This window comes from Kitasatospora sp. NA04385 (assembly GCF_013364235.1).
Classification (GTDB): Bacteria; Actinomycetota; Actinomycetes; order Streptomycetales; family Streptomycetaceae; genus Kitasatospora.
Genome location: NZ_CP054919.1, coordinates 2,349,671 through 2,461,150, shown reverse-complemented (window position 1 = coordinate 2,461,150; position 111,480 = coordinate 2,349,671). Strand labels below are relative to the sequence as shown.

The following is a 111,480-nucleotide window of genomic DNA, read 5'->3' as shown; positions in this document are numbered from 1 at the left end:
CACCGGCCGAGAGCGCCTCCTTCCTGCTGCTGCGCGAGCACCTGGAGGCGGTGCTGGCCACCCTGGGCGAGCGCGAGCGGCAGGTGGTCCAGCTCCGCTACGGCCTCGACGACGGCCGCCCGCGCACCCTGGAGGAGATCGGCCACCTGTTCGGGGTGACCAGGGAGCGGATCCGGCAGATCGAGGCCAAGACGCTCGGCAAGCTCCGCGACCACGCCTTCGCCGACCAGCTCCGCGGCTACCTGGACTGAGCCGCGGAGCCCCGTCCGGCCTTCAGTGGTGGAACCCGCTGCGCCTGGGCATCCCCAGCTCGCTGAGCGGCGCGGGCTGCTGCCGCAGCTCGGGCAGCAGCCGCTCCAGGTCGGCCAGCAGCAGGTCTGCCAGGTCCCGGGTGAACCCGTTGCGGCACACCACCCGCAGCACCGCCAGGTCGGTCCGATTCTCCGGGAAGGTGTACGCGGGGACCTGCCAGCCGCGTTCGCGCAGCCGCCGGGAGACGTCGAACACGTCGAACGGGCAGTCGTCCACGGTGGTGAACGCGAACACCGGCAGCTCGTCGCCCCGGGTGATCAGCCGGAACGGTCCGAGCTTCTCGACCTCCGCCGCCAGGTACCCGGCGACGTCCCGGCAGGCCTGCTGGATCGCGTGGTACCCGCTGAACCCGAGCCGCAGGAAGGAGTAGTACTGGGCGACCACCTCCGAGCCCGGCCGGGAGAAGTTCAGCGCGAAGGTCGGCATCTCGCCGCCCAGGTAGTTGACCCGAAACACCAGCTCCTCGGGCAGCGCCTCGCCGTCCCGCCACAGCGCCCAGCCGACGCCGGGGTACACCAGGCCGTACTTGTGGCCGCTGGTGTTGATCGAGGCCACCCGGGGCAGCCGGAAGTCCCACACCAGGTCCGGGTCCAGGAACGGCGCGACCATGCCGCCGGACGCCCCGTCCACGTGCACCGGCACGTCCAGGCCGGTGCGCTGCTGGAACCCGTCCAGGGCGGCGCAGATCTCGGCGATCGGCTCGTACGAGCCGTCGAAGGTGGAGCCGAGGATGCCGACCACGCCGATGGTGTTCTCGTCGCAGTGCGCCACCGCCTGCTCGGCGTCCAGGTGGAAGCGGTCGCCCTCCATCGGGACCAGCCGCGCCTCGACCTCCCAGAAGTTGCAGAACTTCTCCCAGCAGACCTGCACGTTGACGCCCATCACCAGGTTGGGCCGCGCCCCGGCCGCGTACCGGTCGGCGTTGCGGGCCATCCAGCGGCGCTTGAGCGCCATGCCGGCGAGCATGCACGCCTCGCTGGAGCCGGTGGTCGAGCAGCCCACCGCCGCGGCCGGGTCGGGCGCGTGCCACAGGTCGGCGAGGATCGCCACGCAGCGCCGCTCCAGCTCGGCGGTCTGCGGGTACTCGTCCTTGTCGATCATGTTCTTGTCGCGGCACTCGGACATCAGCCGGTCCGCGTACTCGTCCATCTGCGTGGTCACGAAGGTCGCCAGGTTGAGCTTGGCGTTGCCGTCCAGCATCAGTTCGTCGCGGATCAGCTGGTACGCGACGGACGGCGGGATCGGCACCCGGGGGAGCTGGTGCAGCGGCGGGGCCTGCTGCATCGCGCCCAGCGGGTCGGTCAGTACGTTCAGCGGACTGAACGGCACCCGCCGCTCCCCGTCCTTCTTCCCCTTGTGCAACGCCATGGCGGAACGTCCCTCCACTCGTGGAACCTCCACGGTGGCACCGGCCCGCTCGCCCCGCACGCGCACCCGCGAGCGGTCAGGACGCGGGCGGTCAGGGCACGGGCGGTCAGGACGCGGGCGGTCAGGACGCGGCGGTCTCCGGGTGGTACTGCTCGCGCAGCGCCGCGAACTGCTGGCGCACCGCGCTGCCGACCGCCAGGTCGTGCTCCTGCTCGGGGGCGAGCACCGTCAGGTCGGGCAGCTCCCAGTGCGGGGGCTCGGGCGTTCCGGCGAGCGCCCAGGCGGCCTGCCGGGCCGCGCCGCGCGCCGCGTGGTCGCCGCCCGGCGGGGGCACCACCACGGGCAGCCCGAACAGCTGCGGCGCGATCTGCCGCACGGCGGGCAGCCGCCCGGCCGTCCCCAGCAGGAACACCCGGTTCACCGCCACCCCGTGCCCGCGCAGCACGTCCAGCGCCTCCGCCAGGTTGCACAGCATGCCCTCGACGGCGGCCCGCGCCACGTGCTGCGGCGCCATCGACTCCGCCCGCAGCCCGGTCAGGGTGCCCGCCGCGTGCGGCAGCTTCGGCGTCCGCTCGCCGTCCAGGTAGGGCAGGAACACCATGCCGTACGCGCCGGGCGAGGACTGCAGGGCCAGCTCGGACAGGCCCGCCAGGTCGGTGCCGAGCATCGCGGCGGTGGAGCGCAGCACCTGCGCGGCGTTCAGGGTGGCCACCATCGGCAGGTGCCGGCCGGTGGCGTCCGCGAACGAGGAGACCAGGCCGGACGGGTCGACCACCGCCCGGTCGTGCACCGCGAAGATCGTCCCGTTGCCGCCCAGCGACACCACCGCGTCGCCCAGGCCCAGGCCCAGGCCCAGCGAGGCCGCCATGTTCTCCCCGGTGCCGGCCGAGATCAGCAGCCCCTCGGGGGTGTGCCCGGCGGGCTCGGCCGGGCCGAGCACGTTCGGGACGCCCAGCTCGTGGCCGAGCGCCAGCTTGATCAGGTCCTGCCGGTACTCGCCGGTGACCGGCGACCAGTAGCCGGTGCCGGAGGCGTCGCCGCGGTCCGTGGTGCGCCGCTTGGGCCCGCCCAGCAGCTGGGAGACCAGCCAGTCGTGCGGCAGCAGCACCTCGGCGATCCGCTGCGCCGACACCGGTTCGAACTCGGCCAGCCAGCGCAGCTTGGCGATGGTGTAGGTGGGGCCCGGCACCGCGCCGATCGCCTCCACCCAGGGCTGCGGCCCGCCCAGCGCGTCCAGCAGCGCGGCCGCCGAACCCGCCGAGCGGGGGTCGTTCCACAGCAGGGCGGGCCGCACCAGCACGCCGCCGGCGTCCAGCCCGATCAGGCCGTGCTGCTGGGCGGACACCCCGATCGCCCGGACGCCCTCCAGCAGGCCTCCGGCGGCGGCGTCGCCCAGCGAGTGCAGCCAGTTCTGCGGGTCGACCTCGGTGCTCCGGGCGTCCTCGCCCTCCGGCAGCGGGTGCGTGGCCCGGCCCTGCCGGAGCACGGCGCCGGTGTCGGCGTCGCACGCGACGATCCGGGTGCGAGTGGTGGAGCTGTCGATGCCCGCGACGATGGCCATGCCGAGATCATGCCGCAGTCGACGGCCGGGGCGGGGCCGACTGCCGCAAGTGTTGCCCAGTCGGTACCGGAACCACCCCGTCCGACGACCGTCCGCCCCAGCTCAACGGGGCTCCACGCCTCAGGGGCGTACGGTGCCCCAGCCGTCGTCCTCGCCGTGCTGCTTGGCGAAGTACGGGACGCGCTCGGTCAGCGCGTTCGGCAGCTTCTCGCCGACCTTGTCGGCGACCGCCCCGGCGGCCTTCCCGGCCACCGCGCCGGCCTGCTGCTTGGCCTTCTCCGCCGCGTCCTGCACCCGCGGGTTGTCCCGCACGTGCCGGGCCGCGCCGGCCAACTGCTCGTAGCGCTCGCGCCCGGCCCGGGTGCCGAGGACGTACCCGATCCCGAGACCCACCAACAACGACACCTTCCACATGCCCTGGTTCCACCCTTCGTCGCCGCGCGATTGTGTGCCGCGTCTACCCGTCCGGCCGGGCCGTGAACCACCCCGCCGGTGGCGGGTCCGGGCCAGCCGGAGCCGCCGTGCACCAGCATCCCCGTCCGCGCCCCGGGGCGCGCGCGGGGCGCGCCGGACCGGCCCGCCGCGGGGACCGGCCCCCGAGGTGGGGGAGGGCGCCGGGCAAAGCGATTGGCGGAACACCCCCCTGAGTGCGCTAATGTATGTCCCGCAGCGAGCGCCGCAGGTCTGGAGTGATCCGGACACCGGGGCGGTCGTGGCGGAAGTACGATCCTCCATAGCTCAATTGGCAGAGCAGCCGACTGTTAATCGGCAGGTTATTGGTTCGAGTCCAATTGGAGGAGCGCGGTCCCCCATAGCTCAATTGGCAGAGCAGCCGACTGTTAATCGGCAGGTTATTGGTTCGAGTCCAATTGGGGGAGCTTCACCGGCAGTCGCGGTGATCGGTACAGAACGAAGGCCCCCGGTTCTCCCGGGGGCCTTCGTGTTTCCCCGGCCCCTCGTGTTTCCGCCGGCCCTTCATGCCTCCCGCGCCCTTCATGCCTCCCGGGCCCGGCGTCCTCAGCCGGTGGCCTGCCGGTACAGCTCGGCGACGTGCGCGTCGAAGGCCACGCTGTACGAGGTGTCGGCGGTGTCGCCGCCCTCCTGGTAACCCCCTATCACCCCGATGACCCGGCCCGCGTCGGTGACCCACGGGCTGCCGCTGGTGCCGTTGGTGAACCCGGCGCAGTCGAAGCGCTGCTGGGTGGCGCCGTGCGCCGAGGTGCGGGCCCGGCAGGTGATCGGGGCGTCGTCCTCGTTCGGGTAGCCGGTGACGGTGACCTCCTGCCCCGGGCCGAGGTCGGCGGCGAACGCGTCGGCGCCCACCGCGTCCTCGACCTGTCGGCCGTCGAGCGGGGCGACGGCGAGGAAGGCCACGTCGTCGTCCTCGTCCTGCCCGTCCTCCCAGCCGGGGGCGACGGTCACCCCGGTGACCTGCCAGACGCCGTGCGGGGTCAGGCCGTTCCGGTAGCCGGGGGCGAACACCAGGCCGTCCAGCCGGACGCCGTCGGGCGCCGCGCAGTGGGCGGCGGTGACCAGCAGGTTCCGGCCGGGGCTGTGCACCACCCCGGCGGTGCAGGCCCGGGCGCCGTCGGGGCCGTCGACGAACAGCGCGCCGATCCGGTCGGTGGCCGGGCCGGCCGGGGCGGGGACGGCGGAGGCCCGTTCCGGCGCGCCGCCGGCCGTCCCGGCGGAGCCTGCAGCCGGACAGGGCCGGCAGCAGGGCCAGCGCGGCGGCCGCGGCGGCGGTGGCCCGGAACGGGCGGCCCGGCCCGGGGGTGGTGCGCGGCACCGTCGCTCGCTTCCGTTCGGCGGCCCGCCCGGGATGCCGGACGGCGGTCGCAGCAAGATCTACCAGGGCCCGCGCGGGCCGGGCAACCGCCCTCCCCGGGCCGCCCGCGAGCAGCCGGGACGCGGCCCGGCCCGGGGCCCGGCGGGGGCGCTGACGCGGGGTCACGAGCCGCCGGAGGCCTGCGCGTAGAGCGCCCGGACCCGTTCGCCGAAGTAGCTGCTGTAGGAGGTGTCGGCGCTGTCGCCGCCCTCCTGGTAGCCGCCGATCACGCCGACCACGGTGCCGGTGCGGGTCCCGGGGTCGAGCCGGGTGACCCAGGGGCTGCCGCTGGTGCCGCCGGTGTAGCCGGGGCAGTCGATCCGCAGCTGGGTGGGGCTCTGCTCGGTGGCGACGGTGCTGCAGGTGATCGGCTGGTCCGCGGTGCTCGGGTACCCGGTGACCTTCACCTCCAGGTCGTGGCCCGGGTCGGTGCCGAGCCGGTTGCCGCCCAGCACCTCCTGCACCTGCCGCCCGTCCTGCGGCCGCACGGTCGCGAAGGCCACGTCCACGTCCGGGTCGCCGTCGCGGCGCCAGGCCGGGTCGACGGTCACCGCGTCGACCGGCCAGACGCCCGACGGGGTGTCACCGTTCCGGTAGCCGGGGGCGAACACCAGGTCGGTGCGGGTCCGGCCGATCCGCGGCTGGACCAGGCAGTGCGCCGCCGTCACGATCAGGTTCCGGCCGGGGCTGTCGACCACGCTGGCGGTGCAGAAGTGGTCACCGTCCGGGCCGTGCGTGAACACCGCGCCGACCCGGCTGTCGAGCGGCGTCGGCGCGGCGGTCCGGGTGGTGCCCCGGGGCCGGTCGACCGCCGCGAGCAGGCGCTGCCGGCTCCAGCCGTGCGCGGCGGGCGGCCCGGTGCCGGAGGTTAGCGTGGCCGGGACCGGCGAGGGTGCCGAGGCGGCGGCGCCGGACGCGGCGGCCCCGCCGCCGGAGGAGCCGCAGCCGGTCGCCGCGACGGCCAGGGACACCGCCAGCGCCCCCGCACCCAAGGACCGCTTCATCCCGGACACCCGCTCCCGCTCGCGCCGACCTGGGGGTCCAGCCTCACCCGCCGACGGGCGGTCCGCCACCGCCGCTGCGCCGCACCGGGCCGGGCGCCGTGCCCGCCACCTGGGCGGTATCGGCGGCGCGGACGGGCGACGGGCCGTGCGTACCCGGATGCGCCCCCGGCGCGCACCACGGGTGATCGACCGGCTATGCTGCCGGGGGCGGCCCTGAGGGGCCGTCTGCTGCTGCCAGGACCGCATCGTCGGCCCCGGCGGGTCGAGTCGGGGGGCGGTAGCTCAGCCGGTTAGAGCAGGGGACTCATAATCCCTTGGTCGTGGGTTCGAGTCCCACCCGCCCTACCTCGGCCGCTGACGGAGAGTCAGCCGATCGGGCCCCCTGACCAGCGAGAATCCTCAACCCCCGCGCAGAGCATAGGGGAAGACCGGCCCCCGGGCGCAGTCCCGGCCGCCGAATTCCCCCTCCTGGGGGAACGGCCTGGGAACAACCGCCGGAGCTGTCCCTGCGGGAGCCGCCCCGCCCGGTGTCCGCCGGGCCCTGGCCGAGGTCCGAATCGAGCGGTGCCCGGTGGCTGCCGATCCCGGTGAAAGCGGGTCAAGAACCCCGGCTGAACCGCATGCTCGGGCAGCGGAGCACCCGCGAGCGGACGGAGCGCAGCCCTGCGACGTGGCGCCGCGGAGTGCGAAGCGGCGCTGACCGCAGCCCGTCCCGCCGGTGGGGCCCGCACCCATCGCGGGTGTCGGACGGGCTCGCACCCCCGGCGTTTCCGGGCCGCGAGGTAGTCGCCGGCCGGTTCGCGACGGGTCCTCTGCTCCGGGACGGGACGCGGCGGGATGGGACGAGGCGGGGCGGGGTGGGACGAGGCGGGGCGCTGAGCTGCGAGAACGTGGGTGGCGGCGGTCGCGCATCCACCGATCGGATGATGCCGGGGTCCACCGGAACGCTCGCCGGGTCTGGCCGGTTCGCCGACGAGGTGCGGTGGGGGGCGGGGCAAATATGGAGTCAGGACACCGAACCGCCCGCCCCGCCCGCCGCCCCCGCATCTGTTGAGGCATCCCCGTGCCGTACCTGCCGTCCCTCAGGAGGAGGACCGTGATGACCGCGATCGACCAACGCCTGCTCGCCGCCGCGCACGCCGGAGACCTCGACGCCGCCCGGGCCGCCCTGGCGGAGGGCGCCGACCCGGCGGCGCGCGATCCGCACGGGCGGACGGCGCTGCTGCTCGCCGCGCTCGCCGACCACGTCCCCGTCGCCGAACTCCTGGTCGCCGCCGGGGCGGACCCGAACGCCAAGGACGAGCGGGAGGACAGCCCCTGGCTGGTCACCGGCGTCACCGGCAGCGTGCCGATGATGCGCGCCCTGCTGCCCGCCGGACCGGACTTCGGGCTGACCAACCGGTTCGGCGGGGTGAGCCTGATACCCGCCGCCGAGCGCGGCCACGTCGCCTACGTACGGGCCGTGCTGGAGGAGACCGGCATCGAGGTCGACCACGTCAACCGGCTGGGCTGGACGGCCCTGCTGGAGGCCGTGATCCTCGGCGACGGCGGCCGCGCGCACACCGAGGTCGTCCGGCTGCTGCTCGCCGCAGGGGCGGACCCACGGCTCGCCGACGCCGACGGCGTGACGGCGCTGCGGCACGCCGAACGGCGCGGCTTCGACGCCCTGGCCGACCTGCTCCGCGAGGCCGAGACCGAGACCGAGGCCAAGGCCGAAGTAGAGACCGAGACCACGCCCGGGCCGCAGGGCCCGGGCCGGGAGAGCGGAGGCACTCCGTGAGCACCCGCCGCAGGCGCATCGGCCCGCTGCTGGCCGCCGCACCGGTGCTGGCCGTGCTGCTGGCCGGCTGCGCCGACCCGGGCGGCGGCAGCCCGCTGGCGCCCGGCTCCGTCCCGGCCGACGGCGTCCGCCGCCGCGTCCGCCGTCCCCGCTCCGGCCGCCCCGTCCGGTGGGCAGGCCGCCGGAGCGGCCCCGGCGCCCGCCCCTGATCCCACCCCGGCCGGGACGCTGCTGGTGGCCGACTTCGGGGCGGACACCGTCACCTTCGTCGATCCGGCGCGCGGGGCGACCGGCTCGGTACGGGTCGGCACGGCGCCGTACGCGGTGGCCGTCGGGGCGGAGGGGCGGGCCTGGGTGAGCACCGCGGAGGGTGTCGCCGAGGTCGACACCCGGGCGCGCACGCTGGTCCGCACCGTCGCGCTGCGCACCGACACCGGCCCGCCGGGGACGGGCGAGTACCGGGGCGGCGGCATGGGCCTGGCCCTGTCGCCGGACGGCACCCGGCTGTACGTCGGGGTGAACGTGCCCGGCCGGTCCGGCGTGCTGGAGGTCGTCGACACCGCGAAGGGCGAGGTCACCGGGGTGGCCCCGGTCGGCCGCCGCCCCTTCGACGTGGACGTCTCGGCCGACGGTCGGGAGGTCTACGCGACCGGTCACGACTCCTTCGACGTGACGGTGGTCGCGGCGGACGGCCTGGCCACCCGGCGGATCCAGGTCGCGCCGTACGGCACCGAGGGCGGGCTCGGCTCCTGGCTGAAACCGCACTACGCGGTGGTCCGGCCGGGCGACGGCAAGCTGCTGCTGCCCTTCGAGGGCGAGCGCCTGGCCGTGGTCGACCCGGTCACCGGGCAGGTGTCGACCGAGCCGATGACCGCCGACACCCACCAGCACGGCGCCACCGTCACGCTGGACGGGCGGCTGCTGGTGGTCGGCTCCGGCCCGGTCACCCGCGCCGACCGGGGCCCCAGTCTGACGGTCCGCGACCCGGACGGCAGCGAACGGGTCTACCCGCTCGGTGCCCCGCACGAGAACGTGGCGGTGTCAGCGGACGGGCGGACGGCGTACGTCACCGGCGGCTTTACCCGGGACGGCTACTGGGACGGCATCACCCTGGTCGACCTCGACAGCGGGGCCACCCACCGGCTGGAGGCCGGGCAGCGACCACTGGGGGTGGCGGTGCTCTGACCGGGGCCGGAGCCGACCGGGGCCGGGGCCGGGGCCGACCGGGCTCGGTGGCGAGGGCCTAGGGTGGGCGGATGCTTCCTGCCGCCGCCCTGCCCACGCCGCTGACGAGGGTCGACGACCCGGAGTTCGCCGCGGCGGGGGCGGAGCTGTGGCTCAAGCGGGACGACCTGGCGCACCCGACGGTGCCCGGCAACAAGTGGCGCAAGCTCGCGCCGAACCTGGAGCTGGCCCTCGCCGGGGGCGCCCGGGGGCTGCTCACCTACGGCGGGGCGTACTCCACCCACGTGCGGGCGGTGGCGGCCGCGGCGCACGGGCTCGGGCTGGCGAGCGTCGGCGTGATCCGCGGCGCGGAACTCGCCGGGCGGCCGCGCAACTGGTCGCTGGCCCGGGCCGAACGGGACGGCATGGTGCTGGAGTTCGTCGAGCGCTCCGCCTACCGGGAGGTGGCCACCGGCGGGCGGGAGCGGCGGGAGGGCTACTACGTGCTGCCCGAGGGCGGCTCCAACGGCCCGGCGGTGCGCGGCGCCGCGGTGATCGCCGGTGAACTCGCCGACCAGCAGCCGGACTTCGGCCCCCGGGACGTGGTGTGCTGCGCGGTCGGCACCGGCGGCACGCTGGCCGGGATCGCCGCCGGCCTGCCGCCGGGCCCGCGGGCGCTCGGGGTGGCGGTGCTGCGCGGCGAGGGGTACCTGGAGGGTGAGGTGACGGCCCTGCACCGGGCCGGGTACGGAAGGGAGTTCACCAACTGGCGGCTGGTGCACGGCTGGCACGGCGGCGGCTACGGGAAGGTCCCGCCGGAGCTGGAACGGTTCGCCCGGTGGTTCCAGGCCACGCACGGGGTGCCGGTGGAGCGCCGGTACGTGGCGAAGACGCTGTGGGCGGCGTACGGGCTGCTGCGGGCGGGCGAGTTCGCCGGGTGCCGGGTGACGGTGGTGGTGACGGGAGTGCCCGACCCGCAGCAGTGAGGCCCGCCCGCAGCAACTCGTACGCCTGCACCGGCCCCCGGCCCGGCCCCCGGCCCGGCCCCCGGCCCGGCCCCCGGCCCGGCCCCCGGCCCGGCCGGGGTACCGGGCGGCGGACGGTCAGCCGAAGCTGAGGTCGTTGCAGAGGTCGGTGTCGGCGGGCCGGGTGTTGTCGGCGATCCCGGACGGGATGCTGGAGGGGAGGGCGCTGGCGGAGGCGCCGGTACCGGTGGCTTCGGCGCCGGTCGGCACGTCGGGGGCGCCGGCGTCGGCGCGGTCCTGGCCGAGGGTGAGGACGACGCCGTCGACGGCGCCGGAGCGGAGTTCGGCGCCGGGGTAGAGCTGGGCGAGGCGTTCGGCGGCGGCCCGCCGGGAGGGCTCGTACTCGATCAGGGTGGTGCGGCGGGCCGCGGTGTTGGCGCCGATGGTGATGTCGGTGTAGCCGTTGCCGCGCAGGGCGAGCGCGGTGCGCCCGGCCAGGCCGCCCGACTTGGCGGCGTTGTGCACGGTGACGGGCACCTTCAGCAGGGCGGCGTCGGCGTCGGCACTGCTGGAGGCGGAGGCGGTGGCGGAGGGGGAGGCGCCGGGGCTGGGCCCGGTGCCGGTGCCGGTGCCCGCGCCCGGGGTGGCGCCGCTGTCGGTGGCGCGGCCGTCCAGGGTGCGGTCCTGGCGCAGCAGGTTCCACAGGATGCTCGCGTCCGGCTCGACCACGGCGACGCGCGCGCCCTGGAAGCGCCAGGGGAGGGTGACGAACTGGATGTCGGAGAGCTGGATGTCCTGGAGCGACTGGGCGAACTCGGCCAGCTTGTAGGGGGAGCCGAGCCCGGGGTCGACGGTGAGCGACTTGGTGGCGGCGTCGGCGAGCGGCAGCAGGGTGGTCAGGTCGAAGCCCTTGCCCTGCACCTTCTTGATCAGCGAGGACATGAACGCCTGCTGGCGGAGCATCCGGCCGATGTCGGAGCTGTCGCCGATGCCGTGCCGGGCCCGGACGTAGTCCACCGCCTGCTGCCCGGAGACGGTCTGCCGGCCCTTGGTGAGGTGGATGCCGTAGGAGTCCACGTCGTTGGGGACGCAGACGTCGACGCCGCCGACGGCGCTGGTGATGGCCGCGAAGCCCTTGAAGTCGACGACCAGGGTGTGGTCGATCCGCAGCCCGGTCAGCGCCTCCACGGTGTTCTGCGTGCAGGCCGGGTTGCCCTGCTTGAACTCGCCCACGGTGAAGGCCGAGTTGAACATCTGGTTGGTCCGCTGGCTGCTCCACTTGCCGTCCTGCAGGAGGCAGGCCGGGATGGTGACCAGGGTGTCGCGCGGTATCGACACGCCGACGGCGTGCTTGTGGTCGGCGTACACGTGCAGCAGGATCGCGGTGTCGGAGTGGCCCACGCCCTCGTCGCCGCCGCCCAGCGAGCTGTTGCCGTCGTCGCGGGTGTCGGAGCCGAGCAGCAGGACGTTGACGGGGACGCCGCCGGTGGGCGCGGGCGTGGCGACCGGCGGGCGGCTGGAGGCGATGCCCTCGGGCGCGAAGGTCGTGATGTTGTGGTCCAGCCGCTGGTAGTACCAGGCGCCGGCCCCGGCGGCGGCGACGACGAGTGCGGCAGCGGTGGCCCCCAGGCCACGGGCTATTCGGCGGCCGCGGGAGCGGGCCGAGGCGGGTCTCTGCGTGGCGTCGGTCATCGGTCGGCGGTCTCTCTGCGCGCAGCGGCAACTGGTGCCCGAGGGAAGGCACTCGGCTGATCCGCCGCACTGCGGATCGGCACTCGTCAATACTTGGACGGTTCGGTACGCGGAATGGTTACACGCGAACCATTTTTTTCGGGAGTTTTTTCGACCCCGCCGGGCCGGCCGGTCCGACGGCCCCGCCCGGCCTCATCACGGGCGCGGCGGACGGATGGCGGATGCACAGTGGACGGGCCGCGGGCAGGCGGTGAACAGGCAGTAAAAAGGCGGCGGAAGGTGTCCGGTGGTGGTGAGTGGGGGGCTGGCGCAGAGGTGTCGGCGTGCTGCTGACGGCGGCTCAGCCGGTCTTCGCGTCGGCTGCGCCGCTGCCGGGGGCGGCACCCGAGCCGGTGGAGTCGAGCATCCGCCGCAGCAGGTCGCGCAGTTGCCCGCGCTCGTCGCCGTCGAGGGCGGCCAGCGGCTCGCGGGCGAAGTTCAGCGACTCGCGCAGTTCGTTGGAGGCCGAGCGGCCGGCGTCGGTGGCGACCACCAGCTTGACCCGGCGGTCCTGCGGGTCGGACTCGCGGGTGACGAAGCCGCGCCCCTCCAGCCGGTCGACGATGCCGGTGATGTTGGACGGCTCGCAGGAGAGCGTCTGGGCGATGTGCCGCATCGGCATCGGCCCGCGCCGTAGCAGCGCCAGCACCTTGGCCTGGGCGCCGGTGAGCGAGCGGGCGGCCGCGGCCTCCTCGTACTCGCGGTGGAAGAGTCCGACCAGGCGCGCCATCAGGTCGACGACCTCCAGCGTGATCGGGTCGACAGTCGGTGTCTGCTCCTCCGCCATGACCTGCTCCTCCTGCTCCGCCATGCTTCCGATTCTAGCTGAACATTTGACAACCTGAACTTTTCATTCGCACGATTGCTTTAGCTGGTGAACATTTCATCCCGAGGAGTGTGTGATGGCAGCAGAGCAGGACGTTCCCGCCACCGGACGCGAGTGGCACCTGGCGGCGCGCCCGCAGGGCTGGCCCGTCCCGGCCGACTTCGCGCTGGTCGAGGCCTCCGTTCGGCGCCCCGGCCCGGGGCAGATCACGGTGCGCAACGCCTACCTCTCCGTCGACCCGTACATGCGCGGCCGGATGAACGACGTGAAGTCCTACGTCCCGCCGTACGCGCTCGGGGCGCCGATGGACGGCGGGGCGGTCGGGTACGTGGTGGCCTCCGAGGCGGAGGGGTTCGCGGTCGGGGACGCCGTGCTGCACGGGCTGGGCTGGCGCGAGTACGCCACGCTGGACGCCGCGCACGCCGCGAAGGCGGACCCGGAACTCGCCCCGCTCTCCGCCTACCTGGGCGTCCTGGGGATGCCCGGGCTGACCGCGTACGCCGGGCTGCTGGAGGTCGCCTCGTTCCGGGAGGGCGACACCGTGTTCGTCTCCGGCGCGGCCGGTGCGGTCGGCTCGCTGGTCGGCCAGATCGCCCGGCTCAAGGGCGCGGAGCGGGTGGTCGGCTCGGCCGGCTCCGCCGCGAAGGTCGCCACCCTGGTCGAGGAGTACGGGTTCGACGCCGCCTTCGACTACAAGGCGGGCCCGGTCGCGGAGCAACTGGCGAAGGCCGCCCCCGGGGGCATCGACGTGTACTTCGACAACGTCGGCGGCGAGCACCTGGAGGCCGCGATCGGCGCGCTCAACGTGCACGGCCGGGTCACCCTGTGCGGCGCCATCGCCCAGTACAACGACACCTCCGCCCCGGCCGGGCCGCGCAACCTGGCGCTGGCCATCGGCAAGCGGCTGCGCCTGCAGGGCATGCTCGTCGGCGACCACGCCGCGCTGCGCGGACAGTTCCTCGCCGAGGTCGGCGGCTGGCTGCGGGACGGCTCGCTGCGCTTCGACGAGACCGTGGTCGAGGGCGTGGAGAACGCCGCCGAAGCCTTCATCGGCCTGTTGCGCGGCGCCAACACCGGGAAGATGGTCGTCAAGGTCTGACCCCGCGTCGGCTGCTGGGCCGTCAACACCCGCACCGTCAGCACCCGCACCGTCAGCACGCCCCCGCCGGAGCGCGATCCCCGGCGGGGGCGCGCGCATGCGGCCGTTCGGGGGAGGTGGGCGCTGTGAGGGTAGACCTGTCGGAGGAACCGACTAGCATGGGGTGAAAGCTTGTCCGTTTTGATCGATTTGATGACCTAATGTCGAATAAGTTGAGCTTCACGGGGTAGCCACTGGTCAGGACCGCCGGTGACGGAACGAGGCAGCTGGGGAAGGCGACCCTCGTCCACAGCCAGGAGGTCCCGGTGACGACACGTGGTGTGCTCTACATCCACTCCGCGCCCCGCGCGCTGTGCCCGCACGTCGAGTGGGCGGTCGCGGGCGTGCTCGGCGTGCGGGTCAACCTCGACTGGATCAGGCAGCCGGTCGCGCCCGGCCACTGGCGGTCCGAACTCTCCTGGCAGGGGGAGCCCGGCACCGCCTCCAAGCTCGCCTCCGCGCTGCGCGGCTGGCAGTTGATGCGCTACGAGGTGACCAGCGAGCCCTGTGCCACGGCGGAGGGCGAGCGGTACTCCTCCACGCCCGCGCTCGGCGTCTTCCACGCCGTCACCGGCATCCACGGCGACATCCTGATCCCCGAGGACCGGCTCCGCGCCGTGCTGCTGCGCGCCCGCAGCGAGGGCGGCGACCTGGAGACGGAGATCGCCAGGCTGCTCGGCAAGCCCTGGGACGACGAGCTGGAGCCGTTCCGGTATGCGGGCGAGGGCGCGCCGGTGCGCTGGCTGCACCAGGTGGTGTGACGGACGCGAACGCGTGAGGGGGGTGCGGGGGCCTCGGCCCCCGCACCCCCCTCACGGGCGGTCGGATCAGCGGTCGGACCGGCGGTCGGACCAGACGCTGGGATCAGACGGTGCGGAAGGCCAGCACCACGTTGTGGCCGCCGAAGCCGAAGGAGTTGTTGAGGGCGGCGATGCGGCCCTCGACCGGCAGCTTGCGGGCCTCGTCGCGGACGATGTCGGCGTCGATGTCGTCGTCCAGGTCGACCACGTTGACGGTCGGCGGGGCGATCCGGTTGTACAGGGCGAGCACGGTGGCGACGGTCTCGATGCCGCCGGCGCCGCCGAGCAGGTGGCCGGTCATCGACTTGGTGGCGGAGATCGCCACGTGGTCGAGGTGCTCACCCAGGGTGCGGCGCAGCGCCTTGATCTCGGCGGTGTCACCCTGCGGGGTCGAGGTGGCGTGCGCGTTGACGTGCACGACCTCGGACTTGTCCAGCTCGTTGCGGGCGAACAGGTCGTCGATCGCGCGGGCCACGCCGGCGCCGGTCGGCTCGGGCTGGGCGATGTGGTGGGCGTCCGAGGACAGGCCCTGGCCGACGGCCTCGCAGTAGACCCGGGCGCCGCGGGCGGCGGCGTGCTCGGCGGACTCCAGCACGACCACGCCCGCGCCCTCGCCGAGCACGAAGCCGTCACGGCCCTTGTCGTACGGGCGGGAGGCGTGCTGCGGGTCGTCGTTGTTCTTGGACATCGCCATCATGTTGGAGAAGGCGACGATCGGCAGCGGGTGCACCGCGGCCTCGGTGCCGCCGGCCACCACCACGTCGGCGCGGCCGGTGCGGATCATCTCGATCGCGTAGCCGATCGCCTCGGCGCCGGAGGCACAGGCGGAGACGGGGGTGTGCACGCCCGCGCGGGCGCCGACCTCCAGGCCGACGTTGGCCGCCGGGGAGTTGGGCATCAGCATCGGGACGGTGTGCGGGGAGACCTTGCGGACGCCCTGCTCCTTGAGCACGTCGTACTGGTCGAGCAGGGTGGTGACGCCGCCGATGCCGGAGGCGATGACCGCGCCCAGGCGCTCGGGGGCCAGCGGGTTGGCCTCGTCGGTGGCCGGGGCCTCGTAGCCCGCGTCCTTCCAGGCCTCGCGGGCGGCGATCAGCGCGAACTGCGCCGAGCGGTCCAGCTTGCGGGCCAGCGGGCGGGGCAGGATCTCGCCGGGCTCGACCGCGACCCGGGCGGCGATCCGGACGGGCAGCTCGGCGGCCCAGTCCTCGGTGAGGGCGCGGACCCCGGACTTGCCGGCCAGCAGGCCCTCCCAGAAAGTGGCGGCGTCGCCGCCCAGCGGCGTGAAGGCGCCGATACCCGTGACGACCACGGTGCGGTTTTCAGCAGTCACTGGTTCTTCTTCTCTCACATCTGAGGGGAGGACCGGGGGGCCGGAGGGGGAGGGTGCCGGTCGGGGCGCGTCGGGCGCGCCCCGACCGGGAGCCTGACGGAAGGTCAGACGTTGGCGACGATGAAGTCCACCGCGTCGCCGACGGTCTTGAGGTTCTTGACCTCGTCGTCCGGGATCTTCGCGCCGAAGCGCTCCTCGGCGGCGACGACGACCTCGACCATGGACAGCGAGTCGACGTCCAGGTCGTCGGTGAAGGACTTGTCGAGCGCGACGTCCTCGACCGGGATGCCGGCGATCTCGTTCACGATCTCGGCGAGACCTTCGAGAACCTCTTCGCGGGTAGCCATATCGGCTGCTCCTTCTCGGTGTTGACCGTGCCGGTCCGGCGGACCGGCACGGGTTTCCAGGGGGGTGGCGGGGAAAGACGCCTAGGGGAGAGTAACGACCGCGGCGGCGTAGACCAGACCGGCACCGAAGCCGATGATCAGTGCCAGGTCGCCGCTCTTGGCCTCGCCGCGCTCCAGCATCCGCTCCATGGCGAGCGGAATGGAGGCGGCGGAGGTGTTGCCGGTCTCCGCGATGTCGCGGGCTACCGGGACGTTCGGGGGCAGGTCCAGCTTCTTGACCATGGCGTCGATGATGCGCATGTTCGCCTGGTGCGGGATGAACGCGCCCAGCTGGTCGGCGGTGATCCCGGCGGCCTCCAGGGCCTGCTCGGCGACCTTCGCCATGTCGTACACCGCCCAGCGGAAGACCGTCTGGCCCTCCATCCGCAGGGCCGGCCACTTGACCCCCTGCTCGGCGTCGCCGGGCCCGTTGACGGCGTCCGGCTTGGCGAACGCGGTGTCCCAGGCCTGGGTCTGCGAGATCACCTCGGCCTGCGAGCCGTCCGAACCCCAGATCACCTTGCCGATGCCGGGGGTCTCGGACGGGCCGACGATCGCGGCGCCCGCGCCGTCGCCGAAGATGAACGCGGTCGAGCGGTCGGTGACGTCGGTCAGGTCGGACAGCCGCTCCACGCCGATCACCAGCACGTACTCGGCGCTGCCGCCGCGCACCATGCCGTTGGCCAGGCTCAGGCCGTAGCCGAAGCCCGCGCAGGCGGCCGAGATGTCGAACGCCGGGGCGGTGCCGCAGCCGAGCCGCTGGGCGATCTCGGTGGCGATCGCCGGGGTCTGCTTCAGGTGCGAGACGGTGGCGACGATGACGCCGCCGATCTGCTCCGGCCGGATGCCGGCCATCGCGACGGCCTTGCCGGCGGCCTGCACCGACATCTCGGCGACCGTCTCCTCCGGGCCCGCCCAGCGGCGCTCGGCGATGCCGGAACGGGTGCGGATCCACTCGTCCGAGGAGTCGATCCAGTTCAGGACCTCGGAGTTGGGGATCACCCGGGTCGGCCGGTAGCCGCCCACGCCGTGGATGCGGGAGTACTGGGCGCCGGTGGCCGGCTTGATGGTCACGCTCATGCGGTCGTCTCCTGGCTGCCGTGCTCGGCCACGAGCGCGCGGGCCTTGTCGAGATCGGCAGGGGTCTTCAGGGCCAGCGTGGCGACACCCTTGACGTTGCGCTTGACCAGGTTGGTGAGGGTTCCGGCGGGGGACAGCTCGATCACGGCGGTCGCGCCGAGCTGCTGCAGGGTCTCCATGCACAGGTCCCAGCGGACCGGGTTGGAGACCTGCGAGACCAGGCGGGCGAGCACCTCGGCGCCGGAGCCGACCACCTCGCCGTCCCGGTTCGAGAGGTAGGTGACGGCCGGGTCGGCGGCGGTGAGGGTCGGCGCCAGCTTCTCCAGCCGGGCCACGCCCGGGGCCATGTGCGAGGTGTGGAAGGCGCCCGCGACCTTCAGCGGGATCAGCCGCGCCCCGGCCGGCGGGTCCGCCTTCAGCGCGGCGAGCTGCTCCAGCGTCCCGGCGGCGACGAGCTGGCCGCCGCCGTTGTTGTTCGCCGGGGTCACGCCGTGCTCGGCGAGCTTGGCGAGCACGGTCTCCGGGTCGCCGCCGAGCACCGCGGTCATGCCGGTCGCGGTCGCCGCGGCGGCCTCCGCCATGCCCAGGCTGCGCTCGCGGACGAAGCCCAGCGCGTCCTCCTCGGAGAGCACCCCGGCCAGCGCCGCGGCGGTGATCTCGCCGACGCTGTGGCCGGCCACCGCGCCGACCTGCCCGGCCAGGCCCTGCGGGAACAGCGCCGCGGCGGTCACCAGGCCGGCGGCCACCAGCAGCGGCTGCGCGACGGCGGTGTCCTTGATCTCCTCCTCGGAGGCCTCGGTGCCGGCGTGCACCAGGTCGAGGCCGGCCGTCGCCGACCACCGGCGCAGCCGGTCGGCGGCGCCGTCCAGTTCGAGCCAGGGGTTGAGGAAGCCGGGAGTCTGGGCACCCTGTCCAGGGGCGACGATAACGAGCACGGTTCAACCCTCTCTCGCCGGACGCCCGGGGGCGGGTAGGCGACGATGACGAAGAAAAGCACGTCGGCTTGTGGGTTCCCTACAGTCGGTTCAGCCCTGGTCAGAGCCGGAACCGAGACGCCCCAGAGCAAGGGCGATGCGCAGGGTGAAGGCCGAACGTACGTCTGACGGAGCATAGCCGGTGACGTCTGTCACACGACGCAGCCGGTAGCGCACGGTGTTCGGGTGGACGAAGAGCATCCGGGCCGCGCCCTCCAGCGAGGACGCCTGCTCCAGGTAGACGCTCAGCGTCTCCAGGAGCGCCGAACCGGCCTCCTCCAGGGGTGTGTAGATCTCCTCCACCAACTGACGGCGCGCCACCTCGTCGCCCGCCAGCGCCCGTTCCGGCAGCAGGTCGTCGGCCAGCACCGGGCGGGGCGCGTCCGGCCAGGCCGCGCACGCCTTCAGACCCTGCGCGGCGGCGTGCGCCGAGCGGGTCGCCGACAGCAGGTCGCCGACCGTGGGGCCGACCACCACCGGGCCCGGCGCGAACTGGCCGATCAGCGCCCGGGCGGCGTGCACCGGCTCCTTCTCGCCGCCGACCACCACCACCAGGCGGCGGCCCAGCACCCCGGTCAGCACGTGCAGCTTGGCGTACCGGGCGGCGCGCCGGATCGCCTCCACCACCAGCTCGCTGTCCCCGTCCGGGGCGCTGCCCATCACCACCCGCACCTGGCTGGGCTGGCCCCAGCCGAGCGCCGCCGCCCGCGACAGCACGCCCTCGTCGGCGTCCCCGGACAGCAGCGAGTTCACCACCAGCGCCTCCAGCCGGGCGTCCCACGCGCCGCGCGCCTCGGCGGCCTGCGCGTACACCTGGGCGGTGGCGAAGGCGATCTCCCGGGCGTAGACCAGCACCGACTCGCGCATCCCCGCCTCGTCGCCGGGCGCGGCCACCTCCTCGATGGCCTCCTCCATCACCTCGATGGTGGTGCGGATCAGCTCCACGGTCTGCCGCAGCGTGATCGCCCGGGTCAACTCCCGCGGCGCGGTGCCGAACACGTCGGTGGAGATCGCCTGCGGCGCCTCCGGGTGCCGGTACCACTCGGTGAACGCCGCGATGCCCGCCTGCGCGACCAGGCCGATCCACGAGCGGTGCTCCGGCGGCATCCGCCGGTACCAGGCCAGCTGGTCGTCCATCCGGGCGATCGCCGCGGACGCCAGCTTGCCCGCCGACTTCTCCAGCCGCTTCAGCGTCGCCGCCCGCAGCTCCGCCCGCTCGGCGGCCAGCCGGCGCTCCTCGGCCGTCATCCGGCCCCGGCCCGGCACCCCGGCGGGACGCCCGGCGGCGGGGCGCTTGGCGGGCTTCTTCTCCTGGACCTTCTCGGCGGACCGCTCCGGGGAGGAGCGCTCGCCGGACGACCGGTCGGAGGGCTTGTCGGGTTTCGCTGAAGCGGATGGCACGGCACTAGCCTGCCTCACGCCGACGGGTGCTCGTGCACACCCGGCCCGATGTCGTCCGGTGGCACCCGTCACACCGGCTACCGTGGTGCCCGTGAGCGTGGATTCTTCGCCCGAGGACGGGCAGGCATTCGAACCCCTCGAACCGGCGTCCGGCCCCGGCCGCAAGGAGCGCGGCCGCGCCGACCTGAGGCGCACCGCCGAGCGTTACCTGTCGGAACCCGCCGAAGGCGTCACCACCCGGCACGCCTTCTCCTTCTCCGGCCACTACGACCCGAAGAACACCTCCTTCGGCGCGCTGCTCGCCTGCAACGAGGAGACGATCGCCCCCGGCGCCGGGTACGAGGCGCACCGGCACAGCGAGACCGAGATCGTCACCTGGATCGTCTCCGGCGCGCTCGCCCACCGCGACGACGCGGGCCACGCGAGCGTGCTGCGGCGCGGCACGGTGCAGGTGCAGTCCACCGGCACGGGCATCAGCCACACCGAACGCAACCCCGGCGGGGCCACCGAACCGGTCACCTTCGTCCAGATGTGGCTCCAGCCCGACGAGTACGGCTCCGCGCCGGGCGTCGGCCTGCGCACCGTCCCGGACGGCGACGGGCTCACCCTGCTCGCCTCCGGCCGGCCCGACGGGCGGGCGCTGCGGCTGCGGCGCAGCGACGCGGCCCTGTGGCTGGTGCGGGCCCCGGCCTGGATGCCGCTGCCCGAACTGCCCGCCGCCCCCTACCGCTACGTCCACGTGGTGGCCGGCTCGGTCGGCTACCGCACCGTCCCCGGCCCGCAGGGCGGCGGCCGTTCGGCGGCCGCCGGCGACTCCGTCCGGATCACGGGCGACGCGTTCGCGGACCCGACGGCGGGGGAGGACGGCGTCGAACTGCTGCTGTGGGAGATGCACACGCCCGTGCAGTACGGCTAGCGGGACGGCGGGACGGCCGGGTGGTGCCGACAGGGTCGCGGGGCGGGCGGTGGGTCGACGTCCGCTCGCGATCCCGCGACGGGTGCGGACCCGCTCGCGCGGTTCCCCGCGCCCCTGGTTCCGCGCTACGCGTTCTCGGTCAGGACCGCGTCGCTGAGTCGGGGCCAGACCTCGGCGGCCCAGGGGCCGAAGTCGCGGTCGGTGAGGGCGATGCAGGCGAGGTCGGCGGCGGGGTCGACCCAGAGGAAGGTGCCGGACTGGCCGAAGTGGCCGAAGGTGCCGGGGGAGTTGGCGGTGCCGGTCCAGTGCGGGGACTTGTGGTCGCGGATCTCGAAGCCGAGGCCCCAGTCGTTGGGGCGGCGGTGGCCGAAGCCGGGCAGGACGCCGCTGGTGCCGGGGAAGGCGACCTCGCGGGTGGCGGCGTGCAGGGTGGCCGGGTCGAGCAGCTTGGGGGACTGCAGTTCGGCGGCGAAGCGGGTGAGGTCGGCGAGGGTGGAGAGGCCGCCCGCCCCGGCGGGGGCGCGGTGGGCGGTGTTGATCAGGGTGGCGTGCATGCCGAGCGGCTGGAAGACGGCCTCGGCGGCGTACTGGTCGAACCGGATCCCGGAGGCGCTCTCCAGCGTCGCCGCCAGCACGTCGAAGCCGGCGTTGGAGTAGAGCCGCCGGTTGCCGGGCTCGGCCATCACCCGGTGCTCGTCGAAGGCCAGGCCGGAGGTGTGCGCCAGCAGGTGGCGGACGGTGGAGCCGTCGGGGCCCGCCGGGTCGTCGAGCTCGAAGACGCCCTCCTCGACCGCGACCAGCGCGGCGTATGCACTGAGCAGCTTGGTCACCGAGGCGAGCGGGAACAGGTGGTCCTGCGGGCCGTGCGCGCCCAGCAGCGCGCCGTCGCTCCCGCGGACCACCGCCGCCGCGGCGTGGGGTACCGGCCAGTCCTCGATCATCCGCAAGCTCTGCATGGGCGCACTCTACCCAGGGGGCCGCTCCCGGGACGGCCGTCGGCGTGCCAGGCTTGCTTGGAGTGCGCTCCAACTCGGTAGCGTCGTCGTTGTCGTCGAGACGGGAGTCCGGAAACCATGGCAGTGCCCGAGCAGGGGACGGCGGAGTGCGAGCGGGCGTTCGCGGACCCGGACCCCGCACCCGACCTGACGGCCCGTCACGGCATCGGCGAGGTGGCCGCCGCCAGCGGCCTGAGCGCCCACACGCTGCGCTGGTACGAGCGGATCGGGCTGCTGGAGCCGGTGGACCGCTCGCACGCCGGGCAGCGCCGCTACAGCGACGCGGACCTGGCCCGGCTGGCGTTCCTGACCAAGCTGCGGCTGACCGGCATGCCGGTGGCCGACATGGTCCGGTACGTCGAGCTGCTGCGGGCCGGGGACGGGACGCGGGCCGAGCGGCGGGACCTGCTGGTCGCGCACCGCGCGGAGGTGCGGCAGCGGCTCGCCGACCTGCACGCCACGCTCGCCGTGATCGACCGGAAGATCGACCACTACGCCGAGCCCGACCGTCCGGCCCCCGCCGGGACGACGACCCGGAACCACACCGCACAGGACAGGAAGAGCGCATGAGCAGCAGCATCGAGACCACCCGGCTCGGCACCAACGGCCCGGTCGTGGGCGTGCAGGGACTGGGCTGCATGGGCATGAGCGAGTTCTACGGCCCGACCGACACCGACGAGGCGCTGGCCACCCTGGAGCGGGCGCTGGAACTGGGCGTGACCCTGTTCGACACCGCCGACGTCTACGGCTCGGGCGCCAACGAGGAACTGATCGGCCCGTTCGTCCGGGCGCACCGCGAGCAGGTCGTGCTGGCCACCAAGTTCGCCATCGAGCGGCGCGCCGACGACGCCAAGTTCCGCGGCGTCAACAACGACCCGGCGTACATCCGGCAGGCGGTGGACGCCTCGCTGCGCCGCCTCGGGATCGACGTGATCGACCTCTACTACATGCACCGCCGCGACCCGCAGGTGCCGCTGGCCGAGTCGGTGGGCGCGATGGCCGAACTGGTCGCGGCCGGCAAGGTGCGCCACCTGGGCCTGTCCGAGGTGACCGGCCCCGAGCTGCGGGAGGCGCACGCGGTGCACCCGATCGCGGCGCTGCAGTCCGAGTGGTCGATCTTCGCCCGGGGCGTGGAGCGCAGCGCGGTGCCCGCCGCGGCCGAGCTGGGCGTGGCGCTGGTGCCGTACTCGCCGCTCGGCCGGGGCTTCCTGACCGGGGCGTTCGCCGACGCCGGGCAGCTGGACGCGGGCGACTTCCGCCGCCAGCTGCCGCAGTTCACCGGCGAGAACGCGGCCGGCAACGCCGAACTGGTCGCCCCGATCCGGCGGATCGCCGAGCGGCGCGGGGCCACCGCCGCGCAGGTCGCGCTGGCCTGGCTGCAGCAGCGCACCGAGGTGCACGGCCTGACCGCGGTGGTGCCGATCCCCGGCACCCGTCGGCGCGCCCGGCTGGAGGAGAACCTGGCCGCGACCCGGCTGGTGCTGGACAAGGAGGAGCTGGCCGAGCTGGAGCCGATCTCCGCCCGGGTGACCGGCGGCCGCTACGCCGACATGAGCGCCACGGCGGACGCCCGGGAGCTCTGACCCCTGCGAGCCGTGACGCCCCGCAGCGGCGGGGCGGGCGGCGGTCGGTCAGCCCTGGCTCTCGGACGGGCCGCTGACCTCGCCGTAGTGGCCGAGCGCGATGGCGGCGAAGTTGTGCCGGCTCGCGGTGCCGTCGGCCAGGTAGCCGGTGTGGCCGTTGGCGCCCAGCGAGGAGATCGACACCGCGCCGAAGGCGTGGGTGGTCGGGTCGGCGCCGTGGCCCAGGCCGCCGACCTCCAGGTAGGGGACGTTGCCGATCCAGTCGCCGGGGTTGCGGGCCGCCCACACCTGGACGCCGCTGCCCAGCTCGGCCGCCGAGTCGACGCCCATCCCGGGGCTGCCGAACGCCACCACGTCGGTGGGCTGCGCGTCGTGCAGCGACGGGGCGGCGGTGCCGCACACCACCGAGCCGTACGAGTGGCACAGCAGCGCGGGCGGCGCGTCCGGGTGGGTGGTCTGCTTGAGGCCGGCCAGCAGCCGGTTCAGCCGCGGCGCGGCGGCCTCGGCCAGCCGGGAGGTGACCGCGTCCGGGCCGAGGCCCTGCGGGGTGACGTAGCCGGTCCAGGCGATCACCGCGGTGCGGGTGCCGGGCGCCTGGGCGTGCTCCTCGGCGTACAGCGCGCGGGCCATGCCGGCGGGGGAGCGCAGCGGGTCCCCGCTCTGGTCGAAGTGGCCGAGGTCGGCGTCCGAGCCGGGCACCAGGACGGCGACCCGCTGGGCGCTCGCCAGGTCGCCCCAGACCTCGGTGACCAGGCCGCGGCCGCGCGGGTCGAAGGCCAGGATCTGCCGGTCCGCGCCGAGCAGCCGCTCCGAGTCGTTGGCGCGGGAGACGGCCAGCGCGCGGGTGGTGGAGTCCAGGGTGGGGTCCGCGGCGCGCTGCCGGGCGCGGTCCCGCTCGGCGGCGACGGCCACCCGGTTGGCGCGGTAGCGGACGTCCAGCGGGGCGCCGTCCAGGTTGCCGACCACCAGCGGGTACTCGACCACCAGGCGGTTCAGCTCGGCGGGCGCCAGCGAGGAGAAGAACGCGGCGACGGCGGCCGGGTCGGCGGTGGCCGGGTCCGGGAGCGGGTGGCCGAAGGTCTGGTCGGCGACCCAGGCGGCGCTGCCCGCGGGCGGAGTGGTGATCGCCAGCTGCTCGTTGGAGGCGGCGGCCTGTGCGGCGGCGGCGCCCGCGTCCACCAGGGCGGCGCAGCCGGCGAACACGCCGATCAGGATTCGCTTGACCCGCCTGCGGTGCATGGCGTCCACTCCCTCGGGCCGGTACATCGCGGCGGGACGGGCCCGACGGTGCTGTGACTGCCAACTACTAGTCAGCCAGAGTAGAGGGCGACCGACCCGCGGGGCAGGGAGCAAACAGTGTTCCCCGTCACATTCGCCCGGACGCTACCCCTCGTACCCCTGCACCACCCGTTTCGGGGCGACCGAACGCCAGGCGTCGGTGAGCAGTTCGCGCAGTTCGTCGGCCTCCACCCCGGCCAGCCGCACCCGCACCCAGCCGAACCGGCCGGTGTACGGCGCCACCGAGTACACCCCGGGCGCGGCGGCGACCAGTTCGGCCTGCTCCGGCGGCGCGGCCTTCACGGTGGCCTCCCCCGTCTCCGGGCGGCCCATCGCGAAGATCTTCCGGCCCACCCGCAGCGTCACCTGCTCCCACGTCTCCTCCTGGTGGGTGCCGGGCAGCGCCAGGGCCAGCGCGGTCAGTTCCTCGAAGGTCGCCATGGCCGCCAGGGTAGGCGCCGCCACCGACAGTTGACGCCGCCTCGGGCCGCGGCCGGGTCGGCGCCGGGGGCCGGTTAGCGCCAGGAGCCGGCCAGGGCCGGTCCCAACTGGTCGAAGTGACGCTCGATCAGGGCCAGCATGCCGTCCATCGAGTGGTTGTCGGCGTCCGGGGCGGCGGCGTAGGAGAGGTGCGAGATCCGCACCACGGTGCCGAACACGGCGGCCAGCAGGCGGGGGCGCAGGTCGACGGACGGGTCGAGGCCCTCGCGGTCGGCGAGGATCCGGGCGACCTCGACCTCCTGCTGGATGGAGTGCCGCAGGTGGGCGGCGAGCAGCGTCGGGGTGGACTCGATCAGCTCGAACAGCTCCAGCGCGGCCGGGCCGGTGCCCCGCCCCCGGTCGACGCTCTGCCAGACCTCGCGGACCGCGCCGCGCATCGCCTCCAGCGGGTTCTCCGCGGCCGGGCGGGCCCGCAGGCACTCCAGGAACGACTCCTCGGCCTCGGCCAGCACCGCGAGCGCGACCTCCTCCTTGTTGGCGAAGTACCGGAAGAAGGTGCGCTGGGAGACCTCCACCTCGGACGCGATCTCGTCGACCGTGGTGCGCCCGTAGCCGTGGCAGAGGAACAGCCGGTGCGCGGCGTCGACCAGGGCGTCCCGGGTGCGCCGCTTCTTGCGTTCGCGCAGGCCGACGGGCTGCGGGTCGGCGGCGGTGGTGGGGGTGGCCATGGGGCCAACGATAGCGCCGCGATCAGCTTCTGGCATCAAGTGACAGGAGTCACCGTTTGTCGAATGTCAGCAGCTGACATAATGTTCCCCGGTGGCGGCGTCCGTCTGTCGTGGAGCTCGTGGGGACGGGCGTGAGGGCCGGACGCCGCTCTTCCGTCCCCCAGCGGTTCCTGCCACACCACACGAACGGGGAAGTCCCGAACCATGAGCCAGTCCGTAGTAATCGACAAGGAAGCGGCTCCGTCCGCCGGTGGCAGGCTGCGGGGCCACCCCTGGCTGACCCTGCTCACCGTCGCCGTCGGCGTCATGATGGTCGCCCTCGACGGCACCGTCGTCGCCATCGCCAACCCGGCCATCGCCAAGGACCTGAACGCGACCCCCTCCGACATCCAGTGGGTCACCTCCGGCTACCTGCTGGCCCTCGCGGTCTTCCTGATCACGGCGGGCAAGATCGGCGACCGGTTCGGCCACAAGACCACCTTCCTGGTCGGCGCGGTCGGCTTCGCCGCCACCTCCGCCGCGATCGGCTTCGCCGGCTCGATCCAGCAGGTGATCCTCTTCCGGGTGCTCCAGGGCCTGTTCGGCGCGCTGCTCCAGCCCGCCGCGCTCGGCCTGCTGCGCGGGGCGTTCCCCGCCGAGAAGCTCAACATGGCGATCGGCATCTGGGGCGGCGTCATCGGCGCCTCCACCGCGGCCGGCCCGATCGTCGGCGGCCTGCTGGTCGAGCACGTCAACTGGGAGTCGGTGTTCTACATCAACATCCCGGTCGGCGTCATCGCCCTGGTGCTGGGCCTGCTGGTGCTCAAGGACGTCCGGGCCGAGAACGCCGCCAAGTCCTTCGACGTCCCCGGCATCGTGCTGCTCTCCGGCGCGATGTTCATGCTGGTCTGGGGCATCATCAAGGCCCCCGGCTGGGGCTGGGGCGACCCCGCCACCCTGCTGTTCCTCGGCGGCGCGCTGCTCGCCCTGGTGTTCTTCGCCGTCTGGCAGAAGTACGCGAAGGAGCCGCTGGTCCCGCTCTCGCTGTTCCGCTCGGTGCCGCTCTCGGCCGGCACCCTGCTGATGGTGCTGATGGCCTTCGCCTTCTTCGGCGGCATCTTCTTCGTCACCTTCTACCTGCAGAACGTGCACGGGATGGCCCCGGTCGACGCCGGCGTCCACCTGCTGCCGATGACCGGCATGATGATCGTCGGCGCCCCGGTGGCCGGCTTCCTGATCGGCAAGGTCGGGCCGCGCATCCCGATCGTCGGCGGCATGGTGCTCACCACCGCCGCGATGCTCGGCATGTCCACCCTGGACGTCGACTCCGGCACCGGCGTGATGTCGCTCTGGTTCCTGCTGATGGGCCTGGGTCTCAGCCCGGTCATGGTCGGTGCCACCGACGTCATCGTCGGCAACGCCCCGCTGGAGCTGTCCGGCGTGGCCGGCGGCCTGCAGCAGGCCGCCATGCAGGTCGGCGGCAGCCTCGGCACCGCCGTCCTCGGCGCGGTGATGGCCTCCAAGGTCACCGGCGCGCTGCCCGGCAAGTGGCAGGCCGCGACCGGCCAGCCGCTGCCCGGCGGCCCGGAGGGCGAACTGCTCAAGCAGGGCGCGCAGCTCGGCATCGCGCCGAAGGCGAGCGACCTCGGCCCGAACACCCCGGACACCGTCGTGCAGGGCGTCGCCGACGCCGTCCACTCCTCGTTCGTCAGCGGCATGGGCGTGGCCTTCGTGGTCGCCGCGGTCGTCGCCCTGGCGGCGGCGGGCCTGGGCCTGCTCACCCGCCGCGGCGTGAACGAGAGCGGCCCCGCGGTCCACATCTGACGCACACCCCCACGGATCCGCCCGGCAGGCCCCCGCCCCGGGCGGATCCCGCTTCTCGTGCGGGGACGGAGACACAAAGGTCCGCCCGGAGCAGGGAGTTCCCTGCTCCGGGCGGACCTTTCAGCTAGCGGCCTGCGCTCAGGCGTCGCCGCCCGCGGCGCCCGGGTCGGCCGCCGCCACGTCGAGCAGCTGGTAGCGGTCGATCGCGTCCTTCAGCGCCGAGCGGTCGATCTTGCCCTGCTTGGCCAGCTCGGTGAGCGTGCCCAGGACGATCGACTGCGCGTCGATGTGGAAGAAGCGACGGGCCGCGCCGCGGGTGTCGGCGAAGCCGAAGCCGTCGGCGCCCAGGGACTGGTACTGGCCGGGGACCCAGCGGGAGATCTGGTCCGGGACGGCGCGCATCCAGTCGGAGACGGCCACGAACGGACCCTCGGCCCCGGAGAGCTTGGTGGTCACGTACGGGACGCGCTGCGGCTCCTCGGGGTGCAGGAGGTTGAACTCCTCCGCCTCGACCGCGTCGCGGCGCAGCTCGTTCCAGGAGGTCGCCGACCAGACGTCCGCCTTGACGTTCCACTCCTCGGCGAGGATGCGCTGGGCCTCCAGGGCCCACGGCACCGCCACGCCGGAGGCGAGGATCTGTGCGGGGATCTGGCCGGCGGCGCCGTCGGAGAGCTTGTAGAGGCCCTTGAGGATGCCGTCGACGTCGACGTTCTCCGGCTCGGCGGGCATCTTGATGGGCTCGTTGTAGACGGTGATGTAGTAGAAGACGTCCTCGCCGTGCGGGTGCTCGGCGGAGGAGCCGTACATCCGGCGGATACCGTCCTGCATGATGTGCGCGATCTCGTACCCGTAGGCCGGGTCGTAGGCGACCACGCCGGGGTTGGTGGAGGCCAGCAGGTGCGAGTGGCCGTCGGCGTGCTGCAGGCCCTCACCGGTCAGGGTGGTGCGGCCGGCGGTGGCGCCGATCACGAAGCCGCGGGCCAGCTGGTCGGCCATCTGCCAGAACTGGTCGCCGGTGCGCTGGAACCCGAACATCGAGTAGAAGACGTACACCGGGATCAGCGGCTCGCCGTGCGTCGCGTACGAGGAGCCGGCCGCGATCAGCGAGGCGGTGCAGCCGGCCTCGGAGATGCCGTCGTGCAGCATCTGGCCGGCCGGGGACTCCTTGTACGCCAGCAGCAGCTCGCGGTCGACCGACTCGTAGGTCTGGCCGAGCGGGTTGTAGATCTTGGCGGACGGGAACAGCGAGTCCATGCCGAAGGTGCGGTACTCGTCGGGCGCGATCGGCACGAAGCGGTTGCCGATGCCCTTGTCGCGCATCAGGTCCTTGAGCACCCGGACGAACGCCATGGTGGTGGCGATGGTCTGGTTGCCGGAACCCTTCTTGACCGCCTTGTACGCGTCGTCGCCCGGGAGTTCGAGCTTGCGCGGGCGCACCTTGCGGGTGGGCACGTAGCCGCCGAGCTCCTCGCGGCGGTCGTGCATGTACTGGATCTCCTCCGAGTTGCGACCCGGGTGGTAGTAGGGCGGGTAGCCCTCGTCCAGCTGCTTGTCGGTGATCGGCAGGTGCAGCCGGTCGCGGAAGCGCTTCAGGTCCTCGACCGTCAGCTTCTTCATCTGGTGGGTGGCGTTGCGGCCCTCGAAGTTGGGGCCCAGCGTCCAGCCCTTGACGGTCTGCGCCAGGATGACGGTCGGCTGGCCCTTGTGCTCGCGGGCGGCCTTGAACGCGGCGTAGACCTTGCGGTGGTCGTGGCCGCCGCGGCCCAGGTGCTGGATCTGGTGGTCGGTCATGTTCTCGACCATCGCGCGCAGGCGCAGGTCGCCGCCGAAGAAGTGCTCGCGGATGTACGAGCCGGTCTCGGTGGCGTAGGTCTGGAACTGGCCGTCCGGGGTGGTGTTCAGCTTGTTGACCAGGACGCCGTCGCGGTCCTGCGCCAGCAGCGGGTCCCAGCTGCGGTCCCAGACCAGCTTGATGACGTTCCAGCCGGCGCCGCGGAACTGCGACTCCAGCTCCTGGATGATCTTGCCGTTGCCGCGGACCGGGCCGTCGAGGCGCTGCAGGTTGCAGTTCACCACGAAGGTCAGGTTGTCCAGGCCCTCGCGGGCCGCCAGCGAGAGCTGGCCGAGCGACTCGGGCTCGTCCATCTCGCCGTCGCCGAGGAAGGCGTACACCTGCGAGTCGGAGGTGTCCTTGATGCCGCGGTGCTCCAGGTAGCGGTTCATCCGGGCCTGGTAGATCGCGCCGAGCGGGCCGAGGCCCATCGAGACGGTCGGGAACTCCCAGAAGTCCGGCATCAGCCGCGGGTGCGGGTAGCTGGAGAGGCCGTAGGGCGCCTTGGACTTCTCCTGGCGGAAGGCGTCGAGCTGCTGCTCGGTGAGCCGGTCCAGCAGGAAGGCGCGGGCGTAGATGCCCGGCGAGGCGTGGCCCTGGAAGAAGACCTGGTCGCCGGACTCGCCGTCGGCGTCCTTGCCGCGGAAGAAGTAGTTGAAGCCCACGTCGTACAGGGACGCGGAGGAGGCGAAGGTGGCGATGTGGCCGCCGACGCCGATGCCCGGGCGCTGGGCGCGGGAGACCATGACGGCCGCGTTCCACCGGGTCGCGTTCAGGATCTTGCGCTCGATCTCCTCGTTGCCGGGGAAGAACGGCTCGTCCTTGGTGGCGATGGTGTTGACGTAGTCCGTGCTGCGCATCTCGGGCACGGCGACACGCTTTTCACGGGCGCGCTCGATCAGCCGCAGCATCAGGTAGCGGGCGCGCTCGCGCCCGCGCTCGTCGATGGCAGCGTCAAGCGACTCCAGCCACTCCGCGGTCTCCTCGGGATCGAAGTCCGGGACCTGGCTCGGGAGGCCGCCAATGATGATCGGGTTGCGATCGGATCCGGAAGCCACGCTGTTCCTTCACTGTCGGTCGAAACTGAGTTGTCGCGCCGCCTCCATCGTGCTACCGCGTTCGGAGATCCGTCATCTCTACCGATCGGTAACCGTTCCGCCTGGTGGACGGTACGGTCAGGAGGTGGTCCGACCTGGGACCCCGGGCGGACGATGTCGGCCGACCGGGATGAGGGCCAACAGGAGACTTTACGCCCGCACCCTGCCCTGACCCGAATGCCGTTCGCATCTCGGGCAGGCGTACGGCGGGTGAAAGGGCCGCGAGCGGGTACGAGACGAAGCATCCTTGTCGGTACGGACGGGGACATATGGGTGTGTTCACTGCCACAGTGGGCGGCGTGTCGCCCCGCGACACGTCAACCTTTGGGTGGGATCGGGGGTCGGGTACTTGCGCGAACCGCCGCTCCCGTGTGGACTACGGCCACAGCCCCGGCATGGACGCCGGGCCGAATACTGGAGGTTATTCCCGTGAGCGCGACCGCGGACCCCGCGGACAAGTCCAACCCGGCTCTCCGTCTCGGCTTCGAACAGGGCCAGATCATCCAGGAGCTCGGGTACGACGAAGACAGTGACCAGGAGCTCCGCGAGGGCATCGAGGACATCACTGGCGCCGAACTCGTCGACGAGGACTACGACGACGTCGCCGACGGCGTCCTGCTGTGGCACCGCGACGAGGACGGGGATCTCACCGACGCCCTGGTCGACGCCCTGGAGTACCTGGCGGAGGGCGGCCTGATCTGGCTGCTCACCCCGAAGACCGGCCGGGACGGGCACGTGGAGGCGCACGAGATCGCCGACGCCGCCAAGACCGCCGGCCTCTCGCAGACCAGCTCGGTGGCGATCGCCAAGGACTGGGCGGGCACCCGCCTGGCCACCCCGAAGGCCTCGAAGACCGGCAAGCGCTGACCTTCGGACCGGGAACCCGCGACGGGCCCCGCCGGCGAACGAGCCGGCGGGGCCCGTCGCGGGTTCCCGCAGGTCCGCCCGTGTTCACCCAGGGCGAACGGGGTGCCCGGGCGGCCCGCCGGGCTCACCCGGACGGCCGAACGGGGGCGGGCGAGTGGGAGGATCTTCCCGACCGCACCACCGCATCGGCAGGAAGGCCCCCTCATGACCGTCGAGATCGGCACCCAGGCCCCGGACTTCGAGCTCAAGGACCAGCACGGCGCGTCGGTGAAGCTCTCCGACTTCCGCGGCGAGAAGAACGTCGTCCTGGTCTTCTACCCGTTCGCCTTCACCGGCGTCTGCACCGGCGAGGTCTGCGAGATCCAGAAGGAGCTGCCGCGCCTGCAGAACGACGAGGTGCAGGTGCTCGCGGTCTCCAACGACTCGCCGTTCTCGCTGCGGGTGTTCGGCGACCAGGAGGGCCTGGAGTACCCGCTGCTGTCGGACTTCTGGCCGCACGGCGAGGTCTCCCGCGCCTACGGCGTCTTCAACGAGGAGAAGGGCTGCGCGGTGCGCGGCACCTTCGTCATCGACAAGGAGGGCGTGGTGCGCTGGAGCGTCGTCAACGGCCTGCCGGACGCCCGCGACACCCGCGAGTACCTGACCGCCCTCGGCGCGCTCTGACGCTCCCGCGAGCGGCCCGCGCGCCCCGCTCGGCCCGGCCCGGCGCAACTTCCGCCGGGCGCCGGGCCGAGTCGCGGTGGCGGGCCGGGAACCCGGCACTACGATCGGGCCGTTGACGGATCGGGAACCCGACTTCTTGGAGGACCACGTGGGTGTCAGCCTGAGCAAGGGCGGCAATGTCTCGCTCACCAAGGAGGCGCCCGGCCTGACCGCCGTGGTCGTCGGCCTCGGATGGGACGTGCGCACCACCACCGGCACGGACTTCGACCTGGACGCCAGCGCGCTGCTCTGCACCGACCAGGGCCGGGTCCGTTCCGACGCCGACTTCATCTTCTTCAACAACCTCAAGAGCGCCGACGGCTCGGTCGAGCACACCGGCGACAACCTCACCGGCGAGGGCGAGGGCGACGACGAGCAGATCAAGGTCGACCTGGCCAACGTCCCGGCCGACGTCGCCAAGATCGCCTTCCCGGTGTCGATCTACGACGCCGAGAACCGGCAGCAGAGCTTCGGCCAGGTCCGCAACGCCTACATCCGGGTGGTCAACCAGGCCGGCGGCGCCGAGATCGCCCGCTACGACCTCTCCGAGGACGCCTCGACCGAGACCGCCATGGTCTTCGGCGAGCTGTACCGCAACGGCGCCGAGTGGAAGTTCCGCGCCATCGGCCAGGGCTACGCCTCCGGCCTGCGCGGCATCGCGCAGGACTTCGGCGTGAACGTCTGACCGGTCGGCCGGTCGGCCGGTCGACCGAGGGGCGGCCTCCGCGCGCGGAGGCCGCCCCTCGGCGTTCCCGGAGCCGGGCCGGTCCTACTCGGGCGGCAGGGCCATCACCTGGTTGCCCTGGACGGCGATCAGCAGGTCCTCGCCGCCGGCCAGGTGCCAGGACAGCTCGGCGCCCGCGTTGGTCTGGAACACCCAGCGCACCTTGTGGTTCACCACGTCGACGGCGTAGATGCCGTGCTCGGGGCTGGGCACGAACAGGGTGTCCTTGACCAGCACCGGGCTGGTGTCCATCGACACCTCGACGGGCAGCTCCAGGTGCCACAGCTCGGTGCCGTCGGCGGCGTTGAAGGCCACCACCCGGGTCGCGGCGGCCGGGGTGTAGGTGGTGCCCTGGTAGGTCAGCGTCATGCCGCCGAGCACCGAGTACACGACGTGGCCCCCGGCCGCGGGCGGCGAGTACCACATGTGGGTCGAGCGGTCCGAGGTCTTCGTCCAGACCTGCTTGCCGTCGGATATCCGCACGCCCTGGATGCCGTTCGGGTCGACCGAGCAGAACACCAGGCCGTCCTGCAGCACCGGCTGGTACTCCGAGCGCGAGTTGGTGGCGGCGAACCAGGTCTGGGTGCCGTCGGCCAGCGAGCGGGCGACCAGGTTCTCCTTGCTGTCGGTGTAGAGCAGGGTGTCCGCGGTCAGGTCGGAGCTGACGGTGTAGTCGGCGGTCTGCTGGCGGTGCTGGTTCCACAGCATCGAGCCGTCCTTGCGGGACAGCGCCATGATGCCCTTGCCGGTCCTGGCGCCCATGTCGGGCATGCCGTTCGCGTCCATCTGCAGGTACGAGCACATCGCGTACACGGCGCGGTCGTCGGCGTTCAGCACCATGTCCGAGGCGATCTGGGTGCCGTTCGGCTTCCCGCGCTCGGACTGGTACTTCCACAGCACGGTGCCGGTGGCGGCGTCCACCGTGATCAGGTCGGAGACGGTGCCGTAGCTGATCGTGCCGCCCGCGCAGGCCATGTTGTAGGCCATCGCGTCCTTGGTGATCCACTTCTCCTTGCCGTCGGCCAGGCTCACCGCGATCAGGTCGGCGTTGCCCAGGTGCAGCAGGCCGGGGGAGAAGGCCATGCCGAGGCTGCCGGCGTTGCTCGCCGAGGTCCGGTACGTCCACAGCGGGGCCGGGGGCATGCCGGGAGCGCGGCTGGGGGCGGCGCTCGACGCGGCGGCCGGGGACGGGCCGCCGGTCGGGCCGCCGGTCGGCGGGGCCGGGGTCGGGTCCTCCTTCGCGCCGCCGCCCAGCGCCCAGGCGGTCAGGCCGCCCGCGCCGGCCAGCACCGCCGCGCCGCCGCCCAGCAGCAGCGCCCGGCGGGAGGGCGGCGTCCGGCGGCCGGAGCGGGCCCGATCGGCGCGGTGGGGTGCCCGGCCAGCTCCGCGGCCCCGGCCGCCGGGCGGGCGGGCACGGGCGGCACGGGCGGGCGTCGGCGGCCCGCAGCCGGACGGTGCCGGGGTCGGACACCTCGGTGGGGGTCGGAACGGCGGCGGGGGCGGCGGCCGCCCGCGGGTCGGCCGGGCGGACCGGGGCCTCCAGGTCCATCACCTCGGCGGCGTGGGTGGCGATGTCCGAGGCCAGCGCGACGGGCAGCCAGCCGGAGCGGGCCGGGACGACCGCCTCGCCCAGCAGCGCGCCGAGCCCGGCGGGCGTCGGCCGGTCGGCCGGGTTCTTGGCCAGGCAGGCGGCGACCGCGGGCCGCAACTGCCCGGGCAGCGCGGACAGGTCGGGCTCGTCGTGCACCACCCGGTACAGCAGCGAGGCCGCGGACGGGGAGCCGCCGTCCTCGACGTGGTCGAACGGGCCGTGGCCGGTGGCGGCGAACACCAGCACCGAGCCGAGCGAGAACACGTCGCCGGCCGGGCCGAGGCGGCGTCCGGCGGCCTGCTCGGGGCTCATGAAGCCGGGCGAGCCGACCACCACGCCGGTCGAGGTCATCCGGTCGCCGTCCAGCGCCCGGGCGATGCCGAAGTCGATCACCCGCGGCCCGTCGGCGGCCAGCAGCACGTTGGACGGCTTGAGGTCCCGGTGGACCAGGCCCGCCGCGTGGATCGCGGCCAGCGCCTGGGCCAGGCCCACGCCGAGGGTGCGCACCGTCTCCACCGGCAGCGGCCCGTGGGTGCGCACCGCGTCGTCCAGCGCCGGGCCGAGCACGTACGCGGTGGCCAGCCAGGGCGACGGCCCGTCCCGGTCGGCGTCCACCACCGGGGCGGTGAAGGTGCCGCCGACGGACTGCGCGGCGGACACCTCGCGACGGAACCGCTCGCGGAACTCGGCGTCCCCGGCCAGGTCGGCGCGGACGACCTTGACCGCGACCGTCCGGCCCCCGGCGGAGCGGGCCAGGTACACCCGGCCCATGCCGCCGACGCCCAGTCTGGCCAGCAGGTGGTAGGGGCCGACCGACTCGGGGTCGGTGCGGTCGAGCGGTTCGAACGGCATCGCTACCGTGCTCCCTCTGTTCGTCCGTGTACGTGGTGCCGCGCGATGGTTCGTCCGGCGGTCCCGGCAGCGTACCGGCCGGGTCCGGCCGGTCCGCGCCGGGTCCGCGGGACAGCGGGAGGGGCGGTGCGCGCTTGATAGATTCGGCCACGATCCGCACACCGGCCGGGGTGCGCGCGGGGCGGCTCCGAAGCCGCCGGGCGGGGTGACCGGGCCGGTTCCACCGCGGAGTTCAGGAAGTTCAGTCGGGTGTGCAGCACTGCACGGCCGTCCGGGGGCGTAGATCTCTTGGGGTGCGTCCGCCGGACGCGCCCCGTCGGCCCTCCCGGGCGGCCGGCGGCAGTCCACCGATGCGCACCCCGGGAGCCCCGGAGACGGGAGCTGGGAGGAAGTCGATGTCCGTCACCCTCGCCAAGGGCGGGAACGTCTCGCTGACCAAGGCCGCACCGAACCTGACGCAGGTGCAGATCGGCCTCGGCTGGGACGCCCGGTCGACCACCGGCGCGCCCTTCGACCTGGACGCCAGCGCGCTGCTGTGCTCCGGCGGCCGGGTCATCGGCGACGAGTACTTCGTGTTCTACAACAACCTGCGCAGCCCCGAGGGTTCGGTCGAGCACCAGGGCGACAACCTCACCGGCGACGGTGACGGCGACGACGAGGTGGTGCAGGTGCACCTCGACCTGGTGCCGGTGCAGATCGACAAGGTCGTCTTCGCCGTCTCCATCTACGACGCCGACGCCCGGCTGCAGAGCTTCGGCCAGGTCTCCAACGCCTACATCCGGGTGGTCAACCTGGCCGACGGCAGCGAGATCGCCCGCTACGACCTCTCCGAGGACGCGTCCAGCGAGACCGCCATGATCTTCGGCGAGCTCTACCGCTACCAGGGCGAGTGGAAGTTCCGCGCCGTCGGCCAGGGCTACGCCTCCGGCCTGCGCGGCATCGCGCTCGACTTCGGCGTCAACGTCCAGTAACAGCAAGCCAAGTCCGGAACGGGTCGATTCCGGCAGCCAGAAAGGTAACTGACCCCGTGTTCCTCCGTACGTTCGGATGGTCCTTCGCCATCACGATCGCCGGCCTGATCGCAGCCGGCCTGATCTGGGGGGCCGAAGGATTCGGCGTCGTCCTGATCCTCTCGATCCTCGAGATCTCCCTGTCCTTCGACAACGCCGTCGTCAACGCCACCGTCCTCAAGCGGATGAACGCCTTCTGGCAGAAGCTGTTCCTCACGGTCGGCGTGCTCATCGCGGTCTTCGGCATGCGGCTGGTCTTCCCGCTGCTGGTCGTCGGCCTCACCGCGCACCTCAGCCCCGGCACCGTCATCGAGCTGGCGCTCGACTCCGGCAAGACCCACGACGGCCACACCTACGCCGAGTACCTCGACATGGCCAACCCGGCCATCGCGGCCTTCGGCGGCATCTTCCTGCTGATGATCTTCCTCGACTTCATCTTCGAGGAGAAGGACTTCAACTGGCTGCGCTGGCTGGAGAAGCCGCTGGAGAAGATCGGCAGGCTGGACGCGCTCTCCTCGGTCATCGCCCTGGTGGTGCTCGCCCTGTCGTCCCGCTTCTTCGCCGGTGACCGCGCCGAGACGGTGCTGCTGGCCGGCATCTGCGGCCTCGCCACCTACCTCGCCGTCAACGGCCTCTCCGAGGTCTTCGAATCCGGCCTGGAAGCCCAGGAGGAGGCCGAGGAGGAGGCCGAGCGCAGCGGGAAGTCGCTCGTCCAGGTCGGCGGCAAGGCCGCGTTCTTCCTCTTCATCTACCTGGAGGTCCTGGACGCCTCGTTCTCCTTCGACGGCGTGGTCGGCGCGTTCGCGATCTCCCAGGACATCTTCCAGATCACCCTGGGCCTGGGCATCGGCGCCATGTACATCCGCTCGCTGACCGTCTTCCTGGTCCGCAAGGGCACCCTGGACGACTACGTGTACCTGGAGCACGGCGCGCACTACGCGATCGGCGCGCTGGCGCTGATCCTGCTCGCCTCGATCAAGTACCACATCCCGGAGATCGTCACCGGCCTGATCGGCGTCGCCTTCATCGGCGCGGCCCTGGCCTCCTCGATGGTCCGCAACAAGCGCCAGCAGGCGCTGGAGGGAGCGGGCGCGGAGAGCTAGCGCACCGGGCCCGCACCGCGAAGAGCCGCGCCCACCGGGGGAGTTCCTCGGTGGGCGCGGCTCTTGCCGTACGGGGAGCGGTGCAGGCTCAGCCGAGCTGCTGCTCGATCGCCCGGAGCTTGCGCTCCAGCGAGTCCAGCTTCGGCATCGACAGGGTGTCCTCGTCCATCGTCAGGTCGACGCTGGAGGAGTACGGCGAGCCGGAGGAGAACGAGGAGGAGCTGCTCGACGAGTAGGACGACGACGAGGAGCTGCTGCTGGTGGTCGACTCGACGGCGGCGCGGGGGCGGCGGCCGGCGTTCAGGGCGGCGGGCTCCAGCGCGGAGGCGCTCACCCGGTCGAGGGTGGTCTCCTCGGCGGCTAGGGCAGGCTCCGTTGCGGAGGGGGCGTCGCTGCCGGCCGCGGCCAGCGCGGGCACCTGGCGGGCGTGCCGGGCGCGGGCCAGCACGCCGCCCTGGCGGGCGATGGCCTTCAGCTCGGCCCGCTCGCGGCGGTCGGCGCTGCGGGCGCGCAGCTTCGCGTCCATCTTGGCCTGCCGCTCCTCGCGCACCTCCTCGACCGCCTCGTCCAGGCTGCGGACGTTCTCCAGCAGCATCAGCGACCAGGCCGCGTAGGTCTCGCGCGGGGCGCGCAGCCAGCGCACCACCCGGATCTGCGGCAGCGGACGGGGCACCAGGCCCTGCTCGCGCAGCGCCGCCCGGCGGGTCTGCTTCAGCGCCCGGTCGAACAGCACGGCCGCCGAGATCGACATGCCGGCGAAGAACTGCGGGGCGCCGTCGTGCGCGCCGCCGCGCGGCGCGTGCACCCAGTTGAACCAGGCCGAGGCGACCGCGAACAGCCACACCAGCATGCGGGAGCCGAGCGCGGCGTCACCGTGGCTGGCCTCGCGCACGGCGAGCACCGAGCAGAACATGGCCGCGCCGTCCAGGCCGAACGGCACCAGGTACTCCCAGCCGCCGGACAGGTTCAGGTTCTGCTGGCCGAAGCCGACCAGGCCGTGGAACGACAGCGCGGCGGCCACGCCGGCGCAGCAGAACAGCAGCACGTAGGAGGCGCCGCCGTAGATGGCCTCCTTGCGGCGGCGGCGCTCCTCGCTGCGCTCCCACGAGTCACCGGACGACGAATCGTCGGTCTTGTTGTTCTTGAAGCGCAGGAAGGCCACCAGGATGGCGGTGAACAGCAGGGCTGCACCGCCTACCACGGCCCAGACCAGCTGTATGGAGGAGAGGTTCATCGCGGGGAGGGCCTCGGCTTTCCGCAGGGCAGGGGGAAGAGAGGTGACGCACGGTACACCTGTGCGGAGAGACGATATCGCGTCCGGGGAGCGGGCATCGTACGGGAGTGACGAACCCTCTGCCAGCGGAGCACGCCGGAGGGCTGACGTTGACTCAGGGCCCTCCGGGTGGGTATTGGAGAGGCGAGGACGATAGCCGGTGCTGGGGGAGGACACGATGGTCTCGGTGTGGGAGTTCCTGAAGGGGGACCGGAACGACAGCTTCGACACCGCTGGGCAGTTCAAGGTCACGCTGACCAAGTCCCAGCCGCACCACGCGATCACCGGCTCCGCGGCCACCACCGGGTACCTGTACATCAACCTGCACTGGTCGACCCGCACCGCCGAGGGGCCCGGCGCGGGCAGCGCGCTGCGCCGCTTCTTCGACCCGCGGATCCTGCGCCCGCTGGAGCCGGTCAACGCCGGGTCCGCGCCGGTCGGCGTCGACCTCGACCTGGCCTGCATGTACGAACTCGCCGACGGCACCCGGGGCGTGGTGCAGCCGCTCGGCCGGCTCTTCGGCGACCTGAACAAGCCGCCCTACATCAAGCTCTCCGGCGACGACGTGTCGGGCGCGCCCTCCGGCGAGACCATGCACGTCAACCTGGAGAAGAAGGACCAGTTCAAGCGGCTGCTGATCTTCGTCTACATCTACGACGACACCCCGGCCTTCGACCGCACCCACGCGGTGGTCACCATCGTCCCGCAGAGCGGCCCGCGGATCGAGATCAAGCTCGACGAGCGGGCCCCGGCGGCCCGTTCGTGTGCGGTGGTGCTGATCGAGAACGACGGCGATGGCAAGCTGACGATCCGTCGCGAGGTGCGGTACGTGCACGGCTTCCAGTCCGACCTGGACCGGCTGTACGGCTTCGGCATGCAGTGGGAGCGCGGGTACAAGACCCCCGCCGAGCCCGGGAGTTGAGCGCGCCGGGCGGCGGCGGGGGCGGCTAGCGGGGCTGGAACTGCGGGCCCTGCGGCGGCAGCGCGAACGGCGGGCCGGACTGCTGCTGCGGTTGCTGCTGGGCGGGCTGCGGTTGCGGTTGCTGCTGCGGCGGCTGCGGGACCGGCTGCTGCGGGTAGCCGTAGCCGTGGCCCTGCTGCGGGGCCTGGGGCTGGACCGGGGGGTAGCCGTACCCCGGGGCGGCGGCGGGCTGCGGGTAGCCGTAACCGCCCGGCTGGTGCGGGGGCTGCTGGGGCTGGGCCGGCGGGTAGCCGTAGCCCGGCTGCTGCTGCGGGTAGCCGTAGCCGCCGGGCTGCCGGTCCTGGTGGATGGTCGGCGGCAGCGCGGGCGGGGGCGGCGGGGCGGTCACCGGCGCCGCCGGGGGCCGGGCCGGCTCGGCGGCCGGGGCGGCCTGCGGGGCCGAGGGCGTCGCCGGGGCGATCGTCCAGTCGTCCTCGTCGACCTCGTCGACCGGGAACGACTGCGGCTGGGGCTGTTGCTGCGGCTGCTGCGGCTGCTGCTGGGGCTGCTGGGGCTGGGGTGCCTGGACGGGGACGCGCGGGTCGCCGCCGCGGTCGGTCAGGTCGACCGCGGAGCCGCCCGGGGCGGCGTCCTCGTCCTCGACCGCGATGCCGAAGTCGGTGGCCAGCGCGAGCAGCCCGTTGGCGTAGCCCTGGCCGACCGCGCGGAACTTCCAGCCGCCGGCCCGGCGGTAGAGTTCGGCGGCGACCAGCGCGGTCACCTGCTCGCCCTCGTCCACCGCGAACTCGGCCAGCGCGGAGGCCCCTTCGGGCGCGGACGCGTCGAACAGCAGCACCCGCAGGTCGGGCACCGCGGGGAAGGCGCCGCCCTCCGCCGAACCGGCCAGCACCACCCGGTCGACCTCGGCGGGCAGTTGGGACAGGTCGATCTCCAGCCCGTCCCGGACCGTCCCGTCCCCGACCTGCTTGGGCAGGTGCCGGACCAGGCCGGACGGGTGCCGGGGCTGGTTGTAGAACACGAAGTCGGAGTCGTCGCGGACCTTGCCGTGGGCGGTCAGCAGCAGGGCCGAGGCGTCCACGTCCGGGATGCCCGGGATATCCGTCCACCGCAGGACGGCACGGACGGCGGCGGCCGTCAGCGGGATGTTGGCGCCCTTCGCCATCACGTGCGTCATAGCGCACCATCCTGCCGCCTGCCGGGGGCCCGGGACAACGCGGGGCACGTCGTCGGCGCGCCCCGGTGGCGGCGGGGTCGGCGGGGGGCGCGGCGGGGAGGTCGGTGACGGGTGCGGTGACGGGGCTGACAATCTTGCGAGAATTCGATGTTTCGAACTCTTTCTCCGAGGTCATCCGCCCGTACGATAAGCGGCCAACGGCCCGGGTGCTCCCCACCCTGCGACGGCGTCCGCGCACCGGCGAACTTTCCGGCCGCGCCGACCGTCCCATGGAGGGAGAGGCGGCAGCCGTTCCCGCCGCCGGCGGGCCCACCAGACCACAGCGGGAGAGCACCTTGCGCCACTTCGGGCATCTCGCGGACGACGTCCGCAGCCGGCTCTTTCACGAGCAGCCCGCCGCCTTCGACCGCGACAGCGAGGCGGCCGTCCTCGCCACCGCCCTCGGTGCCACGCTCTACAGCCCCGCCACCCGGCCCACCCTGGCCCGGGACGTCCGCAAGCAGGCCGCCCGCGGCGTGGTCTCCATGGTGCTCTGCCTGGAGGACGCGATCGCCGACCACGAGGTCGACGGCGCCGAACGGAACCTGGTGGACCAGCTCACCGCGCTCGCCGAGGAGGGCGCCGACGCCGAACTGCCGCTGCTGTTCGTCCGGGTCCGGGCCCCCGAGCAGATCACCGACCTGACCGGGCGGCTCGGCCCCGCGCTGCGCCTGCTCAGCGGCTTCGTGGTGCCCAAGTTCACCGAGGACAGCGGGCTGCCCTTCCTGGAGGCGCTGACCGGCGCCGAGGAGCGCACCGGGCAGCGGCTGTTCGTCATGCCGGTGCTGGAGTCGCCCGAACTCGCCCACCTGGAGAGCCGCCGCGAGCAGCTGCACGGCATCGCCCGGCTGCTCGACAAGCACCGCGAACGCGTCCTGGCCGTCCGGCTCGGCGTCACCGACCTGTGCTCCGCGTACGGGCTGCGCCGCTCGCCCGACCTGACCGCCTACGACGTCGCCCTGGTGGCGAGCGTGATCGGGGACGTGGTCAACGTGCTCGGCCGGGCCGACGGCACCGGGCACACCGTCACCGGACCGGTCTGGGAGTACTTCCCGCTCCAGGAGCGGATGTTCAAGCCCCAGCTGCGCCGCACCCCGTTCACCGAGGTCATCCCGCCCGCCGACCGGGTCCGCCAGCAGCTGATCGAGCACGACCTGGACGGGCTGATCCGGGAGATCGAACTCGACCGGGCCAACGGGCTGCTCGGCAAGACCTGCATCCACCCCAGCCACGTCGCCGCCGTGCACGCGCTGTCCGTGGTCACCCACGAGGAGCTGTGCGACGCGCAGGACATCCTGCAGCAGCACCGCGGCGGGGGCGGGGTCAGCCGTTCCGCGTACACCAACAAGATGAACGAGGCCAAGCCGCACCGCGCCTGGGCCGAGCGGGTGCTGCTGCGGGCCGAGGTGTTCGGGGTCGCCCGGCCCGAGGTCACCTTCGCGGAGCTGCTGTCCGCCTGCATCGGCTGAGCCCGTCCGCTCATCCTGCCCGGCCGTTCCTGACGCCGCATCAGCCGATCGGTGGACGGGCGGGTCGGCCGGTCGGCGCGGGTTTCCCGGCTGCTCGGTGCGCCCGTCCTGGCCGGTCGGGTGATCCGGGGGGCTCGGCGCGCCCCGTAGGCTCGAACCCGAACCGCACACCCGTGCGCTCGCGTCCGTCCCAGTGGCACCACCAGCATCGCCAGCGCCAACAGCACCACCAGCATCGCCAGCGCCACCGGCACCGTGCGTGCCGTCCCCACCGCCCGTACCGAAGTGCTCGTCGAGAGGAGCCCCGATGACCGCCGACACCACCGCCCCCGGGACCGTCGGGGCCGACCCCTGGACGGGCCAGTGGGTCACCGACCGGCTCGGCCTGCGCCTCACCGGCGGGCCCGAACTGACCGGGCTGATCGGCCTCGCCCTGCGGGTCAACCCCAAGCGCGCCCACCTGCTGGTCTCCCAGGTGCTGGGCAAGCACGTCCCGCAGCGGCCCGCCACCGTGCACGGCGCCGGGCTCGACCTCGGCCGCCGGGTCGCCGAGCTGCTCGGCCCCGGGGACGCCGCGCGCGCCGTCGTGCTCGGCTACGCCGAGACCGCCACCGCCCTCGGCCACAGCGTCGCCGACGGGCTCGACGCCCCCTACCTGCACTCCACCCGGCGGCCCGTCCCCGGCGTCGCCCCGCTCGGCGGCTTCGAGGAGGAGCACTCGCACGCCACCAGCCACCTGCTGCTCCCCGAGGACCCGCTGCTGCTGGCCGGCGACGGCCCACTGGTGCTGGTCGACGACGAGTTCTCCACCGGCACCACCGTGATCAACACCATCCGCGCCCTGCACGCCGCCCACCCGCGCGAGCGGTACGTCGCCGTCGCCCTGGTCGACCTGCGCACCCCGGCCGACCGCGAACGCCTGCACGCCGCGGCCGCCGAGCTCGGCGCCCGCCTCGACCTGGTCGCCACCGCCGCCGGCGGCGTCGACCTGCCCGAGGGCGTGCTGGAGCGGGCCCGGGAGCTGATCGAGGCCGCCCCGCCCGCAGCCCCGCCGGGCCGCCCGGCGCCCTGGCCGGATCGACCTGCCCTGGCCCGCCGGCCTGCCCGACGGCGGTCGGCACGGCTTCACCCCCGCCCACCGCCGCCGGCTCGACGCCGCGCTGCCCGCCCTCGGCACCGCCCTCGCCGACGCCGTCGGCCCCCGCCCCGGCCGGGTGCTGGTGCTCGGCTGCGAAGAGCTGATGTACGCCCCGCTCCGGCTCGCCGAGGCCCTGCAGCGGGCCCGGCCCGACACCGAGGTGCGCTTCTCCACCACCACCCGCTCCCCGGTGTTCGCCCTCGACGACCCCGGCTACGCCATCCGCACCCGGCTCGCCTTCACCGCCCACGACGACCCGGCCGACCGCTCCACCGAGCGCTACGCCTACAACGTCGCCCCCGGCGCCGACCCCGCCCGCCGCTTCGACACGGTCGTCCTGGTCGTCGACGACCCCGCCGACACCCCCGCCCTGCACCACGGCCCCGACGCCCTGCTGCCCGCCCTGCGCACCGCCACCGACCGGGTGGTGCTCGCCGTTCTCCCGTCGTACCGCCCCGCGCCACCCGCCCGACGCTCCGCTGCCCGAGCATGACCCCGTACCCGTCGAAGGCACCCAGCATGACCGCACACACCGCCCCGCCCACCGCCCGCCCGCTGCACGGGCCGGCCTTCTCCAGCTACCCGGCCGCCGACGTCACCTGGCTGCTCAAGGACCTCTCCGACGTCCACCTCGAAGCGCCCACCGAGGAGCGCGAGGAGGCCGTGCAGTCCGGCGGCGCCCACTACGCCGAGTCGCTGCCGGTCGAGTACCAGCCCAGCGCCGCCTACCAGCAGCTCTTCCACACCGCCCTCGACGCCTCCGCGACCCGCCTGGCCACCGCCGTCGGCGTCGTCGCCGAGACGCTGCTGCGCGAACGCGGCCCGGGCCTGGTGCTCGCCTCGCTCGCCCGGGCCGGCACCCCGGTCGGCGTGCTGATCCGCCGCTGGCTCGCCCACGCCCACGGCCTCGACGTGCCGCACTACACCGTCTCCATCGTCCGCGGCCGCGGCATCGACCAGGTCGCCCTGCGCCACCTCGCCGCCCACCACCGCGCCGCCGACGTGGTCTTCGTCGACGGCTGGACGGGCAAGGGCGCCATCACCCGCGAACTCGAACAGGCCCTGGCCGGCACCGGCTTCGACCCCGAGCTCGCCGTCCTCGCCGACCCCGGCGGCTGCGTGCGCACCTACGGCACCCGGGACGACTTCCTGATCCCCTCCGCCTGCCTCAACTCCACCGTCTCCGGCCTGGTCTCCCGCACCGTGCTGCGCGCCGACCTGACCGGACCGGACGAGTTCCACGGCGCCAAGTTCTACCGCGAACTGGCCGGCGCCGACGTCTCCCGCCAGTTCGTCGACACCGTCGCCGCCGCGTTCCCCGCCGTCGCCGGGGCCGTCGCCGCCGAGACCGCCCGGCTCGCCGCCACCGACCGCACCCCCACCTGGGAGGGCTGGGCCGCCGTCGAGCGGATCAGCGCCGAGTACGGCATCGACAGCGTCAACCTGGTCAAGCCCGGCGTCGGCGAGACCACCCGGGTCCTGCTGCGCCGCGTCCCCTGGCGCATCCTGGCCCGCCGCGGCGCCGGGGTCGACCTCGACCACGTCCGGCTGCTGGCCGAGCAGCGCGGCGTCCCGGTCGAGGAGACCGACGACCTGCCGTACACCTGCGTCGGCCTGATCCACCCGCGCTACACCCGCGGCGCCATCGGCGCGGACGGCACCGCCGTCCACACCTGACCCCCGCCCCCGAACGAAGGAGACCCCGCCCGTGCCGCAGTTCCTGGTCGCCAGCGACCTCGACCGCACCCTCGTCTACTCCAACCGCGCCCTCGCCCTGGCCGTGCCCGACCGGCTCGCCCCACGGCTGCTCGCGGTGGAGGTGCACGACGGCAAGGCGCTCTCCTTCATGACCGAGCAGGCCGCCGCCATGCTCGCCGAGATCGCGGCCCTCGCCCCGGTCGTCCCGATCACCACCCGCACCCGCGCCCAGTACGAGCGGATCCACCTCCCCGGCCCCACCGCGGACTGGATCCCCCCGTACGCGGTCTGCTCCAACGGCGGCCACCTGCTGGTCGACGGCGTTCCCGACCAGGACTGGCAGCGCGAGGTCCGCACCCGCCTCGACGAGCGCAGCGCCCCGCTCGCCCAGGTCGTCGAACACCTCGCCCTGGCCGCCGACCCGGAGTGGACCCACAAGCGGCGGGTCGCCGACGAGCTGTTCGCCTACCTGGTGGTCGAGCGCGCCGAACTGCCGCCCGGCTGGATCGACGAACTCACCGCCTGGTGCGCCGAGCGCGGCTGGACGGTCTCGCTCCAGGGCCGCAAGGTCTACGCCGTCCCCGCCCCGCTCTCCAAGAGCGCTGCCCTGGAGGAGGTGCGGCGGCGCACCGGCGCCGGGACGGTCCTGGCCGCGGGCGACTCCCTGCTGGACGCCGAACTCCTGCTCGCCGCGGACCTCGCCTGGCGGCCGGGCCACGGCGAACTCGCCGAGACCGGCTGGACGGCGGAGGGCGTCACCGCGCTCACCGAGATCGGCGTCCACGCGGGGGAGGAGATCCTCCGGCAGGTGCTCAAGCACGTCAGCTGAGTCGGGCCCGCCGCGCCCCGCCCCGCCCCGTTGGGGGCGCCTTCCAGGGGCCCGGGGAACGGCGGGGCCGTGGCCGCGCGGGGTTCAACCGCCGGTGCGTGCCGCCGGTGCGTGCCGCCGCTTCCGGCCGCCGCTTCCGGCGGCCGTTTCGTGCAGCCGCTTTGCGCGGCCGTTCCCCGCGCCGCCGAGGGCTCGTCCCGTCAGCCGCAGCAGCCCCCGCCGCAGCAGCCGCCCCCGCCACCGCCGCCGGGGGCCGGCGCGGACGCCTTGGCACCGGTGACGGCGACGGTGGAGAGCAGCTTGACGGTGTCGGGGTGGCCGTCGGGGCAGGTGGCGGGGTCGTTCGCCCGCGCCATCGGCCGGTTGAGTTCGAAGGTGGTGCCGCAGGAGCGGCAGCGGAAGTCGTAGCGAGGCATACCGAGCAGGGTACCGAGGGGTCGGCTCAGTGGCCGCGGATCATCGAGACCACTTCGGCCGCGGTCTCCCGGACGGCGGCCAGCTCGGTCAGGAAGCGCCAGTAGTCGGGGTGCCGGCCGGACTCCTCCAGTGCGGCCACGGCCCGGTCCAGGCGCCCCACCGCGGCGTCCAGCGGCCCGGCGTGCCGCGGGTCGGGGGCCTGCCGACCGGCCATCGCCAGGCGCTGGGCGTCGCGGAGCGCGAACCTGGCCCGCTCGATCTCCCGGTTCGGGTCGTGCTGGACTTCGTTGAGCTGCTGCAGCCGGTCGTTGACCGCGGTGACCGAGCCGCCCGCGGTGTCCAGCAGGGCGCGCACGGTGCCGATCGCCGCCGTCGCGTCCGCCCAGCGCTGCTCGTCCCGGGCCCGGACGGCCTCGGTCAGCCTGGCGCGGGCGGTGCGGACGGCGTCGGCGGTCTGCGCGGGCACCTGCTGGAGGTCCTGCCAGCAGGCCGTCGAGAAGCGCCGGCGCAGCTCGCTGAGCGCCGGGTCGACGGTGTGGGCCCGGTTCTCCAGCGCGTCGATGCGGGTGCGCAGCGAGGCCACCCGGCGGTCGATCTCCGTGGCCCGCTCCGGGAGCTGCACGGCCTCGGCCCGGACTTCCTCGGCCCGCCGGGCGACGTCCTCGGCGCGCTGCAGGGTGGCGGGGACGCCGTGCTGGGAGACGCCCTGGTTCAGCCTGGTCAGCTCGGGCGCGAGCTCGGCCAGCCGGGTCGCCAGGTCGTCCGCGCGCAGGCCGGCGCCGCGGGCCTGCTCCAGGGCGGTGGTCGCGGCGAGCAGCGCCTGCTTGGCCCGTTCGACGGCGGGGGTGACCCGGATCAGCTGGGCCTCGGCGTGGTCGAGGATCGGCTGCAGGCGGCTGACGAAGGTGCCCAGTTCGGTGCGCTTGGCGTCCAGTTCGCGCTTGGCCTGGTCGAGTTGCTGCCGGGCCCGGGACACCGCCCCCGGGTCGGCCTCGGCGGACTCCAGGTCGACCGAGTCCAGCGCGCCCAGGTAGGCGACGGTGACCTGGTCGATCCGGGCGGTCAGGTCGGCGAACTCCTGCTCCACCCGGCGGGCGGTGGCGGGCTCGCCCGCGGACTTCACGGTCTCCACCGCGAGCAGCGCGTCCCGCTGGGCCGAGTCCAGCTCGTAGAACGACTCCTGGGCGGCCTCCCGGGCCGCCCTGGCATCCGCGCGGGCACCGTCCCGGCGGCCGCCGCCCCACCAGCCGCCCCGACCACCGCCACTGCTCACCGCGCGCTCCCTGCTCCGTATCCGTCCCGCCGCTCTTCCCCGCCATTCTTGCCGATCACCCGCCCCGCCCGGCACCCCCGTCCCGGCACCCCGGGAGAGGGGGCGGCGAAGCACCCCCCGGACCAGGTAGTCTGTCCACTCGTCGTGTGACCGGCCGCGCCGGTCCACTTCGGCCAGGGCGCATAGCTCAGCGGTAGAGCGCCGCCCTTACAAGGCGGATGTCGGCGGTTCGAAACCGTCTGCGCCCACAGTGAAGACGCAGGTCAGAGGCCCTTTCGCCCTTCGGGGGAAGGGGCCTTCGGCGTTGCGGCACGCAGGTGGCACGCAGCAGTGACCCGAAACTCCCCGGGGCGGATGTCGGCGGCTCGAAACCGCCGGTGACCACCTGGAAGCCGCAGCTCGGCGGCCCTTCGGCCGAGTCGGCTCTCGGGCTTCAGCGTGCATCTGGCACGCCCGGCCGAACGTCGAGCCCACCGCGCCAGGCTCCGGTGGCACGGAAGATGACGCGGCCGGGCCGGAGCCCCGGGTCGTGCCGTGGTGGCGGCTCTGGTCGCGTTCACCCCCCGTTCGGCACCGTCCGTGAGCCGCCGACCGTGCCGCTCCTGCGTAGGACCACTCCTCCGCAGGTCAGGGTGCCTGCGGCCTCCTTGCGCATGCGCTCGCACGCCTGTCGGGCGCGGGCGCCGCGCAGCGGTGGGACCCGCGGATTCCTCGATCCGCGGGTCCCGGGGTGGCAGCGCCGGATCAGTGGCCGGTCTGCGACTGCACCGTTTCCGGAGCGCCCTGGGCCGCCTGGTCCGGGGCCGCCTGGCCCAGGCCGGGGTCGATCTGCCGGGCCTGGGCGTAGTACTGCGCCGCTGCGGCGCGGTCGGTCGGCTCGGCCAGCGTGCCCAGGTTGTAGAGCGCCCTCGCCATCTTCGGGTCGAGGCGCAGGGCCTCGCGGTACTCGGCCGAGGCTTCGTCCGCCCGGCCCGCCGCCTGGTGGACCGTGCCCAGGTCGTAGTGCGGGAAGGGGTCGGCGGGGTCGATCCCGGCGGCGGTCCGGTAGGCCGCCGCCGCCAGGTCGGCGTCGTGCCCGCGCTGGGCGGCCATGCCGAGGTACACCAGCCGCTCGGCCGCGACGTGGGCGGGCAGGTCCTTCAACGCGTCACGCGCTCCCGCGAGTTGGTCCGGCTGCGCGACGTGGAAGTAGAGGAAGGCCCCCGGGGAGTCGTCGATCAGGACGTAGTGCGATTCGAAGTAGTCCGTCACCTCGGGAGTCCAGGGGACGAACGTGCTCCGCTCGGCGACCTGGAGCAGGTAGTCGGCCTGCCGCATGCTCTCCAGCCAGACCCGGGAGATCGCCTCCGGGGGATTGGCGCCGGACTGCGCGGGCCCGTGGGCCAGGTCGTCGGCCAGCCAGCTGCCGAACGGGTCCACCAGGACCGGGCAGGCCGGGCCGGCGCCGAAGCGGTCCGCCGTGATGAGCCGGGCCGGGTCGTCGGACAGCACGCAGGAGCCGGGCTTGACGGCCGCCGCCAGGCGCGGGCCCGGGTCCGTCGCGCCGCCGAGGTAGCCGCGCACCGAGGAGCAGACCTGAGGGACCATCAGGACCGTCAGGATCGCCAGGGCCGCCATGCCGCCGCCGCGCACCAGCTCGCTGTCGATGCGCCGGACGGTCCGCCCGATCAGTGCGGCGACGAGCAGGCCCAGGAACACCCCCGGCGAGTACCCGTAGTGCGCGTAGAAGGAGGAGGAGAGGCAGACCGCTGTCACCGTGAGGGCGGCCGAAGCGAGCAGGAACCAGTCCTGGGCGGTGTTGCGCCCCGCGCGGTGGACGGCCCCGGCCGCCAGGGCCACGGCGAGCAGCAGGCCGACCGCGACACCGGTCGAGACGTGCAGGCCCGAGGGGCCGCCGCCGAGCCCGACGACGAAGCGCAACCGCTCTCCCACCGGGGTGCCCGGAGAGTCGCGCACCAGCTGGGTGGCGATCACGTCGTGGACCAGCCGGCCCGGCGCGAGCAGCAGGAACGGCAGCAGCGGGACGGCGGCGCCGACCAGCAGGGCCGCTCCGATCCGGCGCTCCGGCCGGTCGCCGTGCCGCCGGCCCCGGCCCACCCGTACGGCGAACAGCAGGGCCACGGCGGGCAGCAGCGCCCACAGCTTGATCGTGCAGGCGACTCCGAGGGCGAAACCGGCCAACCGCAGCCGCCGCGGGGACCGGGTGGGCGTGCCGTCGGACTCGAAGGCGGCCAGCGCCCCGATCAGGCAGCACAGGGTCGTCCAGGGCTCCGGCGTCAGGCTCTGGCCGGCGAGGTAGGTGAGGGGGAAGCAGGCGAGGAGCAGGCCGGTGACGATCATCGCGGTCCGGCCCCGGGAGCGGGCGAGCAGCGTGCCGCCCGCCACCACGCCGACCGAGGCGAGCGCGGTCAGCAGGCGGGCGATCACCAGCGCCACCGGCTGGCCCACGACGGTGCCGAGCGCGGCGACGGGCGCCATCAGCAGCGGCAGGCCCGGCGGATGCAGGAAGGTGAAGTCCCGGTACGGCAACACGCCGTGGACCAGCCGGAGCGAGGCGGCGAGGAGCACGCCGTCGTCGTAACCGTGTGCGCCGGTCAGGGCCTTGGGCAGGCTGAACATGTAGACGTACAGCGCGGCCGAGAGCGCCGCCGCACCGCCCGTGACGGTGAGGGCGGTGCGCGGGCTGACGGCGGCGGTCGGCCGGGCGTACTCGGCCGGTCCGCCCGGCTCTCCCGGTTCGCCCAGTTCTCCCGGCCCACCCGGTTCTCCCGGCTCACCGTGCACGGCGGATGCCGTGGAGTCCGGGGCCTTCCGGGAGGCGGGCGGCACGTCGGTCGGCTCGGCCTCCGGGGAGTCCGTCTGCGGCGGAAGCAGCGCGCTGAGTGCCTCGTTCAGCCGCAGGTTCAGGTTCAGGTTCACTACACCCTCTCTCGGACGCGGGCCGGGACCCGGGCGGGAATCCCGAGCCGGGCGAGCGCGAACTCACGGTTCTTCACGGTCTGCTCCCGGTACCGGTCGGGCAGGCCGTCGTCACTGAGCAGTCGGTCGCAGGCGCCGAGCGACGCCCGGAAGTCTCCGGTCCAGTACGCGGTGATGGAGTACTCGAACAGCAGCCCCCACCGGTACACCCAGGGCCAGACGAAGAGCACGTCCTCGGCCGGGGGCCGGGGGAAGGCCAGGGCGGTGGCGGCGAACGCGTGCGCGGCGTGGTGGCGGCCCGCGACGCGCAGGCGGGAGGCCAGCTCGTAACACGCCTCCAGCCGGCCCGGCCGGGCCTGCCAGGCCCGGGTCAGGGCGTCGATCCCACCGGCCAGGTCGCCGTCCTCGGCGCGCAGGACGCCGGCCTGGAGCAGCGAGAAGTAGACCTCCTCCGCCCAGCCGCCCATCTCGGCGCGCCGTTCGTAGAGCCGGACGGCGCGCTCCGTGTCGCCCAGGTCGCGGCAGGTCTGCGCCAGGTAGAAGACAGTCCGGGCGTCCTCCGGGTTCCGCTCGAACGCGGCGGTGAGCAAGCGCTCGTCGCGCTCGAACTTGTCGGCCCGCGAGCCGCCGTCCCCGAAGTGCTCGATGACCAGTGCGTCGAGGTTCGCCGACCGGTCGGCGCTGTCGCAGGTCAGGTACTCGTGCGTCACTCCCTCGTAGCGCCAGGGCAGGCCGTCGCGCACCAGGCGCTTGATCCAGTACTCGCTGTCGCCCGGGTGCCGGAGCCGGTACGAGTCGAGGGTGAGCGCAGGCAGGGCGGCGTCGGCCCGGACCACCATGTCGGCGTCGACGAGCAGCAGGTAGTCCGCCCGTCCGGCGGCCCGCCGGATGTTCTCCGTGCGGTTGTGGCCGAAGTCGCGCCACCCGGTCTCGTGCAGTTCACCGGGGACGTCCACGAGCAGGCGCCGGATCAGGTCCTGGGTGCCGTCGGTGGAACCGGTGTCGCTGATCACCCAGTAGTCGATCAGGTCGCGCACCGACTCCAGGCAGCGGGCCAGGACCCGGGCCTCGTTCTTGACGATCATGCAGAGGCAGATCGTCGGCCGGGCCCGGGCGGCGGGGACCGCGGAGGGCGGGCCGGGCGTCACAGCCACGGTGTCTCCCATCAGCTAGGCGCGATGCAACGGGTCTGCACCGTGACGTTGTGGCTCGAAGAGGTGGTGTTCGAGATGCTGTAACCGAAGCTGTTGGGGTTCCCGATGACGCTGACGACGACCATCCCGTTGATGCCGCCGGCGCTGCCGTCGTAGAGGATGCTGGCGCCGACGGCCACCGCCGGGGCGGTGCACTCGCCGCCGAGGATCGTGCTGAAGGTGCCCGGGCTGAGGGAGACCGTGCTGCCGTTCACGAACGAACCCGTCAAGTGCGACAGCCCGGACGCACCGGTGGGGCCGGTCGGACCGGTTGCGCCGGTCGCACCGGTGGGGCCGGTCGCACCTCTGGCGCCGGTCGGGCCGGTGACACCAGCGGCACCAGCGGCACCGGTCGGGCCGGTGGGGCCCGTTGCACCTACAGCGCCCGTCGCGCCGGTGGCGCCCGTTGCGCCCGTTGCACCTGCCGGGCCCTGAGCACCCGTTGCGCCGGTCGGGCCGGTCGGACCTTGGGCGCCGGTGGCTCCTCTGTCGCCGGTCGGTCCTTGAGCGCCAGCAGCACCCGCCGGACCCTGAGCACCAGCAACACCCGCCGGACCCTGAGCGCCTGTCGCGCCGGTTGCGCCTGTCGCGCCGGTTGAGCCCGTCGCGCCTGCCGGTCCCTGAGTGCCGGTGGGGCCCGTCGCGCCCGTTGCACCTGTTGCACCTGCCGCACCGTCAGCACCTGCAGGGCCCGTGGCACCCGTTGCGCCGGTCGGACCCTGAGTGCCCGTTGCACCTGCCGGGCCTTGAGTACCGGTTGCGCCCGTCGCGCCCGCCGGACCCTGAGCGCCGGTGGGACCCGCCGCGCCCGTTGCGCCTGTTGCACCTGCCGCACCAGCAGCGCCCGTCGGGCCGGTCGGGCCTTGGGCGCCGGTGGCTCCTGTGTCTCCGGTCGGTCCTTGAGCGCCCGTCGGGCCCGCCGATCCCTGTGCGCCGGGTGCGCCCGTTGCACCGGTTGGACCTTGAGTGCCCGTTGCGCCTGTTGCACCATCAGCACCTGCCGCGCCCGTCGCCCCGGTGGGACCGGTCGCGCCGGCGGAGCCTTGAGCGCCCGTTGCGCCCGTTGCGCCCGTTGCGCCCGTTGCGCCGGTCGGGCCTTGAGCGCCGGTGGGGCCCGTCGCGCCGGTAGCGCCCGTTGCACCTGTTGCACCTGTTGCGCCATCAGCGCCCGCGGTACCCGTTGCGCCGGTCGGGCCGGTGGCTCCTGTGTCTCCGGTCGGGCCTTGAGCACCAGCAGCACCCGCCGGACCCTGAGCGCCGGTTGCGCCCGTCGCACCTGCCGGTCCCTGAGTGCCGGTGGGACCCGTCGCGCCGGTAGCGCCCGTTGCGCCTGCCGCACCATCAGCACCTGCCGCGCCCGTGGCACCCGTTGCGCCGGTCGCGCCTTGAGCGCCCGTCGCACCTACCGGACCTTGAGCACCCGTCGGGCCCGCCGGTCCCTGAGCGCCGGTAGCACCTGTTGCACCATCGGCACCTGTAGCGCCCGTCGGGCCGGTGGGACCCGTCGCGCCAGTGCTGCCGGTCAGGCCTTGAGCACCTGTTGCACCATCAGCGCCGGTCGGGCCCTGAGCGCCGGTCGCGCCGGTGGCGCCCGTTGCACCGGTTGGACCTTGAGCGCCCGTCGGGCCCGCCGGTCCCTGAGGGCCGGTAGCTCCTGTGTCGCCGGCCGGGCCTTGAGCGCCGGTGGGCCCCGTCGCACCGGTCGGTCCCTGAGCGCCTGTTGGACCATCGGTACCTGTAGCGCCCGTCGCGCCGGTGCTGCCGGTCGGTCCCTGAGCGCCTGTTGGACCATCGGCACCTGCAGCGCCTGTCGGGCCGGTGGCACCTGTCGCGCCGGTCGGTCCTTGAGAGCCGGTAGCACCGGTAGCGCCGGTGGGACCCGTCGCGCCAGTGCTGCCGGTCAGGCCCTGAGCGCCCGTTGCACCTGTTGCACCTGTTGCACCATCAGCGCCCGCAGGTCCCTGAGCGCCGGTAGCACCATCGGCACCTGCGGCGCCGGTCGCGCCCGTTGCACCCGTTGCACCGGTCGGGCCTTGAGGGCCGGTTGCGCCTGTTGCACCATCGGTACCGGCAGCGCCCGGCGCGCCGGTGGCGCCCGTTGCACCGCTTGGACCTTGAGCGCCCGTCGGGCCCGCCGGTCCCTGAGGGCCGGTAGCTCCTGTGTCGCCGGTCGGTCCCTGAGCGCCGGTGGCGCCCGCCGCGCCCGCCGCGCCCGCCGCGCCCGCCGCGCCCGCCGCGCCCGTGGCACCCGCCGCGCCCGTGGCACCCGTTGCGCCCGTGGCACCCGTTGNGCCGGTGGCGCCCGTCGCGCCCTCGGCCCTCGCGCACCGGTGGCGCCCTTTGCGCCGGCCGGGCCGACGGGCCCCTGAACGCTCGCCGGGCCGGTGGCGCCCGTCGCACCCGTCGCACCCGCCGGGCCGGTCGGGCCGGTTGGGCCGGGGCGGCCGTGGTGGCGGTCGTGGTGCGGGCCGGAATCGCACTTCGGGACCACTCCGTCGAGGCCGATGTACTTGGCGCTGACCCACCCGTCACGGCCGGCGAGTCGGTACCAGCTGTGGTTCCCGTAGACCTCTGCCCCGGCCGTCCAACAGGCCACGGCCACCTGGTCGTCGTTGTCGTACGAGCCGATGATCTCCGAATCCGTGGTCGGACGCGCGCGGATCCACTGACCGTTCGCGGCCTGCTCGGTTCCCCAGGTCGTGGCGCTCCAGGCGGGCCCGGCCATCAGCAGTGAGGCCACTCCGACGGCGGCGGTCCCCGCGATGACCTTCTCGGCAACCGGTCCCAGTGCTCTGCGGCCCCTCGACGCGGCCCTACGATTCTGCGGCACGGGTACCGACTCCTTCCAGGCCAACGGCGTCGACCGAAACGGCCGTCGAGTGCTGCCACCGCATGCGGACCAGACGCACGGATCTCCGACGGTAGGAGCGGGGACCGGGCGGCGACCGGCAGCGACCCTGCATCCGGGCTGTTAATTCACACCGCCGGCCGAGCGCCGGTCCGCCTGCGAACCCGAGGACTCCGTTGCTGCTGGTCGTGTGGACTCGCCAGGTCGGCTCTCGCCCGCCCGACCAGCAGGCTGGCGCGGCAGTTGGACGGTCGGCCGGGCGCGGGCATCGCACGGTCCGCTTCTCGGGCGGCCCGGGCCGTGCGAACGCGGCGGTCCGACGCCCCACACGTTCTGACGGGGCGTCAAATTTCCTGTCGGATGGTCTGGCGCCGCCCGTTCGTGGGCGCGGTGCGGTCGAGGCAGGCAACGGACCCGGCAGGCAACGGACTTGCCCGACGGGCGGCGGCGGGCCTTGATCGAGCCGCCGGACGCGGACGGGAAGACGCTCGGCAGGGACGGGGACCGGGCGTCGACGTGATGAGACGGGCCTGGTCGTCGACGAGGGCGGGGCGGGGCGTTGCGAGGCGGGGGGTGGAGCCGGTTGCATGGCGGGATGGCAGACGCGGGGGCCGGGCGGCCGGTGGTGTACCTGTTCGGGTCGGCGGCCGGGGTGGTGGCCGGGATCGACGGGGCGGTGCGGGCGGGGCTGGCCCGGGGGTGGGACGTGGCGGTGGGGCTGACGCCGGCGGCGCGGGAGTGGCTGGAGGGGCGGGTGCCGGAGCTGGAGGAGCTGACCGGGCACCCGGTGAAGTCGGCGTACCGGCGGCCGGGGCAGCCGGACGTGCTGCCGCCCGCCGACGCGGTGCTGTTCGCGCCGGCCACCTTCCACTCGGTCAACAGCCTGGCGCTGGGCCTGACTTCCTCCTGGGTGGTGGGCTACGCGGCGGAGGCGGTGGGCAAGGGCGTCCCGGTGCTGGTGATGCCCTGCGTGAACACCGCGCTGGCGGCCCACCCGCAGTTCCCGCGCAGCGTGGCCGCCCTGCGCGCGGCGGGCGTCCACGTCCTGCTCGGCGAGGGCGCCTTCGTGCCCAACGAGCCGGGCGCGGCGGCCCCGTACCCGTGGGACGCGGCCCTGGACGCGGTGGCCCGGGTGCTGGGCGCGGGGGAAGGGGAGGCGGGGTGAGCGGGCGGGCCCCGGCGGGGGCGGCGGAGTGTCGGCGGGCGTGGGAGGAACTGCGGGAGGCGTGGGGGCCGGGGCGGGAGCACGGGTGGGTCGGTGCGTCGCTGGGGGAGCTGATCGGGGCGGCGATGGACGAGCCGGTGCTGCGGCGGCTGTTCCCCCGCACGTCGATGAACGAGTTGCACGTGTCGAGGAGCGGCGACGTCCGGGAGTTCGGCCGGGAGGGCTTCCCCGGGGTGGCCGGGTGGCCGGGCGGCTACCAGGTGGTGGAGGGATCGGGGGAGCGGGTGGTGCTGCTGTCGACGCCCGATCCGGTGGAGGCGCCGGCGTGCTTCGTGCGGCTGGTGGAACGGCGGCCGGCGCGGCTGCGGGCGGGGTGAGCCCCGGCCCCGGGCGGGGCTCAGAGCAGCTTGCGCGGGGCGAGGGCCGGGCCGGGGTCGTCGGGGTGGCGGTGCGGGTGGAGGAGGGCGGTGGCGGCGCGGAGCCGGGCGGCGGTGCGGGTGGGGAGGACGAGGGTGTAGAGGTGGCCCTCGCCGCGCGGACCCTCGACCAGCCAGGAGGTCCAGGGGAGTTGCAGGGTGGCGGCGGGGCTGAAGGCGACGGGGCGGTGGCCGGCCAGCGGGAGGTCCTGGAGGCCGAGGCGGCACCAGCTGGAGACGGTCAGGGTGCGTCGGGCGGGGTCGAAGCCGGCCGGGACGCACTCGGCGACGCGGTCGCGGCCGACCCGGGCGAGGAAGCGCAGGTTGCTCCGGACGCTGAGGTGCTTCTCGGTGAACTCCTCGACGGCGGTGCGCAGTTCGGCGGCGTACCGGGCGGGTGCGGTGCCGGGCCGGTAGGGCAGGCGGATCTCGCCGAGCAGGTTGCCGAGGGTGGTGTCGGGCAGGCCGAGGACGCGGCGGAGGTTGACCGGCATGGTGAGGGTCTGCTCCTCGTCGCCGGCGCCGTCGACCTCGCGCAGGACGTGCAGCAGGTGGGCGCAGAGCGCGTCGTTGGCGGAGAGCGGGCGGCCGGCCCCGGCGCTGTACTCGGCGCGCAGGCGGGCGGTCTCGGCGGGGGAGAACCACGCCTGGACGGTGCGGTTGGCGAGGGCGGCGCCGGCGATGGCGCGGCGCAGTTCGGCGCTCTCGGCCGGGTCGGGCAGCCGCAGGGCGGGGGTGCCGCAGTCCTCGGCGGGCAGGTGGGCGTCGAGCTGGAGGTCCCGGTCGGGGGCGCGGTGGACCGCGGTCGGCGCGGTGTCCCCGGTGCCGGCCGACCAGGCGCGCATCAGCAGGGCGAAGGTCTGCATGTCGCCGACGGCGTGGTGCCAGGAGACGCCGAGCGCGCAGGTGCCGTCGGTGAGCCGGTTGAGCCGGACGGTGAGCAGCGGCAGCGGGTCGCGGCGGGCCTCGGCGGCGCGGACGTGGTCGACCAGGCCGCTCGCGGGCAGCACCATCCGGTCGAACGCCTCGGTGAGGGTGTGGGGGGCGTCGGCGACGGTGAAGGGGACGCCGGAGTCGTCGGTGTCGATCCACAGGTCGCCGGCCTCGTCGGTGCGCAGGCGCCCGGCGAACTCGGGCAGTTCGCGCAGGGCGCGGGCCAGCCCGGCGGCGAGGGCGTCGGGGTCGAGCGGGCGGTCGTGGAAGAAGACCACGGAGACGGGCAGGTCGGCGAGCAGCAGGTCGCCGACGGAGCAGCGGACCGGACCCGGGCCCGGGCGGCCGGCCCGGACGGTGCGGATCTCGGTGTCGGACGTCAGCGTGCCGGTCATCCCGGTTCCCTCCCTGAAGTGACGGGGGAACGATAGGGGCCCGCGGGCGGGGGACACCAGAGGTGTCCGAACGAACGGTTCCGGTCCGGACGGGTATGTGGTGTTTCTCATACCGATGCCCGAAAAGGCGGAAACGGGGTGCGGTGCGGTTTTCGTCCCCGGTCGAGCGGCGGCCCGGAGGGGTGAAACGAAGGTGATTGGCGGCAAAAGATCATGAAATCAACGGAAATAAACCCTATCACTCAGCTGAAGTGAAGGCGATCGACCGGCTTCCACCTCGGCTCGCTGCGGAAACAGTGGGAGCTACGGTTCCGGCATGGTTCAGCTCCACAACCGTCCGGACGGCGAAGCGGCCCCCGGCGTCCAAGCCCTGGGGGGCGTGCGCTCCAAGGGCCTCGGCAGCAACTCGGTGGGCCTGCTCGGCAACGCGGTGATCGGCGTGTCCACCGTGGCCCCGGTGTACTGCCTGACCACCACCCTGGGCACCACGGTGGCCGCCGTCGGCCTGCGGATGCCGGCCCTCTTCCTGGCCGGCTTCCTGCCGATGATGCTGGTGGCCTTCGCCTACCGGGAGCTGAACAGGGCGATCCCGGACAGCGGCACCTCGTTCACCTGGACGGTCAAGGCGTTCGGCCCCAAGGTCGGCTGGATGTGCGGCTGGGGCCTGGTGGTCGCCACCGTCATCGTGCTCTCCAACCTGGCGGGCGTCGCCACCGAGTACCTGTACCTGCTGCTCGGCGAGGTCACCCGCAGCGACTCGGTCGCCGCGCTCAACGACGACCGGCTGGTGCACGTGGCCACCTGCCTGGCGCTGATCGCCGCCGCGACCATGATCAGCTACCGCGGCATGACCGCCACCAAGGGCGTCCAGTACGCCCTGGTCGGGCTGCAGCTCGCCGTCCTCGCGCTGTTCGGCGCGATGGCGATCGCCAAGGCGGCGGGCCACGGCGCGGCCGGCTCGCTGCACTTCTCCTGGAGCTGGCTCGACCCGTTCCGGGCGAGCTCGTTCACCTCCTTCGTGGCGGGCCTGTCGCTCTCGCTGTTCATGTACTGGGGCTGGGACGCCTGCCTGAGCGCCAACGAGGAGACCGGTGGCAGCGAGAAGACCCCGGGCCGGGCCGCGGTGCTGGCGATGGCGGTGCTGGTCGGCTCCTACCTGTTCACCGCCGTCGCGGTGCAGATGTACGCGGGCGTCGGCACCACCGGCACCGGCCTGGGCAACCCGGAGACCTCCTCCAACGTGCTGGCCGTGCTGGCCGGCCCGGTGATGGGCACCGGCCTGGGCGTGCTGCTGTTCGTCGCGGTGCTGGCCTCCGCCTCGGCGAGCCTGCAGACCACCTTCATCCCGGTCAGCCGCACCGTGCTGGCGATGAGCGTGTACGAGGCGCTGCCCGCCTCCTTCGCCGCCGTCAACGAGCGCCACAAGACCCCCGGCCGGGCGATCGTCACCGCGGGCGTCGGCACCGGCGCGTTCTACACCGTGATGACGCTGGTCAGCTCGCACGTGCTGGCCGACACCATCGCCGCGCTGACGCTGATGATCTGCTTCTACTACTCGCTGACCGCGTTCGCCTGCGCCTGGTACTTCCGGCGCGACGTCCGCGGCTCCGTCCGCGACGCGCTGCTCAAGTGCGTCTTCCCGCTGATCGGCGGGCTCACCCTGGCCGGGATCTTCGGCAAGTCGCTGGTCGACATGGCCGACCCCTCCTACGGCAGCGGCAGTTCGGTGTTCGGCGTCGGTTCGGTGTTCGTGGTCGGCGCCGGGCTGCTGGCCCTGGGCCTGGTGGTGATGGCCGTGATGACGCGCCGCAGCCCGGCGTTCTTCCGCGGCGAGGTGCTCACCCGGGACACCCCCGCCCTGGTCGTCCCCGACTGAGCAGGGGAGCGCGCGGAGGGCCCCGAACCGCACGGTTCGGGGCCCTCCGGCGTGGTGCGGGGGGTCAGTACGCGACAGTGAAGCGCTCGCCGAGGTGCTGCGGGTCCTCGACCTCGTCCAGCAGCGCCACCGCGTAGTCCTCGGTGGAGATCCGGCTCTCGCCGTCCGCGCCGATCAGCAGGTCCTCCAGGCCCTGGCGGTAGGTGCCGGTGCGCTCGCCGGGGGCGATGGTGCCGGCCGGGGAGAGGTTGGTCCAGCGCAGGTCGGTGACGGTGCGCAGGTAGTCCAGCGCGTCGCCGTGCGCGTGCATGATCTGCAGCAGGAACTCGGGCAGGCCCTCGGCGTCCCACACCTGCTTGCCGTCGGGGGTGCGCAGCGAGCCCGCGCCGCCCACCGTGACCAGCCGCGGCGCGTCGGCGCCGAACGTGCGCAGGCCCGCCACCAGGGACTCGAAGGACGGCCGGATCAGCGCCTGGTGGCCCGGCCCGTCGCCGCCGCCGACCGCGCTGACCACCACGTCCGCGCCCTTGGCGCTGTCGGCCACCGAGGCCGGGTCCAGCACGTCGCCGGTCACGACGGTCAGCGCCGGGTGCTCGACCGGCAGTTTCGCGGGGTCGCGGACCACGGCGGTCACGGTGTGGCCGCGGCGCAGCGCCTCGTCCAGCACGCGGGAGCCGATGGTGCCGGTGGCGCCGTACAGGGTGATGGTGCTCATCGTGACGTCTCTCCTCTGGTGGGCCGTCGCTCGGCGTTTTCGCCGCTTGGCGTTTTCCGTCGTCGGATCGACCGTACGGGCGGCCCGGGCAGGCGGGCGAGGTGCCGGGCCGACAGGCCCTGGTGAAAAACGGACAGCCGGGGGGAGTGGCGGGCCGGTTCCGGCGGACGGGTCTGCAACGTTTTGTTGAAACCTACCTTGACGGCCCCGGCGCGGCCGCCTTAGCTTGCTTTCGCATTACAAAACTATTCTTCCGCATCGCGGAAGATGCGTCGACGGCAGGAGTAGCCGATGCCCCGCATGACAGCCGCCCGCGCGGCCGTGGAGATCCTCAAGCTCGAAGGCGTCGAGGTGGCGTTCGGCGTGCCCGGCGCCGCGATCAACCCCTTCTACGCCGCGCTCAAGGCCTCCGGCGGCATCCGGCACACCCTGGCCCGGCACGTCGAGGGCGCCTCGCACATGGCCGAGGGCTACACCCGGGCGAAGGCGGGCAACATCGGCGTCTGCATCGGCACCTCGGGGCCGGCCGGCACCGACATGGTCACCGGCCTGTACTCGGCGATCGCCGACTCGATCCCGATCCTGTGCATCACCGGCCAGGCGCCGGTCGCCCGGCTGCACAAGGAGGACTTCCAGGCCGTCGACATCGCCTCGATCGCCAAGCCGGTCACCAAGGCCGCCACCACGGTGCTGGAGGCCGCGCAGGTGCCCGGCGTGTTCCAGCAGGCCTTCCACCTGATGCGCTCCGGCCGCCCCGGCCCGGTGCTGATCGACCTGCCGATCGACGTCCAGCTCACCGAGATCGAGTTCGACCCCGAGGCGTACCAGCCGCTGCCGGTCTACAAGCCCGCCGCGAACCGGGTGCAGATCGAGAAGGCGATCGCCCTGCTCCAGGCGTCCGAGCGGCCGCTGATCGTGGCGGGCGGCGGCGTCGTCAACGCCGACGCCGCCGGGCTGCTGCGGGAGTTCGCCGAGCTGACCGGCATCCCGGTCGTCCCGACGCTGATGGGCTGGGGCGTGATCCCCGACGACCACGGGCTCAACGCGGGCATGGTCGGCCTGCAGACTTCGCACCGCTACGGCAACGAGAACTTCCTCGCCTCCGACTTCGTCCTCGGCATCGGCAACCGCTGGGCCAACCGCCACACCGGCGGCCTGGACGTCTACACCGCGGGCCGCACGTTCGTCCACATCGACGTCGAGCCCACCCAGATCGGCCGGATCTTCGCCCCCGAGCTGGGCATCGCCTCCGACGCCGGGGCCGCGCTGGAGCTGCTGATCGAGGTCGCCCGCGAGCTGGCCGCCGCCGGCGGGCTGAAGGACCGCCGGGAGTGGGCCGCGAGCACCCAGCGGCGGCGGGCCGAACTCCAGCGCCGGACGCACTTCGACGACGTGCCGCTCAAGCCGCAGCGGGTCTACGAGGAGATGAACCGCGCCTTCGGCCCCGAGACCCGGTACGTCACCACCATCGGCCTCTCGCAGATCGCGGGCGCGCAGCTGCTGCACGTCTACGAGCCCCGCCACTGGATCAACTGCGGCCAGGCCGGCCCGCTCGGCTGGACGATCCCGGCCGCGCTCGGCGTCGCCACCGCCGACCCGGAGGGGCAGGTGGTCGCGCTCTCCGGCGACTACGACTTCCAGTTCATGATCGAGGAGCTGGCGGTCGGCGCGCAGCACCGCATCCCGTACGTGCACGTGCTGGTCAACAACGCCTACCTCGGGCTGATCCGGCAGGCGCAGCGCAACTTCGACATCGACTTCCAGGTCAAGCTGGAGTTCGAGAACCTCAACGCCCCCGAGCTGGGCGTCTACGGCGTCGACCACGTCCGGGTCGCCGAGGGCCTGGGCTGCAAGGCGATCCGGGTCACCCGGCCCGAGGAACTGCTGCCCGCGTTCGAGCAGGCCAAGAAGCTGGCCGCCGAGTTCCGCGTCCCGGTGGTGGTCGAGGCGATCCTGGAGCGGGTCACCAACATCTCGATGGCCGCCGCGGACATCGACAAGGTCGTGGAGTGGGAGGAGCTCGCCACCGAGCCGGGCCACGCCCCGACCGCGATCCGCCCGCTCAGGGCGTAGCGCGGCCCTTCAGGAACCTGCCGGTGAGCCAGCCCGCCATCACGAGGGTGCTCACCAGCAGGACGGGGGCGGAGAGGTGGGTGATCGACCAGGTGGTCAGGGCGAGGGCGAGCAGGGCGACGAGCAGCATGGCGCCACCTCCGATTTCGGTGAACGAGTGTTCGCTGACTGCCGGTCACCACTGTAGCGGGGGCTGGCCAAAATCGGCAAACGACTGTTTACTGAACGCCGTGACGACCGATCCCGCCCCCGCCTCCGCTCCCGGCACCCCCGGCGTCCGCAGCGCCCAGAAGCAGGCCAGCCGCCGCGCCCTGCTGGACGCCGCCCTCGGGCTGCTGGAGCGGCAGAACCTGAGCGGCCTGGGGGTGCGCGAGGTGACCCGGGCGGCCGGCCTCTCCCCGGCCGCGTTCTACCGGCACTTCGCGGACCTCGCGGAGCTGGGCGTGGTGCTGGTGCGGGAGTCGCTGGCCAACCTGCACGAGATGGTCCGGGCGGTGTTCGCGGGCAGCGGCGAGGCCGAGCTGCTGATCGACCGCTCGGTCGGGGTGATCGCCGCGCACGTGGCGGCGCACCCCGCCTACATCCGCTTCCTGGCCCGCGAGCGGCACGGCGGGGTGAAGCCCGTACGGGATGCCGTCGCGGCCGAACTGGCCTGCTTCGCCGAGGAGTTGGCGGGCCTGCTGGCCGTCCAGCCGGACACCGCGGGCTGGTCGGCGGCCGACCGGCGGATGCTGGCGGAGCTGTACGTGGACCGGATGGTGTCCACCGCGCTGGCGCTGGTCGAGGCGGACGGCGCGGAGCGGGCGGCGATCGCGCGGACGGCGCGGACCCAGTTGCGGCTGATCAACCTGGGAAGCCGCCACTGGACGGCGGACTGACGGGCCGTCGGGGGGCGGTCGCACTCTTGACACGGTGTCATGGGCGCGCCAACTTAGGGGAACCCCAGTGGTACCCCCACACCCCCTGAGAGGCACCCTCATGAAGAAGCCGCTCACCGGTGCGCTCTGCGCGCTGACCCTCGCCGGGGCCACCGCCCTGGCCACGGCCGCCCCCGCGTCCGCCGCCGCCGCGCCCGCCGCGCCCGCCGTCACCGTGAACTTCGCCGGGACGGTCGCGCTCAGCAACTGCTCCGGCTCGCTGGTGCGGATGCCCAACTCGGCGGACAGCGACCCCGGACTGATCCTCACCAACGGCCACTGCCTGGAGAGCGGCATGCCCGCCGCCGGGCAGGTGATCACCAACCAGGCCTCCACCCGCAGCTTCACCCTGCTCAGCTCCACCGGCAGCAGCCTCGGCACGGTGCGCGCCAACCGGGTCCTCTACTCGACGATGACCGACACCGACGTCACCCTCTACCGGCTGAGCAGCAGCTACGCGACGATCAAGAGCCGCTACGGGATATCCCCGCTGACCATGTCCACCACCCACCCGGTGGCCGGCAGCGCGATCAAGGTGGTCTCCGGCTACTGGAAGAAGATCTACTCCTGCAGCGTCGACGGCTTCGCCTACCGGCTCAAGGAGGGCGGCTGGACCTTCAAGGACTCGGTCCGCTACACCTCCGGCTGCGACATCATCGGCGGCACCTCCGGCTCCCCGGTGGTCGACGTCAACAGCGGCCAGGTCGTCGCCGTGAACAACACGATCAACGAGAGCGGCGAGCGCTGCACCCTGGACAACCCCTGCGAGGTCGACCAGAACGGCACCGTGACCATCCACCCCGGCATCGGCTACGCGCAGGAGACCTACACCATCCCGAACTGCTTCGGGCCGGGCAACGTGCTCGACCTGACCAGGTCGGGCTGCGTCCTGCCCCGCCCGTAGCGCTCGCCTCAGGACCCCGGGGACGACGGCGGCCCCGGGGTCTCCCGCGACCCGGGGTCCTCCCGCGGCCCGGGGTCCTCCCGAGGTTCGGGGGTCTCCCGCGGCCCGGGGAGGACGAGCCGGGCGAGGGCGCCGCCGTCGGGATGGTCGGCCAGGCGCAGTTCGGCCCCGATCGCCCGGGCGTGGCCCTGCGCGATGGTCAGGCCCAGGCCGTGGCCGCCGCCGCGCTCCCGGGCGCCGGTGCGGAAGCGGCGCGGCCCCTCGTGCAGGATCTCCTCGGGGTAGCCCGGGCCGTGGTCGCGCACGGTCACGGTGGTGCCCTCGGCCGTCACCAGGACCGGCGGACGGCCGTGCCGGTGCGCGTTGGCGAGCAGGTTGGCGACCACCCGGTCGAAGCGGCGCGGGTCCGTGCTGACCACCGCGTCGGTGGCGATCCGCAGCTCGACCTCGGCGCCGGTGTGCGCCGCGATCCGGGCCAGCAGCGGCCCGAGCGGCAGGTCGGCGAGGTCCGTGGCGTCCGTCCCGGAGTCCAGCCGGGACACCTCCAGCAGGTCCTCGGTCAGGTCGCGCAGGGCGCGCACCCGGTCGCGGACCAGCTCGGTGGGCCGACCGGGCGGCAGCAGCTCGGACGCGGTCAGCAGGCCGGTCAGCGGCGTGCGCAGCTCGTGCGCCACGTCCGCGGTGAAGCGCTGCTCGCCGGCCAGCCGGCTGCGCAGGGCGGCGGACATCGAGTCGACCGCGGCGGCCAGTTCGGCCACCTCGTCGCGGGCCCGGCCGAGCGGCCCGATCCGGGCGTCCAGGTCGCCCCGGGCGATGGTCCGGGCGGTGCGGGCGGCGGTGCGCAGCCGGCTGCTGATCCGGTCGGCGGCCAGCACCCCGGCGAGCACGGTGACCAGCACCGACAGGGCGGCGCCGATCGCCACCGCGCGGTCCAGGTCGGCGATCGCCCGGGCGTCCCCGGCGTAGTCCATCCGCACCGACAGCACCCGCCCGTCGGCGCCGGCGGCGGCCCACATCGCCGGGCCGTGCGGGCCGGGGCCGAGCACCGAGCCCTGCCGGCCGCGCTCGGCCAGCCGGCGCAGGTCCGGCGGCAGCGCCGGGTCGTCGGCGGCGGCGTGCCAGCCCGCGACGAGCTCCCCGGTCGCGTCGTACCCGGTCAGCACCGAGTCGAGGGCGGCCAGCGCGGACGCCCGGGCCTGGTCGGTGTGCTGGCGCACCGAGGCCTGGTGGACCAGCACCCCGACCGCGAGCGCGACCAGGCAGGAGACCAGGGCGATCACCGCGGCGATCTGCCGGCGCAGCGTCACGGCGTCCGCCGCAGCTTGTAGCCGAAGCCCCGGACGGTCTCGATCCGGGCGGCGCCGATCTTCGCCCGCAGCCGCTGGACGTGCACGTCGACCACCCGGCTGTCGGCGCCCCAGGAGTAGTCCCAGACCCGCTCCAGCAGGGTCTGGCGCTCCAGCACCACGCCCGGCGAGGCGGTGAACTCCAGCAGCAGCCGCAGCTCGGTCGGGGTCAGCGGCACCGGCCGGCCGGCCACCCGGACCTCCATCGCGTCGGTGTCCACCGCCAGGTCGTCGATCACCCGGACCGCGGACGCCGGGCCGGGGGCGCCGACCGGGCCCGCGGCGGTGGCGGCCGGGCCGAACCCGGTGCGCCGCAGCACGGTGCGGATCCGGGCGACCAGCACCGCGGTCTCGAACGGCTTGACCACGTAGTCGTCGGCGCCCGCCTCCAGGCCGGAGATCACGTCGATCGGCTCGGTGCGGGCCGACATCATCAGGATCGGCAGCCGGCTCTCCTCGCGGATGCGCCGGCACAGGCCGACCCCGTCGAGCAGCGGCAGCATCACGTCGAGCAGCAGCAGGTCCGGCGGGTCGGCGCGGAACCGCTCCAGGCCCTCCAGGCCGTCGCCCGCCGTGTCCACGGGGAAGCCGTAGCGCTCCAGGGCGAGTTGGGTGGTCTCGCGGATCACCTCGTCGTCCTCGACCAGCAGGATGCGCGGGGTGGCGGGCACGGGAGCGGTCATCGGGTCCTCGTCGGAGCGGGGCGGACGGCGGCCGGGGCGGTACCGCCCGGGGCGGCGGTCCTGGCGGTGCCGCCCGCGGTGGCGGCCGGGGCGGGGCTCGGTACGGGCGTGGGTTCCGGCGGGTCGACCACGACCACCGAGGCCGAGTCGCAGCTCCTCGTCAGCAGGCACTCGGCGAAGCCCGCGTTCGGTCCGGTCACCTTGATCCGCTGGTCGACGAGGACCAGCCGGTCGGTGCTCCAGCGGTAGGTGCGGCTGGTCTCGGCGTTCGGGGCGGTGGGCTCGTGCACGACCAGGTCGGTGCCGACGGTCTCGGCGGTGAAGTCCGGCCGCGCGACGACCGCCAGCACCGGCAGCACCCGGTGCTCGCGCAGGGCGTACACGTGCAGCACGGCCCGCGGGGAGGCCGGGTCGGCACCGGCGAGCACGGCGGTCAGCAGTTCCGGGCCGCCGTCCCCGTCGAGGTCGCGGTACTGGGCGGGGCGGACCCCGCACCCGGCGCACCCGCCGGCCAGGGCCGCCCGCTCGTCCGGGGCGAGACCCGGGTCCGCGGCGAGCACCGTCCGGGCGTCCGTGCCGGTGAGCGCGTCGAGCACCAGCCCGGGCAGCGGGACGGGGGGCTCGCTGTTCGGGCCGGCCCCCTCGGGGCGGAGGGCCGGCACCGCGGGTGCGGTGGCCGACCACAGCGGCTGCGGACTCGGGTACGACCGGACCGGCCGGGCCGCCCCGGCGTCCTCCAGCGCGCCGGCGGCCCGGCAGCCGGTGACGGCGAGCAGGACCGGCAGGCCGAGCAGGACGCACCTGGCCACTGCGGTGCGGCGGGGCCGGTTCCTCACGTCGGACGGCGCCTTTCGGTCGGCGGGCGGGGCGCAGCCAGTCTGCACCACCGGGAACGGCCGTCCGCCGCCCCGGCGGGACAGTGGCCCGGCGGGACAGTGGGCCGGCGGGACGGCGGACGGACGGTCAGCGGCCCGGGGGCAGCCGGTCGGCGAGGACGACGATGTTGTCGGAGTAGTGGCCGTCCCGGCCGAGCGTGCCGCCGCAGGTGACCAGCCGCAGCTGCGGGGTCGCGGTGGGGCCGTACACCAGCTCGGTGGGGAACGCGTCCTTGGCGAACTGGCGCAGCTCGCGCACCCGGTAGGAGACCGTGTCGCCGTCCTGCTGCCGGACCTCGATCCGGTCGCCCGGACGCAGCCCCGGCACCCCGTGGAACACCGCCGGGCCCTTGCGGGTGTCGTAGTGCCCGAGCAGCACCGCCGGACCGTCCCCGGCGCGGTACCAGCCGACCTGCCCCGGCCGGTCGAGCGGCGGCACCTCCACGGTGCCGTCCGGGTTGAGGCCGACCCCCTGGACCGGGGCGTCCACCCCGATCCGCGGCACCACCAGCCGGACCGGCGGCGAGAACGGCGCCCGGGCGGCTGCGGACGGCGGTGCTTCCGGTGCCGGGGCTCCGGGGGACGGGACGGCGGCGGGCGCCGCGGCGATCCGCACCGGCGCGGGGTCGGACCCGCGGGAGGCCGCCACCGTCACCCCGCCCGCGAGCAGCATCCCGACCGCCACGGCCGGCGCCCACCAGCGGCGCCGGCCACGGCGGTCCGGACTAGGCCCGGCCGGCGGCACGGCGCCGGACGACGAGCAGGCCGATCCCGGCCGCACCGGCCGCCGCCAGCCCGCCACCGAGCACGAGCCCGGTCGTCGAACCGCCGTCGACCGCGCCCTCGCCGGTCTGCGCACCGCCCCTGGGCACGGCGCCCGTCCCGGAGACCGACTCCACCCGCGCGGAGGAGGGTGCGGGGGCGGGCGCCGGAGTGGCCGAGACCGAGGCCGCGGCCGAGGGCACGGGGGTCGGGCTCGCGGTGTCGGCGAACGCGACGGCGCCGGGCAGCGCGAGCAGGCCGACGGCGAGGGCCGGGGCCAGCGCGAGCCGCGCGGCCCGGCGGACGGAAGTGGTACGTGACATCGGGGTCCTCCGATCGCTCGTCCCCCGGAGCCGGGCGGCCCCGGGGCGACGACGCCCACGCTAGGAAGCCCGCCACTCGGCGAACCGGCGGTCGGGTAACGGCCACCGCCCGGCTCTGTAACAGAAAGCGGCGGTGGAGCGGGCGGTCGGGGGCGGGGAGCGGCGAGCCCCGGAACGCACTCCCGCGGGCCCCCGGAATAAGCGCTGCTAGCGTGGCGGACGTCGAGGTTCCGTTGTGGTGGAAGGGTCGCGCCGGCGATGGCCAAGTTCCTGCTGAGTCTGCACCTGCTGGTCGTGGCGCTGTGCATCGGTCCGGTCGCGGTGGCGGTGAGCATGTTCCCGCGCAAGGCGAAGGCCGCCCTCGCCGCGGGCCCGGAGCAGCCGGCCGCGCAGGCCTCGGTGCGGCTGCTGCACCGGATCAGCAACGTGTACGCGCTGATCGGCATCGGCATCCCGGTGCTGGGCATCGGCACCGCGCAGGCGATGGGCGTGCTGGGCAACGCCTGGCTGGTCACCTCGATCGTGCTGACCGCCGTCGCCGCGGGCGTGCTGCTGCTGGTGGTGCTGCCCGGTCAGCAGGCGACCGTCGACGCGCTGGACGCCACCGAGGACCAGGACGCCGAAACGGCGCGCGCCACCGGCAAGTTGAAGACGCTGCCGATGACGGCGGGCGTGTTCAACCTGCTGTGGGCGGTCGTCCTGGTGCTGATGGTCATCCGGCCGGGGTCGACGAACGGGGCGTGACCCCGCGGACCTCGATCGAGGCGAGCAGTTGGGCGGTGGCGGCCGCGACGGCGGCCACCGCCGCGTCGAACGCCTCGCGGTTGTGCGCGGCGGGCGCCCGGAAGCCGGAGATCTTGCGGACGTACTGGAGCGCCGCGGCGTGCACGTCCTCCGGGCTGGCGTCGGGCGTCATCGGCGGGCGGAGCGTCTTGATGCTTCGGCACATGCCTCCAGTCTGCCGCGACCCACTGACACCCGGCCCGCTCGGCCCGGGCACCGGCGCCCCGTGGACGCCCGCCGCGTCGTCCTTCCTGGCCGCCGCGCCCGGCGTGCACGCCGAACTCGTCGGCCTGCTGCGGCGGGTGTGACGGCCCTCGGACGGCCCTCGGACGGCCCGTGCCACGGTCCGTGCTACTGCCCGGGGAGCGGGAGGAGTTCGACCGGGAGGGTGGCTGCGGCGGCGAAGACGGCGGTGGGGGTGGTGAGCTCCAGGTAGTGCAGGTCGCCGTCGCGGTGGCTGGGCGGCGGGTCGAGCGGGAGGTGGGAGAGGTCGAGCGAGGCGAGGGCGTCGAGGCTGGTGCGGCCGAGCTTGATGAGCGCCTCCTTGCGGACCCACAGGCGCAGGAAGGCCGCGGTGGGGTCGGGGTGGCCGTGGACCAGCGCGGCCTCGGCGGGGGTGAGGACGTGCTGGAGGGTGGCCGGGTCGTTGCTGCGCGCGCCGAGGTGCTCGACGTCGACGCCGACCGGGACGGGGGCGGCCGCGGCGGCGATCACGCCGTTGGTGTGCGAAAGGCTGAGGTGGGTGCCGGGCCGGTCGGTGAGGTGGGGGCGGCCGTGCACGGTGCTGCCGCAGCCGGGGCACTGCTGGCCGAAGGCGATGGCGGCGGGGTCGGTGCCCAGGTGCGCGGCGGCGCAGTACCGCACCAGGAGGTGGGCGGCCAGGTAGTCGTCGCGGTCGGCGGGCCGCCGGAAGCGCTCCAGCCGGTCGCGTTCGAAGCCGGTGAGCAGCCGCTCGTCGGCGTCCGGTTGGGCGAGCACCTCGGCGGTGGTGGCGAGCATGGCGAACGGCGGGTTCGGCACGGTTCTCCCTTCCGGGGCGGGCATGGTCGCTGACGGGATTCAGTGACGTGACATCAAAATAGTCCGTTCGAATGATTTTCCAGCGCGTCGGTGTCCCACGGGGCGGGACGGGACGACCGCTTCCTCTTTGCTGGCCGGGTCTGCTGTCCGCTGACCAACCGTCAACGAGAGGGGTGTCCGTGCGACACGGCGTCCGTGGCAAGAACCCGCTGCTCCGCCTCGCCGCGGTGGCGGCACTCGCCGCCCCGCTGCTCACACTGGCCGCGTCCGGCGAGGCCGCCCAGCTGGCCCCGCCGCTGGGCCCCTGCTCGGGCCCGGACTGCGGCACCAACACCTGGGGCCCGCCGAACAACGGCGACTTCGGCACCGACGCGACGATCAACATCTACGTCGGCGGCAACTACGGCGTGGGGGGCCGCGCCGCCGAGGCCGAGGGCAAGATCGTCACGGTCGGCAGCCTGACCATCGCCAAGAACGGCGGCGGGAGCTTCAACATGGGCGTGGTGGGTGTCGGGTCGCGGGTGGTCCCGCCGAGCGGGACCGACCACGTCACCACCGGCGGCTCGGTGACCGTCGCGCCGGGCAACACGCTGTTCCTGGGCGGCTCGGACTCCAAGGGGACGGTCTGGGGCAACCTCGTCCACGGCGGGGCGCTCACCGGCCAGACCAGCATCACCCCGCAGGGCCAGGCGATCCTCGACCCCGCGGCGATCGACGAGTTCAGGGGCCTGACCGCGGTCATCGAGGACCACTCGAAGTGCATGGCCGCGCAGACCGCGACCGGCACGGTGGTGAAGGATGGCAACACCTACACCTTCACCGGTGACGGCACCAGCTCCCGCCAGGTGTTCAACGTCGACACGAACATCGGCAGCGACGCCGCCGCCGCGGACCTCGTGTTCGCCGGCATCCCGCAGGGCGCCACGGTCATCGTCAACATGGTCGGCCCGGACCCGGTGCTGATCAGGACCAACACCGGCAGCGGCCTGGACGGGGACCCGATGGTCGCGCTGCGCCCCCGCCTGATGTGGAACTTCCCGGAGTCCACCGACGCGACGATCACCGGCGGCGCCCAGTTCCAGGGGTCCGTCATGTCCGGCAACCCGGCGGGCACGGTCACGCTCTCCAACCCGGGCACCAACGGCCGGGTGTACCTGGCCGGGAACCTGCTGCAGAACTCGTACATGGGCTCCGCGACCGGCACCGAGATCCACGCCTACCCGTTCGACGGCGACCTGCCGGAGTGCGGCGAGAGCCCCTCGCCCTCGCCGAGCCCTTCGCCGAGCCCCTCCCCGTCGGACAGCGGGAGCCCGAGTCCAAGCCCCAGCCCGTCGCCGAGCGAGAGCACCAGCCCCGCGCCGTCGCCGAGCGAGAGCACGCCCGAGCCGACCGGCTCCCGCTCGCCGCACCCGCACCCGCTGCCGGACACCGGCGGCGGTGACCTGGTCGCCCCGGCGGCCGGGGGCGCCGCGGTGCTGCTGGGCCTGGGCGGCGTCGTGGTCGCGCTGGCCCGCCGGGCCCGGGCCGCCACAGCTGAGCCCGCCGCGGGAACGGGACGGCCGGGGCCGGTGGGCCCCGGCCGTCCCGCGCGTGCGCTCAGGTGACCTCGCCGCGGCGGGCGAAGCGCTCGGCGCGCCACTCGCCGCTCGCCAGCACCTTGCGCAGGGCCGCCGCCGCGTCGTGCACGTCGGCGCGGGAGAGGTAGAGCGGGGTGAAGCCGAAGCGCATCAGGTCGGGGGCGCGGAAGTCGCCGATCACGCCGCGGGCGATCAGCGCCTGGACGACCGCGTAGCCGTCCGGGTGCCGCAGCGCGACCTGGCTGCCGCGCCGGGCGTGCTCCCGCGGGGTGACCGCTTCGACGTCCAGGTCGGCGGTCAACTCCAGGAACAGGTCGGACAGTTCGAGGCTCTTGGCGCGGACGGCGACCGGGTCGGCCAGCTCCCAGACCTCCAGCGCGGCCTCCAGCGCGGCCAGGCCGAGGATCGGCGGGGTGCCGGTGAGGAAGCGGGTGACGCCCTCGGCGGGCCGGTAGCCGGGCTCGAAGTCGAACTGCCGGGCGTGCCCGAACCAGCCGGTCAGCGGCTGCCGGGCGTCCGCCAGGTGCCGGGCCGCGGCGTACAGGAAGGCGGGCGCGCCCGGGCCGCCGTTGAGGTACTTGTAGCCGCAGCCGACCGCGAAGTCGGCGCCGGACGCGTCCAGTTCGATCGGCAGCGCGCCCGCGGTGTGGCACAGGTCCCAGACGGCCAGCGCCCCGGCGGCGTGGATCCGCCCGGTGACGGCCGCCATGTCGAGCAGCTCGCCGGTGCGGTAGTCGACGTGCGAGAGCAGCACCGCGGCGGCCCCGGAGTCCAGGGCGGCGTCCAGCCGGGCGGCGGAGTCCAGCAGGACCGCGCGGGTGCCGGGGTACAGGGCGGTCAGCCCGTCGGCGACGTACAGGTCGGTGGGGAAGGCGTGCCGCTCGGCGAGCAGCGCCGGACGGCCGGGGCGCAGCCGCAGGGCCGCGCCGAGCACCTTGAACAGGTTGACCGAGGTGGAGTCGCAGACCACCACCTGCCCGGGCGCGGCGCCCAGCAGGTGCGCGCCGAGCCGGTCGCCGAGCCGCCCGGGCTGGTGGAACCAGCCGGCGTCGTTCCAGGACCTGATCAGCCCGGAGCCCCACTCGCCCGCCACCACCTCCGCCAGGTGGCCGGGGGTGCGGCGGGGCAGCGCGCCCAGCGAGTTGCCGTCGAGGTAGAGCACCCCGGCGGGCAGGTCGAACTCGTCGCGCAGGGCGTGCAGCGGGTCGGCGGCGTCGCGGGCCGCGCACTGCTCGCGGGTGGGGGTCACGGCATTGCTCCCGGGGTGCTCAGAGGTCGTTGCGGACGGTCCACAGTTCGGGGAAGACGTCCTGGTCGGCGGACTGCTTGAGCCAGCTCAGGCCGCTGGAGCCGCCGGTGCCGGGCTTGCCGCCCATGGTGCGCTTGACGGCGCAGTAGTGGCGCTGGCGCCAGCGGGTGACCCGCTCGGCGGTGTCCAGCAGGGCCTCGCCGAGCCGGACCAGGTCGGCCAGCGCCGGGTCGGTGTAGACGGCGCGCCAGGCGGCCTCGACGGCCGGGTCGGGGCGGTGCCGGGCGGTGACCGGCCGCGCGGGTATCTCCAGGCCGCGCCGGGCCAGCACGGCCAGCGCCTCGGCGTACAGGCTGGGGGTGCGCAGCGCCGTGAACAGCGCGTCGTACTCGGCGGGGGAGTCCCGGTACATCTCCAGCAGGCCCTCGCTGCGGTTGCCGAGCAGGAACTCCAGCAGCAGGAAGGCCGAGGACTGGAAGCCGGAGGCCTCGCCGAGGACCGGGCGGAAGGCGCCGAACTCGGCGGGCGTCATGGTGGCCAGCAGGTCCCAGGAGCCGACCAGCACGTCCTGGGTGTGCTGCCCGCGGCGCAGCGCGGCCAGCGCGGCGTCCAGGTCGTCGGCGCGCAGCGCGGTGCGGGCGGCGTCCCAGTCCCGGTGCAGCAGGTCGAACAGCAGCTCCATCACCTGGGTGGCGACGATGAACGAGTACTCGGCGGGCTCCGCGCTGCGCGGCTGCTGCAGCGCGTGCAGCTCGGCCAGGCGCACGTACCGGGCGTAGGGGGTGGACGCGCCGGGGTCCTGGTCGGGGCCGAAGCTCAGGTGGGGGCGGTGCATCTGGCCGGTCATGGCCGGTACCTCCTCGGATCCGCCCGCCCGGGGTGCGGCGGACGCCACCATTGTGCGGCGCGCGGCCCTGCTCTTGAATGGGCGTCGTAGCCCGGATGGGGGCACGCGCCTTCCGTTCGCGAGGTGCTCGGCCCCGATCGCCTCGCGAACGTGAAGGAGCCGTCGTGGACGCGGTGGACCGCCTGCTGCTGGCCGAACTGCAGGCCGACGCGCGGCTGTCGTACAACGAGCTGTCGCGCCGGGTGAACCTGTCCCCGCCGGCCGTGGCGGAGCGGGTGCGCCGGCTGGAGGCGGACGGCGTGATCACCGGCTACCACGCGCACCTGGCGCCGGAGAAGGCCGGGGCGGCGGTGATGGCGCTGGTCACGGTGGAGTGCTACGGGGTGCGCTGCCTGCTGCGCGACCCGGAGGTGGCCCGCTGGCCGGAGGTGTTCCAGCTGCACCGGGTCACCGGCGGGGCGTGCTGCGTGCTGCTGGTCGGGGTGCCGGACATGCCCGCGTTCGCCCGGCTGACCGACCGCCTCGGCGGCTACGGGCAGCCGACCAGCTCGATGATCCTGGCCAGCCCGGTGCCGTGGCGGCCGCTCACCCCCTGAGCGGGCCCGCCGGGCCGTCAGTGGCCGTTCGGCGACTCGGCCAGGTGCACGCCCAGGCTCTCCAGCCCGTACAGCACCATCTCCACGCCGACCGCCGCCAGCAGCAGCCCCAGCAGCCGGGACAGCACCTCCAGCGAGGTGCGCCGGCTGGCCCGCAGCAGCGGGGCCAGCAGCAGCACGCAGACGCAGTCCACCGCGATCACCGCGACGTACATGGCGGCGACCGTGGAGTGCCAGCCCAGGGTGTCCCGGGTCAGCGACTCGACCAGCAGCGCGGTGATCGCCAGCGGGCTGGCCACGTACGGCAGCAGCAGCTCGCGGATGCCGTCGGCCAAGGGGTTGGCCAGGTGCTCGCCCTCCTTGCCGCCGCCGAGGTGGACGCCCAGGACCAGGGCCACCGCGTAGATGAAGAAGATCACCCCGCCGGCGATCTGCAGCGACTGGTCGGAGATGTGGAACAGCGCGGCCATGAAGTCCGCGCCGTAGGCCAGCACCAGGCTGACCACGGCCGCCACCAGCGAGGAGACCAGGGTCAGCTTCCGCAGTTCGGCCGGGGTCCGGCGCTGGCTGAGCTGGGCGAACGCGAGCAGCACCTTCGGCGGGCCGACCACGGCGAAGAAGGTGACGAAGACGGTGCTGAAGGTGAACGCCGACATGCGCCCATGATGGGGCGTCAGCGCAGCCGGACGGTGGCGCCACCCTGGCGCAGCACGTCGAGGACCGCGTCGAAGTAGGAGCGCTCCTCCTCGTCCGGCCCGGTCACCCGGCGGGTCAGCGCCTGGGCGGAGACCATCGCCCGCCGCCAGACCAGGACGAACGGCGGCTCGGGGCCGAAGCCGCCGCGCAGGCAGTCGGCCAGGGCGTCCAGGTTGCGGCCGTAGTAGCCGTCGGGGGCCCCGACGGCGCGGCCCAGTTCGGCCCAGAGCGAGGGTTCGTCGGTGACCCGCTCGCCGTGCAGGACGTACTCGGGCGGCTGCGGTGCGGTGGGCATCGGGAGGCTCCTGTCTGCCGGGGTGCCGGTCGGCGTGTCGGCCGGTGCGCGTCGCCCGGATGGGTTCGCCGGGTCGAAGGGGGCCGGTGCGCACGCTGGGATGGGCCCCAAGTCTTCTCTTCCACCCCAGGGGCAACACCATGACCAGTCTGCACCGCAAGGACCTCGGACTGCTGGCGCTGCGCGCGGCCGTCGGCGGCGTCCTGTTCGCGCACGGGACCCAGAAACTGTTCGGCTGGTTCGGCGGTGCCGGGCCGGAGGGCACCGCCCAGGCGATGGAGCACATGGGCTTCCTCCCCGGCGAGCGCAGCGCCCGGGCCGCGGGCCTGGGCGAGGCGGGCGGCGGCGCGCTGCTCGCGATCGGCCTGGCCACCCCCGCGGCCGGCTCGGTCGTCGCCGGGACGATGGCCGGCGCGGTCTCCGTGCACGCCCCGGCGGGCTTCTTCGCGCACGGCGGGGGCTACGAGTACCCGGCCCTGCTGGGCGCCTGCGGCCTGGCCCTGGGGGTGGCCGGTGCGGGCCGCTACTCGGTGGACGCCGCGCTGGGGCACCGGCTGGCCCGCCCGTGGATGGGCGTGCTGGCCTTCGCGGCGAGCGCGCTGGGCGCGGCCTCGGTGCTGGCCCGCCGACAGGACGAGGTGCGCCGCCGGGAGGCGCGGGCCGCGGACGAGGCGGACCGCGAGGACGGCACCGGGCTCTCCTGAACCCCCGCAGCACCCGCAGTAACACCCGCAGCACCCGTAACACCCGTACGCCCGCCGGGCGTCCGCGACCGAAGGGATCTTGTGCTGATGAAGCGATCGATGCGGGCCGCCGCCGGGTGGGCGGCCGCCGCGCTGCTGGGCGGCGCGGCGCTGGCCGGCTGTTCCTCGGACGGCTCGCCGTCCCCCGCGGTGTCCTCGGCGGTGGACGGCGCGAAGTCGGCGGTGGCCTCCGCGGCCTCCTCGGCCACGGCGGCGGTCGGCTCGGCCGCCGCCTCGCTGGGCGCCTCCGCGCAGGCCGCCGCCTCCTCGGCGCTGGCGAGCGTGAAGGGCGGGCTGGACGCGAAGGACGACGTCGAGCTGGGGACGGTCACCACCGGATCGGACGGGAAGCTGTCGGTGCCGGTGACGGTCACCAACCACGGTTCGCAGTCCGGCAAGTACACGATTCAAGTCAACTTCGACGACGGGTCGGGAAACCTGCTCGACGCGGTCGTGGTGAACGTTCCGGAGGTGGCGGCGGGGGCGTCCGCGCAGGCCACGGCGGAGAGCAACCGTTCGCTGGAGGGCAGTGTGACCCCCGTGGTGGCGAACGCGCTGCGGTACTGAGCGGACACCGAACCTTAAGCGTGGCGTAAGCGTCAGATCCCGCTCTTGACGCCCGAGTTGGTCTAGTCCATTTTACTTGGCAGGTGCAGGGAGCCCCTAGGCCGGCGCCGGTGGTCTACACCACCGGCGCCGGTTCGGCTTACCCGCACCTGGTGTTTGTGCAGGCCAAAGCTCGATTCCCCTGTCATGCCCAGGCCGTGTGACCCCACCTCGCACGGTTCGTGCCCGGTCCTGGCAGGACCCCCACAACCAGGAGTCACGCAGCCATGCTTCGTTCCGTTTCCCCCCAGTCGCCTTCGCGGCGGCGGCCGAAGAGCTGGGCCGCGCTCGCGGCCGGCACCGCGGCCTCCCTGCTGCTCGGCGGCACCCTGGCGCTGACCGGCGGTACCGCCCAGGCCGCGCCGACCAACTCCACCGGTGCCCCCGCCACCAGCGGCGGCATCAAGGTCGCGTACTTCGACCAGTGGTCGATCTACTCGAACGCGTACTACCTCAAGACGATGCAGGACACGGGCGCCGCCGGGAAGCTCGACTACATCATCTACGACTTCGCGAACATCAACCCGACCACCCTCTCCTGTTTCGAGGCCAACAAGGCCGCGTCGCAGAACGAGGACGACCCCAACGCGGGTGACGGCGCGGGCGACTCGTTCGCCGACTACCAGAAGAGCTTCGGCGCCGACATCTCGGTCGACGGCGTGGGCGACACCTGGAACCAGCCGATCGTCGGCAACTTCAACCAGCTGAAGAAGCTGAAGGCGAAGAACCCGAACCTCAAGGTCCTGATGTCGATCGGCGGCTGGACCTACTCGAAGTACTTCTCCGACGCCGCGGCCACCGACGCTTCCCGCAAGAAGCTGGTGTCCTCCTGCATCGACATGTTCATCAAGGGCAACCTGCCCTCCGAGGGCGGCTACGGCGGCCCGGGCACCGGCGCCGGCATCTTCGACGGCTTCGACCTGGACTGGGAGTACCCGGGCGGCAACGGCCACACCGGCAACCACGCCTCGCCCAACGACAAGCAGAACTTCACCGCGCTGCTCGCCGAGTTCCGCAGCCAGCTGGACGCCCAGGGCAAGACCGACGGCAAGACCTACGGCCTGGCGGCCGCGGTCGGCGCCGGCCAGGACAAGATCAAGCAGGTCGAGACCGACAAGATCGGCCAGTACCTGACCTTCCTGGACATCATGACGTACGACATGCACGGCGGTTGGGAGGCCCAGGGCCCGACCAACCACCAGGCCCCGATCTACACCAACCCGAACGACCCGATGAACCCGGTCCCGGGCGGCAACGGCAAGTACTCGGTGGACGCGGCGGTCAAGGCCTACACCGTGGGTGACCCGCAGTACGGCATCCCCGGCGGCTTCCCGGCGAAGAAGATCAACGTCGGCATCCCGTTCTACTACCGCGGCTGGACCGGCGTCTCCGCCGGCACCACCCACGGCCTGTTCCAGAAGGCGTCCGCCCCGGCCCCCGGCGGCACCTACTCCGGCGGCGTCGCCGGCATCAAGATGTACAAGGAGCTGACCGGCTTCGTCGACAACCCGGCCTACACCTACTGGGACGACGTCGCCAAGACCGCGTACTTCTACGACGGCACCACCTTCTGGTCCGGCGAGAACGCCCAGTCCATCCAGGCCAAGCTCGACTACGCGCACTGCAACGGCCTCGGCGGCTCGTTCATGTTCTCCATGTACGACCTGGGCACCCAGACCGCGCTGTTCGACAAGACGGTGACCGCCACCAACGGCTCCGCCGCGTCCTGCCCGGCCGCCCCGACCCAGTCGGCCACCCCGTCGGCCTCGGCCTCCGCCTCGCAGTCGGCCAGCCCGTCCGCGTCGGCCTCCGCCTCGCAGTCGGCCAGCCCGTCCGCGTCCGCCTCGGCTTCGGCCTCCGCGTCGGCCTCCGCCTCCGCCTCGACCGGCACCTGCTCCGGCGCCCCGAGCTGGAACGCGGCCACCGTGTACGCCACCCCGACCAAGGTCTCCTGGAAGGGCCACTACTACACCAACAAGTGGTGGACCACCAACGAGGACCCGAGCCTGAGCGGCCAGTGGGGCGCCTGGACCGACAACGGCGCCTGCTGATCACCCGCACTGATCGGTTGAGCTGAACCCCGCGAGGGGCGCGAGGAGAGAGATCTCCCCGCGCCCCTCGTCCGTTTTTCCCGTTCCCCCGTTGCCCCCGTTTCCGGCCGGGCGGCCGGGCGGCCGGGGGTCAGCAGGTCAGGTCGTCGGTGCGGCCCAGCGCGTCCGGCTGGGTCTCCTCGATCCGGCGCAGCATCCTGGTCAGCGTGGCGGCCAGTTCCGGGCGGGCCCCGCCGGCCACGTCCTGCAGCAGGTCGGCCTCGAAGACGGCGGCCATCCGCATCAGCTCCAGCCACTTGTCGCGGCCCTCGGCGGTCAGCTCGATGATCACCCGGACCCGGTTGGCCTCGTCGCGCTCCCGGGTGACCAGGCCCTCGGTGACCATCCGGTCGATCCGGTGGGTCATCGCGGCCGGGGTCAGGCCGAGCCGCTTGGCCAGCTCGCCCGGGCCCAGCCGGTAGGGCGCACCGGCGAACACCAGCGCCTTGAGCACCTCCCACTCGGCCGAGGTGATGCCGAGGGTGGCCAGCTGGCGGCCGTACGCCACGTTCATCCGGCGGGCCAGCCGGGAGAGGGTGGAGACGATCGTCTCCACCTGCGGGTCCACGGTGGGGAATTCCCGCTGGTAGACGGCCACCTGTTCGGCGATGCCGAGCTCGGTGGCGGTCTGGGGCTCCGCTCTGCGTGCGCTCATGGGGTCATTCTCCCACGCAGCGTGCAGCCGTTAAGCCTTTGACGCCTTAAGCTTCGGATGGTAAGACTTTAGGTCTGAAATCTTACGGAGTAAAGGCCGGGCTGCGGAGCCCGGCCCGACGCATGCGAAGAGGGGTGTGCAGTGAAGGAGTGGGGCGGCCGACTGCGCCGCGTCCAGGTCGGCAACGCGCTCAGCGCGTTCGGCAGCGGCTTCACCTTGCCGTACATGTTCGTGTACGTGGACCAGGTGCGGGGCCTCGGCGCCGCGGCGGCGGGCGCGGTGTTCACCGTGTTCGCGCTCGCCGCGCTGGCCGTGCTGCCGTTCACGGGCCGCGGCATCGACCGGTACGGGCCGCGCCCGGTGCTGCTGGCCGGCACCGCGATGGCCGCGGCCGGCGCGTTCGCCTTCGGGCAGGCCGCCGGTACGGCCGGGTTGCTGCTCTCCTCCTTCCTGTTCGGCGCGGGCGTCACCACCTGCCAGCCCGCGCTCGCCACGATGATCGTCCGCTGCACCGGGCGCACCGAGCGCTCCCGCGCCTTCGCGCTCCAGTTCACCCTGGTCAACCTCGGCATGGGCATCGGCGCCCTGGTCGGCGGCCAGATCGTCGACACCTCCGACCCGGCCAGCCTGACCAGGCTGTTCACCATCGAGGCGCTGACCTTCCTCGGCCTGGCCGCCGTCACCGGCACCGCCAAGATGCCCCCGGCCGTGGTCGAACCGGCCCCGGCGGGCAGCCCGGCGAAGGGTGGCGGGCTGCGGGCGATGGTCGCCGACAAGGCGATGCTGCGGCTGTGCGTCCTCGCCGGACTGATCTTCTTCACCTGCTACGGGCAGTTCGAGTCCGGCGTCGCCGCGTTCGCCACCGACACCGTCGGCACCGCGCCCTCCACCCTCGGCCTCGCCATCGGCGCCAACGCGCTGACCATCGTGCTGCTGCAGATGTTCGTCGTCCGGATCACCGAGCGCCGCCGCCGCACCACCGCGATGGCCGCCGCCGGTGCGGTCTGGCTGGCCGCCTGGGGCATGGCCGTGGTGGCCGGGCTGATCCGCACCGAGGCGGTGGCCGCGACGGTGGCGATCGTCGCCGTCTACGCCCTGTTCGGCGTCGGCGAGTCGCTGCTCGCCCCCACCATGGGCCCGATCGTCGCCGACCTCGCCCCCAGCCGGCTGCTCGGCACCTACAACGCCGGGTACGCGCTGGTGAAGCAGATCGCGGTCGCCGTCGGCCCCGCCGTCGGCGTGCTGCTGGTCGGCTCCGGGACGTGGCCGCTGTACCTCGCCGCGATGGCGCTGTGCACGCTGCTGATCGTCGCCCTCGCCGTCCGCCTGCGCGAGCACCTCACGCCCGCGCAGGACAACGTCCGGGTGCTGTCGGTGCCGCAGCACGAGCTGCGCGAGCTCCAGACGGCGGCCTGAGCAGCCCCTTGGGGGCATTCAGGGGCCCGGGGAACGGCGGGTCCGTGCTGCGCAGTGGCCCCGTTAGGGGCCCGGGGAACGGCGGGGCCGTGCTGCTGGTGGCCGGAGCCCATCGAAGGTCCGTGCTGCTGCGTGCAGTGACAAGAACCGAAAGCAGATGCGCGCCACGGCAGTGCACCGTCAGCAGCCTGGGCCTCGCCGTTCCCCGAGCCCCTGGCGGGGGCTCTCGCCGTTCCCCGAGCCCCTGGCGGGGGCTCTCGCCGTTCCCCGAGCCCCTGGTTTCGCCTCTCGCCGTTCCCCGAGCCCCTGGGGGTCAGCGGGCGACGGGCATCAGCAGCGAGAAGGTGTCCGTGCGGGCGGGGAAGCGGATGGCGAGCGGGGCGATCGGGCCGCCGAGCTCCAGGACGAGCTGCTCGGCGGTGCCGGCGGCTTCGAGCAGGAAGTCGCGGTTGACGTGGACCAGCAGGTCGCCGGGGGAGGCGGCGCCGGGGAGGGCGTCGGCGGGGGTGGCGGTCAGGGTGGCGGTGGGGGCCTCGTCGTCGATGCCCCCGGGGAGGGCGCGCAACTGGGCGGCGGTCAGGGTGATCCGGTGGGTGGGCTCCAGCCGGAGCAGGCGGCGGTAGTCGGGGAAGTCCGTCTCGACGGGCTCGCCGGAGAGCGCGCGCCCGGCCGCCCGGATGGTGAACGAGCCGCCGTCCAGGGTCAGTTCGGCCTCCTCGGCGTCGGCGAGCAGGGCCCGGGCGGCGTCCGCGAGGGCGGTGGGCAGCAGGGCGGAGGCCGGCGGGCCGTCGAGGGCGGCGGGGCAGTCGGCCACCGCGAGGCGGTAGCGGTCGGTGGCCACCAGGTGCAGCACGCCGTCCTCCGCGTCGAGGAAGACGCCGGCGACGGCGGGCAGGGCGGCGTCCGCGGGGGCGGCGAAACGCACCGCGTCCAGGGCGGCGGCCAGCGCGGGGGCGGGTACGGTCAGGCGGGTCTGCGACACGGGGAACTCCCGGGAATCGAGGAGGGAACGGACCGTGGAGAGCTCCCGGCGGGCGTCGGTCAGACCGTCCTCCAGCCGGCGCAGGTGCGCGTCCAGCTCGGCCCGGGCCTCGGCCGGGGAGCCGGTCAGCACCCGGGTGATCCCGGCCAGCGGCATCCCGACCCGGCGCAGCCGGGCCAGCAGCCGGGCGTCCGCCAACTGTTCGTCGGCGTACCGGCGGTACCCGGTGCGCGGGTCCACCTCGGCCGGGACGAAGACGCCCGCGCCGTCGTAGAACCGCAGGGTGCCGGGGCTGAGGCCGCTGGCCCTGGCCAGTTCGCCGATGCTGCGCATGGTGCTCTCCACGGGGTTGACCCTGGTCCCTCGACCTGGTCGAGGGTCAACCGTAACCGCGCGGCGCGCGCGGGGGACAATGCTCCGGGCACCCGACCCGGGTGCCCGATGGGCCGCACGGACGCAGGCTAGGATGCGGACATTGCGGACAAGTCGTCAACTGCGGTCGAACGGGGAGGGCATGGCGCTGGCGGTAGCGGAGCGGCGGCAGGAGCGGGAGACGGTGCACGCCGCGCCGGCGAAGGACAGGTACCGGTGGTGGGGCCCGCTGGCGGTGGCCGTGTTCGCCGGGGTGCTGCGGCTGTGGAACCTGGGGTACCCGCACGCCTTCGTCTTCGACGAGACGTACTACCCCAAGGACGCCTGGTCGCTGTGGCACGAGGGCTACGAGACGGCCTGGCCGGATAACGCGAACCAACTGATCCTCGGCGACCCGCAGGTCATCCCGCTCGGCAAGGCCGCCGCGTTCATCGCCCACCCGCCGCTGGGCAAGTGGATCATCGGCCTGGGCACCCACTTCTGGGGCCTGCACCCCTTCGGCTGGCGGATCGCCGTCGCCGTGCTCGGCACCCTCAGCGTGCTGATGGTCGCCCGGATCGGCCGCCGGCTGTTCCGCTCCACCCTGATCGGCTGCACCGCCGGACTGCTGCTGGCCGTCGACGGCCTGCAGTTCGTGATGAGCCGGGTCGGCCTGCTCGACGGCGTCTCCGCGTTCCTGGTGCTCGCCGCGTTCGGCGCCCTGCTGGTCGACCGCGACCGCACCCGGGACGTGCTGCGCGCCGCCCGCGCCGAGGGCGGCCGGGCCGCCGACGAGGTCCGCCTCGGCCTGCGCCCCTGGCGGCTCGCCGCCGGCGTGCTGCTCGGCGCGGCCTGCGCCGTCAAGTGGACCGGCGCGCCCGTGCTCGCCGTGTTCACCGTCCTCGTCCTGCTCTGGGACCAGGCCGGCCGGCGCGCCGCCGGGGCCCACCGGGCCTGGCGGTCGATGCTCCGCCGCGACCTGTGGCCCGCCGCGCTGTCGATGCCCCTCGCCGCGCTGGTCACCTACCTGCTCTCCTGGACCGGCTGGCTGGCCACCGACGGCGGCTACGACCGGCACTGGGCGGACGGGCGGTCCGGGGCCTTCGACTGGGTGCCCGCGCCGCTGCGCAGCCTGTGGCACTACCACTCCGAGATCTGGCACTTCAACACCACGCTGACCTCCCCGCACACCTACCAGTCCAACCCGTGGAGCTGGCTGGTCCAGGGCCGCCCGGTCTCCATGTACTGGGAGCAGCTGAAGCCCGGGGAGAAGGGCTGCACCGCGTCCGACGGCTGCGCCAGCCAGATCCTCGCGCTGGGCACCCCGGTCCTGTGGTGGGCGGCCTGCTTCGCGCTGGCGTACGCGCTCTACCGCTGGTTCTTCCGGCGTGACTGGCGCTCCGGGGCGATCCTGGCCGCCGTCGCCGCCGTCTACCTGCCCTGGTTCCAGTACCAGCAGCGCACCGTCTTCTCCTTCTACATGGTGGTGCTGGTGCCGTTCCTGTGCCTGGCCGTCGCGCAGATGCTCGGCGCGATGCTCGGCCCGGCCGGCAGCACGCCGAGCCGGCGGCGGTGGGGCGCGGCCGGGGCCGGGCTGATCGTGGTCGCGGTCATCGGGTGCTTCGCGTTCTTCCTCCCGCTGTACACCGCGGAAATGATCCCGATGTCCGACTGGCACACCCGGATGTGGTTCGTCAGTTGGATCTGACCGACCCGGCCGCGCGGTGAGCGCCCCGGCCCCGGCCGGCGGGCAGCTGCTGCCGGTCACCCCGGCGCTGGGCGCGGCCTGCGCGCTGCTGCTGGCCGCCGCCGCGCTGATCGCCGGACGGGGCGGCCTCGGGCACGGCCGGGCGGTGCTCCGGGCCGGGCTGCGGGCGGCCGTCCAACTGGCCCTGGTCGCCCTGGTGATCGCCTGGGTGGTGCGCTCGCTGTGGACGTCCGGGCTGTTCGTGCTGCTGATGTTCGCCGTCGCGGTGCGGACCGCCGGGCGGCGGATCGGCGAGGGCGGGCGGGTCGGCGCGGGCGGCGCGGTGGACGTGGGCGGGACGGGCGGGTGCGGGGTGCCGCCGGGCGGTGGGAGTGGGTGTGGGCGGCCGTGCCGATCGCCGCCGGGGTGCTGCCCGTCCTGCTGCTGCTCGCCGCGACCGGGCTGCTGCCCGCCCGGGGCATCACCGTCATCCCGGTGGCCGGAATCCTGATCGGCGGGGCGCTCAGCGCGACCTCGCTGGCCGGGCGCCGGGCGCTGGACGAACTGCGGTCGCGGCACGGCGAGGTGGAGGCCGCCCTCGCGCTGGGCTTCGAGGAGCGCGACGCCCGGCTGGAGATCTGCCGCGCCGCCGCCGCGACCTCGCTGGTCCCCGCCCTCGACCAGACCCGCACCGTCGGCCTGGTCACCCTGCCCGGCGCGTTCGTCGGCATGCTGCTCGGCGGGGCGACGCCGGTGCAGGCCGGGGCGGTGCAGCTGTTCGTGCTGGTGGCGCTGCTCGCGGTGGAGGCGGTCGCGGTGACGGCGGTGCTGGAACTGGTCGGCCGGGGGCTGGTCGGCCGGGGGCCGGTCGGGGCGGCCGACGGCGTCCGGTAGGCTCGGCGGGTTGTTGAAGGGGAGTAGCCCTCCACCGGACCGTCGACACACCGGCCAGTCCCTCGCGGGGCGGCCCGGCGCCCGGGGCATCCTGCGGGGTGTCGGCGAGACCTTCGGCCGCAGTGCTGTGACCATGAACCAGTGCTGCCGGGCCGAGGCGTCCCCCGCTGCGGGTGGCTCGGGGCCGGCGGCCCCGAGACGGAGAGACCCCACCACCGATGAACAGCCTGACCATCGCTGCGCTGACGTTCGGCATCGTCTTCCTCGCCGAACTCCCGGACAAGACCGCCCTGGCCAGCCTGGTCCTCGGCACCAAGTACCGCGCGGGCTACGTCTTCGCGGGCATCGCCGCGGCGTTCGCCCTCCAGGTCGGCCTGGCGCTGGTCGCCGGCGGCCTGCTCGCCCTGCTGCCGCACCGCTGGGTGGAGGCCATCACCGGCCTGCTGTTCCTGGGCGGCGCGGCCATGCTGCTGTGGCACAAGGAGGACGAGGACGACGGCGCCGAGGGCCGGGAGCCCGCGAACCACTCCTTCTGGAAGGTCGCCGGGACCAGCTTCGCCATCGTCGCGGTCGCCGAGTTCGGCGACCTCACCCAGATCATGACCGCCAACCTGGCCGCCAAGTACGACGACCCGCTGGCCGTCGGCCTCGGCGCGTGGCTGGCGCTGTGCGCGGTCGGCGGCGTGGCCGTCGTCGGCGGGCAGAAGCTGCTCCAGCACGTGCCGATGAAGGTCATCGTGCGGATCGCCGCGCTGGCGATGATCGTGCTGGCGGGGTGGAGCCTGTTCAAGGCGGTCACCGGCTGACGGCCCGTCGGGCGATTCCCCGGGGGCGGTCGGTCTGCCGTCAGGCCGGGTGGTGGGTGGCGGGCGGCCGGGCCGCGGAGCGGTCGGCGGGCCGATCGCGCGGTTCGGCGGGGGGTGACGCGGGGTCAGCAGGTGTCGCCGGTCGGCGTCTTCGCCAGGGCCTCCTGGGTGGCCGTGTCGTAGACGCCCTCCTGGTAGCCCTTGTTCTTGCCGCCGCCGCCGAACAGGTCGTGCTGGACGTCCGTGAGGACCTGCCGCGTCCAGTCGCCGAAGCCCGCCTGGCCGCTGCGGGTGCGGTCGATGGTCAGCGGCCCGATCCGGTTGCACCGGTAGGCCATCAGGGACTGCTGCATCTGCGTCACCGCCGGGCCGGTGTCGCCGAACTTCAGCACCTTGCCGGCGACCGTCGGCTGGGCGGAGGTGCTCGGCGCGGCCGGAGTGCTCGGTGCGGCCGGGGTGCTCGGCGCGGCCGGGGCCTCGCTGGTCGGGGCGACGGCGGCCTTGCTGGTGACGGCCTGGGTCGGACGGGACGTGGTGCGGGTCGGCGAGGCGCTCTCCGACGGCTCGGCCGGGGCGGGGGCCGGGGCGGTGGGGCTCGGCGAGACCTCGGCGGGGGAGGACACCGCCGGGCCGGTCGGCGCGGGCAGCGCCTTGTCGACCGGCGTCGACGAGGAGGACAGCAGCATCGCCAGGCTCGCGCCCAGCGCGGTCACCCCGACCGCACCGCCCGCGATCACCAGTCGGCGGCGGTCGGCGCTCTGGCGGCGCCGCTCCCGGCGGTCGGCCCGGCTGACCGGGCCCTCCGTGCCGTCCTCGCGGAAGGTGAACATGCCGAGGTCGGTGGCGGGCTCCCGGGACCACGCCTCGTCCTCGTGCACGTCATCGATGTCGTGTCGTGGATCGGGCCCGCCGAGCTTGAGCACCTGGGTCGCCTCGGCGTCGGTCGGCGCCGGGGGCGGGGCCGGGGCCACCGGCGGGTAGGCGGCCGTGACCGGCGAGGCCACCGGCGGAGCCACCACCGGGCCCAGGGTGAGCGGCATGGTCTGCTCGGCCGCGGGCACCTGGCCCGGCACCTGCGTCGGCCCGGGCGGCGGGATCGGCACGAAACGGCCCGGCGCCCCCTGCGGCGGCGTGTGCTGCGGCGGGACGGGCGGCAGCAGCTGGGTCGCGGCGGCGTCCGGTTGCGGTTGCGGGTGCGGTTGTTGCTGCGGCGGGGCCGGGGCAGCGGGGGCCGGGACGGCGGACGGCGGCGGCCCGAACGGGCTGGCGGCCTGCGGGACGTGCGGGGCCCGGCTCGGCGGCGGAGGGGGCGGGGCCGCGGCGGGCGCAACGGTGATCGGCTGCACGGCGGGCGGCTGCGCGGCGGTCGTCGGCACGGCGACCGGCGGGACGGCGACCGGCTGCGGGGGCCCCGGCTGCGGGGGGCCCGCCGGGTGCGCGGCGATCGGCTGCACCGGCGGCGGGACGCTCCTGGTGGCGAACGGGTCGAGGGCCGGGTCCCCGGGCTCCACCACGGACGCCCCGGCCACGTACGGCCGCACCAGCGGCGGCCCCTCCAGGTGCGGGAGGACGGCGGTCTCCTCGACCGGGGAGACGGCGTGGCACGCACAACTGCCGGCCGTGCGCGCGGTACCGCAGCGGGGGCAGCGCTCTGCCGGCATGGGCCGGTCCTCCTCGGGTCGGAATCGAACGGGGTGATTATGCAGGAGCATTCCCCGGGGCGACAGGGACGCCCTGGTCCCGACCCGCTTCCCGCCCGGTTTGCCAGGGTTTCGCCGGGTTGCCCCCCACCCCCGGGGGCGCGACGGCGCCCGCCCCCGCCGTCCGTCGGTTCCGGACCTGTTCGAGGGGCGGGTGCGGCTCCGAGTACCGTCCTCCCGGGCTGCGGAGCGTAGCCAGGCGGGGTGGGCGGACAGTAACGTCAGTGCGAGCCCGGGCCCGCGGGCGGCGTGCGGGGGAGAACCGCCGTCCGAGAGGGCCCTTTCCCCTCCCCGCCCGGTCCGCTGCCGTGCGCACCGCTGCGGGCCAACGACCGCGAAGAGCCGCCGCAGGAGCCGCTGATGGACGACGAGATTCAACTGATCAGTGACGGCGACGGCCTGGCGGTCATCGGCGACCGGGAGGCGGTCGAGCGCTTCCTCGTCTCCGAAGGGCTGCCGTCGAAGGACCTCGGGCTGCCCCGGCTCCGGTCGGTGCTGGGCGCCGGGGCCGGGGCCGCGCAGGCGGGCTCCGGGATCGCGGCCGACTCCGCCCGCTGGGTGAAGCTGACCGAGAAGTCCGCGCAAGCTCTCAAGAAGCACGGACTGATGAAGGGGTCGCACCCGGGGGCCGGCCGTGCCGTGTTGACCGAGAAGGGCAAGATCAAGGAGATCCTCGAACTGTCGACGAGCCGCGGCTCGTTCCTGGCCAACCCGGCGGTGCTGGCCGGCGCCGCGACGCTCATGGCGCAACTCGCGATGCAGCAGGCCATGGACGAGATCACCGATTACCTCGCCGCGATCGACGAGAAGGTCGAGGACGTGCTCCGCGCCCAGGAGGACGCGGTGCTGGCGGACATGGTCGGGGCGGGCCTGGTCATCGAGGAGGCCATGACCGTTCGGGAGCAGGTGGGTCGGGTCTCCGAGATCACCTGGTCGAAGGTGCAGGCCACGTCCGGGACGATCGTCCGGACCCAGGTCTACGCGCTGCGGCAACTCGACGCGCTCGCCGGGAAGATGGAGCGCAAGACCAAGATCGGCGACCTGGCGCGGACGGCCCGGGGCGCGGAGTCCACGGTGCGGGAGTGGCTCGCCGTGCTGGCCCGCTGCTTCCAACTGCACGACGCGCTCGCCGTGCTCGAACTCGATCGGGTCCTGGACGCCGATCCGGACGAACTGGATCGGCACCGTCTCGGACTCCGCATCGCCCGGCGGAACCGGATGGAGCTGATCACGCGGAGCACCGAGCGGCTGATGGCCCGGCTGGACGCGGCCGTCGACGAGGCCAACGCGAAGGTGCTGCTCCACCCGACCGCGTCCCCGGCCGTGGTGCACGCGGGAAACCAGGTCGCGATCGCGGTCACGGACTTCCACGCCCGGATCGGGAGCGAGCACGACCGGCAGGAGCTGGACGCGCGGCGCTGGACCGATGCGGCGGCGGAGGTCAGGGACCGGGCGCTCGAAACGGGGGCGGAAGGCGTCAACGCCGCCGTGCGCCTGGGCAACGAGACCTTCGGCCGGGCCAGGACGGTGACGGGCCGGATCTCCAACGGCCTCGCCGGACGAGTGCTACGGCGGCGCGGGGCCGACGAGGAGGCTTGATCCGGCCGGGCTCCCAGCCGTCCGTCCCTCAGCCGTCCGCAGCGGCTTCGGCTTCGGCTGCGGGGCCTGCTTCGGTGGACTGGTTGCGGAACTGCTGGGGGCTGAGGCCGCGGACCCGCTTGAAGGCGGCGCTGAGGGCGAAGCCGCTGCCGTAGCCGACCCGGCGGGCCACGGCGGAGAGGGTGGCGTCCGGTTCGGCCAGCAGGTCGGCGGCCCGGGCCAGGCGCCAGCCGGTGAGGTAGGCCATCGGGGGCTCGCCGACCAGGTCGGTGAAGCGCTTGGCCAGCGCGGCCCGGGACGACCCGCACTCCGCGGCCAGGTCCCGCACCGTCCAGGCCCGGGCCGGGTCGGCGTGCAGCAGGCCCAGGGCGCGGCCCACCAGCGGGTCGGAGTGGGCCCGGTACCAGGCCGGGGCCCGGCCGTCGTCCCGGGCGAACCAGCGGCGCAGCGCGGAGATCAGCAGCAGGTCCAGCAGCCGGTCGAGCACCGCCTCCTGGCCCGGCTCGTCCCGGCCGATCTCCGCCTCCAGCAGCGCCGGAAGCGGCGAGGACCACTCCCCGGCGTCCAGCCGCAGCACCGGCGGCAGCGCCCGCAGCAGCCGTCCGCTGACCTCGCCGTGCAGTTGGTACGTGCCGCTGAGCAGCACCGTCGCCGCGTCCCGGCCGGTGCCCCAGGTCCGCACGCCCTGGTCGAGCACCTCGCACATCCGCTCGCCGCCGACGGTGGTGGACACCTGCCCCGGGTGGATCACCACCTGCGGCGGGGTCTGCGGCCGGTCCGCGACGGTGTACGGCTCCGGGCCGCGGACGATCACCAGGTCGCCGGGGCGCAGCGGCACCGGCTCCGCGCCGTCCGGGACGACCCAGCCCGTGCCGCGCACCGCGGTGAGCACCGTCAGCGGCGCCCGGTCCTCGATCCGCAGCGACCACGGCGGGTCGAACACCGAGCGCAGCAGGAACGCCCCGCTCGCCCGGGGGCCGGTCAGCAGGGCGGTGAGCGCGTCCATGCCCGCCAGGGTAGCCGGGGCCTCCCGGGTGGACGCACGCGCATGCCGACGAGCGCCCGGGCCATGGATCACGCCCCGCCGGACGGGTTGACTGGAGGGCATGACGACACGAACGGAGGTTCCCCGCATGGCAGTTCTTCGTACGGTGACGCTGGTCGGCGCGGTCCTCCTGAGCGGGCTCAGCGCCGGACTGTTCTACTCCTACGCCTGCTCGGTGATGCCGGGCCTGGCCAAGGTCGACGACCGGGCCTTCGTCGACACCATGCAGCGCATCAACACGGCCATCCTGAACGGCTGGTTCATGCTCAGCTTCCTCGGCGCCCTGGTGCTGATCGCCGCCGCGGGCCTGCTGCACTGGCGCGGGGGCGACCGCACCGTCCTGCTGTGGATCGCCGCCGCCGTCCTCTACCTCGTGATGCTGGTCGTCACCGGCACGGTCAACGTCCCGCTCAACGACGAGCTCGCCGCCGCGGGCGCCCCCGACACGCTCACCGACCCGGCCGCCGTCCGCGCCGCCTTCGAGTCCACCTGGGTCCGGTGGAACCTCGTCCGCGCCGTCACCTCCACCGCCGCCTTCGGCTGCCTGGTCGGGGCCCTCACCCGCGCGTCCTGACCGGACGGCCGGGGTCGTCCGGCGGAGCGGTGCTACCGTGGCCGAAAGGGGTACGTACCCGTACCCGTATCCTCGATCGATCCGTCCGGAAGGGCACCATGGCCGACGCCAATGTGCGCATCCCCGCCGAAGCCCGCGACCGGCTCGCCCAGATCGCGGCCGGCGAGCACATGTCCCTGCGGGCCTACCTCTCCCACCTGGCCGAGACCCTGCTCACCCCCGCCGAGCGGGCCCGGCGAGCCGAGCAGGCCCGAGCCCAACTGCACGCCTGGAACGGCTACGACCCCGACCGGCAGGACATCGCCGACCTCGACGCCGAACTCGACCGGCGGCTCAAGCAGGCCAACGCCCGGTGACCGACACGCACATCGTCCTCGACGACACGGCCATGGTCGCCGCGGGACGTGGCGACCTCCTCGCCTCCCGACTCATCCACCGCGCCCACGCCGAGGCCGGCTGGTACCTCTACGCGCCCGCCTGCGCCCTCGTCGAAGCCGACCGCGAACGTCCCGGAACCGCCGAACACCTCGCCGCCCTACCCGCACTCACCGTCCTCGACCTCGATCTGTCCGCAGTCCTCGCCCTCGTCGCGGAGACCACCTGGGCACAGGCCCACACCCGCTACGCCGCCGTACCCACCCCCGAACGTCCGGCCGGTGCGGTTGTCGCCACCGCCGATCCGCAGCGATGGAGGAACCAACCGGTCCGGATCATGGACCTCACCCCGTAGCCGCCCCGACGAGGTCGTCAGGGTCGTCCAGCCGGACGGCACGGCCCTCCGGGCCGACGGACGGACCGAAGCGTTCGACGCCCGGGCGGGTGGTGCGCCGGGCGCGCAGCCGCAGGGAGGCCGGAGGGACGGGCGGACTTCCCCGCGCGGTGCCCCGCCGGTCGACGGCGGGCCCCACCACCGCCTCGCCGCCGTGCTCCCGGCCCGGGTGCGTCACCGCCCGTGGTGCGGCCGGGTGAGTGCGGTTCCGAACAAGGCCGTCAGGTGTCCTGGTGCGGCAGGCGGTCGGCGATGACGTCTCGGAAGAGTCGCCGGGTCGGGGTGGCGGTCGGTTCGGGGGCGCTGCGTTCGGTTCGGCGGGCTCGCCTACTGTGGCGGGATGACCATGTACGAGGCCGGCCCGGTGAGTGTTGACGCGATGATCGAGGACTTGAGGGTGCTCGTCGAGGTCGAGTCCCCGTCGCGTGACGTCGATGCCCTGACGGCGTCGGCCGAGGCCGTCGCCGGTGTCATCGAGAACCGTCTGGGCGGGAAGGCCGTCTTCGTCGGGACCGGCGCCGGGCCGCACGTCCGGTGGTCCGCCGGCGGGGACCCCAAGGTGCTGATCCTCGGCCACCACGACACGGTGTTCCCGCTCGGCACCCTCGAACGCCGACCGTTTACCGTGCGGGACGGGCACGCCACCGGCCCCGGGGTCTTCGACATGCTGGGCGGTCTCGTGCAGGCCGTTCACGGGGTGGCGCTGCTCGACGACCGGTCGGGCGTGGAAATCCTGGTGACCGCCGACGAGGAGGTCGGCTCCGGTGCCTCGAGGGCCCTCATCGAGGAGCGGGCCCTCGCCTGCGGCGCGGTGCTCGTCGTCGAGGGCGCGGCCGAGGGCGGGGCCGTGAAGACGGGGCGCAAGGGGTGCGGCACGTTCGAGGTCACCGTCACGGGCCGGGCTTCGCACGCCGGCCTCGAACCCGAAGCCGGTGTCAACGCCCTGATCGAGGCGGCTCACCAGGTGCTGGACATCGCGGCGTTCGGACGCCCCGACCTCGGCACGACCGTCGTCCCCACCGTCGCGTCGGCGGGCACGGCGGACAACGTCGTTCCCGCCGAGGCGACGATCCTCGTCGACGTCCGCGTCGCGTCGTCCGACGAGAAGGACCGCATCGAGTCCGCATTCGCCTCCCTGGTCCCGCACCTCGACGGCACGGAGATCCTGGTCCGAGGGGCCGTCACCCGCCCCCCGATGCCGGAGACCGCCTCGGCCGGGCTCTTCGCGGCGGCGCGGCTGCTCCTCCCCGGCCTCGAAGGCCGGGTGGTCGGGGGCGGGAGCGACGGCAACTTCACGGCCGCTCTCGGCGTGCCGACACTCGACGGCCTGGGCGCGGTCGGCGGCGGGGCGCACGCGGACCACGAATACCTGGTGGTCGACGCCATGGCCGGGCGGGCGAATCTGATCGCCGGCCTGGTGAACGCGATCCAGAACTCGTAGGGGCGATCGGCTCCTACGCGCCGTCACCTCCACCGCCGCCTCCGGCTGCCTCGTCGGGGCCCTCACCCGCGCGTCCTGACCGGACGGCCGGGGGCGTCCAGCCAGGCGGTGCGGCCCTCCGGGCCGACGGACAGGCCGAAGCGTTCGACGCCCGGGAGGCGGAGCCCGCGGGCGAACACGGCCGTCCAGCCGCCGAGTTACTCCGGGGACAGGGACGTGGTGGACGCGACGCCGTCGGCGGGCCAGGGTGCGGAGAGGTAGGCGCGGCTGCCCGGGCGGGTGGTGCGCTGGGCGCGCAGCCGCAGACCGAGAGCGATTCGGGCCTGTGGGAAATCGGTGCTCACCCGTTCGAACCGCTTGCCCCGGGCGGACTGTTCACGGCGGTTGCGGGACCAGGCGTCGTCCGATTCCCACCCGAGGCCCTCACCTCCGCGAGCAGCACGCGGGGCGGGCTGGGTGCATCCGCAGGGCCGATCACGTGGCTGAACGGGTGCAGGTCCGGGAGATCGATCGAGGGAGCGGTCGCCGAGGGGGCGGTCGACGGCATCAGCTACGAGGGCCTGTCGACGGTGAGGGTGGAGGGCTTCACGCCCTGCCACGGAATCCACACGAAGCCGGGAGCGAACGGGGCGAAGTGGCGTCCCATCCCGAGATCGCGGTGGAGCGACTCCGACACCACCAGGCCGCCAGGGGATCCGTTCGCGAGTTCGTCCGTCAGATCCGTGCGCAGATACGTCGTGTCGACCAGCGAGTCCGGGTCCCATCCGACCATGGCCGCCTGGTACCCATCGAACTTCGCGAGAAGGTCATAGAGGCCGTGGCCCAGCTCGGTGAGCTCTTCCGATGTCAGCCCGATCCGCGGCAACGGCCTGTCCGGGGCCGCGCCGAAACCCACCGCAACCGGCAGGACGGAAAGCTGCGCGTACGCCGGGGACTCCGCGTACTCCGGGGATTCCGAGGTGATCGTCGCGGGATGCAGCGGGATGCGATGGTGTCCGGCCTTGAGTGGTGGCCATCCCGCTGCGGTTGCGGCGGCTCCCCGCGCGGACTCAAGGTCGTCCCCGAAGTTGACCACCAGCGTGAACACGACTGCCACAGCGCCCCCCTGCATACGCGAACCGCCATGCAGCCTACGAGGCCAGCCGACTGTCGGCCAGGGCAAAACGTTGCCCGGTGCGGCACTTGCGCTCGCCGGCGGTGCAGCAACAGCGGCAGACCGTCGAGACCTCGGTGGTGGGTACCGTCATCGGCTTCGTCGTCGTCCTGGCATAGGCTCCGTCGGCGCGCGGCCCGGTTCGAACGGTTCGAGAAGGAGCGAAGGAACGCCCATGCACACCATCCGATGCGAGATCGACAGCGAGTATCGCGGCGCCGAGGCGCTGACCGATCTCGCCCGGCGATGGCTGGTCGAGGGCGCGGAGCGCCTGGAGGGCACCACCCTCCGGGCGCTCCTGGACAGCACCGGCCTGCCCGAGGACTCGCTCAAGAAGGCCGTGCCGTGCGGCCCGCCCGGAGCCCTGTGGGGCTTCGTGAACACGGACACGGTCAACCGGGCCACCGGCCGGATCACCCACAGGAGCAAGGTCCTCACCCGCAAGAACCTCCCGCACCTGCACGAATGGCTTGCCGGGGACGTGCAGTTGGCCGAGCTCGCGCTCTACCGCCTGGACGGGACCGGCATGCCGGGCAAGCAGCTGCTGCGGATGGGCGTCGCCCGGAACGACATGAGCACGGAGTGGATCCAGCTCTCCGCCGAAGCCCCGGTGGACCGCTTCGGTCCAGCCGAACAGGCCCTCTGGCGGGAGCTGCTGCGGGACTTCGCCCGCGAGGTCGACCCGTCCTACGCGCAGATCGGCTACGCCCGTGCGATCGGGCGCACCGAGCACGAGGAGCGGGTCGGCCCGCCGCTGCCCTCGATGACGCTGCCGCAGTCGCGACGGCTGCTGCGGGGGTACGAGTGGCTGATGGTCGTCCCGCGCGAGATCGCCCGGGACCTCGGTGGCGTCGCGGCGTTCGCCGCGGCCGACCCGTACCAGGTGGAGGAACTGCCGGACGGCGCCGTGCTGCTCCAGGTGACGCCCGAGTTCAGCGGCTTCACCGACGAGTGGATCGAGCGCACCTGGCGGCTGCTGAAGCCCGCCCTGCGACCCGGCAAGCCGAAGCGGTTCAGCGACCGCGTCGAGGAAAGCGAGCCGCCGAGCCGGATCTGGTACGCCGACCTCGGCTGACCCCGCCCCCGGGGTGAGAAGCTCGCCGGCCTCGAACCGCAGGATCTGCTCGCGCAGCAGGCTAGGCCCCGACACGCTCGCCGATCTGGAGCAGGCCGCCGAGAAGAACGGCAGCAGGGGCGGGCGGCCCGTCAGCCACGACGCCGGGCTCTACAAGGAGCGTATCCGGCGGTCACCGACCAGGGCGGTCGTGTGGTAGCCGTACGGGCCGGGGCGGTGGGGGTACGGGGTGCGGGGTGTCAGGTGGGGATGTCACCCGTCTTGAGGCTGGTGAGGAAGGTCTGCCAGGTGGTGGTGGGGAAGAGGAGGGCGGGGCCTTCGGGGTCCTTGCTGTCGCGGACCGGGACGATGCCGGTGGTGGTGGCGAAGGTGCGGGAGGTCTCGACGCAGTTGCCGCCGTTCTCGCCACTGTGGCTGCTCTTGGACCACGCGGCGGTGGAGAGGTCGACCTGAGGAGTCATGTCCCGCAGCCTTTCCGCCGGGGCGGAGGGGCAAACGGCGCCGAGCCGAAACCGCGTGGGGCCTCGGCTCGGGGGAGCTGGTGGGTGAGGGAGTGTCAGGCGGAGATGTCACCGCTCTTGAGGCTGGTGAGGAAGGTCTGCCAGGTGGTGGTGGGGAAGAGGAGGGCGGGGCCTTCGGGGTCCTTGCTGTCGCGGACCGGGACGATGCCGGCGGTGGTGGCGAAGGTGTGGGAGGTCTCGACGCAGTTCCCGCCGTTCTCGCCGCTGTAACTGCTCTTGGACCACGAGGCGGTGGCCAGGTCGACCTGGGGAAGCATGTTCAACAGTCCTTCCAAGATGCTGCGGATCAGCTGGGCGGAGGCCGGTGCTGACAGGGCGTTGACTCGGAGCCGATCATAGCGTCGGGCGTGGCGGGTGATCTCGGCGTTTTCGCTGATGAAGTGCCCACTGTTGAGGCTCTCCGAGTAGACGCACTCCTGGCCGTCGGGCAGTGTGACCAGAGTCTGCGACACGCTGGAGGGAGTGTGCTCGCCCATGTCGAAGGGGGCGATCTGGAGCAGGATGTTCGGGCGGCGCGTTACCTCCAGCAGCCGTTCCAGCTGTCGGGCCATTACTGCGGGGCCGCCGACCATGGTGCGGATCGCCGCCTCGTGCAGGACGACGATCAGGAGCGGCCCGTCCTCGTCGGCCTCGAAGAACCGGCTCTGTCGGTTCATGCGCGTCACCACGCGTTCGTCGATCAGCTGCTCGTTGCCCGCTGCGTCACCCTGGGCCAGCACTGCCCTGGCGTACTCCGGGGTTTGTAGCAGCCCGGCGACTCGCGATACCTGGTAGTCGCGCACCATGCTGGCCCGAGCTTCCATCTCCGCGAACCGCCGGAACCAGTCGGGATGTTCGACCCCCTGGCGCCACGGGACGCGTTCCCAGATCCGCAGCAGGAAGCCGTCCATGTTCAGCAGCTTGTCGCAGGCCCGGACGAAGTCCTGTTGGGGCACCCGTTCGGCGGCCTCGATGCGGCTGATCAGGGAGCGGTCGCAGTGGACCAGGTTGGCCAGGTCGCCCTGGGAGAGGCCGGCCTTCTCGCGGGCCCGGACGAGTTCCGAGGCGAAGAAGTCCGGTGAGCAGTAGGCGGATTCGTGCGTGCCCGTGTCCTTGTTACGCCCCATCGCGCATCTCCCCAGGTGACATAGGTACGGCCAGAGCCTGACCAGAGGTCACCGTACTGCTGTGGGTCGGCACTTGGTGACGCAAAGCTACAATTCACCCGCAGGGGAAGGGCGGTGCGGTACCGGAGTGCCCGTGGGTGCATCGCCGCAGGTGACATGGGGTTCTGTCATACGTCGAATCCTCGCCACCGTGCCTCCGTCGGCCGATAGTTGAGGTCGGAAAGCGGACGAACGGTGAGAGCGGGGCAAGAGGTGGATGCGACGGTGAGGGGCCATGCCGAGCGGGCGGCGGCCAGGGGGCACGCCCGGGAGCTGTACGCGTTGACGGGGGAGCGGCCCTCGGTGACGTGGACGTGCGGCGGGGCGGTGAAGGTCTCGGTGCGGGTGCGGGGGCGGCACGACGAGGCGCTGGCGCTGGCCGTCCTCGGGGTGCTGGGGCGGGGGGACCGGTTCGGGCACCGGAAGACGGAGCGCCGGGCCTACCTGTGGTTGGAGGTCGGCGGAGCGCCGACGGTGAGCGAGGAGTGGCGATGAGCGTGGTCGAGTTCTACCCCACCGGTGTGTTCGGGCTGCACTGGGAGGCGACGGAGGTGGACGGGGACGGCGAGGTGCGCGGCATCGTGCTGGCCGAGTCGGGCCGGGACGGCGTGGCGATCGCGCACGTGGAGCAGCCGAACGCCGTGGTGTTCGCCACCCGGGCCGAGTTCGCCCGGCTGCGGGAGATGCTGCTGGGCGGGGACTTCGACCACCTGCTGCCGTCGGGGCGGCGGCGGGCGTGAGGTGATGCAGGATGGACGGCATGAGCGTAGTGAAGATCAACGTGCTGACGGTTCCCGCTGAGCAGCGGGAGGTGCTGGAGCAGCGGTTCGCCTCGCGGGCCGGTGCGGTGGAGGGGTCGGACGGGTTCGAGTGGTTCGAGCTGCTGCGGCCGGTGGAGGGGACGGACCAGTACCTGGTGTACACGCGGTGGCGCGACGAGGAGTCGTTCCAGGCGTGGATGGAGGGCCCGATGAAGGCCGCGCACCAGGGCGGGGGCGGGGGCGAGCGTCCGCGTCCGGCGGCCAGCGGCTCCCAGGTGTGGTCGTTCGAGGTCGTGCAGCAGACGGGCCCGAAGGCGTGAGGGCGTAGCGGGGGGAGCAGGGGCCGGTCCGGAGCTTCGGTTCCGGGGGCCGGCCCCGTAACAGTGAGCACTGTCACTCGGTGCCGAGCCGCCAGGACACGGCCGCCCTCGGCCTTGGTGGCGGCGATGATTCCCGGCCCGGTGTCGGCCTGTGAGTCATGCCCCGGTTTCCTTCGGGGCGTAGCGCAGGAGCACCACGTCGCCCACTGTCCCGGCGCCCAGCAGTTTCATCCGGCGGGTACTGCCGCCTGGGAACTCGGCCGGGTGGACGAAGCGCGGTGCGCCGGGCTCGCCCACCAGCAGCGGTGCCACGGCCAGGTGGATTTCGTCGGCCAGGCCGAGGCTGAGGAACTGGGTGTGGATCTGGCCGCCGCCTTCGACCATGAGCCGCTGCACACCGCGTGTTGCCAGGTCTTCGAGCATCAGGCCGAAGTCCACTGTGTCGCCGGTGCTCACCACGTCCGCCAGGCCGTCCAAGGTGTCGCGTAGCTTCAGTGCCCCGGCGTCGGTCGTGTAGACCACCTTCTTGCCGCCGAAGTGCCAGAACTTCAGTTCACGGTCCAGGTCGCCGCTGGCCGTGACGGTGACCTTGAGCGGATACTCCGGCCTGCCGGCCGCCACCCGAGCGGCCCGGCGGTCGTCGCTGTTGACCAGGAGACGGGGGTTGTCGCTGCGCAGGGTATTGCCGCCGATGAGGATGGCGTCCGACTCGGCTCGCACCTGGTCCACCCGGTCGAAGTCGTCCGCGTTCGACAGCAGCAGTCGCTGCGGCGAGGTGTCGTCGATGTACCCGTCCACAGAGGTGGCGACGCTCAGCAGGACGAAGGGGCGCTCAGCCATCGGGGCTCCGTTCTCGCAAGGTGGGCGGTGCGGATGCCGCCAGGATGATCACACTTCATGAAGCATCACGCTGTCGAGGGCTTCGCGGAACCGTGCTACCTCTGCCACCGTGGACCAGGGCTGCAACTTGCCATCCAGTGAGGCGAGTTCAGCGAAGATTCGGGCCGATCCGGTGCTGGACGCAATTGACAGGGCATCAGATGCGGTGGCGGCTGCCTGTTCGGGGCCGACGGCGTGAAGCTGGGCCCCAGCAGATCGAGCCAGGTAGACCCCGCGGTCCCGGCGGAACGAGGCCGGAAGTGCCCGAATCGCCTGGTCGAAGCCGGTCACGGCGGCATCGTATTGGCCCAGCACGGCCCAGGAGCGGGCCCGCTGGGCTTCGGCGTAGGCCGCATCGAGCCAGTGCCCACGCTTTGCTTCGAAGTCGCTCGGCAGACTGACGAGCTCCAAGGCTTCGTCGTATGCCCGCTGACAGGCCGACTCGTCGCCGAGCAGGGCATATCCGTGCGCGCCGTAGATCGCCCCGAGGGCCGTCAGCCGACTCCGGGAAGGCGCGATCCGTTGAGCTGCTTCGGCCAGATCGACGGCATCGAGCGCTTCCCGCATGTCGCCGGCCAGCTGTGCCTTGCGGGCCGTGATGTAGACGGTGAGGTCGTGATCCCCCGCGGCGGTGGACCAGTCGACGGCCCGGTCGGCCCAGTACTGGGCGGCGCGGTGATCACCACTGTCCTGGAACAGCCAGCTACAGAACTCGGCGTATTCGGCCTGGACCTGCATCAGGTCGAGTCGGTCTCGGCCGGAGGCTTCACGCCGGAGCTGCTGGATCAGCCGGACGTGTTCCTGAGCGGTTGCCACCACTTGGCGCGGCCCGAGCATGTTGTCGCATTCGACCAGCGACCGGCGGAGCTGCCGCAGGTTCTCGACCGGGTGAACATCGGGCGACAGCAGCGGCTGAGAACGAGGCGCGGGCGCATGTGCCGCTCCTGAGACCATCGCGTCTCCAGCGACGCCGGCGGCCGAGCGGAGCGGAGCGCGGTGCGGCATCGTCACGAAGATGATCCTCCCGTCCGCAGTTCGGCAACCGACCCGTGCCTCACCGTCCGCGAGCGTCATCGCCGAGCCGATCCCGGTCAGGTCCGGAACCGTCGCCGGTTGTCCGGCATCCGGGTGGCTCGGGCTTTCTGATGCTTGCCGGGGGAGGAGCAACTCGCCGTTCGCTACTGGAGCCAGTAGATCGCCGAGTTCTGCTGCGGTGACCTTGAGCAGTGCAGCCAGTCGTGGCATCTGGAACGGCTGGGGATCACCCCGGCCACGCTCCCAGCGGATCACGGTGGAGCGGTCAACGGTGAGGGCTTCGGCAAGCCCTTCCTGGGTGAAGCCCATGGCGCGACGACGCTGGACGAACTTATCCCGTTTCGTCGCCACTCAGGTCCCCCTGCTCGCCATGGCTGATCCACCCGCCCGGCATCCGCCCAGGTCATGCCCATCCGTGCCACATGGATGCCACGTTGGTGCGCCAATTCTCCCCTGTCCCAAGCTTTCTGACGGCGGTTTCGTAGAGCTCGGCCGGACAGCGCCGCTGAACCCGGCACCAGCTTCCGGCCCCGGCCTGCCCGAGCAGGCCGGGGCCGGAAGTCCCAACCCGGCCGGCACCGGCCGGCCTGGAAGCCGTTCCACCGACGAGAGAGGTACCACTCATGCCCGAGAACCCCACGACCTCCACCGAACCGGAGGAGGACGGCCTGCTCGTCGCCCGTCGCCGGGTCACCGCGGTGCGGTCCCGCTTCGAGGTGCCGTCCGACGGCGGCTCCACCGGTGTCTCCGACAGCAACGACTGACGGCTGACACCATCGTGACCACCGAGACCCCTTCGGTGGCCCAGCGTCTGGGCGGGGACCAGTTCCTCGCCCGGACGTTCGGCCGCAGCTACCACGTCGTACGCGGCAATACCGCGTCGGTCGCCGGTCTGGTGAGCTGGGATGACCTCAACGCCATCCTCACGCACCACCGGCTCGAAACCCCTCGGTTCCGCCTGGCCTCGGACGGTGAACCGGTGCCGGCCTTCCGCTACTCCCGGCCGGTGGTGACCCGCCGCAGCACCACCTGGCAGCGGCTCCAGACGGCAACGCTGCACGAGCAACTGGCCGACGGCGCCACGCTGGTGTTGGACGCGGTGGACGAACTGCACCCCGGCGTCGGCCGCCTGGCCAAGCACCTGGAGAACTGGCTCCGCACCGCCGTGCAGGTCAACCTGTACGGCTCCTGGACCGGTACCGAGGGCTTCGGCACGCACTGGGACGACCACGACGTGATCGTGGTCCAGCTCGACGGCGCGAAGCGCTGGAAGCTGTACGGTCCGACCCGCACCGCCCCGATGAGTCGTGATGTCGCCACGCCCGAAGAACCGCCGGAGCAGCCAGTGGCCGACCTCGTACTGACGGCCGGTGATGTGCTCTACCTGCCCCGCGGCTGGTGGCACGCCGTGGCCGCATCCGAAGGTCGGCACTCGCTGCACCTGACCTGCGGACTCCAGACCACCACTGGTGCCGACCTGATCACCTGGCTGTCCGAGATCCTGCGGGGTCACGAGGTCATCCGAACCGACGTGCCCCGGTTCGGTACCGAGGGCGAACAGCGCGAGTTCCTGGACCGGATCGCCAAGCTGGTGGCCGACGAGCTGGCCGGCCCGGACGTGATCACCCGCTTCCTCCTGGCCCGCGACGCGACGGAATCGGCCCGGCTGGCACCGTCGCTGCCATACGTCACCGGCATCCCGCCGCAGCCGGAGTTGCTGGTGCAACTGGTGGTCGCGCGGCCCCGGCTGGCGATTCTGCCGGATGGTGCCCCACAGCTGACGGCGGGTGGTGAGGAGTGGACGTTCACAGCCGAGGCGCTGCCGCTGCTCCAACTCCTCTTGGACGGCTCGTCGCACAGCCTGGGCAAACTGGCGGCGGTCGCCGGCCTTTCCGTCGAGCAGGTTGCCGGTGCGGTGAACGGACTCGTCAGCGGCCAGGTGGCCGCGGTGAGGACCACCCTGTGACAGCACAACTCGGCCTCGGAACGTACCGCTGCACCGATGTCGAACGGGCCGCCGTCATGGCGGCGGCCCACGCGGCCGACTGGATCGACACCGCTCCCAACTACGGCCGCGGTTCGGCCGAGGCAGCCCTGTTCCGGGTGCTGGGGGACAACCCGCAGGTCAGGGTCTCGACCAAAGTCGGGTTCATCCCGCGTCCGCTGCGTGGCACGGCGGTGAAGGACCAGGTGCTCGACGAGGTCGAGGCGGCCAGCGGCCACAGCCTGGCCCCGGAGTACATCGCCTGGCAGATCGAGTGCAGCCGGCGCGCGATGGGCCGTACGCCCGACGTGGTGTTCCTGCACAACCCTGAGCACCACTGCGAGCCCGACCAGGTCCGCAAACGGCTCTACGCCTCCTTCGCCGCGCTGGAGGAGGCGTGCGCTCGCCAGGCCATCGGCGGGTACGGAGTGGCTACCTGGAACGGGTTCTCCGACGGCGTGTTCGGCGTCCCGCTGCTGCTCGACCTGGCGACAAAGGCCGGGGGCCCGAACCACCACCTCAAGGCCATCCAGCTACCGCTGTCGTTGGTGAAGCTGAGAGCCATCGCGGAAGCGTTCGACGGCAGCGGGGTGCTCGCCGAGGCCCGGGCCGCCGGCTTGGACGTGTTCGCCTCCGCACCGCTGCACGGCGGTGAAGTGCCCAAGCTGGTCACCTCGCAGTTGGCCGAGCTGATCCGTCCCGGCAGCTCACCGGCTCAGGCCGGGTTGGCGGTCGTGGCGTCGGCCCCCGGTGTGCGGCGCGTGCTGCTGTCCACCGACCGCACGGGACACTGGATCGAAGCCATGTCCACCGTGGGCCGGCCGCCCGTGTCCGAAGCCGTACTGCGGAGGGTCGTCGATGTACTCGGTACCTGAGCCCGAAGCCGCCGACCGGATGCGCCGGGCCCACACCGACGCGGCTGCCCGGTTCCAGGCCAAGCCCGTTGGCAGCGCCGAGTCCTGGGGCTGGCGTGGTCGAACCCTGAGCCGGCTGGTGGCCACCCCGGTCGGCGACCGTTGGCTGCGGCTGGTCTGCGCGCCGGCCGACAAGGCCGAGGGCAAGCTCTGGGAAGGCCCGATGGCCGCCGAGCTGTCGATGCCGTCGAACCTGCCGCGGCCCCGTCTGCGCCGTCGACTCACTTGGACCAGCGGCGAACACGGCTACCTGGCTGAGCTGTACGACCCGGTGCCCCATCGCACGGTCACGGTGGATGGGCCGGTGCTCCGCGATGAGCCCGACCTCGATGCAGCCTGGTGGCTCGGGCTGGCCGGCGCGCTCGACAGCGTGGCCGGAGTCCGGACCGGCCGGGTGGCCGTCCGGCAGGAGTACCTGGATCGGGCAATGCCGCAGTTCCTCGGTGCGGCCGTCGACAGCAGGGCGCCGGCCTGGAGCACGGCCCACGGTGACCTGCATTGGGCCAACCTGACGGCACCCTCTCTGTCGATCCTCGACTGGGAAGGCTGGGGCCTGGCGCCTGCCGGCTTCGACGCCGCCATGCTGCACGCCTACTCGTTGCTCGTCCCTGAGACTGCCGCCCAGGTCCGCCACCAGCTCGGGCACCTGCTCCACACCCCGGCCGGCCGCTTCTCCGAGCTGGCGGCCATCACCATGCTGCTCCAGACCGTCCAGCGCGGAGACAACCTCGACCTGGAGAAGCCCCTGCGCGAACGGGCCTCGCTCCTGCTCGACACCGCGATCTGACGCACTTCCCGGATCAGCTGCCTCCGTCGGAGGGGGCACCGTTGCCGTGTCACCGGAAGGCGGCGCGGCGGGTGGCGCGGCGCAGGGTGCGCAGGAGGGGGCCGCCGACGGTGAGGCAGAGGACGGCGGTGAGGGCGGCGCGGGAGAGGTCCCAGCCGAGGGAGGTGGTGAGGCAGTAGAGGAGGAAGCGGGTGAGGTTGGCGGGGAGCGGGTCGCCGGGGACGAAGGAGATCGACAGGCCCAGGCCGCCGATGTAGGGCCAGCCCTGGAGGTTCATGACGGTGCCGTAGCCGACGGCGGCGAGGACGCCGTACCCGGCGAGCAGCAGCAGTTCGGCGCGGCCGCGCAGGCGGGCGGCGCCCGGGAGGAGGCCGGCGCCGAGGCAGACCCAGCCCATGGTGAGCATCTGGAACGGCAGCCAGGGGCCGACGCCGCCGGTGAGCAGGGCCGAGGCGAACATGGTGAGCGCGCCCAGGACGAAGCCGAAGCCCGGGCCGAGGGCCCGGCCGGCCAGCACCATCAGGAAGAACATCGGCTCCAGGCCGGCGGTGCCCGCGCCCAGCGGCCGCAGCGCGGCGCCGGCCGCGGCGAGCACGCCCAGCATCGCGACGGCCTTGGCGTCCAGGCCGGGGGCGCCGGTGGCGTCGCGGTTCTCGGAGAGCTGGGCGAACAGGACGGCCAGCAGCAGCGGCATCAGCAGGGCGAACAGCCAGGGCGCGTCGGCGGAGTGGCCGACCAGGTCGGAGGTGCGGGAGGCGAGCAGCGGCCAGCCGAAGGAGGCCACGCCGACCGCGGAGACCAGGCAGAGGAAGAGCAGCGAGCGCCGCCCGAGCGGGACGGGACGGTCCAGGGCGGGAGAGGGCGCGGGAGAAGGTGCGGGGGCGGTCGCGGGAGCGGGCGGGGTCATCGCGGCGGCTCCGGGGCGGGGGCCGTGAGGGCCGCGAGGGCGGCCGCCGCCTCGGGGACGGTGAGGTGCGGCGGGAGGATCTTCGCGGTCTGCGGGGCGAAGGTGGGCGAGGCGAGGACGACTTCGGGGGTCGGGCCGTCGGCGACGATCTCGCCCTCGGCCAGCACGGCGGTGCGGTGGGCGAGTTCGGCGGCGAGTTCGACGTCGTGGGTGGCGAGCAGGACGGCGTGGCCGTCGGCGGCGAGGCCGCGCAGGACGGTGACCAGGCGGGCCTTGGCGGCGTAGTCGAGGCCGCGGGTGGGCTCGTCGAGCAGCAGGACGGGCGGGCGGGCGGCCAGCACGACGGCCAGCGCGAGGGTGAGGCGCTGGCCCTCGGAGAGGTCGCGCGGGTGGCGGTCGTCGGCGACGCCGGGCAGCAGGTCGGCCAGCAGGGCGCGGCAGGTGCCGGGTTCGGCCCCGGCGTCCCGGTCGGCGGCGGCGCACTCCTCGGCGACGGTCTCCGCGTACAGCAGGTCGCGCGGGTCCTGCGGGACGAGCCCGACGGAGCGGATCAGCTCCTGGGGACGGGTCCGGTGCGGGGTGCGGCCGTCGACCCGGACGGTGCCGGAGGCGGGCGCGTGCAGGCCGACCAGGGTGCCGAGCAGGGTGGACTTCCCGGCGCCGTTGCGTCCCATCAGGGCGGTGATCTGCCCCGGGGCGAGGGCGAGTTCGACGCCGCGCAGGGCCGGGACGGCGCCCCGGGAGACCACCAGGCGGTTCGCGGTGGCGACCGGCTCGGCGGCGGGCGGGGCCGGCCGCGGCGCGGGGGCCGGGAGCCGGTCGCGCAGCGGGGCCGCCCGGCGGCGGGCGTCGCGGACGGTGAGCGGCAGCGGCGTCCAGCCCGCCAGCAGCCCGAGTTCGACCACCGGCGGCCGGACGGGCGAGCGGGCCATCAGCGCGGCCGGGTCGCCGAGGACGGGCGGCTCGCCCGAGCCGGGCAGCAGCAGCACCTGGTCGGCGTACTGGACGACCCGCTCCAGGCGGTGCTCGGACAGCAGCACGGTGGTGCCCAGGTCGTGCACCAGGCGCTGCAGGACGGCCAGCACCTCCTCGGCGGCGCCCGGGTCGAGCGCCGAGGTCGGCTCGTCCAGCACCAGCACCTTCGGGTGGACGGTCAGCACCGAGCCGATCGCCACCCGCTGCCGCTGCCCGCCGGAGAGCGAGGACAGCGCGCGGCCGCGCAGCTCGGCCAGGCCCAGCAGGTCGAGGGTCTCCTCGACCCGGCGGCGCATCACCGCCGGGGCCAGGCCCATCGACTCCATGCCGTAGGCGAGTTCCTCCTCGACGGTGTCGGTGACGAAGTGCGCCGCCGGGTCCTGCCCGACGGTGCCCACCACGTCCGCGAGGTCGCGCGGCCGGTGCTCGCGGGTGTCCCGCCCGGCCACCGTGACCCGGCCGGTCAGGGTGCCGCCGGTGAAGTGCGGCACCAGCCCGCAGACCGTCCCCAGCAGCGTCGACTTGCCGGAGCCGGACGGCCCGACCAGCAGGCACAACTCGCCCTCGGGAACGGTCAGGTCGACGCCGGACAGGGCGGGTGCGGACGCGCCGGCGTACTCCACGCCGACCTGCTCGAAAGTGATCACCGGGTGCTCCGGGGCGGGGTGGACGTGGGCGGGCAGGGGAGGGGATGTGGGGAGGGGACGGCAGGTGGGGCGGGGACGGCAGGTGGGGCGGGGAGGGCGAGCGGGGTGGACGTGGGCGGGCAGGGGAGGGCGAGCGGGGTGGACGTGGGCGGGCAGGGGACGGCGGGTGGGGCGGGGAGGGTGGGCGGGGCGGGGGCGGTCACCGGGTGCTCCGGGGCGGCTCGGGAGTGACGAAGGCGGGCAGCAGGCCGACCAGCGCGGCCAGTGCGGGCAGCAGCGGCAGGGTCGGGGCGGTCGGCGGGACGACGCTCGGGGCCAGCGCCCCCGGCCAGCGGCCCGAGTACCAGATCAGCGCGGCCGCGACCAGCGCCCCCGAGGCGGCCGTCAGCCACTCCGGCAGCGCCCACGGATCGGGCCGGTAGCGGGTGCGGGCCGAACGGCGGCCGCCCAGCACCAGGCCCGCCCCGGCCGCGGCGGCACCCGCCAGCAGCACCGGCAGCGCCCACGGGTGGGTGCCCGCGGTCAGCAGGCCGTACGTCGCCGAGCACACCGCCAGCAGCCCCGTCAGGGTCAGCGCCCCGGCCGTGCGCACCACCCGGCGCGGGACGGCCACCGTCCGGCCGAAACCGCGGGTGTCCATCGCCGCGGCCAGCGCCACCGAACGCTCCAACGCGCCCTCCAGCACCGGCAGTCCGACCGACAGCACCGCCCGCACCCCCCGGTCCGAGCGCCCGCGCAGCCGACGCGCCGCGCGCAGCCGCCGCACGTCCGCGACCAGGTTCGGCGCGAAGGTCAGCGCCACCACCGCCGCCACGCCCGCCTCGTACAGCGCGCCCGGCAGCGAGCGCAGCAGCCGCGACGGCGAGGCCAGCGCGTTCGCCGCGCCCACGCACGCCAGCAGCACCGCCAGCCGCAGCCCCTCGTACAGCGCGAACAGCACCCCCTCCAGCGTCACCGCGCCGCCCAGCCGGACGCCCTGCGCCCAGGCGGGCAGCGGGACCTGGGGCAGCGTGAACAGGACGTGGGTGCCGCCGACGGGGGAGCCCAGCAGCACCGCGAACACCATCCGGGCGGCCAGCACCAGCAGGCCCAGCCGCAGGAACGCCGCGTACGAGCGCGCCCAGGGGGCGTCGCCGCGCCGGGCCGCGACCACGAAACCCGCCACCGCCAGGATCAACAGCAGGAGCAGCGGGTTGGTGGTCCGGCTGGCCGCCGCGGCCAGGCCCAGCGACCACAGCCACCACGCCCCCGGGTGCAACTGCCGTGGCAGCGACCGGCTGTGCACGGCCGCCGAACGGCGCTGCGGGGGCGCTGCGGCGGGGGTGTCGGCGGGGGTGTCGGCGGCTGCGCGGGGCAGGCGGTGGACGGACATGCTCAGCGGGTGCGGCGGCGACGGGCCTGCCAGACCGCGCCCGCGCCCAGCAGGACCACCGCGCCGACACCGGCGAAAAGGCCCACGCTCGGGCCGCCGTCACCGTCCGAGCCGCCCGCCGCGGCGGTGGAGCCGCCGCCCGCCGCGACCTGCTCGCCGCAGCCCGCGTGCGGGTAGCCGGCGATCGCGCACAGCATCGCGCCGGAGTCGTAGCGCAGCGGCGCGGCGACCGCGGCCAGCACCTCGGCGGAGTTCGCCGCGGTCGGCACCGAGGCGCACACCGAGCGGGCGGCGGGCGGCTGTTCGCCGTTCGGGGCGTCCTGCGCGGTGCCGAAGTCCAGCACCACGGCGACCCGCTTGTGGCCGCCGTCGGGCGCGGTGTCCCGGCAGACCGAGGCGAAGTCGGGCGCCGGGCCGGGACGCGGCGTCTCCTGGCCGCCGTCCGGGCTCAGCACGAACCGCCAGCCGTCCACCGCCCCGTCCGCCGGCACGTTCCCGGCCGGGCCGACCTGCTGGTAGGCCCAGCCGTCGGTGCCGCCCTTCCAGAACGACCAGTAGCGGTACTCGGCGGCGGCGGAGGTACCGGCGGCCGGGCCGAGGAGGGCTGCGCAGGCGGCGAGGAGGGTGAGGACGGCGAGCGGGAAGAGAGGGAAGGGACGGCGGGAGAAGGGGGAGGGGCGGCGGTGGGCGCGGTGGCCGGTGGTGGCGGCGGAGGTGCCGGCGGCCGGGCGGGGGAGGGCTGCGCAGGCGGTGAGGGCGGCGAGTGGGAGGCGGGAGAAGGGGGAGGGGCGGCGGTGGGCGCGGTGGCCGGTGGTGGCGGCGGAGGTGCCGGCGGCCGGGTCGGGGAGGGCCGCGCAGGCGGTGAGGACGGCGAGTGGGAGGCGGGCGCCGGGGGAGGGGTGGCGCGGGGGGTGGCCGGTCATCGGGTCTGCTCCGGGTGGTCGTCGGCGGCCGGGGCCGGGGTGCCGTCGGTGGGCCGGAGCGCCTTCTGGCGGCGGCGGTTGAGGCTGAGCAGGACGACCACGACGACGCCGACGGCGAGCGCGAGGCCGAGCAGCCAGCCGGCCGAGAAGCCGCTGTTCTCGTCGGGTTCGGTGATGGCCGCGCCGGGGGCGCGGGTGGCCTGCGGGTCACCGGCGGCGGGGGCGGACTTCGGGGCGGGGCCGGAGTCGATCAGCAGCTGCACCAGGTTGGCGCCGCCGAAGTTGTACGGGTCGAGCTTGGCGGCGCGGGCGGTCAGCACCAGGGTGGCGGCGGCGGCCGGGTTGGTGCCGTCCTTGCCCTGGGCGGCCCACGGGTAGGCGTTACCGGCCAGCCAGTCGGCGGCGCTGGAAGCCTCGGCGGGGTGGCCGGAGGCGACCAGGCCGATGACCGTCCAGGCGGTGGAGTCGTAGGCGGGGGCGGCGGTGTCCGCGCCGGGGGTCTTGGCCACCAGGTGCTGGCCGTCGGCGGCGAGGCGGGCGGTCAGCCAGGCGGCGTCGGCCTCGGCGGAGTCGGCGTGCGCGACCGGCCCGGTGCCCTGGCCGCCGTCGCAGGCGAGTGCCTCGGGCGGGGCGTCCTTGCGGTCGGTGGTGGTGACCGGGAGGTGCCCGCCGGCGGCGGCGAGCAGGGCCTGCGCGGAGGCGATGGTGTCGGGGGCGGCCGGGACGCCCTCGGCGGGCTGGTAGAGGAAGGCGCCGCGCTGGTCGGCGGCGGTGGCGCAGCCGAGCTGGAAGGCGGCCAGGCCGTCCCAGCCGGAGCGGCCGTCGACAGTGACCCGCGCCGGGTCGAGGCCGGCCGCGAGCAGGCCGTTCAGCACCACGGCGGTGGAGTTGGCGTCGCCGGGCGCGCCCGGGTTGTACGCCCAGCTGCCGTCCGGGTTCTGGTGGGCGCGCAGCCAGTCGGTGGCGCGGGTGACGGGCTGCTGGTGGCCGCCGAGCGCGGTGAGCGCCTGGACGGCCATCGAGGTGGCGTTGGTGTCCTCGGCGGCGGGGGTGCACGGGGTGCCCTCGGCCCGGTACGAGGGCCAGCCGCCGTCCTCGCACTGCTGGCCCAGCAGCCACTGCACGGCGGCCTCGGCGGGTTCGACCTGCTGCTGCCGGAGCGCGATCAGCGCCAGCGACTGCCGCCACACCCCGTCGTACTGCGGGTCGCCCTTGCCGTACAGCCCGGCGGGCACGCCCGAGGACGGGGACGGCGAGGCGGCGGCGGAGGTGCCGGTGGCCGCCGGGGAGGCGGTGTCGGCGAGCGCGGGCGCGGCGGCGGCGCCGGCGAGCAGGGCGCCGGCGAGCACGGCGGCGCCCAGGCGGGCAGCGGTCGGCATGGGGTGGAGCCTTTCGGTGAGCGGTCGCAGCGGGCCGGGGCGCGCCCCGGGTTTTCGCCCGTAGACCCACGACGGAGGAGGGCCGCTCGCCTCCGGCCGGGCAGTCCGACTGCGCCGCGCCCCGGCGGTGCGGGGGCGGCTCACGGTTGCGGGTCAGCGCCGGAATCGCACCGGCTTCCCCCGGCCTCGGAGGCGGATGTGGAGTTGTCGCGGCGCCGGACGGGGCCGGGCCGCGCCCCACGACTCTAGCCCGGGGCCGGCACCCCGCCGGAGGCAGGTGGTGGAACCCGTTGCAGTTCCGGCCGCTCGCCGGGCCCCGCCGGGGCGGGGGCCAGCAGCCGGGCGGCGGTGTGCAGGTCGGCCCGGACCTCGGCCAGCGAGGCCCGCCCGGACAGCCACACCAGCAGGGTCGCGTGCCAGGTGTGGACGACCACCCGCAGCGCCGCCTGCTGGTCGGCGGTGGGCGGATCGGGCAGCCGGGCGGCGGTCAGCACGATGGCGCCGGTGAGCTGGACGACCTCGTCCACCTCGGAGCCCACCGAGCGGTCCGCGAAGGACAGCGCCCGCACCATGGCCTCCGCCAGCCGGGGTTCGCGCTGCAGCGCGTGGAAGGCGGCGGTGAGCGCCTCGGCGACCCGGGCCGCCGGGTCCGCGCCGGTCGGCGGGCGGCGCCGGACCTGCTCCTGCAGGCGCTCCAACTGCTCGCGCATCACCGCGACCAACAGGTGCACCTTGGACGGGAAGTACCGGTACAGGGTGCCGAGCGCGACCTGCGCGCCCTCCGCGACCTCGCGCATCTGCACCGCCTCGTACCCGCCCCGGGCGGCCAGCGCGGTGGCCGAGCGCAGGATGCCCCGGCGGCGCTCGGCCTGGCGGGGCGTCAGCGGCCCGTCGGCGGCGGTGGCGGTCACGGGGGCACTCCAGGGGCGGTGGGACACGGGGCGGCGCAGCGTGGTGCGAATCACCCGCCGGGGCTCCTGACGACAAGCTACGGGCCGGTAATCTTCGAGGTCCCTCGTTGTTCACTTTCTCCAACGACGAGCCCGCACCGCTGTGAAACGTGATCTACTTTACCGGTCGGCGGCCGCCTCCGTCGCCGGTCCCGGTGAGCACCGAAGAATGGGGACTGGGGATGACCGCTGTGTCGCCGCCGCCGCTGCGGATCGCCCTGCTGTCGTACCGCGGCGACCCGTTCTGCGGCGGCCAGGGCGTGTACGTGCGCCACCTGTCGCGGGAGCTGGCCCGGCTCGGCCACCACGTCGACGTGATCGGCGCCCAGCCGTACCCGGTGCTCGACGAGGTCGAGGGCCCCGGCTCGGTCCGCCTGGTCGAACTGCCCGGCCTCGACCTGTACCGCGCCGACGACCCGTTCCGCACCCCCGCCGCCGACGAGTTCCGCGGCCCGGTCGACCTGCTGGAGTACGCGGTGATGCGCACCGGCGGCTTCCCCGAGCCGCTGGCCTTCTCGCTGCGCGCCCGCGCCTTCCTGGCCCGCCGCAAGGGCCGCTACGACGTGGTGCACGACAACCAGACCCTCGGCTACGGCCTGCTCGGCCTGGCCCGGCACGGCTTCCCGCTGGTCACCACCGTCCACCACCCCGTCACCGTGGACCGGCGGCTGGAGATCGACGCGGCCCGCACCCGGCTGGAGCGGCTCGGCAAGCGCCGCTGGTACGCCTTCACCCGGATGCAGCGCCGGGTCGCCGCCCGGCTGGAGCACGTCATCACCGTCTCGGAGAGCTCGAAGGCCGAGATCGCCGAGCACCTCGGCACCGCGCCCGGCGCCGTCTCGGTCGTCCCGATCGGCGCCGACACCCGGCTGTGGTCGCCGTCCGCCGCCACCGCCCGCGTCCCCGGCCGGATCGTCACCACCTCCAGCGCCGACGTCCCGCTCAAGGGCCTGGTCCACCTGGTCGAGGCGCTCGCCAAGGTCCGCACCGAGCGGGACGCGCACCTGGTGGTGGTCGGCAAGCCGCAGAAGGAGGACGGGCCGGTCACCGCGGCGGTGCGCCGCTTCGGCCTGGAGGGGCACATCGAGTTCCGCACCGGCCTGAGCGACGCCGAACTCGTCGAGCTGTACCGCTCCGCCGAGGCCGCCTGCGTCCCCTCGCTGTACGAGGGCTTCTCGCTGCCCGCCGCCGAGGCGATGGCCACCGCCACCCCGCTGGTCGCCACCACCGGCGGCGCCATCCCCGAGGTCGCCGGACCGGACGGGGTCAGCTGCCTCGCGGTGCCGCCGGGCGACGCGGGCGCGCTGGCCGCCGCGCTCGGCCGGCTGCTGGACGACCCCGGCCTGCGCGAGCGGCTCGGCGCCGCCGGGCGCGAGCGCGTCCTGGCCCGGTTCACCTGGGCCCGGGCCGCCGAACTCACCGCCGAGCGCTACCGGGCCGCGATCGCCACCGGCGCCGGCGCCGCGGCCCGCTCCGGCCCCGGCTGGCGCTACGTCGCCTGACGCAGCGCCGGCTGACGCCCCGTCGGCCGACGCCCCGTCCGGTGACGGACGGCCAACCCCCCGGTACCACCCCCTTCGTGAAT

Annotated in this window: 106 protein-coding genes, 4 tRNA genes and 4 pseudogenes (1 of these 114 running past the window's edge); 57 read left to right on the top strand and 57 right to left on the bottom strand. The window is 74.0% G+C overall.

Features of this window, described 5'->3' with window-relative positions:
- Positions 1-251 carry the 3' portion of an RNA polymerase sigma factor gene (locus tag HUT16_RS10750; protein ID WP_176187735.1) on the top strand. It extends 970 nt beyond the left edge of the window, so the window shows 251 of its 1,221 coding nt (coding positions 971-1,221); its start codon lies beyond the left edge, outside the window; its stop codon occupies positions 249-251.
- A 22-nt stretch (positions 252-273) separates the two neighbouring features.
- On the opposite strand, the gene HUT16_RS10745 is transcribed toward HUT16_RS10750, so the two are convergent.
- From HUT16_RS10745 to HUT16_RS10735, 3 genes are all read right to left on the bottom strand, one after another.
- Positions 274-1,680 (bottom strand): glutamate decarboxylase, encoded by a 1,407-nt coding sequence (locus HUT16_RS10745; RefSeq protein WP_176187733.1) that lies wholly within the window; start codon positions 1,678-1,680, stop codon positions 274-276.
- Positions 1,681-1,801: 121 nt separating this feature from the next.
- Entirely contained in the window at positions 1,802-3,241 is a 1,440-nt protein-coding gene (locus tag HUT16_RS10740) for an FGGY family carbohydrate kinase (protein WP_176187731.1), read from the bottom strand.
- A 120-nt stretch (positions 3,242-3,361) separates the two neighbouring features.
- On the bottom strand, positions 3,362-3,634 hold the full coding sequence (locus tag HUT16_RS10735) for a hypothetical protein (protein WP_254897751.1): 273 nt from the start codon (positions 3,632-3,634) through the stop codon (positions 3,362-3,364).
- 334 nt (positions 3,635-3,968) lie between these two features.
- On the opposite strand from HUT16_RS10735, the gene HUT16_RS10730 reads away from it, so the two are divergent.
- Positions 3,969-4,041: transfer RNA gene (locus tag HUT16_RS10730), tRNA-Asn, on the top strand.
- A gap of 5 nt (positions 4,042-4,046) precedes the next feature.
- A tRNA-Asn gene (locus tag HUT16_RS10725) sits at positions 4,047-4,119 on the top strand.
- Positions 4,120-4,258: 139 nt separating this feature from the next.
- Here the strand turns inward: HUT16_RS10725 and HUT16_RS10720 are convergent.
- Together HUT16_RS10720 and HUT16_RS10715 are read right to left on the bottom strand one after the other, a co-directional pair.
- Positions 4,259-4,804 carry a serine protease gene (locus HUT16_RS10720; protein ID WP_254897750.1) on the bottom strand — a complete coding sequence of 182 codons (546 nt, stop codon included), beginning with the start codon at positions 4,802-4,804 and terminating at the stop codon, positions 4,259-4,261.
- Between the two features lie 387 nt (positions 4,805-5,191).
- Positions 5,192-6,073, bottom strand: coding sequence for a serine protease (locus tag HUT16_RS10715; protein ID WP_176187729.1), 882 nt, complete (start codon positions 6,071-6,073; stop codon positions 5,192-5,194).
- 271 nt (positions 6,074-6,344) lie between these two features.
- Between HUT16_RS10715 and HUT16_RS10710 the strand changes: the two genes are divergently transcribed.
- The 5 genes and pseudogenes from HUT16_RS10710 (at position 6,345) to HUT16_RS10695 (ending at position 10,003) form a co-directional block, all read left to right on the top strand.
- A tRNA-Ile gene (locus HUT16_RS10710) sits at positions 6,345-6,418 on the top strand.
- A 754-nt stretch (positions 6,419-7,172) separates the two neighbouring features.
- On the top strand, positions 7,173-7,853 hold the full coding sequence (locus HUT16_RS10705; RefSeq protein WP_176187727.1) for an ankyrin repeat domain-containing protein: 681 nt from the start codon (positions 7,173-7,175) through the stop codon (positions 7,851-7,853).
- Positions 7,850-8,062: a hypothetical protein gene (locus HUT16_RS38085; RefSeq protein WP_254897749.1), complete on the top strand. Its 213-nt coding sequence runs from the start codon at positions 7,850-7,852 to the stop codon at positions 8,060-8,062. Before HUT16_RS10705 ends, HUT16_RS38085 begins: the two co-directional genes overlap by 4 nt.
- Positions 8,040-9,038 (top strand): annotated as a pseudogene (locus HUT16_RS10700) (YncE family protein); the annotation flags it as partial. The gene HUT16_RS38085 and the pseudogene HUT16_RS10700, both read left to right, overlap by 23 nt.
- Before the next feature lie 71 nt (positions 9,039-9,109).
- Positions 9,110-10,003 carry a 1-aminocyclopropane-1-carboxylate deaminase/D-cysteine desulfhydrase gene (locus HUT16_RS10695; RefSeq protein WP_176187725.1) on the top strand — a complete coding sequence of 298 codons (894 nt, stop codon included), beginning with the start codon at positions 9,110-9,112 and terminating at the stop codon, positions 10,001-10,003.
- Positions 10,004-10,120: 117 nt separating this feature from the next.
- Here HUT16_RS10695 and HUT16_RS10690 read toward each other — a convergent pair whose 3' ends face one another.
- Both HUT16_RS10690 and HUT16_RS10685 read right to left on the bottom strand, forming a co-directional pair.
- Positions 10,121-11,674, bottom strand: coding sequence for an LCP family protein (locus tag HUT16_RS10690; RefSeq protein WP_176187724.1), 1,554 nt, complete (start codon positions 11,672-11,674; stop codon positions 10,121-10,123).
- Between the two features lie 340 nt (positions 11,675-12,014).
- On the bottom strand, positions 12,015-12,524 hold the full coding sequence (locus HUT16_RS10685) for a MarR family winged helix-turn-helix transcriptional regulator (RefSeq protein ID WP_254897748.1): 510 nt from the start codon (positions 12,522-12,524) through the stop codon (positions 12,015-12,017).
- Between the two features lie 91 nt (positions 12,525-12,615).
- On the opposite strand from HUT16_RS10685, the gene HUT16_RS10680 reads away from it, so the two are divergent.
- Together HUT16_RS10680 and HUT16_RS10675 are read left to right on the top strand one after the other, a co-directional pair.
- Positions 12,616-13,638 (top strand): NADP-dependent oxidoreductase, encoded by a 1,023-nt coding sequence (locus tag HUT16_RS10680; protein ID WP_176187722.1) that lies wholly within the window; start codon positions 12,616-12,618, stop codon positions 13,636-13,638.
- Positions 13,639-13,943: 305 nt separating this feature from the next.
- Positions 13,944-14,438 carry a DUF3145 domain-containing protein gene (locus HUT16_RS10675; RefSeq protein WP_176187721.1) on the top strand — a complete coding sequence of 165 codons (495 nt, stop codon included), beginning with the start codon at positions 13,944-13,946 and terminating at the stop codon, positions 14,436-14,438.
- Positions 14,439-14,541: 103 nt separating this feature from the next.
- On the opposite strand, the gene fabF is transcribed toward HUT16_RS10675, so the two are convergent.
- The 5 genes from fabF to HUT16_RS10650 form a co-directional block, all read right to left on the bottom strand.
- Positions 14,542-15,810, bottom strand: coding sequence for a beta-ketoacyl-ACP synthase II (gene fabF, locus HUT16_RS10670; protein WP_176187719.1), 1,269 nt, complete (start codon positions 15,808-15,810; stop codon positions 14,542-14,544).
- 104 nt (positions 15,811-15,914) lie between these two features.
- A complete protein-coding gene (locus tag HUT16_RS10665; RefSeq protein WP_033222346.1) occupies positions 15,915-16,157 on the bottom strand; it encodes an acyl carrier protein in 243 nt (80 codons plus the stop codon).
- Between the two features lie 81 nt (positions 16,158-16,238).
- Complete coding sequence (locus tag HUT16_RS10660; protein WP_176187717.1) at positions 16,239-17,276, bottom strand: beta-ketoacyl-ACP synthase III; 1,038 nt, start codon at positions 17,274-17,276, stop codon at positions 16,239-16,241.
- On the bottom strand, positions 17,273-18,211 hold the full coding sequence (locus HUT16_RS10655; RefSeq protein ID WP_176187715.1) for an ACP S-malonyltransferase: 939 nt from the start codon (positions 18,209-18,211) through the stop codon (positions 17,273-17,275). The genes HUT16_RS10660 and HUT16_RS10655 overlap by 4 nt, the downstream gene beginning before the upstream one ends.
- A gap of 90 nt (positions 18,212-18,301) precedes the next feature.
- Positions 18,302-19,498 carry a CdaR family transcriptional regulator gene (locus HUT16_RS10650; RefSeq protein WP_176192606.1) on the bottom strand — a complete coding sequence of 399 codons (1,197 nt, stop codon included), beginning with the start codon at positions 19,496-19,498 and terminating at the stop codon, positions 18,302-18,304.
- A gap of 244 nt (positions 19,499-19,742) precedes the next feature.
- Between HUT16_RS10650 and HUT16_RS10645 the strand changes: the two genes are divergently transcribed.
- Positions 19,743-20,567: a pirin family protein gene (locus HUT16_RS10645; protein ID WP_254897747.1), complete on the top strand. Its 825-nt coding sequence runs from the start codon at positions 19,743-19,745 to the stop codon at positions 20,565-20,567.
- A gap of 125 nt (positions 20,568-20,692) precedes the next feature.
- Here the strand turns inward: HUT16_RS10645 and HUT16_RS10640 are convergent, their stop codons facing one another.
- Positions 20,693-21,523: a serine hydrolase gene (locus HUT16_RS10640; RefSeq protein WP_176187713.1), complete on the bottom strand. Its 831-nt coding sequence runs from the start codon at positions 21,521-21,523 to the stop codon at positions 20,693-20,695.
- A gap of 117 nt (positions 21,524-21,640) precedes the next feature.
- Between HUT16_RS10640 and HUT16_RS10635 the strand changes: the two genes are divergently transcribed.
- Positions 21,641-22,132, top strand: coding sequence for a MerR family transcriptional regulator (locus HUT16_RS10635; protein WP_176187711.1), 492 nt, complete (start codon positions 21,641-21,643; stop codon positions 22,130-22,132).
- Positions 22,129-23,145 (top strand): aldo/keto reductase, encoded by a 1,017-nt coding sequence (locus HUT16_RS10630; RefSeq protein WP_176187709.1) that lies wholly within the window; start codon positions 22,129-22,131, stop codon positions 23,143-23,145. The genes HUT16_RS10635 and HUT16_RS10630 overlap by 4 nt, the downstream gene beginning before the upstream one ends.
- A gap of 48 nt (positions 23,146-23,193) precedes the next feature.
- Here the strand turns inward: HUT16_RS10630 and HUT16_RS10625 are convergent, their stop codons facing one another.
- From HUT16_RS10625 to HUT16_RS10615, 3 genes are all read right to left on the bottom strand, one after another.
- Positions 23,194-24,384 (bottom strand): alpha/beta hydrolase, encoded by a 1,191-nt coding sequence (locus tag HUT16_RS10625; RefSeq protein WP_176187707.1) that lies wholly within the window; start codon positions 24,382-24,384, stop codon positions 23,194-23,196.
- Positions 24,385-24,528: 144 nt separating this feature from the next.
- Positions 24,529-24,864: an MmcQ/YjbR family DNA-binding protein gene (locus HUT16_RS10620; protein ID WP_176187705.1), complete on the bottom strand. Its 336-nt coding sequence runs from the start codon at positions 24,862-24,864 to the stop codon at positions 24,529-24,531.
- Positions 24,865-24,938: 74 nt separating this feature from the next.
- Positions 24,939-25,592: a TetR/AcrR family transcriptional regulator gene (locus tag HUT16_RS10615; protein ID WP_176187703.1), complete on the bottom strand. Its 654-nt coding sequence runs from the start codon at positions 25,590-25,592 to the stop codon at positions 24,939-24,941.
- Positions 25,593-25,796: 204 nt separating this feature from the next.
- Here HUT16_RS10615 and HUT16_RS10610 point away from each other — a divergent pair, with 204 nt between their 5' ends.
- Positions 25,797-27,395, top strand: coding sequence for an MFS transporter (locus HUT16_RS10610; RefSeq protein ID WP_176187701.1), 1,599 nt, complete (start codon positions 25,797-25,799; stop codon positions 27,393-27,395).
- Between the two features lie 138 nt (positions 27,396-27,533).
- Here HUT16_RS10610 and aceE read toward each other — a convergent pair whose 3' ends face one another.
- Complete coding sequence (gene aceE, locus HUT16_RS10605) at positions 27,534-30,284, bottom strand: pyruvate dehydrogenase (acetyl-transferring), homodimeric type (RefSeq protein WP_176187699.1); 2,751 nt, start codon at positions 30,282-30,284, stop codon at positions 27,534-27,536.
- Positions 30,285-30,752: 468 nt separating this feature from the next.
- On the opposite strand from aceE, the gene HUT16_RS10600 reads away from it, so the two are divergent.
- The 3 genes from HUT16_RS10600 (at position 30,753) to HUT16_RS10590 (ending at position 32,577) form a co-directional block, all read left to right on the top strand.
- Positions 30,753-31,190 carry a DUF3052 domain-containing protein gene (locus tag HUT16_RS10600; protein ID WP_176187697.1) on the top strand — a complete coding sequence of 146 codons (438 nt, stop codon included), beginning with the start codon at positions 30,753-30,755 and terminating at the stop codon, positions 31,188-31,190.
- A gap of 204 nt (positions 31,191-31,394) precedes the next feature.
- Positions 31,395-31,853, top strand: a complete 459-nt coding sequence (locus tag HUT16_RS10595) for a peroxiredoxin (RefSeq protein ID WP_176187695.1) — start codon at positions 31,395-31,397, stop codon at positions 31,851-31,853.
- A 148-nt stretch (positions 31,854-32,001) separates the two neighbouring features.
- Entirely contained in the window at positions 32,002-32,577 is a 576-nt protein-coding gene (locus HUT16_RS10590; RefSeq protein ID WP_176192604.1) for a TerD family protein, read from the top strand.
- An 84-nt stretch (positions 32,578-32,661) separates the two neighbouring features.
- Here HUT16_RS10590 and HUT16_RS10585 read toward each other — a convergent pair whose 3' ends face one another.
- Both HUT16_RS10585 and HUT16_RS10580 read right to left on the bottom strand, forming a co-directional pair.
- On the bottom strand, positions 32,662-33,906 hold the full coding sequence (locus HUT16_RS10585) for a PQQ-binding-like beta-propeller repeat protein (RefSeq protein WP_176187693.1): 1,245 nt from the start codon (positions 33,904-33,906) through the stop codon (positions 32,662-32,664).
- A gap of 421 nt (positions 33,907-34,327) precedes the next feature.
- A pseudogene (locus HUT16_RS10580) lies at positions 34,328-34,978 on the bottom strand (serine/threonine-protein kinase); the annotation flags it as partial.
- A 476-nt stretch (positions 34,979-35,454) separates the two neighbouring features.
- On the opposite strand from HUT16_RS10580, the gene HUT16_RS10575 reads away from it, so the two are divergent.
- Both HUT16_RS10575 and HUT16_RS10570 read left to right on the top strand, forming a co-directional pair.
- On the top strand, positions 35,455-36,030 hold the full coding sequence (locus HUT16_RS10575) for a TerD family protein (RefSeq protein WP_033222315.1): 576 nt from the start codon (positions 35,455-35,457) through the stop codon (positions 36,028-36,030).
- A gap of 56 nt (positions 36,031-36,086) precedes the next feature.
- Positions 36,087-37,172 carry a DUF475 domain-containing protein gene (locus HUT16_RS10570; RefSeq protein ID WP_176187691.1) on the top strand — a complete coding sequence of 362 codons (1,086 nt, stop codon included), beginning with the start codon at positions 36,087-36,089 and terminating at the stop codon, positions 37,170-37,172.
- 88 nt (positions 37,173-37,260) lie between these two features.
- Here HUT16_RS10570 and HUT16_RS10565 read toward each other — a convergent pair whose 3' ends face one another.
- Complete coding sequence (locus HUT16_RS10565) at positions 37,261-38,406, bottom strand: DUF2637 domain-containing protein (RefSeq protein WP_176187689.1); 1,146 nt, start codon at positions 38,404-38,406, stop codon at positions 37,261-37,263.
- 199 nt (positions 38,407-38,605) lie between these two features.
- Here HUT16_RS10565 and HUT16_RS10560 point away from each other — a divergent pair, with 199 nt between their 5' ends.
- Positions 38,606-39,367 (top strand): Tellurium resistance, encoded by a 762-nt coding sequence (locus HUT16_RS10560; RefSeq protein WP_254897746.1) that lies wholly within the window; start codon positions 38,606-38,608, stop codon positions 39,365-39,367.
- Positions 39,368-39,392: 25 nt separating this feature from the next.
- On the opposite strand, the gene HUT16_RS10555 is transcribed toward HUT16_RS10560, so the two are convergent.
- Entirely contained in the window at positions 39,393-40,541 is a 1,149-nt protein-coding gene (locus HUT16_RS10555) for a TerD family protein (protein ID WP_176187687.1), read from the bottom strand.
- 335 nt (positions 40,542-40,876) lie between these two features.
- Between HUT16_RS10555 and HUT16_RS10550 the strand changes: the two genes are divergently transcribed.
- The 5 genes and pseudogenes from HUT16_RS10550 to HUT16_RS10540 all read left to right on the top strand — a co-directional run bounded on the left by HUT16_RS10550 (position 40,877) and on the right by HUT16_RS10540 (position 45,714).
- Positions 40,877-42,049 (top strand): HpcH/HpaI aldolase/citrate lyase family protein, encoded by a 1,173-nt coding sequence (locus tag HUT16_RS10550; protein ID WP_176187685.1) that lies wholly within the window; start codon positions 40,877-40,879, stop codon positions 42,047-42,049.
- 307 nt (positions 42,050-42,356) lie between these two features.
- A pseudogene (locus HUT16_RS39210) lies at positions 42,357-42,968 on the top strand (phosphoribosyltransferase domain-containing protein); the annotation flags it as partial.
- Between the two features lie 157 nt (positions 42,969-43,125).
- Complete coding sequence (locus HUT16_RS39205; protein WP_368662738.1) at positions 43,126-43,680, top strand: TRSP domain-containing protein; 555 nt, start codon at positions 43,126-43,128, stop codon at positions 43,678-43,680.
- Positions 43,681-43,706: 26 nt separating this feature from the next.
- Positions 43,707-44,864: a cysteine protease StiP family protein gene (locus HUT16_RS39200; protein WP_303392136.1), complete on the top strand. Its 1,158-nt coding sequence runs from the start codon at positions 43,707-43,709 to the stop codon at positions 44,862-44,864.
- 31 nt (positions 44,865-44,895) lie between these two features.
- On the top strand, positions 44,896-45,714 hold the full coding sequence (locus HUT16_RS10540) for an HAD family hydrolase (protein WP_176187683.1): 819 nt from the start codon (positions 44,896-44,898) through the stop codon (positions 45,712-45,714).
- 200 nt (positions 45,715-45,914) lie between these two features.
- Here HUT16_RS10540 and HUT16_RS10535 read toward each other — a convergent pair whose 3' ends face one another.
- Complete coding sequence (locus tag HUT16_RS10535) at positions 45,915-46,130, bottom strand: zinc ribbon domain-containing protein (RefSeq protein ID WP_176187681.1); 216 nt, start codon at positions 46,128-46,130, stop codon at positions 45,915-45,917.
- Between the two features lie 26 nt (positions 46,131-46,156).
- Positions 46,157-47,404 carry a hypothetical protein gene (locus tag HUT16_RS10530; RefSeq protein ID WP_176187679.1) on the bottom strand — a complete coding sequence of 416 codons (1,248 nt, stop codon included), beginning with the start codon at positions 47,402-47,404 and terminating at the stop codon, positions 46,157-46,159.
- A gap of 176 nt (positions 47,405-47,580) precedes the next feature.
- On the opposite strand from HUT16_RS10530, the gene HUT16_RS10525 reads away from it, so the two are divergent.
- Positions 47,581-47,652, top strand: a tRNA-Val gene (locus HUT16_RS10525).
- A gap of 496 nt (positions 47,653-48,148) precedes the next feature.
- On the opposite strand, the gene HUT16_RS10520 is transcribed toward HUT16_RS10525, so the two are convergent.
- The 4 genes from HUT16_RS10520 to HUT16_RS39705 form a co-directional block, all read right to left on the bottom strand.
- Positions 48,149-50,323 carry a tetratricopeptide repeat protein gene (locus HUT16_RS10520; protein ID WP_176187677.1) on the bottom strand — a complete coding sequence of 725 codons (2,175 nt, stop codon included), beginning with the start codon at positions 50,321-50,323 and terminating at the stop codon, positions 48,149-48,151.
- On the bottom strand, positions 50,323-51,408 hold the full coding sequence (locus HUT16_RS10515) for a glycosyltransferase (protein ID WP_176192601.1): 1,086 nt from the start codon (positions 51,406-51,408) through the stop codon (positions 50,323-50,325). The genes HUT16_RS10520 and HUT16_RS10515 overlap by 1 nt, the downstream gene beginning before the upstream one ends.
- A gap of 80 nt (positions 51,409-51,488) precedes the next feature.
- Entirely contained in the window at positions 51,489-51,746 is a 258-nt protein-coding gene (locus HUT16_RS37370; protein WP_217712211.1) for a hypothetical protein, read from the bottom strand.
- 1,670 nt (positions 51,747-53,416) lie between these two features.
- Entirely contained in the window at positions 53,417-54,241 is an 825-nt protein-coding gene (locus HUT16_RS39705) for an SH3 domain-containing protein (protein WP_368662737.1), read from the bottom strand.
- A gap of 718 nt (positions 54,242-54,959) precedes the next feature.
- Between HUT16_RS39705 and HUT16_RS10505 the strand changes: the two genes are divergently transcribed.
- Entirely contained in the window at positions 54,960-55,529 is a 570-nt protein-coding gene (locus HUT16_RS10505; protein ID WP_176187675.1) for a flavoprotein, read from the top strand.
- Entirely contained in the window at positions 55,526-55,906 is a 381-nt protein-coding gene (locus tag HUT16_RS10500; RefSeq protein WP_176187673.1) for a DUF6193 family natural product biosynthesis protein, read from the top strand. Before HUT16_RS10505 ends, HUT16_RS10500 begins: the two co-directional genes overlap by 4 nt.
- A 20-nt stretch (positions 55,907-55,926) precedes the next feature.
- Here HUT16_RS10500 and HUT16_RS10495 read toward each other — a convergent pair whose 3' ends face one another.
- Complete coding sequence (locus tag HUT16_RS10495; RefSeq protein ID WP_176187671.1) at positions 55,927-57,273, bottom strand: acyltransferase; 1,347 nt, start codon at positions 57,271-57,273, stop codon at positions 55,927-55,929.
- Between the two features lie 316 nt (positions 57,274-57,589).
- Between HUT16_RS10495 and HUT16_RS10490 the strand changes: the two genes are divergently transcribed.
- The gene (locus tag HUT16_RS10490) at positions 57,590-59,149 is read left to right on the top strand and encodes an APC family permease (protein WP_176187669.1); all 1,560 of its coding nucleotides are present in this window, start codon (positions 57,590-57,592) and stop codon (positions 59,147-59,149) included.
- A gap of 64 nt (positions 59,150-59,213) precedes the next feature.
- On the opposite strand, the gene HUT16_RS10485 is transcribed toward HUT16_RS10490, so the two are convergent.
- Positions 59,214-59,864, bottom strand: coding sequence for an NAD(P)-dependent oxidoreductase (locus tag HUT16_RS10485; protein ID WP_176187667.1), 651 nt, complete (start codon positions 59,862-59,864; stop codon positions 59,214-59,216).
- A gap of 291 nt (positions 59,865-60,155) precedes the next feature.
- On the opposite strand from HUT16_RS10485, the gene gcl reads away from it, so the two are divergent.
- Positions 60,156-61,937 carry a glyoxylate carboligase gene (gene gcl, locus HUT16_RS10480; RefSeq protein WP_176187665.1) on the top strand — a complete coding sequence of 594 codons (1,782 nt, stop codon included), beginning with the start codon at positions 60,156-60,158 and terminating at the stop codon, positions 61,935-61,937.
- Here gcl and HUT16_RS10475 read toward each other — a convergent pair.
- The gene (locus tag HUT16_RS10475) at positions 61,927-62,067 is read right to left on the bottom strand and encodes a hypothetical protein (protein ID WP_176187663.1); all 141 of its coding nucleotides are present in this window, start codon (positions 62,065-62,067) and stop codon (positions 61,927-61,929) included. The two genes, gcl and HUT16_RS10475, sit on opposite strands and share 11 nt — an antisense overlap.
- A gap of 100 nt (positions 62,068-62,167) precedes the next feature.
- Here HUT16_RS10475 and HUT16_RS10470 point away from each other — a divergent pair, with 100 nt between their 5' ends.
- Together HUT16_RS10470 and HUT16_RS10465 are read left to right on the top strand one after the other, a co-directional pair.
- Complete coding sequence (locus HUT16_RS10470; RefSeq protein ID WP_254897745.1) at positions 62,168-62,815, top strand: TetR family transcriptional regulator; 648 nt, start codon at positions 62,168-62,170, stop codon at positions 62,813-62,815.
- A 100-nt stretch (positions 62,816-62,915) separates the two neighbouring features.
- Positions 62,916-63,758: a serine protease gene (locus HUT16_RS10465; RefSeq protein WP_176187659.1), complete on the top strand. Its 843-nt coding sequence runs from the start codon at positions 62,916-62,918 to the stop codon at positions 63,756-63,758.
- A gap of 8 nt (positions 63,759-63,766) precedes the next feature.
- Here the strand turns inward: HUT16_RS10465 and HUT16_RS10460 are convergent, their stop codons facing one another.
- From HUT16_RS10460 to HUT16_RS10440, 5 genes are all read right to left on the bottom strand, one after another.
- A complete protein-coding gene (locus tag HUT16_RS10460) occupies positions 63,767-65,065 on the bottom strand; it encodes a HAMP domain-containing sensor histidine kinase (protein WP_176187657.1) in 1,299 nt (432 codons plus the stop codon).
- Complete coding sequence (gene cseB / locus HUT16_RS10455; RefSeq protein ID WP_176187655.1) at positions 65,062-65,787, bottom strand: two-component system response regulator CseB; 726 nt, start codon at positions 65,785-65,787, stop codon at positions 65,062-65,064. The genes HUT16_RS10460 and cseB overlap by 4 nt, the downstream gene beginning before the upstream one ends.
- Positions 65,784-66,623, bottom strand: a complete 840-nt coding sequence (locus HUT16_RS10450; RefSeq protein ID WP_176187653.1) for a hypothetical protein — start codon at positions 66,621-66,623, stop codon at positions 65,784-65,786. The genes cseB and HUT16_RS10450 overlap by 4 nt, the downstream gene beginning before the upstream one ends.
- Positions 66,624-66,750: 127 nt before the next feature.
- Positions 66,751-67,347 (bottom strand): class F sortase, encoded by a 597-nt coding sequence (locus HUT16_RS10445; protein ID WP_176187651.1) that lies wholly within the window; start codon positions 67,345-67,347, stop codon positions 66,751-66,753.
- Positions 67,348-67,387: 40 nt separating this feature from the next.
- Positions 67,388-67,747 (bottom strand): Tat pathway signal sequence domain protein, encoded by a 360-nt coding sequence (locus HUT16_RS10440; protein WP_254897744.1) that lies wholly within the window; start codon positions 67,745-67,747, stop codon positions 67,388-67,390.
- 258 nt (positions 67,748-68,005) lie between these two features.
- On the opposite strand from HUT16_RS10440, the gene HUT16_RS10435 reads away from it, so the two are divergent.
- Positions 68,006-68,491, top strand: coding sequence for a hypothetical protein (locus tag HUT16_RS10435; RefSeq protein WP_176187649.1), 486 nt, complete (start codon positions 68,006-68,008; stop codon positions 68,489-68,491).
- Here HUT16_RS10435 and HUT16_RS10430 read toward each other — a convergent pair.
- Positions 68,460-68,696, bottom strand: coding sequence for a DUF2277 domain-containing protein (locus tag HUT16_RS10430; protein ID WP_176187647.1), 237 nt, complete (start codon positions 68,694-68,696; stop codon positions 68,460-68,462). The genes HUT16_RS10435 and HUT16_RS10430 overlap by 32 nt on opposite strands.
- On the opposite strand from HUT16_RS10430, the gene HUT16_RS10425 reads away from it, so the two are divergent.
- Positions 68,695-68,838, top strand: a complete 144-nt coding sequence (locus HUT16_RS10425; protein WP_176187645.1) for a hypothetical protein — start codon at positions 68,695-68,697, stop codon at positions 68,836-68,838. The genes HUT16_RS10430 and HUT16_RS10425 overlap by 2 nt on opposite strands.
- 43 nt (positions 68,839-68,881) lie before the next feature.
- Here HUT16_RS10425 and HUT16_RS10420 read toward each other — a convergent pair whose 3' ends face one another.
- Positions 68,882-69,550, bottom strand: coding sequence for a 4'-phosphopantetheinyl transferase superfamily protein (locus tag HUT16_RS10420; protein ID WP_176187643.1), 669 nt, complete (start codon positions 69,548-69,550; stop codon positions 68,882-68,884).
- 179 nt (positions 69,551-69,729) lie between these two features.
- Between HUT16_RS10420 and HUT16_RS10415 the strand changes: the two genes are divergently transcribed.
- Entirely contained in the window at positions 69,730-71,154 is a 1,425-nt protein-coding gene (locus HUT16_RS10415; RefSeq protein WP_254897743.1) for a choice-of-anchor A family protein, read from the top strand.
- Here the strand turns inward: HUT16_RS10415 and kynU are convergent.
- Both kynU and HUT16_RS10405 read right to left on the bottom strand, forming a co-directional pair.
- Positions 71,147-72,376 (bottom strand): kynureninase, encoded by a 1,230-nt coding sequence (kynU, locus tag HUT16_RS10410; protein ID WP_176187641.1) that lies wholly within the window; start codon positions 72,374-72,376, stop codon positions 71,147-71,149. The genes HUT16_RS10415 and kynU overlap by 8 nt on opposite strands.
- Before the next feature lie 19 nt (positions 72,377-72,395).
- Positions 72,396-73,223, bottom strand: a complete 828-nt coding sequence (locus HUT16_RS10405) for a tryptophan 2,3-dioxygenase (protein ID WP_176187639.1) — start codon at positions 73,221-73,223, stop codon at positions 72,396-72,398.
- A 164-nt stretch (positions 73,224-73,387) separates the two neighbouring features.
- On the opposite strand from HUT16_RS10405, the gene HUT16_RS10400 reads away from it, so the two are divergent.
- The gene (locus tag HUT16_RS10400; protein ID WP_176187637.1) at positions 73,388-73,819 is read left to right on the top strand and encodes an Lrp/AsnC family transcriptional regulator; all 432 of its coding nucleotides are present in this window, start codon (positions 73,388-73,390) and stop codon (positions 73,817-73,819) included.
- A 17-nt stretch (positions 73,820-73,836) separates the two neighbouring features.
- Here HUT16_RS10400 and HUT16_RS10395 read toward each other — a convergent pair whose 3' ends face one another.
- On the bottom strand, positions 73,837-74,475 hold the full coding sequence (locus tag HUT16_RS10395) for a MarC family protein (RefSeq protein ID WP_176187635.1): 639 nt from the start codon (positions 74,473-74,475) through the stop codon (positions 73,837-73,839).
- A gap of 17 nt (positions 74,476-74,492) precedes the next feature.
- The gene (locus HUT16_RS10390; RefSeq protein WP_176187633.1) at positions 74,493-74,810 is read right to left on the bottom strand and encodes a barstar family protein; all 318 of its coding nucleotides are present in this window, start codon (positions 74,808-74,810) and stop codon (positions 74,493-74,495) included.
- A 140-nt stretch (positions 74,811-74,950) separates the two neighbouring features.
- On the opposite strand from HUT16_RS10390, the gene HUT16_RS10385 reads away from it, so the two are divergent.
- The 3 genes from HUT16_RS10385 (at position 74,951) to HUT16_RS10375 (ending at position 78,210) form a co-directional block, all read left to right on the top strand.
- On the top strand, positions 74,951-75,514 hold the full coding sequence (locus tag HUT16_RS10385; RefSeq protein ID WP_176187631.1) for a DoxX family protein: 564 nt from the start codon (positions 74,951-74,953) through the stop codon (positions 75,512-75,514).
- An 87-nt stretch (positions 75,515-75,601) separates the two neighbouring features.
- Positions 75,602-76,120, top strand: coding sequence for a hypothetical protein (locus HUT16_RS10380; protein WP_254897742.1), 519 nt, complete (start codon positions 75,602-75,604; stop codon positions 76,118-76,120).
- Positions 76,121-76,386: 266 nt separating this feature from the next.
- The gene (locus HUT16_RS10375; RefSeq protein WP_176187629.1) at positions 76,387-78,210 is read left to right on the top strand and encodes a glycosyl hydrolase family 18 protein; all 1,824 of its coding nucleotides are present in this window, start codon (positions 76,387-76,389) and stop codon (positions 78,208-78,210) included.
- A 130-nt stretch (positions 78,211-78,340) separates the two neighbouring features.
- On the opposite strand, the gene HUT16_RS10370 is transcribed toward HUT16_RS10375, so the two are convergent.
- Positions 78,341-78,904 carry a MarR family winged helix-turn-helix transcriptional regulator gene (locus HUT16_RS10370; protein ID WP_176187627.1) on the bottom strand — a complete coding sequence of 188 codons (564 nt, stop codon included), beginning with the start codon at positions 78,902-78,904 and terminating at the stop codon, positions 78,341-78,343.
- Between the two features lie 141 nt (positions 78,905-79,045).
- On the opposite strand from HUT16_RS10370, the gene HUT16_RS10365 reads away from it, so the two are divergent.
- Positions 79,046-80,320: an MFS transporter gene (locus HUT16_RS10365; protein WP_176187625.1), complete on the top strand. Its 1,275-nt coding sequence runs from the start codon at positions 79,046-79,048 to the stop codon at positions 80,318-80,320.
- A gap of 313 nt (positions 80,321-80,633) precedes the next feature.
- Here HUT16_RS10365 and HUT16_RS10360 read toward each other — a convergent pair whose 3' ends face one another.
- A complete protein-coding gene (locus HUT16_RS10360; RefSeq protein ID WP_254897741.1) occupies positions 80,634-81,647 on the bottom strand; it encodes a MerR family transcriptional regulator in 1,014 nt (337 codons plus the stop codon).
- A 169-nt stretch (positions 81,648-81,816) separates the two neighbouring features.
- Here HUT16_RS10360 and HUT16_RS10355 point away from each other — a divergent pair, with 169 nt between their 5' ends.
- From HUT16_RS10355 to HUT16_RS10345, 3 genes and pseudogenes are all read left to right on the top strand, one after another.
- Positions 81,817-83,361: a dolichyl-phosphate-mannose--protein mannosyltransferase gene (locus HUT16_RS10355; RefSeq protein WP_176187623.1), complete on the top strand. Its 1,545-nt coding sequence runs from the start codon at positions 81,817-81,819 to the stop codon at positions 83,359-83,361.
- 46 nt (positions 83,362-83,407) lie between these two features.
- Positions 83,408-84,234 (top strand): annotated as a pseudogene (locus tag HUT16_RS10350) (ABC transporter permease).
- A gap of 218 nt (positions 84,235-84,452) precedes the next feature.
- Positions 84,453-85,040 (top strand): TMEM165/GDT1 family protein, encoded by a 588-nt coding sequence (locus HUT16_RS10345; protein WP_176187615.1) that lies wholly within the window; start codon positions 84,453-84,455, stop codon positions 85,038-85,040.
- A gap of 125 nt (positions 85,041-85,165) precedes the next feature.
- Here HUT16_RS10345 and HUT16_RS10340 read toward each other — a convergent pair whose 3' ends face one another.
- Complete coding sequence (locus tag HUT16_RS10340) at positions 85,166-86,701, bottom strand: hypothetical protein (RefSeq protein ID WP_176187613.1); 1,536 nt, start codon at positions 86,699-86,701, stop codon at positions 85,166-85,168.
- A 399-nt stretch (positions 86,702-87,100) separates the two neighbouring features.
- Here HUT16_RS10340 and HUT16_RS10335 point away from each other — a divergent pair, with 399 nt between their 5' ends.
- Entirely contained in the window at positions 87,101-88,339 is a 1,239-nt protein-coding gene (locus tag HUT16_RS10335; RefSeq protein ID WP_176187611.1) for a hypothetical protein, read from the top strand.
- Between the two features lie 28 nt (positions 88,340-88,367).
- Here HUT16_RS10335 and HUT16_RS10330 read toward each other — a convergent pair whose 3' ends face one another.
- Positions 88,368-89,345, bottom strand: a complete 978-nt coding sequence (locus tag HUT16_RS10330; RefSeq protein WP_176187609.1) for an AraC family transcriptional regulator — start codon at positions 89,343-89,345, stop codon at positions 88,368-88,370.
- Between the two features lie 127 nt (positions 89,346-89,472).
- Here HUT16_RS10330 and HUT16_RS10325 point away from each other — a divergent pair, with 127 nt between their 5' ends.
- The 4 genes from HUT16_RS10325 (at position 89,473) to HUT16_RS10310 (ending at position 92,168) form a co-directional block, all read left to right on the top strand.
- Positions 89,473-89,958, top strand: a complete 486-nt coding sequence (locus HUT16_RS10325) for a DUF1772 domain-containing protein (protein WP_176187607.1) — start codon at positions 89,473-89,475, stop codon at positions 89,956-89,958.
- Between the two features lie 98 nt (positions 89,959-90,056).
- Positions 90,057-90,314, top strand: coding sequence for a hypothetical protein (locus HUT16_RS10320; protein WP_176187605.1), 258 nt, complete (start codon positions 90,057-90,059; stop codon positions 90,312-90,314).
- Positions 90,311-90,688 carry a hypothetical protein gene (locus tag HUT16_RS10315; RefSeq protein WP_176187603.1) on the top strand — a complete coding sequence of 126 codons (378 nt, stop codon included), beginning with the start codon at positions 90,311-90,313 and terminating at the stop codon, positions 90,686-90,688. Before HUT16_RS10320 ends, HUT16_RS10315 begins: the two co-directional genes overlap by 4 nt.
- Positions 90,689-91,067: 379 nt before the next feature.
- A complete protein-coding gene (locus HUT16_RS10310; RefSeq protein ID WP_176187601.1) occupies positions 91,068-92,168 on the top strand; it encodes a M20 family metallopeptidase in 1,101 nt (366 codons plus the stop codon).
- 197 nt (positions 92,169-92,365) lie between these two features.
- On the opposite strand, the gene HUT16_RS10305 is transcribed toward HUT16_RS10310, so the two are convergent.
- On the bottom strand, positions 92,366-92,512 hold the full coding sequence (locus HUT16_RS10305; RefSeq protein WP_176187599.1) for a hypothetical protein: 147 nt from the start codon (positions 92,510-92,512) through the stop codon (positions 92,366-92,368).
- Positions 92,513-92,718: 206 nt separating this feature from the next.
- Positions 92,719-93,264 (bottom strand): hypothetical protein, encoded by a 546-nt coding sequence (locus HUT16_RS10300; protein ID WP_176187597.1) that lies wholly within the window; start codon positions 93,262-93,264, stop codon positions 92,719-92,721.
- A gap of 232 nt (positions 93,265-93,496) precedes the next feature.
- Here HUT16_RS10300 and HUT16_RS10295 point away from each other — a divergent pair, with 232 nt between their 5' ends.
- Entirely contained in the window at positions 93,497-94,396 is a 900-nt protein-coding gene (locus HUT16_RS10295) for a hypothetical protein (protein ID WP_176187595.1), read from the top strand.
- A gap of 239 nt (positions 94,397-94,635) precedes the next feature.
- Here HUT16_RS10295 and HUT16_RS10290 read toward each other — a convergent pair whose 3' ends face one another.
- Together HUT16_RS10290 and HUT16_RS10285 are read right to left on the bottom strand one after the other, a co-directional pair.
- Entirely contained in the window at positions 94,636-94,857 is a 222-nt protein-coding gene (locus HUT16_RS10290; protein WP_176187593.1) for a DUF397 domain-containing protein, read from the bottom strand.
- A gap of 95 nt (positions 94,858-94,952) precedes the next feature.
- The gene (locus HUT16_RS10285) at positions 94,953-96,023 is read right to left on the bottom strand and encodes a Scr1 family TA system antitoxin-like transcriptional regulator (RefSeq protein WP_254897740.1); all 1,071 of its coding nucleotides are present in this window, start codon (positions 96,021-96,023) and stop codon (positions 94,953-94,955) included.
- 264 nt (positions 96,024-96,287) lie between these two features.
- On the opposite strand from HUT16_RS10285, the gene HUT16_RS10280 reads away from it, so the two are divergent.
- Genes HUT16_RS10280 through HUT16_RS10270 form a run of 3 tightly spaced genes read left to right on the top strand, consistent with a single transcriptional unit; the run spans position 96,288 to position 97,143 of the window.
- A complete protein-coding gene (locus tag HUT16_RS10280) occupies positions 96,288-96,557 on the top strand; it encodes a hypothetical protein (RefSeq protein WP_254897739.1) in 270 nt (89 codons plus the stop codon).
- Positions 96,554-96,802, top strand: a complete 249-nt coding sequence (locus tag HUT16_RS10275; protein WP_176187589.1) for a hypothetical protein — start codon at positions 96,554-96,556, stop codon at positions 96,800-96,802. The genes HUT16_RS10280 and HUT16_RS10275 overlap by 4 nt, the downstream gene beginning before the upstream one ends.
- Before the next feature lie 20 nt (positions 96,803-96,822).
- The gene (locus tag HUT16_RS10270) at positions 96,823-97,143 is read left to right on the top strand and encodes an antibiotic biosynthesis monooxygenase (protein WP_176187587.1); all 321 of its coding nucleotides are present in this window, start codon (positions 96,823-96,825) and stop codon (positions 97,141-97,143) included.
- A 156-nt stretch (positions 97,144-97,299) separates the two neighbouring features.
- On the opposite strand, the gene HUT16_RS10265 is transcribed toward HUT16_RS10270, so the two are convergent.
- A complete protein-coding gene (locus HUT16_RS10265; protein ID WP_176187585.1) occupies positions 97,300-97,983 on the bottom strand; it encodes a dihydrofolate reductase family protein in 684 nt (227 codons plus the stop codon).
- Between the two features lie 48 nt (positions 97,984-98,031).
- Positions 98,032-99,408: a helix-turn-helix domain-containing protein gene (locus HUT16_RS10260; RefSeq protein ID WP_176187583.1), complete on the bottom strand. Its 1,377-nt coding sequence runs from the start codon at positions 99,406-99,408 to the stop codon at positions 98,032-98,034.
- A 272-nt stretch (positions 99,409-99,680) separates the two neighbouring features.
- Between HUT16_RS10260 and HUT16_RS10255 the strand changes: the two genes are divergently transcribed.
- From HUT16_RS10255 to HUT16_RS10240, 4 genes are read left to right on the top strand one after another with little or no spacing between them, the layout of a single operon-like run.
- Positions 99,681-99,821, top strand: coding sequence for a hypothetical protein (locus tag HUT16_RS10255; protein WP_176187581.1), 141 nt, complete (start codon positions 99,681-99,683; stop codon positions 99,819-99,821).
- 14 nt (positions 99,822-99,835) lie between these two features.
- Positions 99,836-101,023, top strand: a complete 1,188-nt coding sequence (locus HUT16_RS10250) for a cupin domain-containing protein (RefSeq protein WP_176187579.1) — start codon at positions 99,836-99,838, stop codon at positions 101,021-101,023.
- Complete coding sequence (locus HUT16_RS10245) at positions 101,020-101,916, top strand: aldo/keto reductase (RefSeq protein WP_176187577.1); 897 nt, start codon at positions 101,020-101,022, stop codon at positions 101,914-101,916. Before HUT16_RS10250 ends, HUT16_RS10245 begins: the two co-directional genes overlap by 4 nt.
- Positions 101,900-102,742, top strand: coding sequence for a hypothetical protein (locus HUT16_RS10240; RefSeq protein WP_176187575.1), 843 nt, complete (start codon positions 101,900-101,902; stop codon positions 102,740-102,742). The genes HUT16_RS10245 and HUT16_RS10240 overlap by 17 nt, the downstream gene beginning before the upstream one ends.
- 49 nt (positions 102,743-102,791) lie before the next feature.
- Here HUT16_RS10240 and HUT16_RS10235 read toward each other — a convergent pair whose 3' ends face one another.
- The 6 genes from HUT16_RS10235 to HUT16_RS10210 form a co-directional block, all read right to left on the bottom strand.
- A complete protein-coding gene (locus tag HUT16_RS10235) occupies positions 102,792-103,649 on the bottom strand; it encodes an ECF transporter S component (protein WP_176187573.1) in 858 nt (285 codons plus the stop codon).
- Entirely contained in the window at positions 103,646-105,271 is a 1,626-nt protein-coding gene (locus HUT16_RS10230; RefSeq protein ID WP_176187571.1) for an ABC transporter ATP-binding protein, read from the bottom strand. Before HUT16_RS10230 ends, HUT16_RS10235 begins: the two co-directional genes overlap by 4 nt.
- A gap of 199 nt (positions 105,272-105,470) precedes the next feature.
- A complete protein-coding gene (locus tag HUT16_RS10225) occupies positions 105,471-106,643 on the bottom strand; it encodes an energy-coupling factor transporter transmembrane component T (protein WP_217712049.1) in 1,173 nt (390 codons plus the stop codon).
- A gap of 2 nt (positions 106,644-106,645) precedes the next feature.
- On the bottom strand, positions 106,646-107,566 hold the full coding sequence (locus HUT16_RS10220) for an SCO2322 family protein (protein ID WP_368662679.1): 921 nt from the start codon (positions 107,564-107,566) through the stop codon (positions 106,646-106,648).
- Positions 107,563-108,945 carry a prenyltransferase/squalene oxidase repeat-containing protein gene (locus tag HUT16_RS10215; protein WP_176187569.1) on the bottom strand — a complete coding sequence of 461 codons (1,383 nt, stop codon included), beginning with the start codon at positions 108,943-108,945 and terminating at the stop codon, positions 107,563-107,565. The genes HUT16_RS10220 and HUT16_RS10215 overlap by 4 nt, the downstream gene beginning before the upstream one ends.
- Positions 108,946-109,190: 245 nt before the next feature.
- Positions 109,191-109,856, bottom strand: coding sequence for a TetR family transcriptional regulator (locus tag HUT16_RS10210; RefSeq protein WP_176187567.1), 666 nt, complete (start codon positions 109,854-109,856; stop codon positions 109,191-109,193).
- Positions 109,857-110,077: 221 nt separating this feature from the next.
- On the opposite strand from HUT16_RS10210, the gene HUT16_RS10205 reads away from it, so the two are divergent.
- Entirely contained in the window at positions 110,078-111,397 is a 1,320-nt protein-coding gene (locus tag HUT16_RS10205; RefSeq protein WP_176187565.1) for a glycosyltransferase family 4 protein, read from the top strand.
- Positions 111,398-111,480: the final 83 nt, after the last annotated feature.

Coding starts and splice junctions, on each gene's coding strand:
- HUT16_RS10405 (WP_176187639.1), bottom strand. CDS start 73,223: ATGACCGGCCAGATGCACCGCCCCCACCTGAGCTTCGGCCCCGACCAG.
- HUT16_RS10370 (WP_176187627.1), bottom strand. CDS start 78,904: ATGAGCGCACGCAGAGCGGAGCCCCAGACCGCCACCGAGCTCGGCATC.
- HUT16_RS10745 (WP_176187733.1), bottom strand. CDS start 1,680: ATGGCGTTGCACAAGGGGAAGAAGGACGGGGAGCGGCGGGTGCCGTTC.
- HUT16_RS10610 (WP_176187701.1), top strand. CDS start 25,797: ATGAGCCAGTCCGTAGTAATCGACAAGGAAGCGGCTCCGTCCGCCGGT.
- HUT16_RS10345 (WP_176187615.1), top strand. CDS start 84,453: ATGAACAGCCTGACCATCGCTGCGCTGACGTTCGGCATCGTCTTCCTC.
- HUT16_RS10620 (WP_176187705.1), bottom strand. CDS start 24,864: ATGGCGACCTTCGAGGAACTGACCGCGCTGGCCCTGGCGCTGCCCGGC.
- HUT16_RS10355 (WP_176187623.1), top strand. CDS start 81,817: ATGGCGCTGGCGGTAGCGGAGCGGCGGCAGGAGCGGGAGACGGTGCAC.
- HUT16_RS10380 (WP_254897742.1), top strand. CDS start 75,602: ATGAAGCGATCGATGCGGGCCGCCGCCGGGTGGGCGGCCGCCGCGCTG.
- HUT16_RS10660 (WP_176187717.1), bottom strand. CDS start 17,276: ATGAGCGTGACCATCAAGCCGGCCACCGGCGCCCAGTACTCCCGCATC.
- HUT16_RS10285 (WP_254897740.1), bottom strand. CDS start 96,023: ATGGGGCGTAACAAGGACACGGGCACGCACGAATCCGCCTACTGCTCA.
- HUT16_RS10465 (WP_176187659.1), top strand. CDS start 62,916: ATGAAGAAGCCGCTCACCGGTGCGCTCTGCGCGCTGACCCTCGCCGGG.
- HUT16_RS10515 (WP_176192601.1), bottom strand. CDS start 51,408: ATGATCGTCAAGAACGAGGCCCGGGTCCTGGCCCGCTGCCTGGAGTCG.
- HUT16_RS10650 (WP_176192606.1), bottom strand. CDS start 19,498: ATGACGGCCGAGGAGCGCCGGCTGGCCGCCGAGCGGGCGGAGCTGCGG.
- HUT16_RS10435 (WP_176187649.1), top strand. CDS start 68,006: ATGGCCAAGTTCCTGCTGAGTCTGCACCTGCTGGTCGTGGCGCTGTGC.
- HUT16_RS10475 (WP_176187663.1), bottom strand. CDS start 62,067: ATGCTGCTCGTCGCCCTGCTCGCCCTCGCCCTGACCACCTGGTCGATC.
- HUT16_RS10575 (WP_033222315.1), top strand. CDS start 35,455: ATGTCCGTCACCCTCGCCAAGGGCGGGAACGTCTCGCTGACCAAGGCC.
- HUT16_RS10625 (WP_176187707.1), bottom strand. CDS start 24,384: ATGCACCGCAGGCGGGTCAAGCGAATCCTGATCGGCGTGTTCGCCGGC.
- HUT16_RS10485 (WP_176187667.1), bottom strand. CDS start 59,864: ATGAGCACCATCACCCTGTACGGCGCCACCGGCACCATCGGCTCCCGC.
- HUT16_RS39200 (WP_303392136.1), top strand. CDS start 43,707: ATGACCGCACACACCGCCCCGCCCACCGCCCGCCCGCTGCACGGGCCG.
- HUT16_RS10695 (WP_176187725.1), top strand. CDS start 9,110: ATGCTTCCTGCCGCCGCCCTGCCCACGCCGCTGACGAGGGTCGACGAC.
- HUT16_RS10615 (WP_176187703.1), bottom strand. CDS start 25,592: ATGGCCACCCCCACCACCGCCGCCGACCCGCAGCCCGTCGGCCTGCGC.
- HUT16_RS10640 (WP_176187713.1), bottom strand. CDS start 21,523: ATGCAGAGCTTGCGGATGATCGAGGACTGGCCGGTACCCCACGCCGCG.
- HUT16_RS10690 (WP_176187724.1), bottom strand. CDS start 11,674: ATGACCGACGCCACGCAGAGACCCGCCTCGGCCCGCTCCCGCGGCCGC.
- HUT16_RS10240 (WP_176187575.1), top strand. CDS start 101,900: ATGTACTCGGTACCTGAGCCCGAAGCCGCCGACCGGATGCGCCGGGCC.
- gcl (WP_176187665.1), top strand. CDS start 60,156: ATGCCCCGCATGACAGCCGCCCGCGCGGCCGTGGAGATCCTCAAGCTC.
- HUT16_RS10220 (WP_368662679.1), bottom strand. CDS start 107,566: ATGACCGGCCACCCCCCGCGCCACCCCTCCCCCGGCGCCCGCCTCCCA.
- HUT16_RS10290 (WP_176187593.1), bottom strand. CDS start 94,857: ATGACTCCTCAGGTCGACCTCTCCACCGCCGCGTGGTCCAAGAGCAGC.
- HUT16_RS10565 (WP_176187689.1), bottom strand. CDS start 38,406: ATGAACCTCTCCTCCATACAGCTGGTCTGGGCCGTGGTAGGCGGTGCA.
- HUT16_RS10265 (WP_176187585.1), bottom strand. CDS start 97,983: ATGGCTGAGCGCCCCTTCGTCCTGCTGAGCGTCGCCACCTCTGTGGAC.
- HUT16_RS10390 (WP_176187633.1), bottom strand. CDS start 74,810: ATGCCCACCGCACCGCAGCCGCCCGAGTACGTCCTGCACGGCGAGCGG.
- cseB (WP_176187655.1), bottom strand. CDS start 65,787: ATGACCGCTCCCGTGCCCGCCACCCCGCGCATCCTGCTGGTCGAGGAC.
- HUT16_RS10495 (WP_176187671.1), bottom strand. CDS start 57,273: ATGACCGGCACGCTGACGTCCGACACCGAGATCCGCACCGTCCGGGCC.
- HUT16_RS10310 (WP_176187601.1), top strand. CDS start 91,068: ATGACCATGTACGAGGCCGGCCCGGTGAGTGTTGACGCGATGATCGAG.
- HUT16_RS10490 (WP_176187669.1), top strand. CDS start 57,590: ATGGTTCAGCTCCACAACCGTCCGGACGGCGAAGCGGCCCCCGGCGTC.
- HUT16_RS10505 (WP_176187675.1), top strand. CDS start 54,960: ATGGCAGACGCGGGGGCCGGGCGGCCGGTGGTGTACCTGTTCGGGTCG.
- HUT16_RS10255 (WP_176187581.1), top strand. CDS start 99,681: ATGCCCGAGAACCCCACGACCTCCACCGAACCGGAGGAGGACGGCCTG.
- HUT16_RS10555 (WP_176187687.1), bottom strand. CDS start 40,541: ATGACGCACGTGATGGCGAAGGGCGCCAACATCCCGCTGACGGCCGCC.
- HUT16_RS10680 (WP_176187722.1), top strand. CDS start 12,616: ATGGCAGCAGAGCAGGACGTTCCCGCCACCGGACGCGAGTGGCACCTG.
- HUT16_RS10235 (WP_176187573.1), bottom strand. CDS start 103,649: ATGACCCCGCCCGCTCCCGCGACCGCCCCCGCACCTTCTCCCGCGCCC.
- HUT16_RS10205 (WP_176187565.1), top strand. CDS start 110,078: ATGACCGCTGTGTCGCCGCCGCCGCTGCGGATCGCCCTGCTGTCGTAC.
- HUT16_RS10535 (WP_176187681.1), bottom strand. CDS start 46,130: ATGCCTCGCTACGACTTCCGCTGCCGCTCCTGCGGCACCACCTTCGAA.
- HUT16_RS10385 (WP_176187631.1), top strand. CDS start 74,951: ATGACCAGTCTGCACCGCAAGGACCTCGGACTGCTGGCGCTGCGCGCG.
- HUT16_RS10630 (WP_176187709.1), top strand. CDS start 22,129: ATGAGCAGCAGCATCGAGACCACCCGGCTCGGCACCAACGGCCCGGTC.
- HUT16_RS10335 (WP_176187611.1), top strand. CDS start 87,101: ATGGACGACGAGATTCAACTGATCAGTGACGGCGACGGCCTGGCGGTC.
- HUT16_RS10330 (WP_176187609.1), bottom strand. CDS start 89,345: ATGGACGCGCTCACCGCCCTGCTGACCGGCCCCCGGGCGAGCGGGGCG.
- HUT16_RS10375 (WP_176187629.1), top strand. CDS start 76,387: ATGCTTCGTTCCGTTTCCCCCCAGTCGCCTTCGCGGCGGCGGCCGAAG.
- HUT16_RS10225 (WP_217712049.1), bottom strand. CDS start 106,643: ATGTCCGTCCACCGCCTGCCCCGCGCAGCCGCCGACACCCCCGCCGAC.
- HUT16_RS10440 (WP_254897744.1), bottom strand. CDS start 67,747: ATGTCACGTACCACTTCCGTCCGCCGGGCCGCGCGGCTCGCGCTGGCC.
- HUT16_RS10740 (WP_176187731.1), bottom strand. CDS start 3,241: ATGGCCATCGTCGCGGGCATCGACAGCTCCACCACTCGCACCCGGATC.
- HUT16_RS10705 (WP_176187727.1), top strand. CDS start 7,173: ATGACCGCGATCGACCAACGCCTGCTCGCCGCCGCGCACGCCGGAGAC.
- HUT16_RS10215 (WP_176187569.1), bottom strand. CDS start 108,945: ATGCCGACCGCTGCCCGCCTGGGCGCCGCCGTGCTCGCCGGCGCCCTG.
- HUT16_RS10635 (WP_176187711.1), top strand. CDS start 21,641: ATGGCAGTGCCCGAGCAGGGGACGGCGGAGTGCGAGCGGGCGTTCGCG.
- HUT16_RS10665 (WP_033222346.1), bottom strand. CDS start 16,157: ATGGCTACCCGCGAAGAGGTTCTCGAAGGTCTCGCCGAGATCGTGAAC.
- HUT16_RS10715 (WP_176187729.1), bottom strand. CDS start 6,073: ATGAAGCGGTCCTTGGGTGCGGGGGCGCTGGCGGTGTCCCTGGCCGTC.
- HUT16_RS10275 (WP_176187589.1), top strand. CDS start 96,554: ATGAGCGTGGTCGAGTTCTACCCCACCGGTGTGTTCGGGCTGCACTGG.
- HUT16_RS10395 (WP_176187635.1), bottom strand. CDS start 74,475: ATGTCGGCGTTCACCTTCAGCACCGTCTTCGTCACCTTCTTCGCCGTG.
- HUT16_RS10595 (WP_176187695.1), top strand. CDS start 31,395: ATGACCGTCGAGATCGGCACCCAGGCCCCGGACTTCGAGCTCAAGGAC.
- HUT16_RS10685 (WP_254897748.1), bottom strand. CDS start 12,524: ATGGCGGAGCAGGAGGAGCAGGTCATGGCGGAGGAGCAGACACCGACT.
- HUT16_RS10320 (WP_176187605.1), top strand. CDS start 90,057: ATGGCCGACGCCAATGTGCGCATCCCCGCCGAAGCCCGCGACCGGCTC.
- HUT16_RS10430 (WP_176187647.1), bottom strand. CDS start 68,696: ATGTGCCGAAGCATCAAGACGCTCCGCCCGCCGATGACGCCCGACGCC.
- HUT16_RS10425 (WP_176187645.1), top strand. CDS start 68,695: ATGCCTCCAGTCTGCCGCGACCCACTGACACCCGGCCCGCTCGGCCCG.
- HUT16_RS10295 (WP_176187595.1), top strand. CDS start 93,497: ATGCACACCATCCGATGCGAGATCGACAGCGAGTATCGCGGCGCCGAG.
- HUT16_RS10270 (WP_176187587.1), top strand. CDS start 96,823: ATGAGCGTAGTGAAGATCAACGTGCTGACGGTTCCCGCTGAGCAGCGG.
- HUT16_RS10340 (WP_176187613.1), bottom strand. CDS start 86,701: ATGCCGGCAGAGCGCTGCCCCCGCTGCGGTACCGCGCGCACGGCCGGC.
- HUT16_RS10325 (WP_176187607.1), top strand. CDS start 89,473: ATGGCAGTTCTTCGTACGGTGACGCTGGTCGGCGCGGTCCTCCTGAGC.